This is a genomic window from Streptomyces lateritius (assembly GCF_014649715.1).
Taxonomy (GTDB): Bacteria; Actinomycetota; Actinomycetes; order Streptomycetales; family Streptomycetaceae; genus Streptomyces; species Streptomyces lateritius.
In genome coordinates this window covers 276,038-382,389 of sequence record NZ_BMTO01000004.1, presented here as the reverse complement: position 1 = coordinate 382,389, position 106,352 = coordinate 276,038, and the positions used below count along the sequence as shown (strand labels likewise).

The 106,352-nt window shown below is 71.6% G+C and carries 99 protein-coding genes and 7 tRNA genes; 27 read left to right on the top strand and 79 right to left on the bottom strand.

Annotation, left to right across the window (positions count from 1 at the left end):
* Window positions 1-45 precede the first annotated feature (45 nt).
* The gene (locus tag IE136_RS10715) at window positions 46-1,188 is read right to left on the bottom strand and encodes an ROK family transcriptional regulator (RefSeq protein ID WP_189600195.1); all 1,143 of its coding nucleotides are present in this window, start codon (window positions 1,186-1,188) and stop codon (window positions 46-48) included.
* 101 nt (window positions 1,189-1,289) lie between these two features.
* Between IE136_RS10715 and IE136_RS10710 the strand changes: the two genes are divergently transcribed.
* From IE136_RS10710 to IE136_RS10700, 3 genes are all read left to right on the top strand, one after another.
* Entirely contained in the window at window positions 1,290-2,522 is a 1,233-nt protein-coding gene (locus tag IE136_RS10710; protein ID WP_158985370.1) for an MFS transporter, read from the top strand.
* A 130-nt stretch (window positions 2,523-2,652) separates the two neighbouring features.
* On the top strand, window positions 2,653-4,053 hold the full coding sequence (locus tag IE136_RS10705; RefSeq protein WP_189600194.1) for a uracil-xanthine permease family protein: 1,401 nt from the start codon (window positions 2,653-2,655) through the stop codon (window positions 4,051-4,053).
* A gap of 74 nt (window positions 4,054-4,127) precedes the next feature.
* Window positions 4,128-4,856, top strand: a complete 729-nt coding sequence (locus tag IE136_RS10700; protein WP_268247916.1) for a DUF5995 family protein — start codon at window positions 4,128-4,130, stop codon at window positions 4,854-4,856.
* A 124-nt stretch (window positions 4,857-4,980) separates the two neighbouring features.
* Here the strand turns inward: IE136_RS10700 and IE136_RS10695 are convergent, their stop codons facing one another.
* From IE136_RS10695 to IE136_RS10680, 4 genes are all read right to left on the bottom strand, one after another.
* Window positions 4,981-6,675 (bottom strand): flavin monoamine oxidase family protein, encoded by a 1,695-nt coding sequence (locus tag IE136_RS10695; RefSeq protein WP_158985374.1) that lies wholly within the window; start codon window positions 6,673-6,675, stop codon window positions 4,981-4,983.
* 73 nt (window positions 6,676-6,748) lie between these two features.
* Window positions 6,749-7,555 carry a carbon-nitrogen hydrolase family protein gene (locus IE136_RS10690; protein WP_158985376.1) on the bottom strand — a complete coding sequence of 269 codons (807 nt, stop codon included), beginning with the start codon at window positions 7,553-7,555 and terminating at the stop codon, window positions 6,749-6,751.
* 646 nt (window positions 7,556-8,201) lie between these two features.
* On the bottom strand, window positions 8,202-8,657 hold the full coding sequence (locus IE136_RS10685) for an Lrp/AsnC family transcriptional regulator (protein WP_030204433.1): 456 nt from the start codon (window positions 8,655-8,657) through the stop codon (window positions 8,202-8,204).
* A gap of 10 nt (window positions 8,658-8,667) precedes the next feature.
* The gene (locus IE136_RS10680) at window positions 8,668-10,131 is read right to left on the bottom strand and encodes an amino acid permease (protein ID WP_158985377.1); all 1,464 of its coding nucleotides are present in this window, start codon (window positions 10,129-10,131) and stop codon (window positions 8,668-8,670) included.
* A 290-nt stretch (window positions 10,132-10,421) separates the two neighbouring features.
* Here IE136_RS10680 and IE136_RS10675 point away from each other — a divergent pair, with 290 nt between their 5' ends.
* Complete coding sequence (locus IE136_RS10675) at window positions 10,422-11,450, top strand: GDSL-type esterase/lipase family protein (RefSeq protein ID WP_189600193.1); 1,029 nt, start codon at window positions 10,422-10,424, stop codon at window positions 11,448-11,450.
* A gap of 250 nt (window positions 11,451-11,700) precedes the next feature.
* Here the strand turns inward: IE136_RS10675 and IE136_RS10670 are convergent, their stop codons facing one another.
* The 5 genes from IE136_RS10670 to IE136_RS10650 all read right to left on the bottom strand — a co-directional run bounded on the left by IE136_RS10670 (window position 11,701) and on the right by IE136_RS10650 (window position 17,230).
* Complete coding sequence (locus IE136_RS10670; RefSeq protein WP_158985381.1) at window positions 11,701-13,143, bottom strand: GuaB1 family IMP dehydrogenase-related protein; 1,443 nt, start codon at window positions 13,141-13,143, stop codon at window positions 11,701-11,703.
* A 106-nt stretch (window positions 13,144-13,249) separates the two neighbouring features.
* Complete coding sequence (locus tag IE136_RS10665) at window positions 13,250-13,612, bottom strand: barstar family protein (RefSeq protein WP_189600192.1); 363 nt, start codon at window positions 13,610-13,612, stop codon at window positions 13,250-13,252.
* A 115-nt stretch (window positions 13,613-13,727) separates the two neighbouring features.
* Window positions 13,728-14,777, bottom strand: a complete 1,050-nt coding sequence (locus IE136_RS10660; RefSeq protein ID WP_158985385.1) for a sugar-binding transcriptional regulator — start codon at window positions 14,775-14,777, stop codon at window positions 13,728-13,730.
* A gap of 165 nt (window positions 14,778-14,942) precedes the next feature.
* Window positions 14,943-15,626, bottom strand: a complete 684-nt coding sequence (rpe, locus tag IE136_RS10655; RefSeq protein ID WP_158985387.1) for a ribulose-phosphate 3-epimerase — start codon at window positions 15,624-15,626, stop codon at window positions 14,943-14,945.
* Window positions 15,627-15,796: 170 nt separating this feature from the next.
* Window positions 15,797-17,230: an RsmB/NOP family class I SAM-dependent RNA methyltransferase gene (locus IE136_RS10650; RefSeq protein WP_189600191.1), complete on the bottom strand. Its 1,434-nt coding sequence runs from the start codon at window positions 17,228-17,230 to the stop codon at window positions 15,797-15,799.
* A gap of 152 nt (window positions 17,231-17,382) precedes the next feature.
* Between IE136_RS10650 and IE136_RS10645 the strand changes: the two genes are divergently transcribed.
* The gene (locus IE136_RS10645) at window positions 17,383-17,694 is read left to right on the top strand and encodes a hypothetical protein (RefSeq protein ID WP_229818748.1); all 312 of its coding nucleotides are present in this window, start codon (window positions 17,383-17,385) and stop codon (window positions 17,692-17,694) included.
* Between the two features lie 186 nt (window positions 17,695-17,880).
* Here the strand turns inward: IE136_RS10645 and fmt are convergent, their stop codons facing one another.
* Complete coding sequence (gene fmt, locus IE136_RS10640; protein WP_158985389.1) at window positions 17,881-18,837, bottom strand: methionyl-tRNA formyltransferase; 957 nt, start codon at window positions 18,835-18,837, stop codon at window positions 17,881-17,883.
* A gap of 226 nt (window positions 18,838-19,063) precedes the next feature.
* On the opposite strand from fmt, the gene IE136_RS10635 reads away from it, so the two are divergent.
* On the top strand, window positions 19,064-19,582 hold the full coding sequence (locus IE136_RS10635; protein ID WP_158985391.1) for a hypothetical protein: 519 nt from the start codon (window positions 19,064-19,066) through the stop codon (window positions 19,580-19,582).
* A 56-nt stretch (window positions 19,583-19,638) separates the two neighbouring features.
* On the opposite strand, the gene IE136_RS10630 is transcribed toward IE136_RS10635, so the two are convergent.
* From IE136_RS10630 to pyrR, 14 genes are all read right to left on the bottom strand, one after another.
* A complete protein-coding gene (locus IE136_RS10630) occupies window positions 19,639-21,783 on the bottom strand; it encodes a primosomal protein N' (protein WP_189600190.1) in 2,145 nt (714 codons plus the stop codon).
* Window positions 21,784-21,868: 85 nt separating this feature from the next.
* On the bottom strand, window positions 21,869-23,077 hold the full coding sequence (gene metK, locus IE136_RS10625) for a methionine adenosyltransferase (RefSeq protein ID WP_189600189.1): 1,209 nt from the start codon (window positions 23,075-23,077) through the stop codon (window positions 21,869-21,871).
* Window positions 23,078-23,289: 212 nt separating this feature from the next.
* Window positions 23,290-24,570, bottom strand: a complete 1,281-nt coding sequence (gene coaBC / locus IE136_RS10620) for a bifunctional phosphopantothenoylcysteine decarboxylase/phosphopantothenate--cysteine ligase CoaBC (RefSeq protein WP_189600238.1) — start codon at window positions 24,568-24,570, stop codon at window positions 23,290-23,292.
* 107 nt (window positions 24,571-24,677) lie between these two features.
* Window positions 24,678-24,950, bottom strand: a complete 273-nt coding sequence (gene rpoZ / locus IE136_RS10615; RefSeq protein WP_005319902.1) for a DNA-directed RNA polymerase subunit omega — start codon at window positions 24,948-24,950, stop codon at window positions 24,678-24,680.
* Window positions 24,951-25,018: 68 nt separating this feature from the next.
* The gene (gene gmk / locus IE136_RS10610; RefSeq protein ID WP_158985400.1) at window positions 25,019-25,582 is read right to left on the bottom strand and encodes a guanylate kinase; all 564 of its coding nucleotides are present in this window, start codon (window positions 25,580-25,582) and stop codon (window positions 25,019-25,021) included.
* A 49-nt stretch (window positions 25,583-25,631) separates the two neighbouring features.
* Entirely contained in the window at window positions 25,632-25,955 is a 324-nt protein-coding gene (locus IE136_RS10605) for an integration host factor (protein WP_030204477.1), read from the bottom strand.
* 275 nt (window positions 25,956-26,230) lie between these two features.
* Window positions 26,231-27,067, bottom strand: coding sequence for an orotidine-5'-phosphate decarboxylase (gene pyrF, locus IE136_RS10600; RefSeq protein WP_189600188.1), 837 nt, complete (start codon window positions 27,065-27,067; stop codon window positions 26,231-26,233).
* On the bottom strand, window positions 27,064-28,173 hold the full coding sequence (locus IE136_RS10595; RefSeq protein WP_189600187.1) for a quinone-dependent dihydroorotate dehydrogenase: 1,110 nt from the start codon (window positions 28,171-28,173) through the stop codon (window positions 27,064-27,066). Before IE136_RS10595 ends, pyrF begins: the two co-directional genes overlap by 4 nt.
* 55 nt (window positions 28,174-28,228) lie before the next feature.
* Complete coding sequence (gene carB, locus IE136_RS10590) at window positions 28,229-31,537, bottom strand: carbamoyl-phosphate synthase large subunit (RefSeq protein WP_158985406.1); 3,309 nt, start codon at window positions 31,535-31,537, stop codon at window positions 28,229-28,231.
* On the bottom strand, window positions 31,530-32,669 hold the full coding sequence (carA, locus tag IE136_RS10585) for a glutamine-hydrolyzing carbamoyl-phosphate synthase small subunit (RefSeq protein WP_158985409.1): 1,140 nt from the start codon (window positions 32,667-32,669) through the stop codon (window positions 31,530-31,532). The genes carB and carA overlap by 8 nt, the downstream gene beginning before the upstream one ends.
* A complete protein-coding gene (locus tag IE136_RS10580) occupies window positions 32,666-33,235 on the bottom strand; it encodes a PH-like domain-containing protein (protein ID WP_158985411.1) in 570 nt (189 codons plus the stop codon). Before IE136_RS10580 ends, carA begins: the two co-directional genes overlap by 4 nt.
* A complete protein-coding gene (locus tag IE136_RS10575) occupies window positions 33,232-34,518 on the bottom strand; it encodes a dihydroorotase (RefSeq protein WP_158985413.1) in 1,287 nt (428 codons plus the stop codon). Before IE136_RS10575 ends, IE136_RS10580 begins: the two co-directional genes overlap by 4 nt.
* Window positions 34,519-34,523: 5 nt before the next feature.
* Window positions 34,524-35,501, bottom strand: a complete 978-nt coding sequence (locus IE136_RS10570) for an aspartate carbamoyltransferase catalytic subunit (protein WP_158985415.1) — start codon at window positions 35,499-35,501, stop codon at window positions 34,524-34,526.
* 112 nt (window positions 35,502-35,613) lie between these two features.
* On the bottom strand, window positions 35,614-36,177 hold the full coding sequence (pyrR, locus tag IE136_RS10565; RefSeq protein ID WP_158985417.1) for a bifunctional pyr operon transcriptional regulator/uracil phosphoribosyltransferase PyrR: 564 nt from the start codon (window positions 36,175-36,177) through the stop codon (window positions 35,614-35,616).
* A gap of 245 nt (window positions 36,178-36,422) precedes the next feature.
* On the opposite strand from pyrR, the gene bldD reads away from it, so the two are divergent.
* Entirely contained in the window at window positions 36,423-36,923 is a 501-nt protein-coding gene (gene bldD, locus IE136_RS10560; protein WP_005319862.1) for a transcriptional regulator BldD, read from the top strand.
* A 207-nt stretch (window positions 36,924-37,130) separates the two neighbouring features.
* Here the strand turns inward: bldD and nusB are convergent, their stop codons facing one another.
* From nusB to IE136_RS10490, 14 genes are all read right to left on the bottom strand, one after another.
* Window positions 37,131-37,562 (bottom strand): transcription antitermination factor NusB, encoded by a 432-nt coding sequence (gene nusB, locus IE136_RS10555; RefSeq protein WP_158985419.1) that lies wholly within the window; start codon window positions 37,560-37,562, stop codon window positions 37,131-37,133.
* 2 nt (window positions 37,563-37,564) lie between these two features.
* Window positions 37,565-38,131 (bottom strand): elongation factor P, encoded by a 567-nt coding sequence (gene efp, locus IE136_RS10550; protein ID WP_158985421.1) that lies wholly within the window; start codon window positions 38,129-38,131, stop codon window positions 37,565-37,567.
* A 49-nt stretch (window positions 38,132-38,180) separates the two neighbouring features.
* Window positions 38,181-39,287 carry an aminopeptidase P family protein gene (locus tag IE136_RS10545; RefSeq protein ID WP_158985423.1) on the bottom strand — a complete coding sequence of 369 codons (1,107 nt, stop codon included), beginning with the start codon at window positions 39,285-39,287 and terminating at the stop codon, window positions 38,181-38,183.
* Window positions 39,288-39,453: 166 nt separating this feature from the next.
* A complete protein-coding gene (locus IE136_RS10540; RefSeq protein WP_189600186.1) occupies window positions 39,454-40,401 on the bottom strand; it encodes an AAA family ATPase in 948 nt (315 codons plus the stop codon).
* A gap of 109 nt (window positions 40,402-40,510) precedes the next feature.
* The gene (locus tag IE136_RS10535; protein ID WP_158985427.1) at window positions 40,511-40,957 is read right to left on the bottom strand and encodes a type II 3-dehydroquinate dehydratase; all 447 of its coding nucleotides are present in this window, start codon (window positions 40,955-40,957) and stop codon (window positions 40,511-40,513) included.
* Window positions 40,954-42,048, bottom strand: coding sequence for a 3-dehydroquinate synthase (gene aroB / locus IE136_RS10530; protein ID WP_158985430.1), 1,095 nt, complete (start codon window positions 42,046-42,048; stop codon window positions 40,954-40,956). The genes IE136_RS10535 and aroB overlap by 4 nt, the downstream gene beginning before the upstream one ends.
* On the bottom strand, window positions 42,045-42,530 hold the full coding sequence (locus tag IE136_RS10525) for a shikimate kinase (protein WP_158994066.1): 486 nt from the start codon (window positions 42,528-42,530) through the stop codon (window positions 42,045-42,047). Before IE136_RS10525 ends, aroB begins: the two co-directional genes overlap by 4 nt.
* 29 nt (window positions 42,531-42,559) lie before the next feature.
* Window positions 42,560-43,744: a chorismate synthase gene (gene aroC, locus IE136_RS10520; RefSeq protein ID WP_158985432.1), complete on the bottom strand. Its 1,185-nt coding sequence runs from the start codon at window positions 43,742-43,744 to the stop codon at window positions 42,560-42,562.
* 179 nt (window positions 43,745-43,923) lie between these two features.
* On the bottom strand, window positions 43,924-44,751 hold the full coding sequence (locus tag IE136_RS10515) for a shikimate dehydrogenase (RefSeq protein WP_158985434.1): 828 nt from the start codon (window positions 44,749-44,751) through the stop codon (window positions 43,924-43,926).
* The gene (mltG, locus tag IE136_RS10510) at window positions 44,748-46,496 is read right to left on the bottom strand and encodes an endolytic transglycosylase MltG (protein ID WP_189600185.1); all 1,749 of its coding nucleotides are present in this window, start codon (window positions 46,494-46,496) and stop codon (window positions 44,748-44,750) included. Before mltG ends, IE136_RS10515 begins: the two co-directional genes overlap by 4 nt.
* A gap of 101 nt (window positions 46,497-46,597) precedes the next feature.
* The gene (ruvX, locus tag IE136_RS10505) at window positions 46,598-47,062 is read right to left on the bottom strand and encodes a Holliday junction resolvase RuvX (protein WP_158994068.1); all 465 of its coding nucleotides are present in this window, start codon (window positions 47,060-47,062) and stop codon (window positions 46,598-46,600) included.
* 11 nt (window positions 47,063-47,073) lie between these two features.
* Complete coding sequence (gene alaS, locus IE136_RS10500; RefSeq protein ID WP_189600184.1) at window positions 47,074-49,743, bottom strand: alanine--tRNA ligase; 2,670 nt, start codon at window positions 49,741-49,743, stop codon at window positions 47,074-47,076.
* On the bottom strand, window positions 49,743-50,096 hold the full coding sequence (locus IE136_RS10495) for a DUF6167 family protein (RefSeq protein ID WP_189600183.1): 354 nt from the start codon (window positions 50,094-50,096) through the stop codon (window positions 49,743-49,745). Before IE136_RS10495 ends, alaS begins: the two co-directional genes overlap by 1 nt.
* A 5-nt stretch (window positions 50,097-50,101) precedes the next feature.
* Window positions 50,102-50,548: a DUF948 domain-containing protein gene (locus IE136_RS10490; protein WP_158985442.1), complete on the bottom strand. Its 447-nt coding sequence runs from the start codon at window positions 50,546-50,548 to the stop codon at window positions 50,102-50,104.
* 169 nt (window positions 50,549-50,717) lie between these two features.
* Between IE136_RS10490 and IE136_RS10485 the strand changes: the two genes are divergently transcribed.
* A complete protein-coding gene (locus tag IE136_RS10485) occupies window positions 50,718-52,868 on the top strand; it encodes an ATP-binding protein (RefSeq protein ID WP_189600182.1) in 2,151 nt (716 codons plus the stop codon).
* Between the two features lie 31 nt (window positions 52,869-52,899).
* Here IE136_RS10485 and rpsD read toward each other — a convergent pair whose 3' ends face one another.
* Window positions 52,900-53,514 carry a 30S ribosomal protein S4 gene (gene rpsD, locus IE136_RS10480; protein WP_158985446.1) on the bottom strand — a complete coding sequence of 205 codons (615 nt, stop codon included), beginning with the start codon at window positions 53,512-53,514 and terminating at the stop codon, window positions 52,900-52,902.
* Between the two features lie 200 nt (window positions 53,515-53,714).
* On the opposite strand from rpsD, the gene IE136_RS10475 reads away from it, so the two are divergent.
* The gene (locus tag IE136_RS10475; RefSeq protein ID WP_189600181.1) at window positions 53,715-54,410 is read left to right on the top strand and encodes a DUF2470 domain-containing protein; all 696 of its coding nucleotides are present in this window, start codon (window positions 53,715-53,717) and stop codon (window positions 54,408-54,410) included.
* Window positions 54,411-54,413: 3 nt separating this feature from the next.
* On the opposite strand, the gene IE136_RS10470 is transcribed toward IE136_RS10475, so the two are convergent.
* From IE136_RS10470 to IE136_RS10455, 4 genes are all read right to left on the bottom strand, one after another.
* Window positions 54,414-55,769 (bottom strand): replication-associated recombination protein A, encoded by a 1,356-nt coding sequence (locus IE136_RS10470; RefSeq protein WP_189600237.1) that lies wholly within the window; start codon window positions 55,767-55,769, stop codon window positions 54,414-54,416.
* Window positions 55,770-55,820: 51 nt separating this feature from the next.
* Window positions 55,821-56,447: a vitamin K epoxide reductase family protein gene (locus IE136_RS10465; protein WP_158985451.1), complete on the bottom strand. Its 627-nt coding sequence runs from the start codon at window positions 56,445-56,447 to the stop codon at window positions 55,821-55,823.
* A gap of 134 nt (window positions 56,448-56,581) precedes the next feature.
* Window positions 56,582-57,844, bottom strand: coding sequence for a histidine--tRNA ligase (hisS, locus tag IE136_RS10460; protein ID WP_158985453.1), 1,263 nt, complete (start codon window positions 57,842-57,844; stop codon window positions 56,582-56,584).
* A 10-nt stretch (window positions 57,845-57,854) separates the two neighbouring features.
* On the bottom strand, window positions 57,855-58,562 hold the full coding sequence (locus tag IE136_RS10455; protein WP_158985455.1) for an MBL fold metallo-hydrolase: 708 nt from the start codon (window positions 58,560-58,562) through the stop codon (window positions 57,855-57,857).
* Window positions 58,563-58,714: 152 nt separating this feature from the next.
* Here IE136_RS10455 and IE136_RS10450 point away from each other — a divergent pair, with 152 nt between their 5' ends.
* A complete protein-coding gene (locus IE136_RS10450) occupies window positions 58,715-59,500 on the top strand; it encodes a peptidylprolyl isomerase (RefSeq protein ID WP_158985457.1) in 786 nt (261 codons plus the stop codon).
* 163 nt (window positions 59,501-59,663) lie between these two features.
* A complete protein-coding gene (locus IE136_RS10445) occupies window positions 59,664-60,893 on the top strand; it encodes a DUF349 domain-containing protein (protein ID WP_158985459.1) in 1,230 nt (409 codons plus the stop codon).
* Between the two features lie 87 nt (window positions 60,894-60,980).
* On the opposite strand, the gene IE136_RS10440 is transcribed toward IE136_RS10445, so the two are convergent.
* The 8 genes from IE136_RS10440 to ruvC form a co-directional block, all read right to left on the bottom strand.
* Window positions 60,981-63,461 (bottom strand): RelA/SpoT family protein, encoded by a 2,481-nt coding sequence (locus tag IE136_RS10440; RefSeq protein WP_158985461.1) that lies wholly within the window; start codon window positions 63,459-63,461, stop codon window positions 60,981-60,983.
* A gap of 210 nt (window positions 63,462-63,671) precedes the next feature.
* Window positions 63,672-64,223: an adenine phosphoribosyltransferase gene (locus tag IE136_RS10435; protein ID WP_158985463.1), complete on the bottom strand. Its 552-nt coding sequence runs from the start codon at window positions 64,221-64,223 to the stop codon at window positions 63,672-63,674.
* Window positions 64,220-65,314 carry a protein translocase subunit SecF gene (gene secF / locus IE136_RS10430; RefSeq protein ID WP_189600180.1) on the bottom strand — a complete coding sequence of 365 codons (1,095 nt, stop codon included), beginning with the start codon at window positions 65,312-65,314 and terminating at the stop codon, window positions 64,220-64,222. Before secF ends, IE136_RS10435 begins: the two co-directional genes overlap by 4 nt.
* Before the next feature lies 1 nt (window position 65,315).
* Entirely contained in the window at window positions 65,316-67,112 is a 1,797-nt protein-coding gene (secD, locus tag IE136_RS10425; RefSeq protein WP_189600179.1) for a protein translocase subunit SecD, read from the bottom strand.
* Between the two features lie 145 nt (window positions 67,113-67,257).
* Window positions 67,258-67,728, bottom strand: coding sequence for a preprotein translocase subunit YajC (gene yajC / locus IE136_RS10420; protein ID WP_189600178.1), 471 nt, complete (start codon window positions 67,726-67,728; stop codon window positions 67,258-67,260).
* 165 nt (window positions 67,729-67,893) lie between these two features.
* Complete coding sequence (ruvB, locus tag IE136_RS10415; RefSeq protein ID WP_158985476.1) at window positions 67,894-68,973, bottom strand: Holliday junction branch migration DNA helicase RuvB; 1,080 nt, start codon at window positions 68,971-68,973, stop codon at window positions 67,894-67,896.
* Between the two features lie 51 nt (window positions 68,974-69,024).
* A complete protein-coding gene (ruvA, locus tag IE136_RS10410) occupies window positions 69,025-69,657 on the bottom strand; it encodes a Holliday junction branch migration protein RuvA (RefSeq protein WP_158985478.1) in 633 nt (210 codons plus the stop codon).
* Window positions 69,654-70,184 carry a crossover junction endodeoxyribonuclease RuvC gene (gene ruvC / locus IE136_RS10405; RefSeq protein WP_189600177.1) on the bottom strand — a complete coding sequence of 177 codons (531 nt, stop codon included), beginning with the start codon at window positions 70,182-70,184 and terminating at the stop codon, window positions 69,654-69,656. The genes ruvA and ruvC overlap by 4 nt, the downstream gene beginning before the upstream one ends.
* A 223-nt stretch (window positions 70,185-70,407) precedes the next feature.
* Here ruvC and IE136_RS10400 point away from each other — a divergent pair, with 223 nt between their 5' ends.
* Entirely contained in the window at window positions 70,408-70,710 is a 303-nt protein-coding gene (locus tag IE136_RS10400) for a hypothetical protein (protein ID WP_189600176.1), read from the top strand.
* Window positions 70,711-70,915: 205 nt separating this feature from the next.
* Here IE136_RS10400 and IE136_RS10395 read toward each other — a convergent pair whose 3' ends face one another.
* From IE136_RS10395 to pgsA, 7 genes are all read right to left on the bottom strand, one after another.
* Window positions 70,916-71,668 carry a YebC/PmpR family DNA-binding transcriptional regulator gene (locus IE136_RS10395; protein ID WP_158985482.1) on the bottom strand — a complete coding sequence of 251 codons (753 nt, stop codon included), beginning with the start codon at window positions 71,666-71,668 and terminating at the stop codon, window positions 70,916-70,918.
* A 62-nt stretch (window positions 71,669-71,730) separates the two neighbouring features.
* Window positions 71,731-72,324, bottom strand: coding sequence for a pyridoxal 5'-phosphate synthase glutaminase subunit PdxT (gene pdxT / locus IE136_RS10390; RefSeq protein WP_158985484.1), 594 nt, complete (start codon window positions 72,322-72,324; stop codon window positions 71,731-71,733).
* 3 nt (window positions 72,325-72,327) lie between these two features.
* Window positions 72,328-73,251 (bottom strand): pyridoxal 5'-phosphate synthase lyase subunit PdxS, encoded by a 924-nt coding sequence (gene pdxS / locus IE136_RS10385; protein WP_158985486.1) that lies wholly within the window; start codon window positions 73,249-73,251, stop codon window positions 72,328-72,330.
* 115 nt (window positions 73,252-73,366) lie between these two features.
* Window positions 73,367-73,909 carry a LemA family protein gene (locus IE136_RS10380; protein ID WP_158985488.1) on the bottom strand — a complete coding sequence of 181 codons (543 nt, stop codon included), beginning with the start codon at window positions 73,907-73,909 and terminating at the stop codon, window positions 73,367-73,369.
* 193 nt (window positions 73,910-74,102) lie between these two features.
* Complete coding sequence (locus tag IE136_RS10375; protein WP_158985490.1) at window positions 74,103-75,263, bottom strand: glycosyltransferase family 4 protein; 1,161 nt, start codon at window positions 75,261-75,263, stop codon at window positions 74,103-74,105.
* Entirely contained in the window at window positions 75,260-76,174 is a 915-nt protein-coding gene (locus IE136_RS10370) for a phosphatidylinositol mannoside acyltransferase (RefSeq protein ID WP_189600175.1), read from the bottom strand. The genes IE136_RS10375 and IE136_RS10370 overlap by 4 nt, the downstream gene beginning before the upstream one ends.
* Entirely contained in the window at window positions 76,171-76,848 is a 678-nt protein-coding gene (pgsA, locus tag IE136_RS10365) for a phosphatidylinositol phosphate synthase (protein WP_158985494.1), read from the bottom strand. The genes IE136_RS10370 and pgsA overlap by 4 nt, the downstream gene beginning before the upstream one ends.
* Before the next feature lie 264 nt (window positions 76,849-77,112).
* On the opposite strand from pgsA, the gene IE136_RS10360 reads away from it, so the two are divergent.
* Complete coding sequence (locus tag IE136_RS10360; RefSeq protein WP_189600174.1) at window positions 77,113-79,320, top strand: elongation factor G-like protein EF-G2; 2,208 nt, start codon at window positions 77,113-77,115, stop codon at window positions 79,318-79,320.
* Between the two features lie 192 nt (window positions 79,321-79,512).
* Complete coding sequence (locus IE136_RS10355) at window positions 79,513-81,168, top strand: AbeC-like domain-containing protein (RefSeq protein ID WP_189600173.1); 1,656 nt, start codon at window positions 79,513-79,515, stop codon at window positions 81,166-81,168.
* Window positions 81,169-81,269: 101 nt separating this feature from the next.
* On the opposite strand, the gene IE136_RS10350 is transcribed toward IE136_RS10355, so the two are convergent.
* Complete coding sequence (locus IE136_RS10350) at window positions 81,270-81,719, bottom strand: DUF1707 SHOCT-like domain-containing protein (protein ID WP_189600172.1); 450 nt, start codon at window positions 81,717-81,719, stop codon at window positions 81,270-81,272.
* 84 nt (window positions 81,720-81,803) lie between these two features.
* Here IE136_RS10350 and IE136_RS10345 point away from each other — a divergent pair, with 84 nt between their 5' ends.
* Entirely contained in the window at window positions 81,804-82,400 is a 597-nt protein-coding gene (locus tag IE136_RS10345; RefSeq protein WP_189600171.1) for a TetR/AcrR family transcriptional regulator, read from the top strand.
* Window positions 82,401-82,978: 578 nt separating this feature from the next.
* Here IE136_RS10345 and IE136_RS10335 read toward each other — a convergent pair.
* On the bottom strand, window positions 82,979-83,551 hold the full coding sequence (locus IE136_RS10335) for an HIT family protein (protein ID WP_189600169.1): 573 nt from the start codon (window positions 83,549-83,551) through the stop codon (window positions 82,979-82,981).
* Between the two features lie 65 nt (window positions 83,552-83,616).
* Here IE136_RS10335 and IE136_RS10330 point away from each other — a divergent pair, with 65 nt between their 5' ends.
* Window positions 83,617-84,294, top strand: a complete 678-nt coding sequence (locus IE136_RS10330) for a potassium channel family protein (protein WP_189600168.1) — start codon at window positions 83,617-83,619, stop codon at window positions 84,292-84,294.
* 21 nt (window positions 84,295-84,315) lie between these two features.
* On the opposite strand, the gene thrS is transcribed toward IE136_RS10330, so the two are convergent.
* The 3 genes from thrS to IE136_RS10315 form a co-directional block, all read right to left on the bottom strand.
* Window positions 84,316-86,292, bottom strand: a complete 1,977-nt coding sequence (thrS, locus tag IE136_RS10325; RefSeq protein WP_158985510.1) for a threonine--tRNA ligase — start codon at window positions 86,290-86,292, stop codon at window positions 84,316-84,318.
* A gap of 224 nt (window positions 86,293-86,516) precedes the next feature.
* Window positions 86,517-87,830, bottom strand: coding sequence for a serine/threonine-protein kinase (locus IE136_RS10320; protein ID WP_158985512.1), 1,314 nt, complete (start codon window positions 87,828-87,830; stop codon window positions 86,517-86,519).
* The gene (locus IE136_RS10315; RefSeq protein ID WP_158985514.1) at window positions 87,830-88,405 is read right to left on the bottom strand and encodes a DUF4365 domain-containing protein; all 576 of its coding nucleotides are present in this window, start codon (window positions 88,403-88,405) and stop codon (window positions 87,830-87,832) included. Before IE136_RS10315 ends, IE136_RS10320 begins: the two co-directional genes overlap by 1 nt.
* Before the next feature lie 120 nt (window positions 88,406-88,525).
* Between IE136_RS10315 and IE136_RS10310 the strand changes: the two genes are divergently transcribed.
* Window positions 88,526-89,251, top strand: a complete 726-nt coding sequence (locus IE136_RS10310; RefSeq protein ID WP_189600167.1) for a 3'-5' exonuclease — start codon at window positions 88,526-88,528, stop codon at window positions 89,249-89,251.
* A gap of 91 nt (window positions 89,252-89,342) precedes the next feature.
* Here IE136_RS10310 and IE136_RS10305 read toward each other — a convergent pair.
* Both IE136_RS10305 and IE136_RS10300 read right to left on the bottom strand, forming a co-directional pair.
* Window positions 89,343-89,414 (bottom strand) — tRNA-Val (locus tag IE136_RS10305).
* 39 nt (window positions 89,415-89,453) lie between these two features.
* Window positions 89,454-89,918, bottom strand: a complete 465-nt coding sequence (locus tag IE136_RS10300; protein ID WP_158985518.1) for an SRPBCC family protein — start codon at window positions 89,916-89,918, stop codon at window positions 89,454-89,456.
* Window positions 89,919-90,000: 82 nt separating this feature from the next.
* Between IE136_RS10300 and IE136_RS10295 the strand changes: the two genes are divergently transcribed.
* Window positions 90,001-92,607 (top strand): SCO7613 C-terminal domain-containing membrane protein, encoded by a 2,607-nt coding sequence (locus IE136_RS10295; protein ID WP_158985520.1) that lies wholly within the window; start codon window positions 90,001-90,003, stop codon window positions 92,605-92,607.
* A 67-nt stretch (window positions 92,608-92,674) separates the two neighbouring features.
* Here IE136_RS10295 and IE136_RS10290 read toward each other — a convergent pair.
* Together IE136_RS10290 and IE136_RS10285 are read right to left on the bottom strand one after the other, a co-directional pair.
* A tRNA-Val gene (locus IE136_RS10290) sits at window positions 92,675-92,749 on the bottom strand.
* Between the two features lie 54 nt (window positions 92,750-92,803).
* Window positions 92,804-93,226 carry a TIGR02611 family protein gene (locus tag IE136_RS10285; RefSeq protein WP_158985522.1) on the bottom strand — a complete coding sequence of 141 codons (423 nt, stop codon included), beginning with the start codon at window positions 93,224-93,226 and terminating at the stop codon, window positions 92,804-92,806.
* A gap of 190 nt (window positions 93,227-93,416) precedes the next feature.
* On the opposite strand from IE136_RS10285, the gene IE136_RS10280 reads away from it, so the two are divergent.
* Window positions 93,417-93,830 (top strand): SsgA family sporulation/cell division regulator, encoded by a 414-nt coding sequence (locus tag IE136_RS10280; RefSeq protein WP_015032345.1) that lies wholly within the window; start codon window positions 93,417-93,419, stop codon window positions 93,828-93,830.
* A gap of 286 nt (window positions 93,831-94,116) precedes the next feature.
* Window positions 94,117-94,674, top strand: a complete 558-nt coding sequence (locus tag IE136_RS10275) for a CGNR zinc finger domain-containing protein (RefSeq protein ID WP_158985524.1) — start codon at window positions 94,117-94,119, stop codon at window positions 94,672-94,674.
* Between the two features lie 19 nt (window positions 94,675-94,693).
* On the opposite strand, the gene IE136_RS10270 is transcribed toward IE136_RS10275, so the two are convergent.
* Both IE136_RS10270 and IE136_RS10265 read right to left on the bottom strand, forming a co-directional pair.
* Window positions 94,694-94,846, bottom strand: coding sequence for a hypothetical protein (locus IE136_RS10270; protein ID WP_189600166.1), 153 nt, complete (start codon window positions 94,844-94,846; stop codon window positions 94,694-94,696).
* Window positions 94,847-94,940: 94 nt separating this feature from the next.
* The gene (locus tag IE136_RS10265) at window positions 94,941-95,369 is read right to left on the bottom strand and encodes a hypothetical protein (protein WP_189600165.1); all 429 of its coding nucleotides are present in this window, start codon (window positions 95,367-95,369) and stop codon (window positions 94,941-94,943) included.
* A gap of 166 nt (window positions 95,370-95,535) precedes the next feature.
* Here IE136_RS10265 and IE136_RS10260 point away from each other — a divergent pair, with 166 nt between their 5' ends.
* Window positions 95,536-96,063, top strand: coding sequence for a DsbA family protein (locus IE136_RS10260; RefSeq protein ID WP_189600164.1), 528 nt, complete (start codon window positions 95,536-95,538; stop codon window positions 96,061-96,063).
* A gap of 161 nt (window positions 96,064-96,224) precedes the next feature.
* Here the strand turns inward: IE136_RS10260 and IE136_RS10255 are convergent, their stop codons facing one another.
* Genes IE136_RS10255 through IE136_RS10245 form a run of 3 tightly spaced genes read right to left on the bottom strand, consistent with a single transcriptional unit; the run spans window position 96,225 to window position 98,999 of the window.
* Complete coding sequence (locus IE136_RS10255) at window positions 96,225-97,064, bottom strand: GNAT family N-acetyltransferase (protein ID WP_158985530.1); 840 nt, start codon at window positions 97,062-97,064, stop codon at window positions 96,225-96,227.
* 55 nt (window positions 97,065-97,119) lie between these two features.
* Window positions 97,120-97,950 (bottom strand): aminotransferase class IV, encoded by an 831-nt coding sequence (locus IE136_RS10250; RefSeq protein ID WP_189600163.1) that lies wholly within the window; start codon window positions 97,948-97,950, stop codon window positions 97,120-97,122.
* Window positions 97,947-98,999: a chorismate-binding protein gene (locus IE136_RS10245; protein ID WP_189600162.1), complete on the bottom strand. Its 1,053-nt coding sequence runs from the start codon at window positions 98,997-98,999 to the stop codon at window positions 97,947-97,949. Before IE136_RS10245 ends, IE136_RS10250 begins: the two co-directional genes overlap by 4 nt.
* A gap of 255 nt (window positions 99,000-99,254) precedes the next feature.
* Between IE136_RS10245 and IE136_RS10240 the strand changes: the two genes are divergently transcribed.
* The 5 genes from IE136_RS10240 to IE136_RS10220 all read left to right on the top strand — a co-directional run bounded on the left by IE136_RS10240 (window position 99,255) and on the right by IE136_RS10220 (window position 99,731).
* Window positions 99,255-99,327: transfer RNA gene (locus IE136_RS10240), tRNA-Gly, on the top strand.
* A 39-nt stretch (window positions 99,328-99,366) separates the two neighbouring features.
* Window positions 99,367-99,440 (top strand) — tRNA-Cys (locus IE136_RS10235).
* A gap of 1 nt (window position 99,441) precedes the next feature.
* A tRNA-Val gene (locus IE136_RS10230) sits at window positions 99,442-99,513 on the top strand.
* Window positions 99,514-99,547: 34 nt separating this feature from the next.
* Window positions 99,548-99,619: transfer RNA gene (locus IE136_RS10225), tRNA-Val, on the top strand.
* Window positions 99,620-99,659: 40 nt separating this feature from the next.
* Window positions 99,660-99,731 (top strand) — tRNA-Val (locus IE136_RS10220).
* Between the two features lie 67 nt (window positions 99,732-99,798).
* Here IE136_RS10220 and IE136_RS10215 read toward each other — a convergent pair.
* From IE136_RS10215 to IE136_RS10200, 4 genes are all read right to left on the bottom strand, one after another.
* A complete protein-coding gene (locus tag IE136_RS10215) occupies window positions 99,799-100,089 on the bottom strand; it encodes a TFIIB-type zinc ribbon-containing protein (protein ID WP_158985536.1) in 291 nt (96 codons plus the stop codon).
* A gap of 41 nt (window positions 100,090-100,130) precedes the next feature.
* Window positions 100,131-101,078 carry a phosphotransferase family protein gene (locus IE136_RS10210; protein ID WP_189600161.1) on the bottom strand — a complete coding sequence of 316 codons (948 nt, stop codon included), beginning with the start codon at window positions 101,076-101,078 and terminating at the stop codon, window positions 100,131-100,133.
* A 765-nt stretch (window positions 101,079-101,843) separates the two neighbouring features.
* A complete protein-coding gene (locus tag IE136_RS10205) occupies window positions 101,844-102,011 on the bottom strand; it encodes a hypothetical protein (protein WP_189600160.1) in 168 nt (55 codons plus the stop codon).
* 188 nt (window positions 102,012-102,199) lie between these two features.
* Window positions 102,200-102,433 (bottom strand): DUF8836 family protein, encoded by a 234-nt coding sequence (locus tag IE136_RS10200; protein ID WP_137990476.1) that lies wholly within the window; start codon window positions 102,431-102,433, stop codon window positions 102,200-102,202.
* 195 nt (window positions 102,434-102,628) lie between these two features.
* Between IE136_RS10200 and IE136_RS10195 the strand changes: the two genes are divergently transcribed.
* A complete protein-coding gene (locus IE136_RS10195) occupies window positions 102,629-103,825 on the top strand; it encodes a serine/threonine-protein kinase (protein ID WP_158985540.1) in 1,197 nt (398 codons plus the stop codon).
* Between the two features lie 173 nt (window positions 103,826-103,998).
* Here the strand turns inward: IE136_RS10195 and IE136_RS10190 are convergent, their stop codons facing one another.
* Both IE136_RS10190 and cobA read right to left on the bottom strand, forming a co-directional pair.
* Entirely contained in the window at window positions 103,999-104,811 is an 813-nt protein-coding gene (locus IE136_RS10190) for a TrmH family RNA methyltransferase (protein WP_158985542.1), read from the bottom strand.
* 79 nt (window positions 104,812-104,890) lie between these two features.
* Window positions 104,891-106,123, bottom strand: coding sequence for a uroporphyrinogen-III C-methyltransferase (gene cobA, locus IE136_RS10185; protein ID WP_189600159.1), 1,233 nt, complete (start codon window positions 106,121-106,123; stop codon window positions 104,891-104,893).
* Window positions 106,124-106,352 lie beyond the last annotated feature (229 nt).

Sequence of the window (106,352 nt, the reverse complement as noted above, 5' to 3'; positions counted from 1 at the left end):
CGCCGCGGCCCGCACACGCGGGCCGCGGCGACGGCGTTCACGGGACTATCCCCTGCCCTCCCCGGGGCCGAAGAGCTCGTCCTGGGCCGCGTCGCGGGCGGCGAGCAGGGCGCCGCGCAGAACCGCCGTGTCACCGAGGGCGGTGGGCCGGACCTCGGTACGCAGCGGGGAGAGCCGGTTCAGACGCGCCTCGACCCGCGCGGCGAGGGCGGCGCCCCCGGCGTGGCCGGTCTCCCCGGCGAGGACCAGGCACCCCGGGTCCAGGACGGAGACCACCGCAGCGGCCCCCACGGCCAGCCGGTCGGCGAGGGCGTCGAGGAAGGGGCCCTCGCCCGAGGCCAGGGCGGTACGGGGGTCCAGGCCGTGCCGACGGGCCAGCGCGTCGACCGCCGCGACGCAGACCAGCTCGTGGAAGCCGCCCGCGCAGTCCGTCGCCGAGGGCAGCCCCGAGGTGCCCGGCACGGGCAGGAAGCCGATCTCGCCGGCGCCGCCCGAGGAGCCGCGGCGCAGGCGGCCGTCGAGGACCACGGCCGCCCCGACGCCCTGCCCGAGCCAGAGCAGGACGAAGGTGTCGCAGTCCCGCGCCGCGCCCACCCGCTGCTCGGCGACGGCCGCGAGGTTGGTCTCGTTCTCGACGAGCACGGTCGCGGGCAGCCGTTCCTGGAGCACCGGGACCAGGCGCCGGTGCCAGGCGGGAAGACCCGAGGAGTCGTTGAGCTCTCCGGTCGCCGGGTCGATGAGTCCGGGCGCGCCGACGCCGATGCTGTGCACCGCCGCGACGCCCGCCTGCTTCGCGGTGCGTTCCAGCAGGGCGACCGCCTGCTCGACAGCCGGCTCCGTCGCCGTCCCGTCCCTGATCGGCAGCGACGCCTCGGCGAGCGTGGTGCCGAGCAGGTCGGCGACGACGACGGAGACCGAGCGGGCGCGCACGTCCAGGGCGGCGAGATGGGCGCGGCCCGCGACGATCCCGTACAGCTTGGCGTTGGGTCCGCGCCGCTCGGCTCCGGCCTCTCCGACGACTTCGACGAGCCCCGAGCCGCGCAGCCGGTCGACGAGATCGGCGACGGTGGGGCGGGAGAGACCGGTCAGGGCCTTCAGCTGAGTCGCCGTCAACGGACCCTCGTCCTGGAGCAGTCGCAGGGCGAGCCGGTCGTTGATGGCCCGGGCGGTGCTCGGGGATGCGGGCATGCCGGGATCCTCTCAGACTCTCGTTCGCGCGTTCGTCCGCCCACTATTTATCAGGCAGGGTTCCTGATAGTTTACGGCCGAACCGCGACGAGGGAGGGCACATGACGGGCAAGACCGTCTCCAGCACCGGGCGTTTCGGCATGGAGCGGGTGCGCCGGGCGCGCTTCGCCGTCGCCGCCGTCTTCTGCGTCCACGGCGCGGTCACCGGCAGCTTCGCCACCCGCATCCCCTGGATCCAGGACCACGCCCACGTCAGCGCGGGACAGCTCGGCCTCGCCCTCGCCTTCCCCGCGCTCGGCGCCTCGCTCGCGATGCCGCTGGCCGGTGCGATCAGCCACCGCCTCGGGGCGCGCACCGCGCTGCGCGGGCTGCTCGCCCTGTGGACGCTCTCCCTGACCCTGCCCTCGCTCGCCCCCAACGTCTACGGGCTGTGCGCGGCGCTGTTCGTCTTCGGCGCCACGGCCGGCATGTCCGACGTGGCGATGAACGCGCTCGGGGTCGAGGTCGAGAACCGTCTCGGCAAGTCGATCATGTCCAGCCTGCACGGGATGTGGAGCGTGGGCGCGCTCATCGGCTCCGCCGCGGGTACCGTCGCCGCCCACCTCGGTGGGGACGCCCGGCTCCACCACCTGATCGCCGCCCTCGTCCTCACCGCGCTCGGCCTCGCCTTCTGCCAGGGCGTCCTCGACCTGCAGAGCGCCCCGGACGAGGAGCCGCCGCCGCGCTTCTCGCTGCCGCCGAAGTCCGCCCTGGTCATCGGTGCCATCGGTTTCTGCGGCGTCTTCGCCGAGGGGGCGAGTCTGGACTGGTCGGCGGTCTACCTCCGCGACGAGCTCGGCTCCTCGGCCGGCGTCGCCGCGGCGTCCACCACCGCCTTCGCCCTGACCATGGCCGTCGCCCGGCTGGTGGGCGACCGGGTCGTCGACCGGTTCGGGGCCGTACGGACGGTACGGGTGGGAGGAGTCGTCGCGACCCTCGGCGGACTGCTCGTCGTCCTGGCCCCGCACGCCGCCCTCGCGATGGCCGGTTTCGGACTGATCGGCCTCGGTGTCGCCGTCGTCGTCCCGCTCGCCTTCGCCGCGGCGGGTCGCAGCGGGCCCAACCCGAGCCAGGCCATCGCGGGCGTCGCCACCATCACGTACACCTCCGGCCTCATCGCGCCCTCCGCCATCGGCGGCATCGCCGACGCGACCTCGCTGGTGTTCTCCTTCGGTCTGGTCACGCTGCTGACCTTCGGCCTGGTGCTCGGCGCCGGGGTGCTCCGCCCCGCCTCCCGGGCGACGGCGAAGCCGGCGAGCGAGAGCCGTACGGCGGGCTCGGGCCAGGTCTCCTGACGACCGCGCTCGACGGAGGGATCGCGCCAGGAGGATCGAGACAGCCTTGTTCACCTGCGGCGCACTACCATGTGGCTGATCTTCAGCGGTCACGACACGGCCGCCGGAACCGGAGAACTGGAGCGACCCCATGAACCTCGGCGTGCGCTGGACCCTGCACGGCGACGGACGTACACCCGCTCCAGGAGCCGTCGTCCGGCCGGACGAGCGGCTCTCCTGGCCCCGTACGGCCGGTCTCGGCGCCCAGCACGTGGTGGCCATGTTCGGCGCGTCGTTCGTCGCCCCCGTGCTCATGGGCCTCGACCCGAACCTCGCGATCATGATGTCCGGTGTCGCGACGGTGATCTTCCTGCTCGCCACCCGGGGCACGGTCTCCAGCTATCTCGGATGCTCGCTCTCCTTCGTCGGTGTCGCCGCGGCCATCCGGGCCTCCGGCGGCACCAGCGCGACCGTCACCGGCGCGGTGCTCGTCGTCGGCCTGGTGCTCTTCCTGGCGGGGCTCGCCGTCCGGAGGTTCGGAGCGCGGATCATCCACGCGGCGATGCCCCCGATCGTGACCGGCGCCGTCGTGATGCTGATCGGCTTCAATCTCGCCCCGGTCACCGCCGCCACCTACTGGCCGCAGGACCAGTGGACGGCCCTGCTGGTGATGCTGTTCACCGGCCTCGCCGTGGTCTGTCTGCGCGGTTTCTGGTCCCGCATCGCGATCTTCCTCGGCCTGATCTTCGGCTATGCCGTCTCCTGGGTCTTCGACCTGGTCTTCGGCAAGATCCACTCGATGTCGCCGAGCGGACAGGTCACCGACCACTGGCGCCTGGACCTCTCCGGCGTCGCCACGGCCGACTGGATCGGCCTGCCGTCCTTCCACGGCCCGAGCTTCGAGTGGTCCGCGATCCTGGTCGCCCTGCCGGTCGTGATCGCGCTGATCGCCGAGAACGCCGGCCACGTCAAGGCCGTCGGCGAGATGACCGGAGACCCGCTCGACGACAAGCTCGGCACCGCGATCGCCGCCGACGGCGCCGCCTCGATGCTCTCCACCGCCGTGGGCGGCCCGCCCAACACCACGTACTCCGAGAACATCGGCGTCATGGCCGCCACCCGCGTCTACTCCACCGCCGCCTACTGGGCCGCGGCCGGCTTCGCCCTGCTCTTCGGCCTCTGCCCCAAGTTCGGCGCGGTCGTGGCCGCGATTCCGGGCGGTGTGCTCGGCGGCATCACCGTGATCCTGTACGGCATGATCGGCCTGCTCGGCGCGCAGATCTGGATCAACGCCGAGGTGGACCTGCGCAACCCGCTCAACCTGGTCCCGGCCGCGGCGGGCATCATCATCGGCGTCGGCGGAGTGAAGCTGACCTTCACCGACACCTTCGAGCTCGGCGGGATCGCACTCGGCACCCTCGTCGTGATCACCGGCTACCACGTACTGCGGGCCTTCGCCCCCGCCCACATGAAGGAGCAGGAGCCCCTGCTCGACTCCGGCACCAGCTCGTACGAGAGCGGTGCCGACGAGGAGCCCGCCACCGAGCGGTAGGGGTATTCGCCCGAAATGAGGAAGCCGGACCGGGAGGGTTCCCTCCCGGACCCGGCTGCTGAAACGCTGCCTCCATGGCGCAGACCCAGCAGATCGCGGCCCCGCGGGCCGGAACCGAAGAGATCGGGCCGTTCACGGCGGTCGACCCGGTGGTGGAGCGGATGCGGACCATCCGCTCGGCCTGGCATCCGGCCGACGGGGTCGCCGTCTTCAACCGGGTCTATCTCACGGTGACGGAGGAGATCGGCCACGCCATCGAGGCGGGCACCTTCGCCGACTGGCGGGCCGCCGCGACCCTCGACGTCCGCTTCGCCGAGCGCTATCTCTCGGTGGTCGACGCCGTCGCCACCGGCCGCCCCGCCCCGGCGTGCTGGCGGCCGCTCTTCACTTACCGGCGCCACCCCGGCGTACGGCCGCTGCAGTTCGCGCTCGCCGGCATCAACGCGCACATCGGCCATGACCTGGCCCTGGCGGTGGTCGACAGCTGCCGGGCGCTCGAGTGCTCGCCCGCGGAGCTGGAGGACGAGTTCGACCGCGTCGGCGACGTCCTCGTCCTGCTGGAGGAGCGCATCCGCGAGGAGCTGATGCCGGGCCCGGACCTGTTGGAGATCGCGGACCCGCTGACGCATCTGCTCGGCTGCTGGAGCCTGGAGCGGGCCCGCGACGGGGCCTGGCTCGCCGCCCGCTCGCTGTGGCAGCTGCGGGAGCTGCCCGACCTGGCCGAGGAGTTCTCGGAACGCCTCGACCGGTCGGTGGGGCTGGTGGGGCGGATGCTGCTGACGCCGCTCGCACCGTGCGGCTGACCGCTTTCGCGGCCGCTCGCGCACCGATGCCGTCCGCCCCACTCCCCCAACGGCACCGGCCCCCGGGAAGTTCCGCGGGGGCCGGTCCGTCTGTGCGCGTGCTGCCTGGGTGCGTGCTGCGGGGTCAGTCCTCCGGGAGCTCCACCGGGGCGATCTCGTCGTACACGTCACCCGGGCCGGGGTTGGTGGCGTCGGTCGCGCCGCCGAAGTGGTGCATCACGCCCCACACCGCGTTCAGCGCGGTCTGCACGGCGCCCTCGGCCCAGCCGGCCGTCCAGGAGATGTCGTCGCCCGCGAGGAAGATGCCCCGCTTGTCCTCGGGCAGCCGGTCCTGCATGAAGTGCGTGAACAGACGCCGCTGGTAGCGGTAGTGACCCGGCAGGTTCGCCTTGAAGGCGCCCATGAAGTAGGGCTCGTTCTCCCAGGACACGGTCACCGGGTTGCCGATGATGTGCTTGCGGATGTCGACCTTCGGGTAGATCTCGCCGAGCGACTTCAGCATGACCTCCATCCGCTCGTTCGCGGACAGCGGCAGCCACTTCAGGCTGTCGTCGCACCAGGTGTACGACAGGCAGATGACGGCCGGCTTGTCCGGGCCGTCATCCAGGAGGTACGTGCCGCGGGTCATCCGGTCGGTCAGCGTCATCGACATGACGTCCCGCCCGGTCTCCTCGTCCTTGTCCAGCCAGAACGGCCGGTCCACGGGGACGAAGAGCTTGGAGCTCTCCATGTAGTGGGTGCGCTCGATCGCCGTCCAGTGGTCGATCGGGAAGAGCGAGTCGTCGCAGGCGATCTTGGAGAGCAGCATCCACGACTGGGCGGTGAAGATCGCCGCCTGGTACGTACGGATGTCCCCGGAGGCGTCCGTGACGGTGATCCGGTTGCCGGCGGTGCGGTTGAGGCGGGTCACCGCGGGCTTCGGCTCGCCACCGTGGAGCGAGGACAGCGAGGTGCCCTGCGCCCAGTGCACGATCTTCTCCGGCTCGCGCTCCCACAGGCGCAGCGGCAGCTGCTGGGAGCCGCCCACGATGCCGCGGTGGTGGTCGTCGGCCTCGGTGTAGACGACGCGCAGGATCTCCAGGATGGAGTTGGGGAAGTCGGTGTCCCAGCCGCCGGTGCCGAAGCCGACCTGGCCGAAGATCTCGCGGTGCCGGAAGGACTTGAAGGCCTCCGACTCGCACAGGAAGCCGTAGAAGGTCTGGTTGTCGAGCTTCTCGACGAGCTTGGCCCAGATCTCGCGGATGCGCGGCACGTCGCGCTCGCGCATCGCCTGGTTCATGTCGGAGAAGTCGGCGCCCTCCTCCAGGCAGGCGTTCCAGGCGTTCATCACGTCGCGGTAGACCTGCGGGAGGTCGTCGACGGTCGTGGCGTAGTGCGACTCGCCCTTGAGGTCGACGACGGTCGAGGGGGTCGACTCGGCGAGCGGGTTCGGGAAGGCCCGCGTCTCCAGGCCCACGAGATCGATGTAGTGCTGGAACGCCGTGGAGGAGGGCGGGAAGCGCATGGCGCCCATCTCGGCGGTCAGGCCTTCGGTGCCGGTGCCCTCGAAGCCGACGGTACGCAGCCGGCCGCCGATCTGGTCGGCCTCGTAGACGACGGGCTTGAGGCCCATCTTCATCAGCTCGTACGCGGCGATGATGCCGGAGAGACCGCCGCCGATGACGGCGACCTCGGTGCCGTGCTCGGTCGCGGGTATCTGGCCCAGCCCGGCCGGGTGTGCCAGGAAATCGTCGTAGGCGTACGGGAAGTCCGGACCGAACATGGTGATCGGCGGCTGCGCGTCGGTGTGCTGGACGGCGGTGGGCACCGTGGACGTCATGGGGTACGGACTCCTTGCACGGAAAAGACTGGGGAGGGGCAGGAAGGCGGAGGGGCGGCTCGAAGGGCCCGGATCAGACGAGCGAGCCGTAGAGGCCGGGGCGGCGGTCCCGCAGGTAGGGGTTGTTCTCGCGGGAGGCCGCCAGGAAGGCGGGGTCGACCTCGCCGAAGACGAGGTCCTCGCCGCGGCCGGCGCGGGCGCGGGCGGTCCCGTCGGGGCCGGCGAGCGTGGAGAGTCCGACGAACTCGAACTCGCCCTCGGGTCCGGTCCGGTTCACGTACGCCACGTACATCTGGTTCTCGAAGGCGCGGACCGGGATCACGGACTCGGCGACGAACTGGAAGGGGTGCATCTGCGCGGTCGGCACCAGGAGGAGGTCGGTGCCTGCGAGCGCGTGCGAGCGGACGTTCTCCGGGAACTCCACGTCGTAGCAGATCATCATGCCGAGCCGGACTCCGTCGAGCTCCGCCTGGACGACGGCCTGCTCACCGGGGGTGAACCACTTCTGCTCGAAGCAACCGAAGAGGTGGGTCTTGCGGTAGTTCGCCAGGCGGGTGCCGTCGGCGCCGATCAGCTGGGCGGAGTTGTAGACCACGCCGTGCCGCTCGGGGTCCCGCTCCGGGTAGCCGTAGACGATCGCCAGGCCGTGGCGGGCGGCGAGGGCCGCGACCGCCTCGGCCGAGGGGCCGTCGGCGGGCTCGGCGAGACGGGGGACGTCGTCGCCGATCGCGTAGCCGGTGAGGAAGAGCTCGGGGGCGACGAGAAGGCGGGCGCCGGTGGCCGCGGCCCGCTCGGCCGCGTCCGCGAGGACGGTGAGGTTGGCGGCCACGTCACCGGGCTGTCCGGAGCTCTGGAGCAGGGCGGTGCGCAGCGGGGGCATGGGCAGGACCTCGCGGGGTGGAGAGGGTGGAAGGAAGACGTCAAAACGGTACGGTTCCGGGCTCTGCCGGGACAAGGCGCGACCGTTGCGGACCGACCGTCTAAGCGTTGCGCGCTCTGCCGGACCGGCGGCGATTCGTTGCGCGCGCCTCGTGCCGGGGACGCGGGGTTCCCCCGCCGCGCGGCGCGGACCGGACCGTTCCACGGCCCGACGCCCCGGGGGCGGGCCGGGCGAAAGAGTGGTGGCCGTCCGGTTGACCTGCCGAAAGGACCGACACGAACCGCCGTCCGAATCACCGCCCTGGCCGCCACCGTACTGATCACGGCCGGGGCGGCTGCTCCGTCGTGAAAGGCCGGCCGCCTCGTGACGGGCGGCAGGGTGGCCCTCGTCACGGGCATGGTCACCGGCAGCGACGTGCCGGCCCTCGAGGACAAGTCGCGTCGGCGTCTCCGTGGACGACAACGGCGGGCACGACCGCCTGGGCCGTGTCCCGCCTCGCCCGCGACGCCTGGCACGCACGCTCGCCGCGTTGCCGGAATCACCCGAGTACGCCCGGTACGAGGGCGACCCTCCGCCTTGCGGTCGCACGCACCAGAAGTCGCGGGCCCTGCCCTGCGGGCAGACGGCGCTACTTCCCGGACACGGCCTAAGCGGGCGAGCCGGAGGAGAAGCGCCGCAGCAGTGGCGAGAGCACGAGCACGGACTTGGTGCGCTCCACGAACGGCTCGCCCGCGATCCGCTCCAGGACGCGCTCGAAGTGGCGCATGTCCGAGGCGAAGACCTGCACGACGGCGTCCGCGTCGCCGGTGACGGTCGACGCGGACACCACCTCGGGGTAGCGCTCCAGGCCTCGCCGGATGTCGTTCGGCGAGGTGTTGTGGCGACAGTAGATCTCGACGAACCCCTCGGTCTCCCAGCCGAGCGCCGCCGGGTCCACCCGTACGGTGAAGCCGGTGATGGCGCCCTCGGCCCGGAGCCGGTCCACGCGCCGCTTCACGGCGGGCGCGGAGAGACCGACGAGCGAGCCGATGTCGGCATACGAGCGGCGGGCGTCCTCCGCGAGAGCGTGGACGATGCGTTCGTCGAGGTCGTTGAGTCGCACTACGGGTGGATCACTTCTCTGCGGTGGCCAGACGGGAGCGGCGCATGCCGTACAGGAAGTAGAACACGAGGCCGACCGCCATCCACGCACCGAAGTACGCCCAGGTGATCAGGTCGAGGCTGTACATGCTGTATCCGCAGAAGACGAAACCGAGCACGGGGAAGAGCGGGCCGAAGGGAACCTTGAAGGAGCGGTCCATGTCGGGGCGGCGGTAGCGGAGCACCACGACCGCGATGTTGACCAGGGCGAAGGCGAAGAGCGTGCCGATGCTGGTCGCGTTCACCAGCTCGCCGAGCGGAACGGCCGCGGCGAGAATGCCGCAGAAGAGCGAGACGATCACGGTGTTGACGCGGGGGGTCCCGGTCTTCGGGCTCACCTTGCCGAAGACCTTCGGCACCAGGCGGTCGCGGGACATCGCGAAGAGGATGCGGGTCTGGCCGTAGAGCACGGTGAGGACGACGCTGGCGATGGAGATCACCGCGCCGGCGGCGAGCAGGGTGCCCCAGAAGCTCTGGCCGGTGACGTCGTTCATGATCGCGGCGAGGGTGGCATCGGTGCCGGCGAACTTCTTCCAGTCCCAGGCGCCGACGGCGACCGCGGCGACGAGGACGTAGAGCGCGGTGACGACGACCAGGGAGAGCATGATCGCCCGCGGCAGGTCACGCTTGGGGTTCTTGGCCTCTTCACCCGCGGTGGAGGCGGCGTCGAAGCCGATGTACGAGAAGAAGAGGATGGCGCCGGCGGCGCCGATGCTGCTGACGCCCAGCGGCATGAAGTCCGCGTAGTTGCCGGACTTGAAGCCGAGGAAGCCCACCGCGCAGAACAGCGCCAGCGAGGCGATCTTGACGAACACCATGATCGTGTTGGCGCGGGCGGACTCCTTGGCGCCGCCGAGCAGGAACACCATCGCCAGCATCACGACGATCAGGGCGGGCAGGTTGAAGATGCCGCCGTCGCCGGGGGGCGCGGTGAGCACCGTGGGCAGGGTCACGCCGATGGTGCCGTCGAGGAGCTCGTTGAGGTAGTCACCCCAGCCGACGGCCACGGCCGCTACGGAGACGCCGTACTCCAGGAGCAGACACCAGCCGCAGATCCAGGCGACGACTTCACCCATCGTTGCGTACGCATACGAGTAGGAGGAGCCCGCGACAGGGATGGTGCCGGCCAGTTCCGCGTACGAGAGGGCGGAGAAGAGCGCCGTGAGGCCCGCGAAGACGAAGGCGACGGTGACGGCCGGACCCGCCAGCGGAACAGCCTCGCCGAGCACGACGAAGATGCCGGTACCGAGCGTGGCACCGATGCTGATCATGGTCAGCTGCCACATCGAGAGCGTGCGGCGAAGACTGCCGCCCTCACCCTGTCCACCCTCCGCGACCAGCTGTTCCACCGGCTTGCGTCGGGTGAGGGCGGAGAGCACCGAGCTCTTGGGGACGGTCGGCTCGGTGGCCGGCGGGGCTGTGCCTTGATCCAGCACTGCGGGGGCTCCTTGATCGCTGCCTGTCGGGACGCGACGACCGCGGCGGCACGCGAGCAGGGGGAAAAGGAACCCGCGAGGGATGGGGGACCGCCGAGCAGGCGGTCGCCGCCACTCCTGGTACGAGGCACGAGCCTAAGCCTTCACGCTTCGCGTCCGTAATGCAGGGTTGTTGCGCACCTGCGTATGATCATTGCGCTCTTGGGGCACAGACGGGGAAACATTGCGCCTCACCGCATGAATCGACACATCAGGGGTGTGAAGCGCCTCCGGCGTGGCATGCACTTCTCATGCCGGCCGACCCACTCCGCGAGCGCTCCGCACCCCTCCGACCGGAGGAGGTGGCGGCGGACTGGCTCGACCCGGAACCCTTTCTGCGGGGTACGGCATGGCTCGACCGGGGGCGCGCGGTGCGCGCCGACCCCGCCGACCTCGACCGGCTGCCCTGGGACACCGTGGAGCGGGCCGCCCTGCCCATCGGGGTACGGGTGGAGTTCACGGCCGCGCCGGGCACCCGGTCGGTCGAGCTGCGTTACCGGGCCGCCTCGCCGGGGTCCCTGCCGCACTGCTTCGCGCTGTGGCGCGGCGCGCGATGCGTCGGCGAGGTAACGACTGAGCCGGCCGAGGAGGCCACGGTCAGGCTCGGACTCCCCTCAGGCGGAGGGGTTTTCAGCGTTCATCCGCCCGAGGACCGGGCGCCGGTGATCCTCGGCCTGCGCGCGGTGGGCGGCGTGCTCTCGCCCGCCCCTGCCCGGCCGCGCTGGCTGGTGCACGGCGACTCGATCACCGAGGGCTGGTGGTCGACACGGCCCGCCCACTCCTGGCCGGCGACGGCCGGGAGGACGCTCGGCCTGGACACGGTCAACCTCGGGTTCGCGGGCGGGGCGCGCGGTGAGCTACCCCTCGCCGAGCAGCTCGCACGCCTCCCCGGCGAGCTCGTCACCCTGGCCTTCGGCACCAACTGCTGGTCCGAGGCGCCCTCTTCGGCCGACCGGCTGTACGAGACGGTCCGCGCCTACGTCGGGCTCGTCCGCCGGGGCCACCCGGACGCCCCGCTGCTGATCCTCTCGCCCGTCCTGCGCCCGGAGGCCGAGACCACCCGCAACGCCGTGGGTGCCACCCTGGACGACCTGCGCGCCGCGATGGAGCACGCGGGCCGCGACCTGGCCTCGGAGGGCGACCAGCGGCTCCTGGTGCTCTCCGGCCGGGGCCTCCTCGGCCCCGAGCACCTGGCGGACGGCCTGCACCCCGACGACGCGGGCCACGCGCGCATCGCGGCGGCGGTCGCCCGAGCACTGCGCCCCCACGCACCGGCGTGAGCGCCGCGGGTACGCCGAAGGGCCCCCGCGAGTCTCTCGCGGGGGCCCTTCGGCGTGGACCGGCGTACCGGAACCGGGCCGTTGTCCGTGAAGTCCCGCCTGGCCCGCGACGCCTGGCACGCACGCTCGCCTCGTTGTCGGGATCACCCGAGTACGCCCAGGACGAGGGCGACCCTCCGCCTCGCGATCGCACGCACCAGACACCGCGAGCCTGCCCTGCGGGCAGACGGCGCTACCTTCCGGACACGACCTAGCTCCAGCTGGCGTGCAGCGGCTTGCCCTCGGCGTAACCGGCGGCGCTCTGGATGCCGACGACGGCCTTCTCCTCGAACTCGGCCAGGGAGGCCGCGCCCGCGTACGTGCAGGAGGAGCGGACGCCCGCGATGATCGAGTCGATCAGGTCCTCGACGCCCGGGCGGGCCGGGTCGAGGAACATCCGGGAGGTCGAGATGCCCTCCTCGAAGAGGCCCTTGCGCGCGCGGTCGTAGGCCGACTCCTCGCTCGTGCGGTTGCGCACGGCGCGGGCCGAGGCCATGCCGAAGGACTCCTTGTACAGGCGCCCGTTCGCGTCGGCGTGGAGGTCGCCCGGGGACTCGTACGTCCCGGCGAACCAGGAACCGATCATCACGTTGGACGCGCCGGCGGCGAGCGCCATGGCGACGTCACGGGGGTGGCGGACACCGCCGTCGGCCCAGACGTGCTTGCCGTACTTCTTCGCCTCGGCGGCACACTCCAGAACGGCGGAGAACTGCGGGCGGCCGACACCGGTCATCATGCGGGTGGTGCACATGGCGCCGGGGCCCACACCGACCTTGATGATGTCCGCCCCGGCCTCGATCAGGTCGCGCACGCCCTCGGCGGCGACGATGTTGCCGGCCACGATCGGCACCTGCGGGTCGAGACCGCGGACGGCCTTGATCGCGGCGATCATCGATTCCTGGTGACCGTGCGCGGTGTCGACGACGAGGGTGTCGACACCGGCGTCGAGGAGCTGCTTGGCCTTGCCCGCCACGTCGCCGTTGATACCGACGGCAGCCGCGATGCGCAGCTTGCCCTGCTCGTCGGTGGCCGGGGTGTACAGGGTCGCGCGCAGCGCGCCCTTGCGGGTCAGGATGCCGACCAGACGCCCGTCCTTGTCGACGGCCGGGGCGTACCGGCGGTTGGCGTGGTCCAGCGTGTTGAACGCCTCGCGCGGCTCGATGTCGGCGTCGAGGAGCAGCAGGTCCTTGGACATGACCTCGGACAGCTGGGTGAAGCGGTCGACCCCGGAGAGGTCGGCGTCGGTGACCACACCGATCGGACGGCGCTCCTCGTCGACGACGACACCGGCGTCGTGCGCCCGCTTGGGGAGCAGGGAGAGGGCGTCGGCGACCGTCTGGTGGGGCTCGAGGACGATCGGGGTGTCGAGGACGTGGTGGCGGCTCTTCACCCACGCGATGACGTCGGTGACGACCTCGATCGGGATGTCCTGGGGGATGACGACGATGCCGCCGCGGCGGGCGACGGTCTCGGCCATGCGGCGGCCTGCGATCGCGGTCATGTTGGCGACGACCAGCGGGATCGTCGTGCCGGAACCGTCCGGCGAGGTGAGGTCGACGGCCTGGCGGGAGCCCACGGCCGAACGGCTCGGCACCATGAACACATCGTCGTACGTCAGGTCGTACGGCGGCTTGACGTCATTGAGGAAACGCACGTGCTGAACATCCCAGTCGATCGGAGTGGCCCCTAGGCATTTCAGCCAGGGGAAAAAGCACGTAGTTCATTGTCCCACGGCGGTGCGGGAACCGGTCCCGGGCGATTCATCCGAGGCTTGCGGGACCGCCTCTGTCGGATCCTCCAAGAAAGTCCCCCGGGGAGCCTCCCAGGGCGAGCAGGATGGTGAGGTGGGTGGGGCGTTCGTCGACGGCCGTGGCGAAGACGTCCTGGGCGAGGCGCCACTCCAGGGGGTGGGCCTCGGCGTAGACCTGCCAGCCGGTGACGACGAGGGCGACCGGTCCAGGTTCGGGGAGATCGGTCAGACAGTCGGCGAGTGCGTCCCAGTTCCGGCCGAACCAGTCCGGGAGAGCGAGGGCGGTGGCGCACCGGTCCATGAAGGCGGCCTTGTCCCCGACGCCGTGCAGGTCGAGGAGGACGGGGTGACGGAGCGCCTCGTCGAGCTTCATCGGGGAGGACCTCCCGGAAGGTCTCGTACTGGTCGTCGGTGCACGCCTTCCCCTCCCCGGGACTCCGTCGGGGGCGACCGTCGTGGCCGCCGCGGCCTGGGACGTCGTCCGGGTCTCAGACGTCGTCCGGGTCCGTGCGGTCGAGGGCCGGGCGCGGACCGGGGGCGGACTCGGTGAGGAGGAAGTCCGCCGCCGCCCGGTCGGTCACGAGACTGGTGACGAGACCCGACCGCAGGACCGCGCCGATCGCCGCCGCCTTGCGCTGACCGCCCGCGATGGCCACGACCTCGGGGATGCGGCGCAGCCGGTCGGCCTCGACGGTGATACAGCGCTCGCCCAGGTCGCGGCCCACCCGGCGCCCGTCGGCGTCGAAGAGGTGCGCGGACATCTCCGCGGCGACGCCGAGCGAGGCGTAGTGGGCGCGCTCCTCGTCCGAGAGCATGTCGTGCACCGTCGAGATGCCGGGCTCCCAGGAGCCGATCGACACACACGCGACCGTCACCTTGTCGAAGTACTCGAAGGCCCGCGCGATACCGGTCTGGTTGCGCAGCGCGGCCGCGGTGGCCGGGTCGGGCAGCAGCATCGGCGCGTAGATGGGGTGCGCCTCGCCGCCGGAGACCTGCGCCGCCCGCCGTACCGCCTCGACCGAGCCGCGCTCGGCGGTGCCGGCGTCGTACACGCCCGTGAGCTGCACGACCGTGCACGGGGGCAGCCGGTCGAGGGCCGCGGCCATGTGGATGGTGGAACGGCCCCAGGCCAGGCCCAGGACATCGCCCTCGGTGACCAGCTCGCCGAGCAGGTCGGCCGCGACCTCGCCGAGGTTCTCCGGGTCGGGCGATTCGTCCTCGCCCTCCGCCGGAGACTCGACGACGACGGCGTGGCGGAGCCCGTAGCGGGCGCGGAGCGCGTCGGAGCGTTCGGCGTCCAGCTCTGCGGGTACGCGGATCTCGATGCGCACGAGGTCGCGTTCGAGGGCGGTCTCCAGGACCCGGGCCACCTTGAAGCGGCTCACGCCGAACTCCTCGGCGATCTGGATCTTGGACTTGCCCTCGAGGTAGAAGCGGCGGGCCATGGCCGCCGCCTGCACCAGCTCCGCGGGTCCCATCCGCAGGGCTGACCGTCCCGCTGAGATACCCGCCACCGCGATCTCCTCACTGCTCTTCACGTACCGCTGCTCACGAACTGCTCACGCACTGCTCTCAACCGCTCAACCACCGTTGGCCGAGTCAGCGCTGTTCACACTCTCGACTCACCGTTCATCCTGTCAGATCCGGCGGCCCTTGATCAGTCCTGTCGACCCGCCGACGGATCGCGTTCATCTGCCCGAGGCTCAGTGGCCACACGCCCAAGCCGCCGAGGCGGTCGCGGAGTCGGCCTTGGCGCGCAGCGAGCGGACCGCGTCGGCCGGATCCGCCGCCCCGTAGACCGCCGAGCCCGCCACGAAGACGTCGGCACCGGCCTCGGCGCAGCGCTCGATGGTGGACTCCGAGACGCCGCCGTCGACCTGGAGCCACAGCTCCAGACCGTGCTTGGAGATCAGCTCACGGGTCCGGCGGATCTTCGGCAGCATGATGTCGAGGAAGGCCTGACCGCCGAAGCCGGGCTCGACGGTCATGATCAGCAGCATGTCCAGCTCGGGGAGCAGGTCCTCGTACGGCTCGATCGGCGTCGCGGGCTTCAGCGCCATCGACGCCCGCGCCCCCTTGGCCCGGATCTCGCGCGCCAGCCGCACGGGGGCGGCGGCCGCCTCCACGTGGAAGGTGACGGAGCCGGCGCCGGCCTCGACGTACTGGGGGGCCCAGCGGTCGGGATCCTCGATCATGAGGTGACAGTCCAGCGGGGTGTCCGTGGCACGGCTGAGCGACTCGACGATCGGCACGCCGAGCGTCAGGTTCGGCACGAAGTGGTTGTCCATCACGTCGACGTGCAGCCAGTCGGCACCCTCGACGGCCTTCGCCTCCTCGGCGAGGCGGGCGAAGTCTGCGGACAGGATGCTGGGATTGATCTGCGCCATGTGCCAAGCCTGCCATGTTCTTGGGCACTTCTTTGCCGCGGACCGGTTTCGGTTCACATCCGGTCCGGCGGCCGGGCTCCGGCGGGCGTCACAGCCCGGACATTCGGGCGTTTTCGCCGTTCGGCGGAGCCCGCCGGAGCCCTCGGAGTCCGTCGGACCCGCGAGAAGCCTCAGGCCGTACGTCGCAGCAGGGCCATGTACATCGCGTCGGTCCCGTGCAGATGCGGCCACAGCTGGACGTCCGGTCCGTCGCCGAGTCCGGGGACACCCGCCATCAGCGGACGGCCGTCGATCCACTCCGCCTCGACGGCCGGGCCGCCGCGGCCCTTCAGGACGTCCTCGACGACCACCCGGGTCTCGGCCAGGTGCGGTGAGCAGGTCGCGTAGCCGACGACACCGCCGACGCGCACCGCCCGCAGCGCCTCCCGCAGCAGTCCGCGCTGGAGCGGGGCGAAGCCCTCCAGGTCCTCCGGGCGGCGGCGCCAGCGGGCCTCCGGCCGACGGCGCAGCGCCCCGAGCCCCGAGCACGGCACGTCCATGAGCACACGGTCGAAGGAGCCGGGCCGCCACGGCGGGCGGGTGCCGTCGGCGGCGATGACCTGGTACGGGCCGGGGTTGCCGGCCAGCGCGCGTTCGACGAGCCGGGCGCGGTGCGGCTGCTTCTCCGAGGCGAGCAGGGTGGCCCCGCGCTGCGCGGCGAGGGCGCCGAGCAGCGCGGCCTTGCCGCCGGGCCCGGCGCAGCCGTCGAGCCAGCGCTCGTCACGGCCTTCGAGAGGCGCGTCGGCCAGGGCGACGGCTACCAGCTGGCTGCCCTCGTCCTGGACGCCCGCCCGTCCCTCGCGGACCGCCTCGATCGCGCCCGGTTCGCCGCCCTCGGCCAGTCGTACCGCGTAGGGCGACCAGCGTCCGGGCAGCACCGTGTCCTCGCCGAGCACCTCGGTCAGCTCCTGCGGCGTGGACCGCCCGGGGCGGGCCACCAGTGTGACCTCGGGCCGCTCGTTGTCGGCCTCCAGCAGGTCCTCGATCCCGGCCCGTCCGCCCCCGAGGGCGTCCCACAGCGCGGTGACCACCCAGCGGGGGTGGGAGTGGACGATCGCGAGGTGGTCCTCGGCGTCGTCCTCGTACGGCGGGGCGACCCGCGCGACCCAGGTGTCGAAGTCGTCCTGCGAGATCTTCCGCAGAACGGCGTTCACGAACTTGGCCCGCCCGTCCCCGAGCACGACCCGCGCGAGCTCCACGCTCGCGGAGACCGCCGCGTGGGTGGGAATGCGCGTGCCGAGCAGCTGGTGGGCCCCGAGCGTCAGTACGTCGAGAACCGGGGGGTCGACCTCGCGCAGCGGCCGGTCGATGCAGGCCGCGACGATCGCGTCGTACGTCCCCTGTCGGCGCAGCGTCCCGTACACCAGCTCCGTCGCGAGCGCCGCGTCCCGCGTGTCGAAGTCACCGTTCTCCCGCGCCTTCTTCAGCAGCGGGGGCAGCACCAGGTTCGCGTACGCGTCCCGCTCGTCGACGGCCCTGAGCGCCTCGAAGGCGAGCATCCGGACGGGGTCCTTCTTGGGACGCCGGTACGGCTTGGGGGGACGGCGACGTGCCTGCTCGCTCAAAAGGTGCTCCGCTGACGAAGTGAGACGGTCGAACCCTCTCAGCCTAAGCCCTCCCCCGAGCCGCACCACCGGCCGTCCCAACCGCTCCCGGCCTGCTCGGAGCCCGGCCGGTACGTCTTGCCCGAGCGCCGGAGGCACGCGATCATCCGGTCATGAGACCCGAAGTGCAGGCGTTCGTCGCGGACGGCCCCCTCCCCGACTGGGACGCGAGCGAGGAGGAGATCGACAGGCGCGTCAAGCAGCTGGAGACGATCTCCCGGCCGGTGACGGCGGAGGAGGCCGCGGCGCTCGTCACCTGCTTCGGCCCCGACGACTGCTACGGCGTCGCCTGGTCCCTGCTGCATCTCATCGAGAGCGGACCGAACCCGGTCCTGACCACCCCGCCCGCTCCCGACGCCAACGAGTGGCACGCAAGGCTCTGGAGGCGGGCCGTGAACGCGGAGCCCGTCGAGGAGACGGCGTGACGGCCCGGGACGTCGGCACCCCCTCGGTCGTGTCTGGAAAGTAGCGCCGTCCGCCCGCAGGGCAGGGCCCGCGGCGTCCGGTGCGTGCGATCGCGAGGCGGAGGATCACCCTCGTACGGGGCTCCCGACAACTCAGGAGCGTGCGTGCCAGGCGTCGCGAGCCAGGCGGGACTTCACGGACACGGGCTAGGTACGGGGGACGTCCAGGTCCGTGCCGCCCACGCGTTCGCCCGGGGCGATCCGTACGCCGCGCGCCCAGTCCGCCGCCTTCATCGGCTTCTTGCCCTGCGGCTGGACCCAGAGCAGTTCCACCGCGTACGAGCCGGTGCCGACGAAGACGTTGTTCTTGCCGGCCGCGAGCTCGCCGGGCGCCAGGTCGGTGCGGTCGGGCACCGGCGCGGCCTGGATCAGCTTGAGGCGCTCGCCGCGGAAGACGGTCCAGGCGCCGGGGGCGGGGGTGCAGCCGCGCACCACCCGGTCCACGCGCAGGGCCGGGGCCTTCCAGTCCACGTGCGCGTCCTCGACCTGGATCTTGGGGGCCAGCGTGATGCCCTCGGCGGGTTGCGGGACCGGCTTCAGGGTGCCGTCCTCGATGCCGTCCATCGTCGCGGCCAGCAGACCGGCGCCGGCGAAGGCGAGCCGGGTCAGCAGGTCGCCGCTGGTGTCGGTGGGTCGGACGTCCTCGGTGATCACGCCGTAGACGGGACCCGAGTCGAGCCCCTCCTCGATCTGGAACGTCGTCGCGCCCGTCACCTCGTCGCCCGCCATCACCGCGTGCTGCACGGGCGCCGCGCCGCGCCAGGCCGGCAGCAGGGAGAAGTGCAGGTTGACCCAGCCGTGGGTGGGGATGTCGAGGGCGACCCGGGGCAGCAGCGCCCCGTAGGCGACGACCGGGCAGCAGTCCGGGGCGATCTCGCGCAGCCGCGCGAGGAACTCCTCGTCACGCGGCTTCGACGGCTTGAGCACCTCGATCCCCGCCTCCTCCGCCCGCTCGGCGACCGGACTCGCGACCAGACGCCGGCCGCGGCCCGCGGGGGCGTCCGGGCGGGTGACGACGGCCGCCACCTCGTGCCGGCCGGAGGCGAGCAGGGCGTCAAGAGCGGGTACGGCGACCTCGGGGGTGCCTGCGAAGACGAGCTTCATCGGTGGCTGACTGCCTGTCTGTCGGGGCGGATCACGGGCAACGCACCAGTCTAGAGGGGGATGCGTGAGGGGGCGTACGTCGGCATGAGCGCCCCGCGCATATGCGTGTACGCCCCCGCAGCGTGACCTGACCACGGGTAGCGCGTTGGTCAAGAGAGATTGACCGAACGGGCCGCCCCTCGTTGTGGCCCGCCCCTTATTCCACGCCGGTTCGAGAGGCTTTCACATGGCCGACCACGCAACCCACGACGCCCAAGCCCGGGCAAGTCTGCATCTGTTGGTGCGGGACATCGAGCGGGTCCGGCGGCAGGTGGACGCACTGCGCACGCTCACGGCCCAGTTGGGCAATGTCTACCGCCCGCGCCGCTCCGGCCCGTCGACGGGCTTCGTCGTGTACGGACGGGCGCCGGCGCCGACGGTCCGGCTCGCCCAGGAGCTGCGGGACAGCGTCGAGACCCTCGTGACGGCGGCGGTCGACTTCGACCGCTCCCTCGGGTTCTCGTGGGACGCGGTGGGCTCGGCGCTCGGGGTCACGAAGCAGGCCGTCCACCGTCGGTACGGCGCCCGGCGCGCGCCCCAGCAGAGCGGCGCCGTGGAGCAGGACCGGGCGCCGGAGCCGGGGGCGACCCGCACGCTGCCGGTGGTTCCGCCCGCCCGCGCGATGCCTCCGCAGCCCGCCCCCGCCGCGCAGTCCCTGCGCGAGGACCCTCGCCCGCCGGCTTTCCCCGGCCCTCGCAACGGCTGACGCGCCCCCCTCCGGCCGCCCCCCGCAGGGGTCGGGCGGCCGAGCCGTTCGCGGCCTCAGCCGATGTCCGGCGGATCGACCCGGACCCGGACCGGGTCCCCGCCGCCCCGGGCCAGGCGGCCCGCCCGCGCGTTCTTCAACGCGGCCGCCAACGCGGCCCCGTTCCCCGGCGGGACCCGGACCAAGGCCCGCTCCCACCGCTCCCCCGGCGGAGGATCACCCGGCCTGAAAGGGCCCCCCGGCCGGACGACCGGCAACGGCACGGGGCCCAACACCTGGGCGTCGTCGGGCAGTTCCGCCGCGGCGAGGAACGCCTCCACCGCCTCCGGCGGGCCGGAGACGGCCGCCATCCGCGACACCGGCGGGAAGCCGAGCTCCGCCCGCTCGGCGAGTTCGCGCTGGGCGTGACCGACCGGGTCCCACCGCACCAGGGCCTGGACCGGCCGCAGCGTGGGCTCCGCCACCACCACGACCATGCCGCCCTCGCCCTGGCCCCGCACCAGCGACGCCGCGTCGATCCAGCGCCGCAGGGCTTCCTCGCCCGCGCGCAGATCGGGGCGCGAGAGCATCGCCCAGCCGTCGAGGAGGAGCGCCGCGGTGTAGCCGCCTTCGGCGACGGGCTCGGCGCCCGGCGTGGACACGACCAGGGCGGGCCGCCCGGGCACGGTGTCCAGGACGTGGTCGCGGCCCGATGTCCGTACCGGCACCGCGGGGAACGCCCTGCCCAGCTCCTCCGCCGTGCGGCGCGCGCCGACGACCTGGGCCCGCAGCCGGGTGGCGCCGCATGCCACGCAGTGCCAGTCGGCCGCGCCCCTCCCGCACCAGCCGCACCGCAGATCCTGCTGCTCCGGGGCCTCCAGCGGCCCCGCGCAGTGCCGGCAGCGCGCGGGCGTCCGGCACCGCTGGCACGCGAGCCGAGGTACGTACCCCCGCCGCGGCACCTGGACGAGCACGGGGCCGGTCTTCAGCCCTTCCCGTACCGCCTGCCAGGCCAGGGAGGGCAGTCGGGCGGCCCGCGCGGCCTCGTCGCGGGCGAGGTCGGTGTCGCCGACGGTCCGCACCAGCGGGGCGGCGGCCCGCACCTGGTCGCGACCGGCCGCGAGCGGCTTGGCCCAGCCGGTCTCCACGAGCTGCGCGGCCTCGACGGTACAGCTCGTGGAGCCGAGCAGGAAGGCGCACCGGTCGTGGGCGGCGCGCAGCAGCAGGACGTCACGCGCGTGGGGCTGCGGTGCGTGCGGTTCGCTGTGGCTGCCGTCCCCGTCGTCCCAGATGGCCACCAGTCCCAGGTCCCGGACGGGCGCGAACATCGCCGCACGGGTCCCGACGACCGCCCGCACGGAGCCACGCCGTACCGCGAGCCACTGGGCGTACCGCTTCTCCGGTCCCGTCTCGGCCGTGAGCAGGGCGTGCCGCCCCTCGCCCAGGACGGCCTTCAGGGCGCCGTCCACCCGCGCCGCGGCCCGCCCGTCGGGCACCACGACCAGCGCTCCCCGTCCGGAGGCGAGTGTGGCGCCCACCGCCCGGGCCAGCTCCTCGGCCCAGTGGGGTCCCGGCAGCGCGTTCCACACCGCGCGCGGCGCCCCGCCCCCGGCGAGGGCGTCCAGGAACGCCGGGCCCCGTTCGTAGCGCGTCCAGCTGCCCGGCCCGGGTGCGGCGGGTGGTGGCAGCGGCTCGGGGGACGCCTTCGCCTCGGCGCGGGCGCTGCGTGGCGGGATCGCGAGCTGGAGCACGTCGGCGAGGCTCCCCGCGTACCGGTCGGCGACCGCCCGCGCGAGGGCGAGCAGCTCGGGGCTGAGCACCGGTTCGGGAGAGACGACGTCGGCCAGCGCGGCCAGCGCCCCCTGGTAGTCCGACTCGGCCCGCCGCTCGACCAGGAAGCCGTCGATCAGCCGGCCGCCCTCGCGCCGCCCGTCCCTGACCTGGTGGGCACCGGCGCCGAAGCGCACGCGCACCCGGACCCCCGGCCGCGCGACGGCGTCCAGCTCCTCCGGCACGGCGTAGTCGAAGTACTGGTCGAGGTGGAGCACGCCCTTGTTGACCACCACGCGGGCCACGGGCAGCTCCTTGGCCAGCGCGGCCCCCCGCCACGTCCGGGGCTTGGCCCGTGGCACCTTCGCCTTGCGGACGGTCTCCCGGATGAGCGCGAGCTGCTCGGGCGGCTCGGCGGCCTCCCCCTGCGTCTTCCCGTTCTCGCTGCTCACAGCCTCATACCTACCAGACGCCACCGACAGCCGGACATGCGGAAGCCCGGCACCCCAGGTGCCGGGCTTCCGCGAGAAACCGTGCTTACAGACCCGCGGCCTCGCGCAGGGCGTCCACGCGGTCGGTGCGCTCCCAGGTGAAGTCGGGAAGCTCACGGCCGAAGTGGCCGTAGGCCGCCGTCTGGGAGTAGATCGGGCGCAGCAGGTCGAGGTCGCGGATGATCGCGGCCGGGCGGAGGTCGAAGACCTCGCCGATGGCGTACTCGATCTTCTCGGGCTCGATCGTGTGGGTGCCGAAGGTCTCGACGAAGAGGCCGACGGGCTCCGCCTTGCCGATCGCGTACGCGACCTGGACCTCGCAGCGCGAGGCGAGGCCGGCGGCCACGACGTTCTTGGCGACCCAGCGCATGGCGTAGGCGGCCGAGCGGTCGACCTTGGACGGGTCCTTGCCGGAGAAGGCGCCACCGCCGTGGCGGGCCATGCCGCCGTAGGTGTCGATGATGATCTTGCGGCCGGTGAGGCCGGCGTCGCCCATCGGGCCGCCGATCTCGAAGCGCCCGGTCGGGTTGACCAGCAGGCGGTAGCCCTCGGTGTCCAGCTTGATGCCGTCCTCGACGAGCTGCCGCAGCACGTGCTCGACGACGAACTCGCGGATGTCGGGCGCGAGCAGCGACTCGAGGTCGATGTCGGAGGCGTGCTGCGAGGAGACCACGACGGTGTCGAGACGGACGGCCTTGTCGCCGTCGTACTCGATGGTGACCTGGGTCTTGCCGTCGGGACGCAGGTACGGGATGGTCCCGTTCTTGCGGACCTCGGTGAGGCGGCGGGAGAGCCGGTGGGCGATGTGGATCGGAAGCGGCATCAGCTCCGGCGTCTCGTCCGAGGCATAGCCGAACATCAGGCCCTGGTCGCCTGCGCCCTGCTTGTCCAGCTCGTCCTCATCACCCTCGACACGCTTCTCGTACGCCGTGTCGACGCCCTGCGCGATGTCCGGGGACTGCGACCCGATGGAGACCGAGACGCCGCAGGAGGCGCCGTCGAAGCCCTTCTTCGAGGAGTCGTACCCGATCTCGAGGATCTTGTTCCGTACGAGGGTGGGGATGTCGGCCCACGCCTTCGTGGTGACCTCACCGGCGACGTGCACGAGGCCGGTGGTGATCAGCGTCTCGACGGCGACGCGGGAGGTGGGGTCCTCGCGGAGGAGCGCGTCGAGAATGGTGTCGCTGATCTGGTCAGCGATCTTGTCGGGGTGACCTTCGGTCACGGACTCCGAAGTGAACAGGCGACGGGACACAATGCTCCCTGTGGTTGCAGCGGCTGCTGGCTCAACAATTGTCGGACGGCAGGGGGCTGCGCCCCGCGTCGTACCGCGACCAGTCTATCCGGCGTGCTCGGACATTGGGCCAGGTGTCTCGCAAGCTGGGAGCCGGGGTGTCACCGAAACCGGCCGCCCGCCCGCCGCGAACACCTGTTCCGGTCGCCCGAAGGGACCGGAATGGCGGGATTTCACTCGGCCGGGGCGGTGAAATCCGGACGCGTGACAGATTTCTCGGAATCGTTCGCGGGAACGGACCGCAGGCGGGGCGCGACGAGGTCCCAGACGATCTCCGCAAGGACTTCCTTCGGGCCGTACGGCACGGGCGTGTCCGCGCCGTCCGCGGCGAGCACCACGGCCTCGTTCTCCTCCGAGCCGAAGGTCTTGCGCTCCCCGACCTCGTTGACCACGAGCAGGTCGCAGCCCTTGCGACGCAGCTTCTCCCGGCCATGGGCAAGGACGTCGTCGGTCTCGGCGGCGAAGCCGACGACGACCTGGCCGGGCAGGGCGCGGTCGGCGGAGATCTCGGCGAGGATGTCGGGGTTCCGGACCAGCTCGATGGTGGGGGCTCCCCCGTCGTCCGTCTTCTTGATCTTGCCCTGGGCGTAGACGGCCGGGCGGAAGTCGGCGACGGCGGCCGCCATCACCACGGCGTCGGCGTCCGCCGCGGCCTTCAGGACGGCCTCGCGCAGCTGGACGGCGGTGCCGACGTGGACGACGTCGACGCCGGCCGGGTCGGGGATGCCGGTGTTGGCCTCGACGAGGGTGACCCGGGCGCCCCGGGCGGCGGCGACCCTGGCCAGCGCGTAGCCCTGCTTGCCGGAGGAGCGGTTGCCCAGGTAGCGGACGGGGTCCAGGGGCTCGCGGGTGCCTCCGGCACTGACCACGACATGGCGGCCGACGAGGTCGGGGGCGGCGGCGCCGGCGGTGCGGCCGTGTCGATTCAGGATGTTGCGGCACACCTCGAAGATCTCGGCGGCCTCGGGGAGCCGGCCCTTGCCGGTGTCGACGCCGGTCAGGCGGCCGACGGCGGGCTCGATGACGACGGCGCCGCGGCGGCGCAGCGTGGCGACGTTCTCCTGGGTGGCGGGGTGCTCCCACATCTCGGTGTGCATCGCCGGGGCGAAGACGACCGGACAGCGGGCGGTGAGCAGTGTGTTCGTCAGGAGGTCGTCGGCGAGGCCGTGGGCGGCCTTGGCGAGCATGTCGGCGGTGGCGGGGGCCACGACGACCAGGTCGGCGGCCTGCCCGATCCGTACGTGCGGGACCTCGTGGACGGACTCCCACACCTCGGTGGAGACGGGGTGGCCGGAGAGCGCGGACCAGGTGGCGGCGCCGACGAAGTGCAGCGCGGATTCGGTCGGCACGACCCGTACGTCGTGACCGGACTCGGTCAGCCGCCGCAGCAGCTCGCACGCCTTGTACGCGGCGATGCCGCCGCTGACTCCCAGGACGACCTTCGGCTGTGCCACGGCGCTCAACTCAACTCCCCGCGCTCGGATGCGTACGACTCCATGAGACACCACAGGCCCGGCGGATGTTCCGCCGGGCCTGGAGTGACAAACGTGACAGTGCCTGCCTACTGCGCCGGGCCCTCGATGGCCTCGGAGGTCAGCAGACCCGCGTTGATCTCACGCAGGGCGATCGAGAGCGGCTTCTCGTGGACGTGGGTGTCGACGAGCGGGCCCACGTACTCGAGCAGGCCCTCGCCGAGCTGCGAGTAGTACGCGTTGATCTGGCGCGCGCGCTTGGCCGCGTAGATCACGAGGCTGTACTTCGAGTCGGTGGCCTCGAGCAGCTCGTCGATCGGCGGGTTGATGATGCCCTCGGGCGCGGTGATGGAAGAGGACACGCTCTAGCCTTCCGAAGAAACTTCTGTGAGCTGATCGGGATGATCAGATCCAGGTGATCAGAAATCGATCAAACAACGTTCATCAAGGCTAGCAGCTCACGCGCCACGTCCTCGACGGAGGTGTTGACCAGGGTGGTGTCGAACTCCGGCTCGGCGGCCAGTTCGATCTTGGCGGCCTCGAGACGGCGCTCGATGACCTCGGGCGACTCGGTCCCGCGGCCGGTGAGCCGGCGGACCAGCTCCTCCCAGCTCGGCGGGGCCAGGAAGACCAGCTGGGAGTCGGGCATCGAGTCCTTGACCTGCCGGGCGCCCTGGAGGTCGATCTCCAGCAGCACGGGCTCGCCCGCCTCCAGGCGGTCCAGGACCGCGCGGCGCGGCGTGCCGTAGCGGTTGCCCGCGAACTCGGCCCACTCGAGGAGTTCTCCGTTGGCGACCAGCTTGTCGAACTCGTCGTCCGCCACGAAGAAGTAGTGGACGCCGTGCTGCTCGCCGGGACGCGGCTTCCGTGTCGTGGCCGACACCGAGAGCCAGACCTCGGGGTGGACCTTGCGCATATGAGCGACGACCGTGCTCTTGCCGACCCCGGAGGGGCCGGAGAGCACGGTCAGCCGCGGACGTACCTCTGCTGCCATGCAGCGATTATTCCAGCTGTACGGGTATGCCTGGGACGGCAGTCCCGGATCAGGCGCCGGTGCTGCCGAACTCGCGCTCCAGGGAGGCGATCTGGTTGGAGCCGAGACCGCGCACACGACGGCTTTCGGAGATGCCGAGCCGCTCCATGATCTGCTTGGCGCGGACCTTGCCCACGCCCGGCAGGGACTCGAGCAGCGCGGAGACCTTCATCTTGCCGATGACGTCGTTCTCCTGGCCCGTCTTGATGACCTCGTGGAGGGAGGCGCCGGAGTGCTTGAGTCGATTCTTGACCTCGGCCCGCTCCCGGCGAGCCGCGGCGGCCTTTTCGAGCGCGGCTGCGCGCTGTTCAGGGGTAAGGGGCGGAAGAGCCACGCCTACGTCACCTCGGATGTCGAACTGTCGGATACGGACCGGTGAGGAACCTAGTCGCCCCACACCAGTGGAGCAACGATCAACGTAGTGACCGTTGAACGCTGACTCTGCCCCGGAGACTAGCGGCCTATGCCTCTCCAGTCAGCGAGAACGAAGGAAAAGTCCTGGTCAGCATCGACCGACCAGGACATTTCCGGCATAACGACCGGCTTTTCGGCCAAGTTCTCGCCACGGAGTGAGACGGCCCCGACCTGCGCATTGGCCCGGCGGGCGGTTTACGCGCCGACGGCCTCGCGAATCTCGTCGGCGTACCGCTCCGCGGAGGCGCGCAGCGCGGAGGCGTCCGGGCCGTGCCTCAGGACGCCCCGGCTGACGTTCGGGACCACGTTGCGGACCGCGGCGCCGAAGACCGCCGGGAGGTCGGCGGGCGTCGCGCCCTGGGCGCCGATGCCCGGGGCGAGGAGGGGACCGTTGATGTCGAGGTCGAAGGAGGAGAGGTCGCCGAGGGTGGCGCCGACGACCGCGCCGAAGGAACCCATGGGGGTCTCCCCCGCGTTCTCCTCGGCGAGGTGGGCCAGCATGGTGGCGCCGACGCTCCGGCCGTCCTCGCGTACCGCGCGCTGGACCTCCGAGCCCTCCGGGTTGGACGTGAGGGCCAGCACGAAGAGGCCCGCGCCGGACTCCTTCACCAGGTCGACGGCCGGCTTCAGGGAGCCGTAGCCGAGGTACGGGGAGACCGTCAGGGCGTCCGAGAAGAGCGGCGCGTCCTTGCGGAGGTAGGTCTCGGCGTAGGCGGCCATCGTGGAGCCGATGTCGCCCCGCTTGGCGTCCATGACGACCAGGCCGCCCGCCTCGCGCAGATCGGCGACTGCGCGCTCCAGGACGGCGATGCCCCGGGAGCCGAACCGCTCGAAGAACGCCGACTGCGGCTTGAAGACGGCGACGGTGCCGGCGAGCGCCTCGACGACCGTGAACGTGAAGCGCTCCAGGCCCGCGATGTCGTCGGTCAGGCCCCAGGAGTCCAGCAGGGCGGCGTGGGGGTCGATGCCGACGCAGAGCGGGCCGCGCTCGTCCATGGCGGAACGCAGGCGGGTACCGAAGGAGAGACTCACGGGGTGACCTTTCGGGTGTCGGCGCCGACGGCCTCGGCGAGCGTGGCGTAGGGCGAGGCCGCGAGGCGGGCGGCGAGGCCCTTGTGGATCGCGCGGGCGTAGAAGGGCCCCTCGTAGATGAAGGCGCTGTAGCCCTGGATCAGCGTGGCACCGGCCAGGATGCGCTGCCAGGCGTCCTCGGCGTTCTCGATGCCTCCGACGCCCACGAGGACCAGGCGGTCGCCCACGCGGGCGTGGAGGCGGCGCAGGACGGCCAGGGAGCGTTCCTTGACGGGGGCGCCGGAGAGCCCGCCGGTCTCCCTGATCAGTGCGGGGTCGGACTTCAGGCCGAGCCCCTCGCGGGCGATGGTGGTGTTGGTGGCGATGATGCCGTCCAGACCGAGCTCGAGGGCGAGGTCGGCTACCGCGTCGACGTCCTCGTCGGCCAGGTCGGGGGCGATCTTGACGAGGAGGGGGACCCGCCGGTCGGTGACCGTGCGGTCCGCCGCCTCCCGTACCGCCGTGAGGAGCGGGCGCAGGGACTCGGTGGCCTGGAGGTTGCGGAGCCCGGGTGTGTTCGGCGAGGAGACGTTCACGACCAGGTAGTCGGCGTGCGCCGCGAGGCGCTCGGTGGACTTCACGTAGTCGGCGGCGGCCTCGGCCTCCGGGACGGCCTTCGTCTTGCCGATGTTGACGCCGACGACGGTCCTGAAGACCGGCACGCGCGCGTGGAGGCGGGCGGCGACGGCCGCCGAGCCCTCGTTGTTGAAGCCCATGCGGTTGATCAGCGCTCGGTCCGGGATCAGCCGGAAGAGCCGCTTCTTGGGGTTGCCGGGCTGGGCCTCGCCGGTGACGGTGCCGATCTCGACGTGGTCGAAGCCGAGCATCGACATGCCGTCGATCGCGACGGCGTTCTTGTCGAAGCCGGCGGCGAGGCCGAAGGGGCCGTGCATGCGCAGGCCGAGGGCCTCCGTGCGCAGCTCCTCGTACCGGGGTGCGAGGACGGCGGCGACGAAGGTGCGCAGGACCGGGACGCGGGCGGCCAGGCGGATCCAGCGGAAGGCCAGGTAGTGGGCCTCCTCGGGGTCCATCCGCTTGAAGACGAGGTGGAAGAAGAACTTGTACATGAAGGTGTCCTCACCAAGAGGGGGACACCGTTTCCGGTGTCCCCCTCGTGGGCTGCTAGTCGCGGGCCGCGGTCAGATGCGCCGCGTGTTCCTGGAGCGAGCGGACGCCCACGTCGCCGTGGTTGAGCGCGTCGATGCCCTGGACGGCCGCGGCGAGCGCCTGGACCGTGGTGAGGCACGGGACGCCGCGCGAGACCGCCGCCGTACGGATCTCGTAGCCGTCGAGGCGGCCGCCGGTGCCGTAGGGGGTGTTGACGATGAGGTCGACCTGACCGTCGTGGATCAGCTGGACGATCGTCTTCTCGCCGCCGGGACCCTCGCCCTCGCTGAGCTTGCGCACCACGGTGGCATGGATGCCGTTGCGCTTGAGGACCTCGGCTGTGCCGGACGTGGCGAGCAGCTCGAACCCGTGGGCGACCAGCTCGCGCGCGGGGAAGATCATCGAGCGCTTGTCGCGGTTGGCGACGGAGACGAACGCGCGGCCCTTGGTGGGCAGCGGGCCGTAGGCGCCGGCCTGGGACTTGGCGTACGCCGTGCCGAAGACCGAGTCGATGCCCATGACCTCGCCGGTGGAGCGCATCTCCGGGCCGAGGACGGTGTCGACGCCGCGGCCGTGCACGTCGCGGAAGCGGCTCCACGGCATCACGGCCTCCTTGACGGAGATCGGCGCGTCGAGCGGCAGGGTGCCGCCGTCACCGGTCTTCGGCAGCAGGCCCTCCGCGCGCAGCTCGGCGATGGTGGCGCCGAGCGAGATGCGGGCGGCGGCCTTGGCGAGCGGTACGGCGGTCGCCTTCGAGGTGAAGGGGACCGTCCGGGAGGCGCGCGGGTTGGCCTCGAGGACGTACAGGATGTCACCGGCCATGGCGAACTGGATGTTGATCAGTCCGCGCACGCCGACGCCCTTGGCGATCGCCTCGGTGGAGACGCGCAGGCGCTTGATGTCGAAGCCGCCGAGGGTGATCGGGGGCAGGGCGCAGGCCGAGTCGCCGGAGTGGATGCCGGCCTCCTCGATGTGCTCCATGACGCCGCCGAGGTAGAGCTCGTGGCCGTCGTAGAGCGCGTCGACGTCGATCTCGATCGCGTCGTCGAGGAAGCGGTCGACCAGGACCGGCCGGGTGGGGCTGATCTCGGTGGACTCGGCGATGTACTTCTCCAGGCGCGCCTCGTCGTAGACGATCTCCATGCCGCGGCCGCCGAGCACGTACGAGGGGCGTACGAGGACGGGGTAGCCGATCTCGTCGGCGATGGCCTTGGCGCCGGCGAAGGTGGTCGCGGTGCCGTGCTTGGGGGCGGGCAGACCGGCCTCGGCGAGGACCTGGCCGAAGGCGCCGCGGTCCTCGGCGGCGTGGATGGCCTCGGGAGAGGTGCCGACGACCGGCACACCGTTGTCCTTGAGCGCCTGGGCGAGACCCAGGGGGGTCTGGCCGCCGAGCTGGACGACGACACCGGCGACGGGTCCCGCCAGCGTCTCGGCGTGGACGATCTCCAGCACGTCCTCGAGCGTGAGCGGCTCGAAGTACAGGCGGTCGGAGGTGTCGTAGTCGGTGGAGACGGTCTCCGGGTTGCAGTTGACCATCACGGTCTCGTAGCCGGCGTCGCTGAGCGCGAAGGAGGCGTGGACGCAGGAGTAGTCGAACTCGATGCCCTGGCCGATGCGGTTCGGGCCGGAGCCCAGGATGATGACCGCGGGCTTCTCGCGCGGGGCGACCTCGCTCTCCTCGTCGTACGAGGAGTAGAAGTACGGGGTCTTGGCGGCGAACTCGGCGGCGCAGGTGTCGACCGTCTTGTAGACCGGGCGGACGCCGAGAGCGTGCCGGACCTCGCGGACGACGTCCTCGCGCAGGCCGCGGATCTCGGCGATCTGGGCGTCGGAGAAGCCGTGGCGCTTGGCCTCGGCGAGCAGCTCGGGGTCGAGCCTCTCGGCAGCGGCCAGCTCGTCGGCGATCTCCTTGATGAGGAAGAGCTGGTCGACGAACCACGGGTCGATCTTCGTGGCGTCGAACACCTCCTCGGGGGTGGCGCCGGCGCGGATGGCCCGCATGACGGTGTTGATGCGGCCGTCGGTGGGGCGCACGGCCTCGCGGAGCAGCTCGGCCTTGTCGCCGGGCTCGCCGGTGAAGGCGAACTGGCTGCCCTTCTTCTCCAGGGAGCGCAAAGCCTTCTGGAGCGCCTCGGTGAAGTTGCGGCCGATCGCCATGGCCTCGCCGACCGACTTCATGGTCGTGGTCAGCGTGGAGTCGGCGGAGGGGAACTTCTCGAAGGCGAAGCGCGGGGCCTTGACCACGACGTAGTCGAGCGTGGGCTCGAAGGACGCCGGGGTCTTCTCCGTGATGTCGTTGGGGATCTCGTCCAGCGTGTAGCCGACGGCGAGACGGGCCGCGATCTTCGCGATCGGGAAGCCGGTCGCCTTGGAGGCGAGCGCGGAGGAGCGGGAGACGCGCGGGTTCATCTCGATGACGATGATCCGGCCGTCGTCCGGGTTGACCGCGAACTGGATGTTGCAGCCGCCGGTGTCGACGCCGACCTCGCGGATGATCGCGATGCCGATGTCACGCAGCCGCTGGTACTCGCGGTCGGTGAGCGTCATCGCCGGGGCGACGGTGATCGAGTCACCGGTGTGGACGCCCATCGGGTCGAAGTTCTCGATGGAGCAGACGACCACGACGTTGTCGTTCTTGTCGCGCATCAGCTCCAGCTCGTACTCCTTCCAGCCGAGGATGGACTCCTCCAGGAGCACCTCGGTGGTCGGCGAGAGGGTCAGGCCCTGGCCGGCGATGCGGCGCAGCTCCTCCTCGTCGTGGGCGAAGCCGGAGCCGGCGCCGCCCATGGTGAAGGAGGGGCGGACGACGACGGGGTAGCCGCCGAGCGTCTCGACGCCCTCGATCACGTCGTCCATGGAGTGGCAGATGACCGAGCGGGCGGACTCGCCGTAGCCGATCTTGGCCTTGACGGCCTCGACGACTCCCTTGAAGAGGTCGCGGTCCTCGCCCTTGTGGATCGCCTCGACGTTGGCGCCGATGAGCTCGACACCGTACTTCTCCAGCACACCCTGCTCGTGCATGGAGATCGCGGTGTTCAGCGCGGTCTGGCCGCCGAGGGTGGGCAGGAGGGCGTCGGGGCGCTCCTTGGCGATGATCTTCTCGACGAACTCGGGGGTGATCGGCTCGACGTAGGTGGCGTCGGCGATCTCCGGGTCGGTCATGATCGTGGCCGGGTTGGAGTTGACCAGGATCACCCGCAGGCCCTCGGCCTTGAGGATGCGGCAGGCCTGGGTGCCGGAGTAGTCGAATTCGGCGGCCTGGCCGATGACGATCGGGCCGGAGCCGATGACCAGGACGGACTGGATATCGGTGCGCTTAGGCACGCTCGGCCTCCATCAGGGATACGAAGCGGTCGAAGAGGTACGCGGCGTCGTGCGGGCCGGCGGCCGCCTCGGGGTGGTACTGGACGGAGAAGGCCGGCCGGTCGAGCAGCTGGAGGCCTTCGACGACCTGGTCGTTCAGACAGACGTGGGAGACCTCGGCGCGGCCGTAGGGGGTCTCGGAGACCTTGTCGAGGGGCGCGTCGACGGCGAAGCCGTGGTTGTGCGCGGTGACCTCGACCTTGCCGGTCGTACGGTCCTGCACCGGCTGGTTGATCCCGCGGTGGCCGTACTTCAGCTTGTAGGTGCCGAAGCCGAGGGCGCGGCCGAGGATCTGGTTGCCGAAGCAGATGCCGAAGAGCGGGGTCTTGCGCTCCAGGACGCCCTGCATGACGGCGACGGGGCCGTCGGCGGTGGCCGGGTCGCCCGGGCCGTTGGAGAAGAAGACGCCGTCGGGCCGGACGGCGTACACGTCCTCGACGGTGGCCGTCGCGGGCAGCACGTGGACCTCGATGCCGCGTTCGGCCATCCGGTGCGGGGTCATGCCCTTGATGCCGAGGTCGACGGCGGCGACGGTGAACTTCTTCTCGCCGATGGCGGGGACGACGTAGGTCTCCTTGGTGGCGACCTCGGCGGAGAGGTTCGCGCCCTTCATCTGCGGGGCTTCCTGCACCTTGGCGAGCAGCACGGCGTCGTCCGCGACGGTCTCGCCGGAGAAGATGCCGACGCGCATGGCGCCGCGCTCGCGCAGGTGGCGGGTGAGGGCACGGGTGTCGATGCCGGAGATGCCGACGACGCCCTGGGCGGCGAGCTCCTCGTCCAGCGAGCGCTGGGCGCGCCAGTTCGAGGAGACGCGGGCGGGGTCGCGGACGACGTAGCCGGCGACCCAGATCTTCGCGGACTCGGGGTCCTCGTCGTTGACGCCGGTGTTGCCGACGTGCGGGGCGGTCATCACCACGACCTGGCGGTGGTACGACGGGTCGGTGAGGGTCTCCTGGTAGCCGGTCATGCCGGTGGAGAACACGGCCTCGCCGAAGGTCTCCCCCACGGCCCCGTAGGCGCGGCCGCGGAAGATGCGGCCGTCCTCCAGGACGAGTACGGCGGGAGCCTTGGCTCCCCTTGTGGAGGTCGTCATCGTGCGGTGCCTTCCGTCGTGCTTGCGTGGTTCATGTGGGTGATGGCTTCGACCCAGGCGGTGTGCTCGGCCGCGCGGTCGGAGCGGAATCCGGAGTCGAGGAGCTTCTCCCCGTGGGCCCAGGTGACGATCAGGAGCCCGCCCTCGGCGAGGACCTTGCCCGCGATTCCCTTGTCGAGCCGGGCCTCGCGCAGGGCCTCGGCGGGGATGAAGAAGTCGGTGGCGCCGGGGCGTACGACCTCGATCCCCGCGTCGGTGAGGGTGAGTTCGACGCGGCTGCGAGTGCCCAGGCCGTGGGCGACGATCCGGTCGAGCCACTGCCCGGCGGTCGTGGACCCGTGGTAGCGCCCGCTCAGAGTCAGTCTCGCCTCGCCCGGCGCCTCCGGCATTCCCGGCAGCTCCGGCAGGTCCGACTGGAGGCTGCCCCGCCACTTCCATCCCTGGCGCATCAGCCAGTAGACGAAGGCGACGAAGATGCCCAGGCCGACGACCCAGCCGACGCGTCCGGCCCAGTTGGTGACCTCCGCCGATTTCTCCCCGGCGGCCAGGATGATCAGAGATGTCACGCCAGCTTCCCGTCCACGAGCGTCGCGCGGCCCCGCAGGAAGGTGTGGGTGACGCGTCCCGGCAGCTCGCGGCCCTCGTAGGGGGTGTTGCGGCTGCGGGAGGCGAAGCCCGCGGGGTCCACGAGACCACGGTATGCCGGATCGACCAGCGTCAGGTTGGCGGGCTCACCAGCCGAGACGGGGCGTCCGTGGCCCTCGGCCCGCCCGATCGCCGCGGGCTTGACGGACATGCGGTCGGCGACGCCGGCCCAGTCGAGCAGTCCGGTCTCGACCATCGTCTGCTGGACGACGGAGAGCGCGGTCTCCAGGCCGACCATGCCCATGGCGGCGGCGGCCCACTCGCAGTCCTTGTCCTCGTGCGGGTGCGGGGCGTGGTCGGTGGCGACGATGTCGATGGTGCCGTCGGCCAGGGCCTCGCGCAGGGCGTGAACGTCCCGCTCGGTCCGCAGGGGCGGGTTGACCTTGTAGACGGGGTTGTAGCTGCGGACCAGCTCGTCGGTGAGGAGGAGGTGGTGGGGGGTGACCTCGGCGGTGACGTCGATGCCGCGGGACTTGGCCCAGCGAACGATCTCGACCGAGCCGGCCGTGGAGAGGTGGCAGATGTGGACGCGGGAGCCGACGTGCTCGGCGAGGAGGACGTCGCGGGCGATGATCGACTCCTCGGCGACGGCGGGCCAGCCGCCGAGGCCCAGCTCGGCGGAGACCACGCCCTCGTTCATCTGGGCGCCCTCGGTGAGGCGGGGCTCCTGGGCGTGCTGGGCGACGACGCCGCCGAAGGCCTTCACGTACTCCAGGGCGCGGCGCATGATCACCGCGTCGTCGACGCACTTGCCGTCGTCGGAGAAGACGGTGACGCCGGCGGCCGAGTCGTGCATGGCGCCGAGCTCGGCGAGCTTCTTGCCCTCCAGGCCGACGGTGACGGCGCCGATGGGCTGCACGTCGCAGTAACCGGACTCCTTGCCGAGCCGGTAGACCTGCTCGACGACGCCGGCGGTGTCGGCGACCGGGAAGGTGTTGGCCATGGCGAAGACGGCCGTGTAGCCGCCGGAGGCGGCCGCCCGGGTGCCGGTGAGGACGGTCTCGGAGTCCTCGCGGCCGGGCTCGCGCAGGTGGGTGTGGAGGTCGACCAGGCCGGGCAGGAGGATCTGCCCCTCGGCCTCGATCACCGTCGCGTCCTCGGCCGCCAGCCCCGTACCCACCGCGGCGATGGTCTCGCCGTCGATGAGGACGTCCTGCGCCTCGCCGCCGAGCACCTTCGCACCACGGATCAGGATCTTGCTCATGGTTCTCAGTTCTCCTCGGTACGGGGGTGGGCGGCGGCGGGCTCGTTGCCGCCGAGCAGCAGGTACAGGACGGCCATGCGGATCGAGACGCCGTTGGCGACCTGCTCGACGACCGTGCAGCGGTCCGAGTCGGCGACCTCGGCGGTGATCTCCATGCCGCGGACCATGGGGCCGGGGTGCATCACGACGGCGTGCTCGGGCATCTTCGCCATCCGGTGGCCGTCGAGCCCGTACCGCCGCGAGTACTCGCGCTCGGTGGGGAAGAAGGCCGCGTTCATCCGCTCGCGCTGCACGCGCAGCATCATCACGGCGTCGGACTTCGGCAGCACGCTGTCGAGGTCGTAGCTGATCTCGCACGGCCAGGCCTCGACGCCGACCGGGATCAGGGTGGGCGGGGCCACCAGGGTGACCTCGGCGCCGAGGGTGTGGAGCAGGTCGACGTTGGAGCGGGCGACCCGGCTGTGCAGGACGTCGCCGACGAGGGTGATGCGCTTGCCGGCGAGGTCCTGGCCGAGGCCGGCGTCGCGGCCGACGAGGCGGCGGCGCATGGTGAAGGCGTCGAGCAGGGCCTGGGTGGGGTGCTGGTGGGTTCCGTCGCCGGCGTTGATGACGGGGGCGTCGATCCAGCCGGAGGTGGCGAGGCGGTAGGGGGCGCCGGAGGCGCTGTGGCGGATGACGACGGCGTCGACGCCCATCGCCTCCAGGGTCTGGGCGGTGTCCTTGAGGGACTCGCCCTTGGAGACGCTGGATCCCTTGGCCGCGAAGTTGATCACGTCGGCGGAGAGGCGCTTCTCTGCGGCCTCGAACGAGATGCGGGTACGGGTGGAGTCCTCGAAGAACAGGTTGCAGATCGTGCGGCCGCGCAGGGCGGGCAGCTTCTTGATCGGCCGGTCGGCCACCCGGGCCATCTCCTCGGCGGTGTCGAGGATGAGAACGGCGTCGTCGCGGGTGAGGTCGGCGGCCGAGATGAGGTGACGCATCATCGGGGTTTCGCTCCGTGGTGGGAGGTCGGGGGGCCGGGGGTGTCCCCCGGGAGGCCCGTCGGGCGTGCGGGCGCGCAGGGGTGTGCCCTGGACCCGTCGGGAGCCGGTACGGCTAGGAGGACGGCTTGCCGCCGAGCAGGACGGTGTCGCGACCGTCCTCCTCGGCGAGCTGGACCCTGACCGTCTCCCGCAGCGACGTGGGGAGGTTCTTGCCGACGTAGTCGGCGCGGATCGGGAGTTCGCGGTGGCCGCGGTCGACGAGGACCGCGAGCTGGACGGCGCGCGGGCGGCCGATGTCGCCGAGCGCGTCGAGGGCGGCGCGGATGGTGCGGCCGGAGAAGAGCACGTCGTCGACGAGGACGACGAGCCGGCCGTCGATGCCGTCACCGGGGATCTCGGTGCGGCCGAGGGCCCGGGCGGGCTTCATCCGCAGGTCGTCGCGGTACATGGTGATGTCGAGGGACCCGACCGGGATCGTGCGTCCGGTGATCCCGGCGAGCTTCTCGGCCAGCCGACGGGCGAGGTAGACGCCCCTCGTCGGGATGCCGAGGAGAACCACGTCGTCGGCGCCCTTGGCGCGTTCGACGATCTCGTGGGCGATGCGGGTCAGTACCCGCGCGATGTCCGGACCCTCGAGAACAGGGCGTGCGGCATCGGTCTGCTGCTGCGTGTCCATATGAAACGGACCTCCTTCTCCGCCTCACGGGACGGCTCTTAAAGGACGTCGGGATTGCCCCTCGACTCTACCAGGGGCGGACGACCGTCCTGCTCACCACCCTGCCGACCCCACCGGGCGCCGCCCCCGGAAAGGGGCGGTATGGACCATTCGGCTTGACGGGGACAAGTAACGCTGCGTAACCTCACAGTGAGTTACCAGCCACGCGGCGGAGCCGCACGTTGTCACAGCGTCCGGGGAGCTATATGTCCAGCGAATACGCAAAACAGCTCGGGGCCAAGCTCCGTGCCATCCGCACCCAGCAGGGCCTTTCCCTCCACGGTGTGGAAGAGAAGTCCCAGGGCCGCTGGAAGGCCGTCGTGGTCGGCTCGTACGAGCGTGGTGACCGCGCCGTGACGGTGCAGCGCCTCGCCGAGCTGGCGGACTTCTACGGGGTTCCGGTGCAGGAGCTCCTGCCGGGCACGACTCCGGGCGGGGCCGCCGAGCCGCCGCCGAAGCTCGTCCTGGACCTGGAGCGCCTGGCCCACGTCCCCCAGGAGAAGGCCGGCCCGCTGCAGCGCTACGCGGCGACGATCCAGTCCCAGCGCGGCGACTACAACGGCAAGGTGCTCTCGATCCGCCAGGACGACCTGCGCACCCTCGCCGTCATCTACGACCAGTCGCCCTCGGTCCTGACCGAGCAGCTCATCAGCTGGGGCGTCCTGGACGCGGACGCGCGTCGCGCGGTCGCCCACGAGGAGAGCTGACCTCCAGAAAACGCATCAGCAGAAACGTTGCCGCCGGGGTGGCGGAAGGTCCTACGCCTTCCGCCACCCCGGCGGTTTTCCGCCGTCCGGCGCGCGGCTCTCCACGCCGCTCCGTGCCGCTCCGTGCCGGTCCCGGAGTCCGCGTACGCCGAAGGGGCCCGCAGCACGATGTGCTGCGGGCCCCTTCGACTGCCGGGAGGCCGTCTCTCAGGCTTCCCGGCGCAGGCGCGGCTTCAGGTCCTTGAAGCGGCCCAGGAGGCCGTTGACGAACGTCGGGGACTCGTCGGTGGAGAACTCCTTGGCGAGCTGCACCGCCTCGTCGATCGCCACGGCGTCCGGCGTCTCGTCCAGCCAGATCAGCTCGTACGCGCCGAGGCGCACGATGTTCCGGTCGGCGACCGGCATCCGGTCGAGGTCCCAGTCCACCGCGTAGGTGGCGATGAGCTCGTCGATGCGGTTCGCGTAGTCCGCGTACCCCTCGACCAGCTGCATCGTGAACTCGTTGACCGACGGCTGGCGGTCGTCGGACCGTGCGTGCCGGACCCAGTCCGCGAGGACCTGCTGCACGGACGCACCGCGCTGGTCGGCCTCGAACAGGATCTGGAAGGCGCGCTTACGGGCGTTGCTGCGGGCAGCCACGGTTAGCTGTTCACCCGGCCGAGGTAGTCGCTCGTACGGGTGTCGACCTTGATCTTCTCACCGGTGGTGATGAAGAGCGGGACCTGGATCTCGTGGCCCGTCTCCAGCGTGGCCGGCTTGGTGCCGCCGGTGGAGCGGTCGCCCTGGACGCCCGGGTCCGTGTGCTGGATGGTCAGCTCGACGGCGGCCGGCAGCTCGACGTAGAGCACCGCGCCCTCGTGCTGCGCGACGGAGGCCGTGAAGCCCTCGATCAGGAAGTTGGCGGCGTCACCGACGGCCTTGCGGTCCACGTGCAGCTGGTCGTACGTCTGCATGTCCATGAAGACGAAGTAGTCGCCGTCCATGTACGAGAACTGCATGTCGCGGCGGTCGATGGTGGCCGTCTCGACCTTCACACCGGCGTTGAAGGTCTTGTCGACGACCTTGCCGGAGAGCACGTTCTTGAGCTTGGTGCGCACGAAGGCCGGGCCCTTGCCGGGCTTGACGTGCTGGAACTCGACGACGGACCAGAGCTGGTCCCCGTCGAGCTTGAGCACCATGCCGTTCTTGAGGTCGTTCGTGGAAGCCACGGTTGCGGAATCTCCTGGACTGACGTGGGACCAGGGAGGCGTACGCGCCCTACAGCGCGAGCAGCTCCTTGGTCGTAATGGTGAGTAGCTCGGGTCCGCCGTCCGCCTCCTGGCGCACGACGAGCGTGTCATCGATCCGGACCCCGCCCCGGCCCGGGAGGTGGACCCCCGGTTCGACGGTGACCGGCACACAAGCGTCCAGTTTACCCATGGCCGAGGGTGCGAGCTGCGGGTCCTCGTCGATTTCCAGGCCGACACCGTGCCCGGTGAGCGGCGGAACGGCCTCTCCGTGGCCCGCGCCGTCCAGGATCTGGCGCGCCGCCCGGTCCACGTCCCGGTACCCGGCGCCCGGCACCAGCGACTCCCGTCCGGCCCGCTGAGCGGCGAAGACGAGCTCGTAGAGCTCGATCTGCCAGTCCGCCGGAGTGGTGCCGATGACGAAGGTGCGGCCGATCTCGCAGCGGTAGCCGCGATAGTTCGCGCCGAGGCAGACCGAGAGGAAATCTCCCTCCTCGACCCGGCGGTCGGAGGGCCGGTGGCCGCCGCGGCCGGAGTTCGGTCCCGTCCCCACGGAGGTCGCGAACGCCGCGCCGTCCGCGCCGTGGTCGACGAGCCGCCGCTCCAATTCCAGGGCGAGATGGCGCTCGGTCCGACCGACCAGGATGGATTCGAGGAGCTCGCCGAGCGCCTGGTCGGCGATCTCGGCGGCGATCCGCAGACAGGCGATCTCGTCCTCGTCCTTCACGATCCGCAGCTGCTCGACGGCTCCCCCGAGGTCGGCGAGGCGGAGCTGGGGCGCGGTGGAGCCCATGGCGCGGTGGCGGGCCACGGTCAGATGGTGCTCCTCCACGGCGAGCGCGTCCGCGCCCGCCTTCCGGGCGAGGTCGACGGCGGCGACGGCGGGGTCACCACCGGCCGGGGGCAGCACGGCCTGCCGGAGCAGCTCGTCGAGCCGCCCCTCGACCGGATCACCTCCGGGCGGGGTGGGGCAGAGCAGTACGTCCTCGTCGGGGCCGAGCAGCAGTACGGCGCCGGGGGGCGAACCGCCCGCGAGATAGCGGACGTTGGCGGGGCGGGAGACCAGGGCCGCCGGGCTGCCCGCTGCCGCGCACCGGTCGCGCAGCCGCACGCGGCGGTCCGCATACACCTCTGACATGTTCCGAGCCTACGAGGGGTGGGCCGCCCCGGCTCGCTCAGCGCGGCCGACCGTGCCGCCACTCGGCCGCATCAGACCATCGCCGTCCCGGCGTACGCGAGGGACCGGGAAGGACCGGGAAGGATCCGGAACGACTGGAAATGACGGGGCACGGCCGGGAAGGCCGTCACCAGGCGGGCGGGCTGGCTATGGACCGGGCAAGGACCTCGTCGAGGACCCGGGCCGTGGTCTCCACGTCGTACTTCGAGTTGTCGATGATCGGCAGGCCGGAGCCGTACCAGCCGGCCATCCTTCCGTGGATGGAGGCGACCTCCTCGTCCGAGAGGCGCCTGTTGCCGCTGCGCTCGGCGTTGCGCTCCAGGACGATCTCCAGGCCGGGCAGGAGAACGACCGGAAGCAGCCCGGGGCCGACATGGCGTTTCCAGCCGCCCAGGCCGACGACCGGGCGGTCGGGGAAGACGGCGTCGTCGAGGATGCAGGAGATGCCGTTGGCGAGGAAGTTGCGCGCGGCGAAGCCACAGGTACGGCGGGCGAGCCGGTACTGCGCCTCGGAGTGCTCGTTCCAGCCCGACTGCGGGTCGGCGAAGCCGGAGCACACCCATTCACGGACGTCGTCGAGGCTGATGTGCGCGGTCGGGACCCGGCGGCGCTGGGCCCAGTGGCGGGCGACGGTCGTCTTGCCGGCGCCCGCGGGGCCGATCAGCAGGACGGCGAGGGTCGCCGTGCCGGTGCCGGGCTCGACGGGCAGCGACACCGGCGGCAGCTGGACGTGCCCGGTGACGTCCCGCGGCGGCGCGGAAGGCGGCGGCGCCGAACCGGGGTGCTGTGGGCCCGCGTGCTGCGGACCCGCGTGCTGCGGACCCGCGTGCTGCGAGCCCGGGTGCTGCGAGCCCGGGTGCGGCGCCATGCCGCCCCCGGCCCAGCCCGTGACGGGCGGGGCGGGGTGCGGGGCGCCCGGTGGCGGCCCCGGGGGGACGGGACGCGGCTGCGGGTGCGAGCCCTGATGACCGCCCTGCGGCAGGGGCGGTACGGGCGGTACGGAAGGTCGACCTGCTCCCGGTGCCCAACCCGACGGGTCGTGCGGCGGCAACGGAGCCCCCACTGCGTGCTGCATCCGGTGCCACTCCGTCTCGTACGGCCGATACTTCCGGGAACGTTACCGCCCCCGGCCCCCAGAGGGGGAACGGCCGGGGGCGGTACGGAGTGCCCTGTGGCGAGATCCTTCAGTCCGTCAGTTCCTCGGCGAGCGCCCGCAGGGCGAGCCGGTAGGACCCGATGCCGAACCCGGCGACGGTTCCGGTCGCCACGGCGGCGACCACCGAGGTGTGCCGGAACTCCTCCCGGGTGTACGGGTTCGAGATGTGCACCTCGATCAGCGGCGCGGTCCGCTGGGCGGCCGCGTCGCGCATCCCGTACGAATAGTGCGTGAACGCGCCCGGGTTGAGGACGACCGGGATCGAGCCGTCCGCGGCCTCGTGCAGCCAGCGGATCATCTCGCCCTCGTCGTTGGTCTCCCGCACGTCCACGTCGAAGCCCAGCTCGGCGCCGAGGGCCCGGCAGGACTCCACCAGGCCCTTGTACGACGTGGCGCCGTAGATGTCGGGCTCGCGGGAGCCGAGACGGCCGAGGTTCGGGCCGTTCAGCACGAGGACGGGCCGGAGGTCGCTCACGCGGACACCTCGCCGTAGGCCGCGACGAGCACCGCCGGGTCGGGGCCTTCGAGCACGGTCGGCTTGGCGAGCCCGTCGAGGACGATGAAGCGCAGCAGGTCGCCGCGGGACTTCTTGTCCACCTTCATGGTCTCCAGGAGCTTGGGCCACTGGTCGCCGCGGTAGGTGAGCGGCAGGCCGACGGACTCCAGAACCGTGCGGTGCCGGTCGGCGGTGGCGTCGTCGAGCCGGCCGGCGAGCCGGCCGAGCTCGGCGGCGAAGACCATGCCGACCGACACGGCGGCGCCGTGGCGCCACTTGTAGCGCTCGTTCTTCTCGATGGCGTGGGCCAGGGTGTGGCCGTAGTTGAGGATCTCCCGCAGGCCGGACTCCTTGAGGTCGCCGGAGACGACCTCGGCCTTGACCCTGATCGAGCGGACGATCAGTTCGGCGGTGTGCGGCCCCTCGGGCGTACGGGCGCCCTGCGGGTCGGCCTCCACGAGGTCGAGGATGACCGGGTCGGCGATGAAACCGGCCTTGATGATCTCCGCCATGCCGCTGACGTAGTCGTTGACCGGCAGCGAGTCCAGCGCGGCCAGGTCGCAGAGCACCCCGGCGGGCGGGTGGAAGGCGCCGACGAGGTTCTTGCCCTCGGCGGTGTTGATGCCCGTCTTGCCGCCGACGGCCGCGTCGACCATGCCGAGGACGGTGGTCGGTACGGCGATCCAGCGCACGCCGCGCAGCCAGGTGGCGGCCACGAAGCCGGCCAGGTCGGTCGTCGAGCCGCCGCCCACGCCGACGATCACGTCGGTGCGAGTGAAGCCGGTCTGGCCGAGCGCCTTCCAGCAATAGGCCGCGACCTCGGCGGTCTTGGCCTCCTCTGCGTTCGGCACCTGGATGGCCACGGCCTCGAAGCCCTGGTCCGCGAGGTCGGCCCGCAGGGCCTCGCCCGTCTCCGCGAGCGCCTCGGGGTGGATCACGGCCACGCGCTTGGCGCGGTTGCCGATCAGGGCGGGCAGTTCGGCGAGCAGCTGCCGTCCGACCAGCACTTCGTACGGATCCGTGCCCGCCGAGCCGCCGACCTGGATACGGGTCACTTCGTGGTCCGTCATACGTCCTTCTTCAGCTCCAGTGCGTCGAGGACCGCGCTCGCGACCTCTTCGGGGGTGCGGTCGTCGGTGGGTACGACGACCCGGGCGACTTCGGTGTAGAGGTGGCGGCGCGCCTCCATCAGCTCGCGCCACTGGCGGCGCGGGTTGACGGCGAGCAGCGGCCGCGCGGTGTTGAGGCCGACGCGGCGGACCGCTTCCTCGACGTCCATCGAGAGATAGGCGACGGGCAGGCCGCTGAGCAGCTCTCGGGTGCCGGCGTCGAGGATCGCGCCGCCGCCGAGGGCGAGGACGCCCTCGTGCTCGGCGACAGCGGTCCGTACCGCATCCCGCTCCAGGGCGCGGAAGTGCTCCTCACCGTCCTCGATGAAGATGTCCGAGATCTCGCGGCCCTGGGCGGCGACGATGTCGGCGTCGGTGTCCCGGTAGGGCGCGCCGAGCAGCTCGGCCAGGAGCGCGCCCACCGTGGACTTGCCGGAGCCCATCGGCCCGACCAGGACGACCAGGGGTCCGGTCACCGGATCTGGAGGTTGTCGAGGTACGACCGGACGTTGCGGCGGGTCTCCGGGACGCTGTCGCCGCCGAACTTCTCCACGACGGCGTCCGCGAGGACGAGCGCGACCATCGCCTCGGCGACGATGCCGGCGGCCGGCACGGCGCACACGTCGGAACGCTGGTGGTGGGCCTGCGCGGCCTCGCCGGTGACGACGTCGACGGTGGCCAGGGCGCGCGGCACGGTGGCGATCGGCTTCATCGCGGCGCGGACCCGGAGCAGCTCACCGGTGGTGAGGCCGCCCTCGGTGCCGCCGGAGCGGCCGGAGGTGCGCTTGATGCCCTCGGGCGTCGCGACGATCTCGTCGTGGGCCTTCGAGCCCGGCACGCGGGCCAGTTCGAATCCGTCACCGACCTCGACGCCCTTGATCGCCTGGATGCCCATCAGCGCGGCGGCGAGCCGCGCGTCGAGCCGGCGGTCCCAGTGCACGTGGGAGCCGAGCCCGACCGGCACCCCGTAGGCGAGGACCTCGACGACCCCGCCGAGGGTGTCGCCGTCCTTGTGGGCCTGGTCGATCTCCGCGACCATCGCCTTCGACGCGTCGGCGTCGAGGCAGCGCACGGGGTCGGCGTCCAGCTTCTCGACGTCGGCCGGGGTCGGGTAGACGCCGTACGGCGCCTTGGCAGCGGCGAGCTCGATCACGTGCGAGACGATCTCGATGCCCGCGGCCTCCTTCAGGAACGACCGGGCGACGGCACCGAGGGCGACCCGGGCCGCGGTCTCCCGCGCGGAAGCCCGCTCCAGGATCGGCCGCGCCTCGTCGAACCCGTACTTCTGCATTCCGGCGAGGTCCGCGTGACCGGGCCGGGGCCGGGTCAGCGGAGCGTTGCGGCCGGTCTCCTTCAGCTCGGCGGGGTCGACCGGGTCGGCCGACATGACCTTCTCCCACTTCGGCCACTCGGTGTTGCCGACCATCACCGCGATCGGTGAGCCGAGGGAGAGCCCGTGGCGGACACCGCCGAGGAAGGTGACCTCGTCCTGCTCGAACTTCATCCGGGCGCCGCGCCCATAGCCCAGGCGCCGCCGCGCGAGGTGGTCCGCCACCAGCTCGGTGGTGACCGGGACACCGGCGGGAAGACCCTCCAGCGTCGCGACCAGCGCGGGTCCGTGGGACTCCCCAGCGGTCAGCCAACGCAACCTGCTCAACGATGCTCCTCATGCTCGCGCCTGGAACTGCTGCGGCGCGAACGGGTGCGCGGCCCGAGCCCGCCGTGTCCGATCCTCCCACGTCCCGGGCGGGAACCCGCTCGCCGGTCCAGGTATCGGACGCAGCATGTCAGGTCGGGCATCAGGTCGGGCGGGTCAGGGGCGTCCGAGCCGGCCGCTCAACGCTCGCCGAGCGCCCGCTCCCCCGCGGCCCGCATCGCCGCCAGCGGCGCCGGGGACCGTCCCGTCATCTGCTCGACCTGAAGGACCGCCTGGTGGACGAGGAGGTCGAGGCCACCGAGGACCGTGCCGCCGCGTTCCGACCAGGCGGCGGCGAGCGGGGTCGGCCAGGGGTGGTACAGCACGTCGAAGAGGGTGCCGGGGGTACCGGACACGGCCGGGGCCAGGTCGTCCGTCGCCCCGGCGGGCGTCGTGGCGATCACCAGGGGAGAGGCGAACGCCTCGGCCGCACTCCCCCACTGCGCCGTACGGACGTCCACGCCGAGCCGCTCGCCCCAGCCCCGCATCTCCTCGGCCCGCGCCTCGCCGCGTACGTACGCGGTGACGGGGCCCGCGCAGATCCGGGCGAGCGCGGCCAGCGCGGACGAGGCGGTGGCGCCGGCGCCGAGGATCGCGGCGGAGTCCACCTTCTCGACGCCCCGCTCGCGCAGGGCGGCGACCAGGCCGGGAATATCCGTGTTGTCGCCGACACGACGGCCGTCCTCGGTGAAGACGACCGTGTTCACGGCCTCGACCGAGGCGGCCGTGTCGCTGATCTCGTCGAGCAGCGGGATGATCGCCCGCTTGAGCGGCATGGTCAGCGAGAGCCCGGCCCAGGAATCGTCCAGGCCGGCGACGAAGCCGGGCAGCCCGGCCTCGTCGACCTCGAAACGGTCGTAGGACCAGCCGTCGAGGCCTAGCGCCGCGTAGGCGGCCCGGTGCAGGACGGGCGAGAGGGAGTGGGCGATGGGCGAGCCGAGGACGGCCGCGCGCGACGTGCTGCTCACTGTCCGGACTTCCGTGCTTCCTCGTACTTCTTCCGGTTGCGCTCGTGCTCCTCGTTCGTCTCCGCGAACAGGGTCTCGTCCTCGGTGACGGACACGAAGTAGTACCAGGGACCGGGCGTCGGGTTGATCGCCGAGTTGAGTGCCTCCAGCCCCGGGTTGCCGATCGGACCGGGCGGCAGGCCATGGATGTAGTAGGTGTTGTACGGGTGCTTGAACTGGCGCAGCTTGTCCACCGAGCCGATGTCGAGCGTGCTCTCGCCCTTGGCGTAGTTGACCGTGGAGTCGAAGTCGAGCAGGCCGTACGTCTGCCTGTTGTCGGGCTTGAGGCGGTTGTAGACGACGCGCGAGACCTTGTCGAAGTCCTGCTTGTGCTTGCCCTCGGCCTGCACGAGGCTCGCGACGGTGAGCAGTTCCAGCGGGGACTTGAGCCCCAGCTCGGACGCCTCGGCCTGGAGGTCGTGCTTGCCGTACTCCTGGTTCGCACGCGCGATCATCCTCCGGAGGACGTCCTCCGGCTTGTTCCCCTTGGCCACCGGGTAGCTCGCCGGGAAGAGGAAGCCCTCCAGCGGGTCCTTCACGTCGGCCTGGTTCTTGGCCCAGTCCGGGAGGCCGAGGTCGTTCGCCTTGGCCTTGGCCACACCTTGCGTCGTGCCCTTCTCCAGGTCGAGCTTCTTGTCGATCTGCTCGTAGACCCAGGTGTTCCGCTTGCCCTCGGGGATCACGAAGTTGGCCTGGCTCGCCGGACTCAGCATCAGCGCGACCGCGCTCTCCGCCGACATCTCCTTCTTCAGCGTGTACACGCCGGCCTGGATCGACAGACCCTTCGGGTTCCGCTGCTGCGCCGAGACGAAGGCGTCGACGCTCGCGACGACCCCGGCCTTCTTCAGGATGTTGCCGATCTCGTAGCCGCCGGCGGCCTTGGGGATCTCCACCTGGACCGAGCCGCTGCCCTCACCCGTGTAGTCGGGCGACGCGCCGAACTGGCCCTGCCAGAACTGGTAGCCGAAGTAGCCGATACCGCCCACCCCGCCCGCCAGGACGAGGGCGACGACGAGACAGGCGACACCGTTCTTGGTCTTCTTCTTGCCCTTGCCCCGGCGGTCGCGTCCGCCGCGCGAGGAGCGGCTCTCGGCCGGGTCGTCGTCGTACCCGTCGTCATCGCCGTCGCCGTTCCCACCGGTGAAGAAGGGGTGCCGCTCCTCCTCCGCGGCCTCCGTCTCCCAGTCGGTCACGGGCTCCGGCGGGTCCTGCCGGCGGCCGGGCGGCTGCGGCGGCGGGTACGCCTCGGGCGTGCCGTAGAGGTCAGGGTTCTGGCCACCGTAGGGATCGGCCGGAGTGGCGCCGTACGGCATGGACGCCTGGCCCGTCTCCCAGCTGGGGTCGTACTGCTGTGCGGGGTACCCGGGCGTGTCGTACCCCGGCTGCTGCTGGCCGTACGCGGGCCGCTGCCCCTGCTGTTCGTACTGATCCTGCTGTTCGTACTGATCCTGCTGCCGCCCGCCGTACGACGGGTCGCCGTACTGGGGATCGTTGTACTGCTGCGGCTGGTGCTGCTGAGGCGGATGCGGCTGCTGGTACTGCGGCTCGTACCCCTGGCCCTGATCCTGGCCCTGGCCGTACGGGTCCTGGTGGCCGTACTGCGCCTGCTGCGGGTACTGCTGCTGGCCTCCCCATCCCTGGTCCCCGTAGAGCGGGTCCGCGGGATGCCACGGTTCGGAGCCGGGGCCCCGGCCATACTCAGTCATCGATCCCCAAACAGCCGCGAGGCGTCCGGACGGTCAGCCTCTACGTTGTGCGGCAGCTGTTCGAACACCGCCGCATCGCGCGGAACGTTACCGTATCGCGATCAGATGACCACTTCGACGCCCTCGCCGGGCGGATTACCTGATACCCGTTCGGACTCAAGAGCTGCTTGAAGGATGATCACAGCGGCGGCCTGATCGATGACTGACCGCCCCTTCTTCGCCTTCACCCCCGAGGCCCGCAGCCCCTGCGTCGCCGTCACCGTCGTCATCCGCTCGTCGACGAGACGGACCGGTACGGGGGCGACGCCGCGGGCGAGTTCCTGGGCGAAGCGGCGGACCTTGGCCGCGGCCGGCCCCTCGCCCCCGGAGAGGGAGCGAGGGAGGCCGACCACGATCTCGATCGGTTCGTACTCCTCGACGATCTGCCTGAGCCGCCGGTGGGCGGCCGGGACGTCACGTCCCGGCACGGTCTCCACCGGGGTGGCGAGGACCCCGTCGGGGTCGCACGAGGCGACCCCGATCCGGGCGTCCCCGACGTCGATCGCGAGGCGACGGCCGCGACGCATCGTCGACTCCGTCACGCGGTTTCCACCACGAGGCGCTCGACGGCTTCGATGGCGTCGCCGACCGCATCGGGGTTCTGGCCGCCGCCCTGGGCGACGTCCGGCTTGCCGCCACCGCCGCCGCCGAGCGTCTTGGCGGCGGTACGGACCAGGTCACCGGCCTTGAGACCCCGCTCGCGGGCGGCCTCGTTGGTGGCGATGACCGTCAGCGGACGGCCGTTGGCCGTGGTGAACAGGGCCACGACGGCCGGGCGGTCGCCCGGGATGCGGCCGCGGACGTCGAGGACCAGCCTGCGCAGGTCGTCGGCGGAGGTGCCGTCGGGGACCTGGCCGGTGACGACGGCGACACCGCGGACGTCCTTGGCACTCTCGACCAGGCCGGCGGCGGCCTGCAGCACCTTCTCGGCGCGGAACCTCTCGATCTCCTTCTCGGCGTCCTTCAGCTTGCCGAGCATGGCGGAGATCTTCTCGGGCAGCTCCTCGGGGCGGCCCTTGACCAGCTCCTGGAGCTGGGCGACGACCGTGTGCTCCCGGGCGAGGAAGTTGTACGCGTCGACGCCGACCAGGGCCTCGACACGGCGCACGCCACTGCCGATCGACGACTCGCCGAGCAGCTTCACCAGACCCAGCTGAGCGGTGTTGTGGACGTGCGTACCGCCGCACAGCTCCTTGGAGAAGTCGCCGATGGTGACGACGCGGACCTTCTCGCCGTACTTCTCGCCGAACTCGGCGATGGCGCCCTGGCGCTTGGCCTCGTCGATCGGCATGACCTCGGCGTGCACGTCGAGCTCCCGGGCGAGGACCTCGTTGATCTTCTGCTCGACATCCGTGAGGACCGTGCCGGGCACGGCGTTCGGGGAGCCGAAGTCGAAGCGGAAGCGGCCCGGCGAGTTCTCCGAACCGGCCTGGGCGGCCGTCGGGCCGAGCGCGTCGCGCAGCGCCTGATGCGTGAGGTGGGTGGCGCTGTGGGCGCGGGCGATGGCCCGGCGGCGGCGCACGTCGATGGCGGCGTAGGCGGTGGAGCCGACCGTCACCTCCCCGACCTGGACGGAACCCTTGTGGACGGAGACGCCCGGCACGGGCTGCTGGACGTCGCGGATCTCGATGACGGCGCCGCCGTGCAGCTTGATCCGGCCCTGGTCGGCGAGCTGGCCGCCGCCCTCGGCGTAGAACGGGGTGCGGTCGAGGACGACCTCGACCTCGTCGCCCTCGGTGGCGGCGGGCGACGGAACGCCGTTGACCAGCAGGCCGACGACGGTGGTCTCGCCCTCGGTGTTGGTGTAGCCGGTGAACTCCGTCGAGCCGCTGCTGTCCGCGATCTCGCGATAGGCGGCGACGTCGGCGTGGCCGGTCTTCTTGGCCTTGGCGTCGGCCTTGGCCTTGTCCCGCTGCTCCTGCATCAGGCGGCGGAAGCCGGCCTCGTCCACGGAGAGGCCCTGCTCGGCGGCGATCTCCAGGGTGAGGTCGATCGGGAAGCCCCAGGTGTCGTGGAGCAGGAACGCCTTCTCGCCCGGGAGGACCGTGGAGCCGGCGGCCTTGGTCTCGGAGACGGCGCCGTCGAGGACGTTGCTGCCGGCGTTGAGCGTCTTAAGGAAGCGGGCCTCCTCGGCGAGGGCGACCGTCTCGATCCGCTTGCGGTCGGTGACCAGCTCCGGGTACTGCTCGCCCATCGTGTCGATCACGGTGTCCACGAGCTGTCCGACGACGACGTCGGTGGCGCCGAGCAGGCGCATGTTGCGGATGGCGCGTCGCATGATGCGGCGGAGCACATAGCCGCGGCCCTCGTTGCCGGGTGTGACGCCGTCGCCGATGAGCATCACGGACGTGCGCATGTGGTCGGCGACCACGCGCAGCGAGACGTCGGTGTCGTGAGACGTGCCGTAGTCGACGCCGGTGAGCTCGGTGGCCTTGTCGATGACGACCTTGAGGGTGTCGGTCTCGTACATGTTCTGTACGCCCTGCAGGATCATCGCCAGGCGCTCGAGCCCGAGGCCGGTGTCGATGTTCTTCGACGGCAGGTCGCCGAGGATCTCGAAGTCCTCCTTCGACGTGCCCTCGCCGCGCTCGTACTGCATGAAGACGAGGTTCCAGATCTCCACGTACCGCTCGTCGTTGACGGCGGGGCCGCCCTCGACGCCGAACTCGGGGCCGCGGTCGTAGTTGATCTCGGAACACGGGCCACAGGGCCCGGGGACGCCCATCGACCAGAAGTTGTCCTTCTTGCCCAGCCGCTGGATGCGCTCGGCCGGCACGCCGACGATGTCGCGCCAGATCTGCTCGGCCTCGTCGTCGTCCTGGTAGACCGTGATCCAGAGCTTCTCCGGCTCGAGTCCGTAGCCGCCGTGTTCCACCGAGGTGGTCAGCAGCTCCCAGGCGAGCTTGATGGCGCCTTCCTTGAAGTAGTCGCCGAAGGAGAAGTTGCCGCACATCTGGAAGAACGTGCCGTGGCGGGTGGTCTTGCCGACCTCTTCGATGTCAGGCGTACGCACGCACTTCTGCACGCTGGAGGCGCGGGAGAACGGCGGCTTGACCTCGCCGAGGAAGTACGGCTTGAACGGAACCATGCCGGCGGGGACCAGAAGCAGAGTCGGGTCGTCCGCGATGAGCGACGCCGAAGGCACGACGGTGTGCCCGCGCTCCTCGAAGAAGCTCAGCCAGCGGCGGCGGATTTCAGCCGACTCCATCAGTGGTCCTCATTCCGGTTGTGCGGACTCGTAGGCGTTGCGTCGTACGAGTACGTGGTCGTGGTGGTGGGCGGGATGGGGCCGAGCGCGGCCGCCCGGCGGGCCCCCGGGAGTTCGTGGCCGGCCGGTGCGTCCAGGCCGAGCGCCTCTCCCAGTTCGGCCTCGCGCTGGACCATGCCCGCCCTGACGTCGAGGGCGAAGTCCTTGAGCCGGTGGCCGGTCTCGATCGCCTTGTTCGCCGCCTGCGCGGCGAGGCTCTCGGGGGTCAACTGCTTGAGCTTGCGGTTGACCTTGGTGGTGGCCCACACGCCGGCGGCTGCGCCTGCGGTGAACCAGAACGTGCGGCGGAACATGGAGCTCAGCCCTTCTGCTTCCGGCGTCTCGCGGACGGCACGGTGCGACCGACGACGACGGTTCGTGGCGCGGACGCCCGCGGTGCCTCGTCACGGCCGCGGTCGTCCCGGCCGCGGCCGAGCGCCCTGCGCACGCCGTAGCCGAAGGCCGCGACCTTGACCAGCGGACCGCCGAAGGTGGAGGCGACGGTGGTGGAGAGCGCCGACGCGTTGGAGGTGACCTCCTGGACGTCCGAGGCGATCGCGTCGACCCGCTCGAGCTGGGTCTGCGCCGACCGCACGGTCGCGGAGGCGTCACTGAGCAACGGGACGGCCTGTTCGGTCACGTCCGCCACCAGCTTGGTGGTCGCCCTGAGCGTCTGCGCCAGTCTCACCAGCACCACGGCGAGGAAGGAGACGAGAATCGCCCAGAACACGGCCACCAGGATCCCGGCAACCTCTCCACCGGTCACTCCGCACCGCTCTCTGCTGTCGTTGGGCCCTTGCCAGAAGTCGTCTCCCGACCCTATCGCGCCCACGGTCTTTCCCCGTACCGCATTACCGCTCGCAGCGGCGCTCGTGGGAGGGGTTCGCGCGATCCGGCTGTACGGAGTGCGCCCGGATGAGTACGCTCCGTGTCTCATGCGACGGAGCAATCTCCCGGCTGAGCTGAACCGGTTCGTCGGACGCGCCGACGAGCAGGACCGAGTGAGCCTGCTCCTTGCCGAAGCCCGCCTGGTCACCGTGGTCGGGGTGGGCGGTGTCGGCAAGACCAGGCTGGCGCTGCGGGCCGCCTCGGCGGCGCAGAAACGGTACGCCGACGGCGTGCGGCTGGCGGAACTCTCGGGCCTGCGCGACCCGGAGCTGGTGGCGCTCGCCCTGGTCGAGGCGCTGGGCCTGACCGACCACACGCTGCGCACCCCGCGCGAGGCGCTGATCGAGCATCTCGCCGATCGCCGGCTCCTGCTCGTCGTGGACGGCTTCGAGCACCTCGTGGAGGAGTGCGCCCCGCTGCTGCGGGAGTTGTTGCGGGCGGCCCCCGGTCTGACGGTGCTCGCGGTGGGCCGCCGGCCGCTCCGGGTGGACGGGGAGGCGGTGTTCACGTTGGCGCCGATGACCGACGAGGACGCGGTGCGGCTCTTCGCGGAGCGGGCGTCGGCGGCCGGCGCCCCGGCAGGCGACCCGGAGGCGGTACGGGAGTTGTGCCGGCGCCTCGACCGGATTCCGCTCGCCCTCGAACTGGCCGCCGGACGGCTGCCGTTGCTCACCGTGGAGCAGATGCTCCACCGGCTCGACGACCGGTTCCGGCTCCTCTCGGAGGGGACGCGCGGTGTGCTTCCCCGCCATCAGGCCCTGCGCACCGCGATCGGCTGGAGCCATGAGCTGTGCACGCCCGAGGAGCGGCTGCTGTGGGCGCGGCTCTCGGTCTTCGCCGGGCCGTTCGACCTGGAGGCCGTGGAGTACGTCTGCGGTGGACCGGACCTGCCGGCGGAGCGGGTCGTGGAGGCGCTCGGCGGTCTGGTGGCGCAGTCGCTGGTATTCCGCGAGGAGACGGCGGCGGGTCCGCGCCACCGCATGCTGGACACGGTCGCGGCGTACGGGGCGGAGTGGCTGGCCGCGCTCGGCGACACGGCGCGGATGCGCCGGCGCCACCGCGACTGGTACATGGGCCTCGCCACCTGGTGCGAGCTGGAGTGGTTCAGTCCGCGTCAGGCCGAGGTCGCCGCGTGCGCGGACGCGGCGCTGCCCAATCTCCGCGCGGCCCTGGAGCTCTGCCTGGAGCAGCCCGAGGAGACACATCTGGCGCGGCATCTCGCCGGGACGCTCTGGTTCTACTGGGTGGGGTGCGGGCGCCTTTCGGAGGGCAGGCACTGGCTGGACCGGGCGCTCTCGCTCGACCCCGGGCGTTCCGAGCATCCGGCCGCCCGGCTCAAGGCGCTCTGGGTGCTCGGCTATGTGGCGATCCTGCAGGGGGACACCACGGCGGCGGTGGCGGCGCTGCACGAGTGCCGCGAGCGGGCCCGCGCCACCGGGAATCCGCTGGCCGAGGCGTACGCGACCCATCGAATGGGCTGCCTGGCGCTGCTCTCCGACGACATGCCGCGGGCCGAGGAGCTGATCGGCCGGGCCCTGGAGACGTACCAGGAAGTGGGCGAGCTGAACAGCAACGTGCTGATGGGGCAGGTCGAGCTGGCGATGGCCCGGGTCTTCCGGGGCGATCTGGAGGGTGCGGTCGCGCTCTGCGCCGAGGTGCGGGAGATCTGCGAGGAGCGCGGCGAGCGCTGGACCAGGGCGTACGCCCTGTACGTGCTGGCGTACGCGGCATGGACGGGGGGTGATCACACCGAGGCCCGGGCGTTGCTCGGGGAGTGCGTCACGATCAACCACACGTTCCACGACCTGGTGGGTCTGGTGCTGGCGATCGAGCTGCTGGCCCTGGTGACGGCGAGCGAGGGGGACCCGGCGGAGGCGGCGGTGCTCCAGGGGGCCGCGCTGCCGGTGTGGGGCATGGTGGGGTTGCGGCTGTTCGGCTCGGGCTCCTTCGACGGACCCCGGGCGGTGTGCGAGCGCCAGGCCGGCGAGCTGCTCGGCGCGGAGCGCTACGGGGCGTCCGTACGGGAGGGGCGGGGGCTATCCCTGGACGCGGCCGTGCGCCGGGCTCTCGGCGAGCGACGGGATCCGGCCGGCGGCCGCCCCGGCGAGGCTCCCCGGCCCTTCCGTACGACGGTACCGAAAACGCGGAAGCCCGCCGGCTCCCCCACCGGTAAGGGCGGGGAAGCGGCGGGCCGATGACCGCGAAGTGCGCGGTACTACGTCGCCTGGATCAGCGGGCGTAGTACTCGACGACCAGCTGCTCGTCGCAGATGACCGGGATTTCCTTGCGGTTCGGGTCGCGGTCGAGGCGGAAGGCCAGGGCCTTCAGGTTGACCTGCAGGTAGCGCGGGGTCTCACCGTCGGCGGCGAAGCCACCCTCACGGGCCACCTGGAACAGGGGCTTCTCGCGGGAGCGCTCGCGGACCATCACGACGTCGTCGGGACGGACACGGAACGACGGCTTGTCGACCTTGCCACCGTTGACCTGGATGTGACCGTGCACGACCATCTGGCGGGCCTGGTAGATGGTGCGGGCGATGCCCGAACGCAGGACCAGGGCGTCGAGGCGACGCTCGAGCTCGACGACCAGCGCCTCACCCGTCTTGCCTTCGGCCTTCTTGGCGCGGTCGTAGGCGCGCGCCATCTGGCGCTCGCTGATGTCGTACTGAGCGCGCAGGCGCTGCTTCTCGAGCAGACGGACCTTGTAGTCCGAGTTCTGCTTGCGGCCACGGCCGTGCTCACCCGGCGGGTACGGGCGGGCTTCGAAGTACTTGACAGCCTTCGGCGTCAGCGCGATACCGAGCGCGCGAGACTTCTTGACCTTGGGACGCGACTGGTTAGGCACGTTCTCCAGACCTCCGTTGTAGGTTAGGTTAGGCTCACCTTACTCAAGGAGATCGCATGTCTCGCCCTGGGAACACCACGCGCATCACAGACAGCAGCACAATGAACGATGCTTCCTCCGCGTCCGCGGAGGGCATCGATGTGACGGAGGTCCGATCAGCTCATGGCCAGCCGCGTCCCAGCGGGCTTGAAATCGCGCGGATGCCGTCAGCAGCCGAGCGCACACGAACTCTCGTACAGAGTACATGCTCCGCGGTGCTCCTGATTCCAGGGGCCGAGCGGCTGCGCCTCGAGCAGCTGACGCCGGAGGCGCGGGCGGTCGGGCCGGACGGCGAGATCTTCCTGCTCTTCCCGGCCGACGCCCCGCCGGTACGGGCCGCCACCCACGCCCAGGACGACGAGCTGCCGGTCGTCCTGGAACTCACGGACGTGGCCCCCGTCTCCGTCCCCCACCGTATCCGTGGCCGTGCCTGGGTCGCCGGCTGGCTCACCTGCCTGCCCGGCGTGGCCGAGCCCGGCCGCATGATGCTGCGCCTGGAGCCGTACGAGGCGAGCGTCGACGATCTGTGGGGCGCATCGGAGGTCGATCCGGAGGAGTTCGCCGCGGCCTCGCCCGATCCTCTGCACGCGCATGAGACCGAGCTGCTGCAGCACCTGCACGCGGCCCACGGCGAGCAGGTCCGCGAGCTGAGCACGCTGCTCGGCGAGCGGTCGGCGGCCCTGGTGCCGACGCGGGACGTCGCGCCGCTGGCCCTCGACCGCTTCGGGCTGCGGATCCGCTTCAGCGCGGGGCCGCACCAATGCTTCGACGCGCGCTTCGACTTCCCCGAACCCGTACGGGACGTGGGCGGGCTGCGGCGCGAGCTGCACCGGCTCTTCGACGCCGCGCGCTCCTGAGCGCTACCCGCCCTCGCCCCGCAGCCTTTCGCGCACCTTCTCCACGACGTCCGCGTACCGTGCCTCCGCGCCGTACCGGGTCGGTTCGTAGTAACGCTTGCCGTGGACCGCGTCGGGGGCGTACTGCTGGGCCGCGATGCCGCCCGGGACGTCGTGCGGGTAGACGTACCCCTGGGCGTGGCCCAGTTTGGCCGCGCCCTTGTAGTGGCCGTCACGGAGGTGTGCAGGGACCGGGCCGGCCAGGCCGCCCCGCACATCGGCCTGGGCGGCGGAGATCGCGAGGGTCGCCGCGTTCGACTTCGGGGCCAGGGCCAGTGCGATCGTGGCGTGGCTGAGCGTCAGCGCGGCCTCGGGGAAACCGATCATGGCGACGGCCTGGGCGGCCGCCACGGCCGTCGGCAGCGCCGTCGGGTCCGCGAGACCGATGTCCTCGCTGGCCGAGATCATCAGGCGCCGGGCGATGAACCGGGGGTCCTCCCCCGCCTCGATCATCCGGGCCAGATAGTGCAGCGCCGCGTCCACGTCCGAGCCGCGGATCGACTTGATGAGGGCGCTGGCCACGTCGTAGTGCTGGTCGCCGTCACGGTCGTACTTCACCGCCGCGCGGTCGACGGTCTCCTCGACCGTCTGGAGCGTGATCTCCGGCTCGCCCTTGGCGAGGGCCGCGCCCGCCGCGGCTTCCAGGGCCGTCAGCGCGCGGCGCGCGTCACCGCCGGCGATCCGCAGCAGGTGCGCCTCGGCGTCCTCCGGCAGGGTGACCGCCCCGCCCAGCCCCCGCTCCTCGGTCAACGCCCGCTTCAGCAGGTCCCGCAGGTCGCCGTCGGTGAGCGGTTCGAGCGTGAGCAGCAGGGAGCGCGAGAGCAGCGGGGAGATGATCGAGAAGTACGGGTTCTCCGTCGTCGCCGCGATCAGCGTCACCCAGCGGTTCTCCACCGCCGGGAGGAGCGAGTCCTGCTGGGCCTTGGAGAAGCGGTGGATCTCGTCGAGGAAGAGGACGGTCTCCTTGCCGTAGCCCCCGGCCGCCCGCCGGGCCCCCTCGATGACCGCCCGGACCTCCTTGACGCCCGCGGTGATCGCGGAGAGCTCCACGAACCGCTTGTTGGTCGCCTTGGAGACGACGTACGCGAGGGTCGTCTTGCCGATGCCCGGCGGCCCCCACAGGATCACGGACGAGGCGCCCGCCGGGCCGCCGCCGCCCTCCCCCACCAGCCGGCGCAGCGGCGATCCCGGCTTCAGCAGATGCTGCTGGCCGAGGACTTCGTCGAGGGTGCGCGGGCGCATCCGGACGGCCAGGGGGCTGCTGGACGGGTCCTTCTCCTGGCGTTCTTCCGCGGCGGCGGTAAAGAGGTCGGGCTCCACAGTCATGAAGCCTAGGTCACGCCACCGACAACGCCGTCGGGCCCGTTCCCGTCAGCTCGTCCAGAAGTCCCACCAGCGGGTCAGGATCAGCATGCCGATGATCCCTATGTGCAGGGCGGGTAGCACCCAGGTGAACTCGTCGAAGAAGGTGCGCAGTCCGGCGGGGGCGGGGATGACGCCCTTGCGGACGTTGTGGGAGGTCACGTACCAGAACATGACGATGGTGGCGACCCAGGCGAGGCAGCACCACAGGCACAGGGCGTTGATCTCGTACAGCGACTGGTACATCAGCCAGGTGCAGAAGCCCACCCCGAAGAGCGTGCCGGCGTTCAGTCCGAGCCAGTACCAGCGGCGGTAGCGGGCGCCCGCGAGGAGCGCCACGCCGATCGCGATCACCATGGCGTAGGTGACGAGGCCGAGCATGGGGTTGGGGAAGCCGAAGACCGCGGCCTGCTCGCTCTTCATGATGTTGCCGCAGGAGACGATCGGATTGAGGCTGCACCCCGGGGTGAAGTCCGGGTCCTCGAGCAGCTTGAACTTGTCGATCGTGATGACCCAGGCGGCGAGCAGACCGGCCGCGCCGGTGACCACCAGCATCCAGGCGAAGGCCCGGCTCGCGCCGATCCCGCCGCCGCCGTTCCGCTCGGCGGACGCGTGGTCAACCGCTGCACTCGTCATGTCGTCGTATCCATCGCTCGCGGGCTTCTGGGCACGGTCATTCTGCCGCACGCGGCACCGTGTCCACCGTTCGGTGGACATAAGGACGGGCCCGGACCACGCCGTGGTCCGGGCCCGCGTGCACGTGACGGCGGTCAGGCCAGCTTCGTCCGGACCGCGTCGACCAGAGCGTCCAGGGCGACCGCCTCCTGCTCGCCGGACTCCATGTCCTTGAGCTGGACGACGCCCTCGGCGAGGTCGCGCTCGCCCGCGACCACGGTGAGGCGGGCCCCGGAGCGGTTGGCGTCCTTCATCGCGCCCTTGAGGCCCTTGCCGCCGAAGGAGAAGTCCGCCGCGACGCCGGCCTTGCGGAGCTCGCTGACCTTGCCGAAGAGGACGCGGCGCGCCTCCGCGCCGATGGCCACCGCGAAGACGCTGGTGGTGGCCGGGATGTCCAGCTCGACGCCCTCGGCCTCCAGGGCGAGGACCGTGCGGTCCACGCCGAGCGCCCAGCCGACCGACGGGAGCGCCGGGCCGCCGATCATCTCGGAGAGGCCGTCGTAGCGTCCGCCGCCGCCCACCGCGGACTGCGAGCCGAGACCGTCGTGGACGAACTCGAAGGTGGTCCGGGTGTAGTAGTCCAGGCCGCGCACCAGCTTCGCGTCGTCCTCGAAGACCACGCCCGCGGCCGTGATGAGCGCGCGCACCTCCTCGTGGTACGCCTTGCACGCGTCGCACAGGTAGTCCCGCAGCAGCGGCGCGCCGACCAGCTGCTTCTGCACGGCTTCCCGCTTGTCGTCGAGGACCCGCAGCGGGTTGATCTCGGCCCGGCGCAGGGTGTCCTCGTCGAGGTCGAGGCCGCGCAGGAACGTCTGCAGGGCCTCGCGGTAGACGGGGCGGCACTCCTTGTCGCCGAGCGAGTTCAGCAGGATGCGGAAGTTCTTCAGGCCGAGCGAGCGGTACGCCTGGTCGGCGAGGATGATCAGCTCGGCGTCGAGCGCCGGGTCCTCGGCGCCGATCGCCTCGGCGCCGACCTGGGAGAAGTGGCGGTAGCGGCCCTTCTGCGGGCGCTCGTAGCGGTAGTACGAGCCGGAGTACCAGAGCTTCACCGGCAGGTTGCCCTGCTTGTGCAGGCTGGCCTCCAGGGCCGCGCGCAGCACGGAGGCGGTCCCCTCGGGACGCAGGGCGAGCTTGTCGCCGCCCTTGGTCTCGAAGGCGTACATCTCCTTGGTGACGATGTCGGTGGACTCGCCGACGCCGCGGGCGAAGAGGTTCACGTCCTCGAAGCCGGGGGTCTCGACGTAGCCGTAGCCGGACTTCCGCAGGGGCGCGGAGATCGCGTCCCGGACCGCCAGGTACGTGGCGGAGTAGGGCGGGATCAGGTCGTACGTGCCCTTGGGGGCCTTGAAGGTGCTCACGTAGATCTCGTCACATTCCTCGTCGGGGAGCGTCCACGCTCCCGAGGCCGGCGGCCACCTGCCGCAGATACGGATTGGTGGCGCGCTCCTGGCCGATGGTCGTCTGGGGACCGTGCCCCGACAGCACCACGGTCGAGTTGTCGAGCGGCAGGCACACGCGGGCCAGCGATTCGAGCATCTCGTCCATGTCACCGCCGGGCAGGTCGGTGCGTCCGATGGAGCCGGCGAAGAGCAGATCCCCGGAGAAGAACACGGAGGGGACCTCCGTGGTCTGCGGCATCTGGAAGGTCACCGACCCCTTGGTATGACCGGGCGCGTGCGCGACGGAGAACTGCAGTCCGGCGAGATCCAGCCGCGCGCCGTCGGTGAGCTCGTGCACGTCGTCCGGCTCGCCCACGGTCAGTTCACCCATGAGGGGCATCCCGATGGAGCGGCCGAGCGCCTTCTCCGGGTCGCTCATCATGTACCGGTCGGCGGGGTGGATCCACGCGGGTACGTCATGGGCGCCGCAGACCGGGACGACGGAGGCGACGTGGTCGATGTGGCCATGGGTGAGGACCACCGCGACGGGCTTGAGCCGATGCTTCAGAAGCGTCTCCTCGACTCCCTGGGCGGCCTGGTGGCCCGGGTCGATGATCACGCACTCCTCGCCTGCGGCGGGGGCGACCAGATAGCAGTTGGTCCCCCAGGCCCCGGCGGGGAACCCGGCAATCAGCACGATCGTCCTTAAATGTCGTCCGGCACGGGGTGCGACGGAGCGGAAGCGGCAGATCAGAGCCTACCGGCGCTGCGTATTCCACAGCCAACCCGTATACGGTACGGGCACGTCCGGCCAGGACAGCGACAGACGAGGGACAAGGAGCAGAACCGGTGGTCAGCAGCGATCAGCGGCGGCGGCAGCTCGCCAGGGAGAAGTACGTGCGCCAGCAGCAGCGGCGGCAGGAGGCGCGGCAGAAGGCCAGGCGTCGCAACACCGTCATCGCCGCCTCGCTGGCCGTCGTGCTCGCCGCGGGAGGCGCGGTGTACGCGTCGGTCTCGCTGACCGACGGCGGCAAGAAGGGCAGCGACGACGCGGCGGGCGACACCCCGACGCCCTCGGCGAGCGGATCGTCGACGCCGGAGCCGGCGATGGCGATCGACAAGAACGCCACGTACACGATGTCCCTCAAGACGAACGAGGGCGACATCTCCCTCGCGATGGACGCGGCGAAGACCCCGCGGACGGTGAACTCCTTCAAGCACCTCGCGGACAAGAAGTACTTCGACGGGACCAAGTGTCACCGGCTCACCACCCAGGGCATCTTCGTCCTCCAGTGCGGTGACCCGAAGGGGGACGGCACCGGCGGGCCCGGGTACAACATCCCGGACGAGAACCTGACCGCCCTGGGCAAGGCGGGCAAGGACGGTTCGGTGACCTTCCCGGCCGGCACGGTCGCGATGGCCAACACCGGCCAGCCGGGCACGGGCGGCAGCCAGTTCTTCCTCGTGTACAAGGACACCAAGCTGCCGCCGACCTACACCCCCTTCGGGAAGATGGACGCGGCTGGTCTGAAGGCCGTCCAGGACGTCGCGAAGGCCGGGGTCGAGGGCGGCGCCACGGACGGCGCGCCGAAGAAGGTCGTCACCATCGAGAAGGCCACGGTCGTCAAGCGGTGACCCGGGGCCCGGCCGGTCGATTTCGGTCGCGCTGAGTGCGGACAGCCGGGCGGCGGTTCGCCTAGATTGGCGTTGTGGAGGGCGGGCGCTGCCCGCTCCGGAAATCTGTGGACGATGCCCAGGGGGCACAACCCCCTCGTCGGCATCATGTGGAGGAGGCGCTGTGAGCAGCGACCCGTGGGGCCGCGTCGACGAGACGGGCACCGTGTACGTGCGTACTGCCGAGGGCGAGAAGGTCGTCGGATCGTGGCAGGCCGGCACTCCCGAGGAGGCACTGGCCTACTTCGAGCGCAAGTACGACGGCTTGGTGGTCGAGATCGGCCTCCTCGAGAAGCGGGTGAAGACGACCGACCTCTCGGCCAAGGACGCCATGGCCGCGATCGGCCACATCCGGCAGCAGGTCGACGAGCACCACGCCGTGGGTGACCTCGCCGCGCTGACCGCGCGTCTCGACAAGCTGGTCGAGACGGTGGAGTCGCGCCGTGAGGAGCGCAAGGCCCAGAAGGCCAAGCAGACCGACGAGGCGCGCGGCGCCAAGGAGGCGCTGGTCAAGGAGGCCGAGGAGCTGGCGCAGAGCGAGCAGTGGCGGGCCGCCGGCGAGCGGCTGCGCGCGCTCGTGGACATCTGGAAGGGCCTGCCCCGGCTCGACCGGAAGTCCGACGACGAGCTGTGGCACCGCTTCTCGCACGCCCGCTCGGCGTTCTCCAAGCGCCGCAAGGCGCACTTCGCCTCGCTGGACGCCCAGCGCGAGGACGCCCGGAAGGCGAAGGAGAAGCTGGTCGCGGAGGCCGAGTCGCTCTCGAACTCCACCGACTGGGGGGCCACGGCGGCCCGCTACCGGGATCTGATGGCGGAGTGGAAGGCCGTGGGCCGCGCCCAGCGCGAGCACGAGGACGAGCTGTGGAACCGCTTCCGCGGTGCCCAGGACGTCTTCTTCGCGGCGCGGAGCGAGGTCTTCGCCGAGCGGGACGCGGAGCAGACCGAGAACCTCAAGCTGAAGGAGGAGCTCGCCACCGAGGCCGAGAAGCTGGTGCCGGTGAAGGATCTGAAGGCGGCCCGTGCGGCCTTCCGCTCCCTCAACGAGCGCTGGGAGGCCATCGGCCACGTACCGCGCGACGCCCGGCCGAAGGTCGAGGGCCGGATGCACGCCGTGGAGCGGGCGATCCAGGAGGCCGAGGAGTCGGAGTGGCGCCGGACGAACCCGGAGGCGCGCGCACGTGCCGCGGGTCTCACGGGTCAGCTGCAGGACGCGGTCGACAAGCTGCAGAAGCAGATCGACGCGGCCCGCGCGGCGGGCAACGACGCCAAGGCCGACAAGCTGGCGCGTGAGCTGGAGGGCCGCCAGGCGCTCCTCGACCAGGCGCTGAAGGGCCTGGAGGAGTTCGGCGGCTGAACGGCAGGCTGAGCGCCACCCGTACGTACGGAAAGGGGCCCCGGTACCTCACAGGTACCGGGGCCCCTTCTTACGCGCTGTGCTCTGTCACGGCCTGCGGGCCGAGGTGACGCGGTAGACGTCGTAGACGCCCTCGACGCCTCGTACGGCCTTCAGGACGTGCCCGAGGTGCTTCGGGTCGCCCATCTCGAAGGTGAAGCGCGAGGTGGCCACCCGGTCGCGGGAGGTCTGGACGGCCGCCGACAGGATGTTGACGTGCTGGTCCGAGAGGACCCTGGTGACGTCGGAGAGCAGCCGGGAGCGGTCCAGCGCCTCGACCTGGATGGCGACCAGGAAGACCGAGGACTGGGTGGGCGCCCACTCGACCTCGAGGATGCGCTCGGGCTCGCGGGAGAGCGAGTCGACGTTGACGCAGTCGCTGCGGTGGACCGACACCCCGCTGCCGCGCGTGACGAAGCCGATGATCGGATCGCCCGGTACGGGGGTGCAGCAGCGGGCCAGCTTGACCCAGACGTCCTCGACGCCCTTGACGACAACACCGGGGTCGGCGCTGGAGCGGCGCTTGGCGCGGCCGCGCGAGGGCGGGGCCGTCTCGACGAGGTCCTCGTTGGCGGCCTCTTCGCCGCCGAGGGCCTGGACGAGCTTCTGGACGATGGACTGGGCCGTGACATGGCCCTCGCCGATCGCCGCGTACAGCGAGGAGATGTCGCTGTAGCGCATCTCGTGGGCGAGCGTGACGAGCGAGTCGCCGGTCAGGATCCGCTGGATCGGCAGGTTCTGCTTGCGCATGGCCCGTGCGATGGCGTCCTTGCCCTGCTCGATCGCCTCGTCGCGGCGCTCCTTGGAGAACCAGGCGCGGATCTTGTTGCGGGCCCGCGGGGACTTGACGAAGCCGAGCCAGTCGCGGGATGGGCCGGCGCCCGGGGCCTTGGAGGTGAAGACCTCGACCAGGTCTCCGTTGTCGAGGGTCGACTCGAGCGGCACCAGCCGCCCGTTGACCCGGGCCCCTATGGTGCGGTGGCCGACCTCGGTGTGGACGGCGTAGGAGAAGTCGACGGGGGTGGCGCCGGCGGGCAGCGCTATGACGTCACCCTTGGGGGTGAAGACGAAGACCTCGTTGCGCGACAGGTCGAAGCGGAGCGACTCGAGGAACTCGCTGGGGTCCTCGGTCTCCTTCTGCCAGTCGAGGAGCTGGCGCAGCCACGCCATGTCGTTGAGGTGGTCGTCCTTGCCGGTCCTCTTCGGGACGTCGGCGCGGACCTTGGAGGCGCCGGCGACGGCCTCCTGCTTGTACTTCCAGTGCGCGGCGATGCCGTACTCGGCCCGGCGGTGCATGTCGAAGGTGCGGATCTGCAGCTCGACGGGCTTGCCGTTGGGGCCGATGACCGTCGTGTGCAGCGACTGGTACATGTTGAACTTCGGCATCGCGATGTAGTCCTTGAACCGGCCGGGGACCGGGTTCCATCGCGCGTGGACGGTGCCGAGCGCCGCGTAGCAGTCGCGGACGGTGTCGACGAGGACACGGATGCCGACCAGGTCGTAGATCTCCGCGAAGTCACGGCCGCGGACGATCATCTTCTGGTAGACGCTGTAGTAGTGCTTGGGGCGGCCGGTCACGGTGGCCTTGATGCGGGCGGCGCGCAGATCGGACTGGACCTCGTCGGTCACTATGGCGAGGTACTCGTCGCGCTTGGGCGCGCGCTCGGCGACGAGCCGGACGATCTCGTCGTACATCTTGGGGTAGAGGATCGCGAAAGCGAGGTCCTCCAGCTCCCACTTGATGGTGTTCATGCCCAGGCGGTGGGCCAGGGGCGCGTAGATCTCGAGGGTCTCGCGGGCCTTCTTCTCCTGCTTCTCCCGCTTGAGGTAGCGCATGGTGCGCATGTTGTGCAGGCGGTCGGCGAGCTTGATGACCAGGACGCGCGGGTCCTTGGCCATGGCCACGACCATCTTGCGCACGGTCTCGGCCTGCGCGGCCTCGCCGAACTTGACCTTGTCGAGCTTGGTTACACCGTCGACGAGCAGCGCCACCTGGTCGCCGAAGTCGCGGCGCAGGGTGTCCAGGCCGTACTCGGTGTCCTCGACGGTGTCGTGGAGGAGTCCGGCCATGAGCGTCGCCGGGTCCATGCCGAGCTCGGCGAGGATCGTGGTGACGGCGAGCGGGTGCGTGATGTACGGGTCACCGCTCTTGCGCTTCTGTCCGCGGTGCCAGCGCTCGGCGACCTGGTAGGCCCGCTCGATCTGGCGGAGCGTCGCGGTCTCGATCTTCGGGTCGTTGGAGCGGACGATCCGCAGCAGCGGTTCGAGGACCGGGTTGTACGGCGAGGAGCGCTGGACGCCCAGCCGGGCGAGGCGGGCGCGGACGCGGTTGGACGACGAGGAGCCGGCGGAGCGGGCCACGGGGGCGGGCGCGGGCTTGGCGGTGGAGGCGGCCGGTGCCGGGGCGGGTGCCACGGGCGTGGGCCTGCTCTCCGCAGACTCGTTCTGGGGCGTGGCGGGTCCCGCCGCGGCGTTCTTCGCCTGCGGGTCGGGCTGCGCGGCGGAGAGTGGCTGGGCCTCGTCTGGCAAGAGCGCTCCTCGTGCGGTTCCGGTCCCCCGGTCAGGCCCCGGAAAGGCCATGGTATCGACCCGGGAGCCCGTGTGCTCACGCGTGCGGCCCGTGAGACCGGCACCACGCGCGGGAGGGGCCCCGTTCCGGGACATACCGGGAGAACGGACGGGGCGCCCCGGGGATTCCCCGGGGCGCCCCGCTCCGCACGGCGGTGGGCCGGTGCGGTGTCAGACCGTGATCAGCGCCTCCAGCGGGGCACCGCGCAGGGCGGGCTCCAGCCGGGCCCGCCCGGCGAGGAAGCCGAGCTCCATGAGGACCGCTACCCCCGCGACCTCCGCGCCGGCCCGCCGGATGAGCTCCAGCGATGCCTCGGCGGTGCCACCGGTGGCGAGGACGTCGTCGATGACCATGACCCGGTCGCCCGGGAGCAGATCCTCGGCGTGCACCTCGATCTCGGCGGTGCCGTACTCCAGCTCGTACGCCTGCTTCAGCGTCGCGCCTGGCAGCTTGCCGGCCTTGCGGACCGGGATGAATCCAAGGCCCGCGCGGACGGCCACCGGAGCGGCGAGGATGAAGCCGCGCGCCTCCAGGCCGACGATCTTCGTCGCGCCGTGCGTGACGCACAGTGCGGCGAGGGTGTCGGTCAGCGCCGTGAAGGCCACCGGGTCCGCGAGCAGCGGGGTGATGTCCTTGAACAGCACTCCGGGCTTCGGATAGTCGGGGACGTCTCGGATCCGGCTGAGGAGCAGACCGGCTGTGTCCTGTGCCTCCGCCGTCATCCGCGGGGCTCCGCGGCGCGGCCGCGACGGCCGCGCTGGCCGACGACCGCGGTCTCCGCCTCGTCAGCGAAGCCGTCGTCGCCGTCCACGCTCTCGTCGGCGTCCAGGGACTCGCCCTTGGCCGCCGCGGCGGCGCGCTTGGTGGCGATCCGCTTCCTGAGCGCCTTCATCGCCGGCTCGCGCTCCTTGAGGTCGGCGACGAGCGGGGTGGCGATGAAGATCGAGGAGTACGCACCGGCGGCGAGGCCGACGAACAGCGACAGCGAGATGTCGTTCAGCATGCCGGCGCCGAGGACACCGCCACCGATGAACAGCAGACCGGCGACCGGCAGCAGCGCCACGACCGTGGTGTTGATCGAACGGACCAGGGTGCCGTTGATCGACCGGTTGGCGATCTCGCTGTACGTCCAGCGTGTCTGCTTGGTGATCCCCTTCGTCCCCTCCTTGAGGGAGTCGAAGACGACCACCGTGTCGTAGAGGGAGTAACCGAGGATGGTCAGCAGACCGATCACCGTACCGACCGTGACCTCGAAGCCCACCAGGGAGTAGATGCCGACGGTGATCGTGAGGTCGTGGATCAGGGCGATGAGCGCCGCGACCGCCATTCTCCATTCGAAGGCGATGGCCAGATAGATCACCACCAGGATCATGAAGATCCCGAGGCCCGTCCAAGCCTTGTTGGCGATCTGCTCACCCCAGCTGGGGCCGACGAGCTCCGCCGCGATCTTGCTCTCCTCGACCTTCAGGTCCTTGGCGAGCTGCGAGCGGACCTTGTCGGACTGCTCGGTGTCGAGGCCGCCGATCTGGATGCGCAGGGTGTCGTTGCCGACCTCCTGCACGATCGCGTCGTGGCCGGAGGCCTCCTCCGCGTAGTGACGGGCGTCGGTGACCGAGACGGATGTCTTCGGTGTGGTGAAGAGGGCGCCGCCCTGGAACTCGATGCCCATGTTCAGTCCGCGCACCGCCAGGCCGACGATGGCCGTGATGGTGATCAGGATGGACAGGCCGTACCAGATCTTGCGGTTCTTGATGAAGTCGTAGCCGACCTCACCTCGGTGGAGCCGGGCGCCGAGATCGCCGAGCTTCGACATCTCACGCCTCCTTCGGGTCGACGGGGGCGGAGACACGGCGGGAACGGCGCAGCGGCGGCTTGGCGCCGAGCCGCTTCGGGTCCAGCCCGGACCACGCGTGGCCTTCACCGAAGAACTCGGTGCGGGCGAGCAGCGTCATGAGCGGCTTGGTGAAGAGGAACACCACGACCACGTCGAGCAGGGTGGTCAGGCCGAGCGTGAACGCGAAGCCCTGGACCTTGCCGACGGTGACGGCGAACAGCACCGCGGCGGCGAGGAACGACACGAAGTCGGAGACCAGGATCGTGCGGCGGGCACGCGGCCAGGCGCGCTCGACCGCGGGGCGAAGCGTGCGTCCCTCGCGGACCTCGTCGCGGATGCGTTCGAAGTAGACGATGAACGAGTCCGCGGTGATACCGATGGCGACGATGGCGCCGCAGACGGCCGGCAGGTTCAGCGCGAAGCCGATGGCCGGGCCGAGCAGGGACATGATCACGTACGTGAGGAGCGCCGAGGCCGCGAGGCTGAGCAGAGCGATCAGCGACAGGCCGCGGTAGTAGACCACCAGGTAGAGGACGACCAGGGCCAGACCGATGCCACCGGCGATCAGGCCGGCTTCCAGCTGCTCACCGCCGAGGGCGGCGGTGACGGTGTCGACGCTCTGGGTGTCGAAGGAGAGCGGCAGGGCGCCGTAGGACAGGATGTTGCCCAGGTCCTGCGCGGACTTCTGGGTGAAGTTGCCGGAGATCTCGGCGTTGGCGCTCAGTGTGGTGCGCACCGACGGGGCCGAGACGACCTCGCCGTCCAGGACGATCGCGAACTGGTTCTGCGGCTCCTGCTGCGTCGACAGCTTGCTGGTGATCTTCTGGAACTTCTTGGAGCCCTCGTCCGTGAACTCCATGTTGACGATCCACATGCCGCGCTGCTGGTCGAAGACGCCCTGGGCGTCATCGACGTCCTTGCCGCTGACCTCGGCCGGGCCGAGGATGTACTTGGCGTCACCCTCGGTGCCGCACGCGACGGTCGGCTGCTCCGGCGGAACGGTGCGGGCCGGGTTGGGCACAGCCTTCTTGTCGCCGGACTTCTCGGCCTTGGGGGTGCAGTCCAGCGCCGCGAACTGCTGCTCCAGCTTCGCCGTGGCCGGGTCGGCCGGAGGCGTGGGCGCCCCCGTGGGGTTCGGGGACTTCGCGTCCGGAGAGGCGGTGCCGCCGGGGGTGGTGGCGCCGGGGCTGGGCGCCTTCCTCAGGGCGTCGCTGACGGCACGGCCCTGCGTGGTGGCGCTCGCGGAGGGAGAGGCCGTGGTGCCCTGGCCGCCCTGCTTCGTGGCCTCGGCCGACGGGCTCGCGGAGGAGCCGGCGGACGGCTTCGCGGACCCGGACGGCGTGGGGCTGCCGGACGGCGTCGGCGTGCTGGGGGCCCAGGTCAGTACCGGTCGGAAGTACAGCTGAGCGGTCGTACCGACCTGCTCACGCGCCTGCTTCTCGTCCACCCCTCGGGGGATGTTGACGATGATGTTCTCGCGGCCCTGGGTCTGGACCTCGGCCTCGGAGACGCCGAGACCATTGACACGGCGGTCGATGATGCCGACCGCGGTGTTCATGTTGGTCTCGTTGACGGCGTCTTCCTTGCCCGGCTCCGCCTTGGCCTTGAGCGTGATCGACGTACCGCCCGCGAGGTCGATGCCGAGACGCGGCGTGGTGTGACCGGACCAGAACATCCCGCCCGTGAGCGCGACCATGGCGATCAGGATCAGAGCCAGGGCACGCCCCGGCCTCCCCTGTCCCCCCGCCGGCCTTCGGCCCTTCTTCGGTGCTGCCACCTTGTCGTTTCTCCCTGTCCAACCGTTCCGCGCCGGGTGTGCGCGTACGGCCACGAAATGTGTGTGGGGACCTGCCCCCGCAGACGTGGAACCGTGCCGGGGGACCGCGGACGCCGGTGGGCGTCCTCGCGGTCCCCGGTCGCGACTACTTCGCGTCCGCCTCGCCGTCGGCCTTGCCGTCCTTCTTGACCTCGGTGTCGGCCTGGGCCGTGTCCACCTTCTTGGTCAGGTCGGGCTTGGCCTCCCCCGAGACCTCCACGGCGTCCTCATCTCCGTCCTCGACCGACTGGGTCAGCGAGGAGGCGTCGTCGGGCACGACAGCGGCGTCCGCGTCGTCGCCGTGGACGATCCGGTTGTACTCGGCGTCCTCGAGGACCGCACCGATCGCGTTCTTGGCGTAGACGGCGTGCACGCCGGGCGCGACCTCGAGGAGGACGGTCTCGTCGCCGACCTCCTTGACGGTGGCGTACATCCCCCCGATCGTCCGTACGCCGGTTCCGGGCTGCATCTCGTTACGCATCTGGGCGGCCGCCTGCTGCTTCTTCTTCGCAGAGCGGGTCATCAGGAACATGGCCCCGATGAGGACGATGAAGGGGAGGAGGGTCACGATACTCACGGGACGGGTTTCCTTCGCACGGACGCGGAGAACCCGCGGCCTGATCTTCGGGGGTGGGCGTGCCGACCAGAAAGGTCGGCATCGGCGGAGTCTAGGCGAGTCCGCATCGATGGAACAACGTCCAGCATCGCACCCCGGTTCCTCGACCGGCGAGTCTCCGCGCCGTCACGCCCCGAAGAGCCCTTGTTGTCCGCTTCCTGGCCGCTCCGGGCCCGCTGCCTGCGGCGGAACGAGTCCGAGATGCGTCCATGCCGCCGGAGTGGCGACCCGGCCACGTGGTGTGCGGGCGAGCAGACCCTCGCGGACGAGGAAGGGTTCGGCGACCTCCTCGACGGTCTCGCGCTCCTCGCCGACCGCGACCGCGAGCGTGGACAGGCCGACCGGTCCGCCGCCGAAGAGCTTGAGCAGGGCCTGGAGGACGGCCCTGTCGAGCCGGTCGAGGCCGCGGCTGTCCACCTCGTACACACTGAGGGCCGCGACGGCGATCTCCCGGGTGATCACGCCGTCGGCCCTGACCTGGGCGTAGTCCCGGACGCGCCGCAGGAGGCGGTTGGCGATGCGGGGCGTGCCACGGGAGCGGCCGGCGATCTCGGCGGCGCCCGCGGTGTCGATCTCGACGTCGAGGAGTCCGGCGGAGCGGTGGATCACGCGCTCGAGCTCGGCGGGCTCGTAGAACTCCATGTGCCCGGTGAAGCCGAAGCGGTCGCGCAGTGGCGGAGGCAGGAGTCCGGCCCGGGTGGTGGCTCCGACCAGGGTGAAGGGCGGCAGTTCCAGAGGGATGGCGGTGGCGCCGGGGCCCTTGCCGACGATCACGTCGACGCGGAAGTCCTCCATCGCCATGTAGAGCATCTCCTCGGCGGGCCGGGACATCCGGTGGATCTCGTCGAGGAAGAGGATCTCGCCCTCCTGGAGGGAGGAGAGGATCGCGGCGAGGTCGCCGGCGTGCTGGATTGCGGGGCCCGAGGTGATCCGGATCGGGGCGTTCATCTCCGCCGCGATGATCATCGAGAGGGTGGTCTTGCCGAGGCCGGGGGCGCCGGAGAGCAGGACGTGGTCGGCGGTGGCGCCGCGCTGCCGGGCGGCCCTGAGGACCAGGTCGAGCTGCTGGCGGACCTTCTCCTGGCCGACGAACTCGCTGAGGTCCTTGGGGCGCAGCGCCGCTTCGACGGCCTGGTCGTCGCCCTCGGCCGAGGTGCCGACGATCCGCTCCTCGGCTGCGGGTGCCGTCTCGTCGTCCCAGTTCACGTCTCTGCCTTCTCGGTCTTCTCGGTCTGGTGCGGTGGTCTGCGCGGTCCGCTACCGGGCGCGGTTGAGCGTCTGGAGCGCGGCGCGCAGCAGCTGCGGAACGGGGGCCGATCCGGACTCGGCGATGGCCGCCTCGGCCTGCGGGGTGACCGCGGCGACGGCGTCCTCCGCCTCGCGGCTCGCGTAGCCGAGGCCGATGAGCGCGGCGGACAGCTGCTCCGTCCACGGCGCCGGGCCGGAGGCGGCCGCGCGCTGGGCGCCGACGAGGCCGCTCGTGCCGAGCGGTGAGCCCAGCTTGTCCTTCAGTTCGAGGAGGAGTTTCTGGGCGCCCTTCTTGCCGATGCCGGGGACGGCGGTCAGCGCCTTCTCGTCACCGGTGGAGACGGCGAGGCGCAGGGCGTCGGGGCTGTGCACGCCGAGCATGGCCTGGGCGAGGCGCGGGCCGACACCACTGGCGGTCTGCAGCAGTTCGAAGACCTGCCGCTCGTCGTCGTCCGCGAAGCCGTACAGGGTCAGCGAGTCCTCGCGCACCACCAAAGACGTGGCCAGGCGGGCCTCCTGACCGATCCTCAGGGCGGACAGGGTGGTGGGTGTGCACTGGACGGCCATGCCGACTCCGCCCACCTCGATCACGGCCGTGGTGGGGGCGAGGGCGGCCACCGGGCCGCTGACGAAGGCGATCATCGGGTACGGCCTTTCGAAGCGTGAAGGGCGACGGCCTGTTGGAGGCGGTTCTGTGCGGGGGCCCGCCAGATGTGGCAGATGGCCAGGGCGAGCGCGTCGGCGGCGTCGGCCGGCTTGGGCGGCGCGGAGAGCCGCAGCAGGCGGGTCACCATGGCTCCGACCTGCGCCTTGTCGGCGCGGCCACTGCCGGTGACGGCGGCCTTGACCTCGCTGGGGGTGTGCAGGGCGACGGGGATGCCGCGCCGGGAGGCGCAGAGCATGGCGACGGCGCTGGCTTGCGCGGTGCCCATCACCGTCCGCACATTGTGCTGGCTGAACACCCGCTCCACGGCCACCATTTCGGGTTGGTACTCGTCGATCCAGGCCTCGATGCCCTGTTCGATGAGGACGAGCCGCGCGCCGATCTGATCGTCCGCGGGGGTGCGCACGACTCCGACGCCGAGCATGGTCAGAGAGCGTCCGGCCACGCCGTCGACGACTCCCACGCCGCACCGCGTCAGTCCGGGATCGACACCCAAGACACGCACAGCTCCTCCATCCCTTCGGTAATCGCCTGAAGGCTACCGGCTGCCGCTGACACCACGGCCGGCCACGCTCCCCCGCGGCCCGACGGGCAGCGAGCGGGGGCTGCGCCATCTGCCTTGCCGCTGTGATCGACAGTCTCTATGATCATGGACGTTCGCACGTTTGACCGACGTGCAAACGTTCGAGTAATTCGAATCTCAACAACACAACTCAGCAGGGGGATACATGCGTCGCATGTTCAAGATCGGCATCACGGGCGCCGCGCTCGCGCTCGCCACGGTCGGCCTCAGCTCGCCCGCCCAGGCGGCTTCCTCGGAGATCCACCGCGGAAAGACCGGCTGCTTCAGCTGGTCCTGGGCCGAGGGCTGGACCACCACCACGGTGTACTACCGCAACACCTGCTCGTATGAGTCCTCGATCAACATCTGGTGGCAGGACGGCAGCACGAGCAGGATGAAGAAGGTCACCGCCAAGGGCGGCGCGTCGGGCAGCGTCAAGAACACCGGCGACTTCAAGCGAATCGACTAAGTCTGATCCCGCATCCCGCTGATTCCTGACGCAGCCGGGATCCGAAGAGAGCGGCCCGCCGGCCTTCCGGCGGGCCGCTGCTCGTTGGGGCCACAGGGCTCTGGTCCGCGGAGACAGCCGGCTCGGAACGGGTCCGACAGAAACTGGCCGGACCGACGGAGTATCCGTCGGTCCGGCCAGTTCTCTCAGCGGTGCAGCGCCTTCGTCAGGCGTCGACCTTCTCCATGACCTCGTCGCTGACGTCGAAGTTGGCGAAGACGTTCTGCACGTCGTCGCTGTCCTCGAGCGCGTCGATCAGCTTGAAGATCTTGCGCGCGCCCTCTTCGTCGAGCTCGACCTGCATGGTCGGGACGAAGTTGGAGTCGGCGGAGTCGTAGTCGATGCCGGCCTCCTGGAGGGCGGTGCGGACCGCGACCATGTCGGTGGCCTCGCTGATGACCTCGAAGCTCTCGCCGAGGTCGTTGACCTCCTCGGCGCCCGCGTCGAGGACCGCGCCGAGGACGTCGTCCTCGGTCAGCTCGCCCTTGGGCAGCACGATGACGCCCTTGCGGTTGAACAGGTACGAGACCGAGCCCGGGTCGGCCATGGAGCCGCCGTTGCGGGTCATGGCGACGCGGACGTCGGAGGCGGCGCGGTTGCGGTTGTCGGTCAGGCACTCGATGAGCACCGCGACACCGTTCGGGCCGTAGCCCTCGTACATGATCGTCTCGTAGTCGACGCCGCCGGCCTCGAGGCCGCCGCCGCGCTTGATCGCCGAGTCGATGTTCTTGTTCGGGACCGAGCTCTTCTTCGCCTTCTGCACGGCGTCGAACAGCGTCGGGTTACCGTCCAGGTCGGCGCCGCCCGTGCGGGCCGCGACCTCGATGTTCTTGATCAGCTTCGCGAAGAGCTTGCCGCGCTTGGCGTCGATCACGGCCTTCTTGTGCTTCGTCGTAGCCCATTTAGAGTGGCCGGACATCTGCCTGTCTCCTTCGCGTAACCCATTTCTGAACGAACCCCAGAGATCCTACCGGGATCACGTCACCGGCCCGCGCGCACCATGTCGACGAACAGGGCGTGCAGTCGGTGGTCACCGGTGAGCTCGGGGTGGAACGAGGTCGCGAGCGCCCGGCCCTGCCGTACGGCGACGATGTGACCCTCGTGCTCGGCGAGGACCTCCACCTCCGCACCGACGGACTCGACCCACGGCGCGCGGATGAAGACGCCCTCGACGGGGCCGTCCTCGACGCCGCGGACGGTGACACCGGCCTCGAAGGACTCGTTCTGCCGGCCGAAGGCGTTGCGGCGGACGATCATGTCGATGCCGCCGAAGGTCTCCTGACCCGAGCGCGGGTCGAGGATCTTGTCGGCGAGCATGATCAGGCCGGCGCAGGTGCCGTAGACGGGCATCCCCGCGGCGATGCGCTCGCGCAGCGGCTCCATCAGGCCGAAGAGCGTGGCCAGCTTGGAGATGGTGGTGGACTCACCGCCGGGTACGACGAGGCCGTCGACCTCGGCGAGCTCCTCGGGGCGCCGGACCGGCCTGGCCACGGCGTCGGCCGCGGCCAGGGCGATCAGGTGCTCCCGGACGTCGCCCTGCAGAGCGAGGACGCCGATCACGGGGGTCGTGCTCATGTGTTACCAGCCTCGGTTCGCGTAGCGCTCGGCCTCGGGCAGGGTGTCGCAGTTGATGCCGACCATGGCCTCGCCGAGGTTGCGGGAGGCGTCCGCGATGATCTTCGGGTCGTCGTAGAAGGTGGTGGCCTTCACGATGGCGGCGGCGCGCTTGGCCGGGTCGCCCGACTTGAAGATGCCGGAACCGACGAAGACGCCCTCGGCGCCGAGCTGGCGCATCAGCGCGGCGTCGGCGGGGGTGGCGACACCACCGGCGGAGAACAGCACGACCGGCAGCTTGCCGAGCTCGGCGACCTCCTTGACCAGCTCGTACGGGGCGCGCAGCTCCTTGGCGGCGGCGAAGAGCTCGTTGTTGTCGTAGCCGCGCAGCCTGGCGATCTCGTTCTTGATCTGGCGCAGGTGGCGGACGGCCTCGACGACGTTGCCGGTGCCGGCCTCGCCCTTGGAGCGGATCATGGCCGCGCCCTCGGCGATCCGGCGCAGGGCCTCACCCAGGTTGGTGGCGCCACAGACGAAGGGGGTGGTGAAGGCCCACTTGTCGGAGTGGTTGACCTCGTCGGCCGGGGTGAGGACCTCGGACTCGTCGATGTAGTCGACACCGAGGGACTGCAGGACCTGGGCCTCGACGAAGTGGCCGATGCGGGACTTGGCCATGACGGGGATGGAGACCGCCCCGATGATCTCCTCGATCATGTTCGGGTCGGACATACGGGCCACGCCGCCGTCCTTGCGGATGTCGGCGGGGACCCGCTCCAGGGCCATGACGGCGACGGCGCCGGCGTCCTCGGCGATCTTCGCCTGCTCGGCGTTGACCACGTCCATGATCACGCCGCCCTTGAGCTGCTCGGCCATGCCGCGCTTGACGCGGGAGGTGCCGATCGCCGAGGAGTCGTCGGACTGGTTGCTGTGGGGAAGCGTGGTGGACACGGGGGACCTCACTCGTGAAAAGCGGTGTGGAGACACCAGTGAGGAAACAGGCCACCCGGGGTCCACATCAAGGGCCAATGCGGAGCCGGTGGATCGTTTTCCCAGGTGACGGGGATCAAGCGGGGCGATCGGCAAGGGCGACGGGCGGCTCGTCGTCCATTTCGAAGGCCAGCGGGAACGGGGCGTGGCCGGCCAGCCGGAACCAGCGCACGGTGCGGTGGCGGCGCAGCGCCCGCGCGGCGCGCACGGCGTCGTTGTGGAACCGGCGGGCCATCGGGACCCTGCGCACGGCCGCGGCGAGCTCACCGGCCGCCTCCTCGCCGCCGGGGGCCTGCTGGACGGCCTCGACCTGCTCGGGCTCGCCGAACACGGCGCGCAGGGCCTGGCTCAGCTCGCTCTCGATGACCTCGCGCTGCTCCTCCTCGGCCTGCCGGGCGGCGTGGGCCGCCTGGTAGAGCACGATCGAGGCGGCGGGGTCGAGCACTCCGGACGTGGCCAACTCCTGGGCGACCGAGGCCCGTCGCAGCAACTGGGCGTCGAGTGCGGCGCGGGCGGCGTCGATCCGCGCGTGCAGGCGGTCGAGCCGGCCGGCGGTCCAGCTGAGGTACAGGCCGATCGCGATGAGCGCGACGACGGTCCAGATCAGGGTTTGTGTCACGGGCGCACAGGCTACCGGGGGCGCCCCCGGTCCCCGACGGAACGGGGGCCGGGGCCCGAGTGGGGGGGCGTTTGGACGTCAGGCGCCCGGAACTCGCGCGCAGCGCGGTGCGGCGCGGCAGGACACCGCGCGCCGCAGGCCACGGGCCCCCGGACCCACCCCCGGGTGGAACCGGGCCCCGAGAACCCGACGCCTACTCCCGCGCCAGCCCGAACCGGGCCCGCAGGCCCGTGCGTTCGTCCGTCGCCACCGAGGCCGCGCCGTCCGTCACCGTCTCGTACACCGCCAGGATGTCCGCCCCCACCGTCGCCCAGTCGAAGCGCCGCACATGCGCGCTCCCCCGCGCCCGCAGCTCCTTGCGGCGCGGCTCGTCCCCCAGGAGACGGATCGCCGCGTCGGCCAGGGCGTCCGCGTCCTCGTTGGCGAAGAGCTCGCCCGCCCCGCCCTGGTCCAGGACCTGGGCGAAGGCGTCCAGGTCGGAGGCGAGGACCGGCGCGCCCGCGGACATCGCCTCGACGAGGATGATCCCGAAGCTCTCGCCGCCCGTGTTGGGCGCCACGTACACGTCGACGCTGCGCAGCAGCCGTGCCTTGTCCTCGTCGCTGACCATGCCGAGGAACTCGACCCGCGACCGCATCTCGCGCGGCAGCGAGGCCACCGCCTCCTCCTCGTCGCCGCGCCCGGCGACGACGAGCCGCGTCTCCGGCCGCTCCGCGAGAATCCTCGGCAGGGCCCTCACCAACACCGGGAGCCCCTTGCGGGGTTCGTCGATCCGTCCGATGAAGCCGAGGGTCTGCCCCTGCCACTCCGCCTTCGGCTCGGCGCGCGCGAAGAAGTCCACGTCGACGCCGTTGGGGATGACGACCGCGTCGCCGCCCAGATGCTCGACGAGCGTCCGGCGGGCGTACTCGCTCACGGCGATCCGCGCGCTGATCTTCTCCAGCGCGGGCTGCAGGATCGGGTACGCGGCGATCATGGCTCGCGAGCGCGGGTTGGAGGTGTGGAAGGTGGCGACGATCGGCCCCTGCGCCGCCCAGCAGCTGAGGAGCCCCAGTGAGGGCGAGGCCGGCTCGTGGATGTGGATCACGTCGAAGGTGCCGTCGTGGAGCCAGCGCCGTACCCGTGCCGCCGAGAGGAAGCCGAAGTTCAGCCGCGCCACGGAGCCGTTGTACGGCACCGGAACGGCGCGCCCGGCCGAGACGACGTACGGCGGCAGGGGCGTCTCGTCGTCCGCCGGGGCGAGGACGGACACCTCGTGCCCGAGCCGGATCAGATGCTCGGCGAGGTCGCGGATGTGGAACTGGACGCCGCCCGGTACGTCCCAGGAGTACGGGCAGACGATGCCGATTCTCAAGACTGCCGCTCCTCGAGGTCGGCGAGCCACAGTCGCTGGAGCATGTGCCAGTCCTCCGGGTGGTCCGTGATGCCGGTGGCGAAGACGTCGGCCAGCGCCTGTGTCATGACGGACGTCTTCTCGGCCCGGGTACCCGACTCGGGTACGTCGACGGGCGCGTGGATACGGCCCTTCATCACAGGGGTGTCGTCGTACCAGAGCGTCGCGGGCAGCAGCAGCGCGCCCGTCTGCTGGGCGAGCATCGCCGGTCCGCCGGGCATGCGTGCCGTCTCGCCGAAGAAGGTGACCTCGGTGCCGGAGGCCGAGAGGTCGCGGTCGGCGACGAGGCAGATCAGGCCGCCGGCCCGCAGGCGCCGGGCGAGCGTGCCGAAGGCGGCGCCCCCGGTGTGCGGCAGGACCTCCATGCCGAGGGACTCGCGGTAGGCGACGAAACGGTCGAAGAGGGTCTCCGGCTTGAGCCGCTCGGCGACCGTGGTGAAGGGCACGCCCAGCGAGCGGGTCACCCACACGCCGGCGAGGTCCCAGTTGGCCAGGTGCGGCAGGGCGACGATGACGCCGCGTCCCGAGGCGAGTCCGTCCTTCAGGTGGTGGACGTCCTTGATGTCGACGCCGCTCTCGACCCGTTCGCTGCTCCAGGCGGGCAGGCGGAAGGACTCCATCCAGTACCGCATGTACGAGCGCATGCCGGCCCGCGACAGCTCCGCGAGCCGCTCGGGCGTGGCGTCCGGTACCACGCGCGCGAGGTTGGACTCCAGGCGCAGCACGCTCTTGCCGCGCCGCTTCCACGCGATGTCGGCGATCTTCCGGCCGAGGCCCGCCGCGACCGGCTCGGGGAGCTTCTTGACCGTCGTCCAGCCGAGCCCGTACAGCCCGTCGGCCAGCTTGTCCTTGAACCCGCTCGTCCCGCTCATGACGTGGTCTCGTTCCCCCGTGCGGCGTTTCCGTCCGACGTCGCCGCGTCCGCCTCCGCCGACTCCCGTCGTACCGTGACCACGCGCTGCCCCAGCGTCACCGCGGAGCCCACCGCCACGATCCACAGGGCGATCGGCAGCAGGACGTCGATCCCCGGCACACCGAAGGCGTGGAGCCCGGCGAGGCCCGCGGCGACGAGCGAGATCACCAGTCGCTCGGCGCGTTCCACCAGACCGTTGACCGCGACCGGCAGGCCGATCGATTCGCCGCGCGCCTTGGTGTACGACACGACCTGGCCGCTGGCCAGGCAGAAGATGGAGACGGCGCACAGGACGTCGTTGTCGCCCGTGCCCGCGTACCAGAGCGCGAAGCCACCGAAGACGGCGCCGTCGGCGACCCGGTCGAGGGTCGAGTCGAGGAACGCGCCCCAGCGGCTGGAGATCCCGGCCTGCCGGGCCATGTTGCCGTCGACGAGGTCGGAGAAGACGAAGAGGGTGATGACGATCGTGCCCCAGAAGAACTCCCCCCTGGGGAAGAAGACCAGGGCACCCGCCATCACTCCGGCCGTGCCGATGAGCGTCACCGCGTCGGGGCTGACACCCCGGCGGAGCAGAAACGCGGCGAACGGTGTGAGGACACGCGTAAAAAATGCACGCGCGTACTTGTTCAGCATGGCCTTCCCGAGGTTCGGTGGGCCGCGCGGCCCCTACGACCACCGGCTCGCCCATCGTAGCCAGGGCCACCGGGCCGTACCGTCGGGCACCCGCCCCGCCGCGTCGCGTACGACGTATGGACGCACCATGAGGACGGTGCAAAGCTCGAAGAACGACCGCGGGCACCGCCGGAGCCGCACGCGAAGCACGCCGCGCCCACTCCCCGCGCCCGCGCCCCGCCGCACCGTGCAGGTTCAACGGTGCAAGCGATCGGGAGGAACACCATGGGCGACAAGGCGAACGCACACTCCGGGGCCGCCGGCAGGGCTCCGACGGCCGACCGGCCCGCGGACATACGGAACGTGGTGCTGGTCGGCCACAGCGGCTCGGGGAAGACGACGCTCGTCGAGGCGCTCGCGTTGACCGCGGGGGCGGTCAACCGGGCGGGCCGCGTCGAGGACGGCGGGACGATCTCCGACCACGACGAGATCGAGCACCGCCAGCAGCGTTCCGTACAGCTCTCCCTCGTCCCGCTCGAATGGGACGGGTACAAGATCAATCTCCTCGACACCCCTGGATACGCGGACTTCGTCGGGGAGCTCAGGGCCGGTCTGCGCGCGGCGGACGCGGCCCTTTTCGTGGTCTCGGCGGCCCAGGAGGCCGACGCCGTCGCCGGTTCGACGCGCATGGTGTGGGAGGAGTGCGCCGCCGTCGGCATGCCCCGCGCCATCGTCGTGACGCACCTGGACACCGCCCGCACCGACTTCGCCGAACTCACCCGCGTCTGCGGCGAGATCTTCGGCGGCGACGATCCCGACGCCGTGCTCCCGCTCTATCTGCCGGTCCTCGGCCCCGAGGCCCCGGACGGGCACGCACCGGTGACGGGCCTGGTCGGGCTGCTCTCGGAGCGGATCTTCGACTACTCCTCGGGCGTCCGTCAGGAGGCCGCGCCGGACGACGGCCAGAAGGCGCTCATTTCGGAGGCCCGCGGCCGGCTCATCGAGGGGATCATCGCCGAGAGCGAGGACGAGACCCTCATGGACCGCTACCTCGGCGGCGAGGAGATCGACGTCAAGACGCTGATCGACGACCTGGAGAAGGCCGTCGCCCGCGGCACCTTCCATCCGGTCCTCGCCGCGGCGCCCGCCACCGAGGGCGGCAAGCAGGGTCTGGGGACGGTCGAACTGCTTGAGCTGATCACCCGCGGCTTCCCGACCCCGCTGGAGCGCGAGGCTCCCGCCGTCACCACGCCCGACGGCGTACCGCGTCCGCCGCTCACCTGCGACCCGGAGGGCCCGCTGGTCGCCGAGGTCGTCAAGACCGCCTCCGACCCCTACGTCGGCCGGATCTCGCTGGTCCGCGTCTTCTCCGGCACCCTGCGCCCCGACGAGACCGTCCACGTCTCGGGCCACGGGCTCGCCGACCGCGGGCACGAGGACCACGATGTCGACGAGCGGGTCGGCGCGCTGACCTCCCCCTTCGGCAAGCAGCAGCGCCCGCTCGGCCGGTGCGTCGCGGGCGACCTCGCCTGTGTCGCCAAACTGGGCCGCGCCGAGACCGGTGACACGCTGTCGTCCAAGGACGATCCGCTCCTCATGGAGCCGTGGACGATGCCCGACCCCCTCCTCCCGCTCGCGATCGAGGCCCACAGCAAGGCCGACGAGGACCGGCTCTCCCAAGGTCTGGCCCGGCTCGTCGCCGAGGACCCGACCATGCGCCTGGAGCAGAACCAGGACACTCGCCAGGTGGTTCTGTGGTGCCTCGGCGAGGCCCACCGGGAGGTGGCCCTGGAGCGGCTGCGCAACCGGTACGGCGTCCAGGTCGACGCGGTCCCGCACAAGGTGCCGCTCCGCGAGACCTTCGCCGGCCCCTCGGCCGGACGCGGTCGGCACGTCAAACAGTCCGGTGGCCACGGCCAGTTCGCGATCTGCGAGATCGACGTCGAACCGCTGCCGCCGGGCAGCGGGGTCGAGTTCGTCGACAAGGTGGTGGGCGGCGCCGTGCCGCGCCAGTTCATCCCCTCCGTCGAGAAGGGGGTACGGGCCCAGGCCGCGCGCGGAGTCGCCGCCGGCTACCCGCTGGTGGACGTGCGGGTCACCCTGCGCGACGGCAAGGCCCACTCGGTCGACTCCTCCGACGCCGCATTCCAGACGGCGGGCGCACTGGCGCTGCGCGAGGCCGCGGCCTTGGCGAGCATCCAGCTCCTGGAGCCGGTCGACGAGGTCCAGGTCCTCGTGCCCGACGAGTACGTGGGACCGGTGATGAGCGATCTCTCCGGGCGGCGCGGCCGGGTCGTCGGCACCGACCAGGCGGGGCCCGGCCGGACCGTGGTCCGGGCCGAGGTTCCGGAGATCGAGATCGACCGGTACGCGGTCGATCTGCGCTCCGTCTCGCACGGGACCGGGCGTTTCGACCGCACGTACGCCCGCCACGAGGCCATGCCTCCGCACCTCGCGGACAAGATCCGCGAACAGGCAGAAAAAGGGTCATAAGTACGACCCCTTGAGTCGATGGCCGAATGACGCCCCCTCAACTCCCCTTCCAGGGGCGTCATTCGGCCGACCCGTGACGCATCCGCCGGTACCCGGCTACGCTGTGGTGTCCCAGCTCAGAAGGTGTGCAGGGCGCGGTAGTTGGGAACAGGCCGCAGAGGGATACGCGGTGAACCACGCGGGCACGCGGCGATGGGGGCATCAGTGACGATCGGCAGTTTCGGACCCGGGGCGCAGATTCCCCTCCAGGGCTCGGACGGGCAGACGGCGGCGACGCATGCCCTCGCCTCGGCCGCGTACCGCGACGGCCCCGTCGAAGCGATCCTGGACGCCAACAACGAATGGCACAAGTCCAAGGTCACCGACGCCAGGTGGAAGCTCTTCCGGCCCGACCTCGGCGAGGCCTTCTCGCGGGCGGTGCAGGTACGGATGCTCGGCGGCGCCCGCAAGCCGCTCATCCAGTCCTTCGGCACCGAACCCCAGCCCGTGGTCGAGCACTGCCTGGCCGCCACGCGCATCCGCAAGCAGCGTGACATCAGGCTGACCCTGGTCACCCTCGTCTTCGGCATCGTCTTCCTGCCCGGGCTGCTGCTCTGGCTCGGCGTCATCCAGCTGCGCCGCATGGTCGCCGGCACGGAGAACAAGCGCACCAGCGCGCTGGGGACGGGCCTTCTCGTGGGAGCCGGCATCCTCGCCCTGCTCATGCTGTTCAAGCTGCCGTTCACCGGCCTGCCGGCGGTTTACCTCCGCGCCATGATCGTGGCCCCGGTCATCGGCTGGTTCCTCGCCAAGCGCATCTGTGAGTCCACCGCGCAGGACCTGCGCACGCGCTGGGAGGCCCTGCTCAGCGGGGGCGGGATCGGGGCCAAGATCCCCGAGGCGGTGCCCCAGGACCCGACCGAGAAGGCGGCCGAGGACCTCCGCCAGAACCTGGAGAAGCTCACCGCCGAGCAGCATTCCAACGTCGTCTTCTACGCGGGCCCCAAGGGAATACTGGGCATGGGCACGCGCTGGGGCAGCTGGACGCTGGCCGAGGAGCTGGTCCCGCAGGAGGGCCGGGAGATCCACGACTTCCGCGCCTGGGACATCGTCCGGAAGATCCACGACCAGCTCACGCTCCTGGAGCGGGGCTCGCTCAAGACCGGTTTCCCCAAGCCGACCGTCAAGCACTGGATCGTCTCCCCCGTCGGCGAGGGCGCCGACGAGGTCGCCCGCCCCGAGGGCGACAACATCGTCCACTACCAGGTCAAGCCGCACGAGATACAGCGCATCTGCAACGACCAGCAGTTCGGTGCCGGAAACCGCCACTATCTGGGGGTGCAGTTCACGCTCTGGGACGGCCAGCTCGTGCTCACCATGATGATCACGGTGACCTCGCTGCTGCACACCCTGCGCGTGGAGGTCACCGGACACGCGCTGGGCCCGGTCCACTCGCTCTTCACCACCAAGCCCAAGGCGAAGACGAAGGAGGTCTCCAAGACGGTCCGCTTCTGGGAGACCCGGGAGATCAAGCTGCCGCTCGTCGAGACCGACGAGGTGGTCCGACTCGCGGTGCGCGCCCCCCTGACCTGGTTCCCGCCTGTCCTGGACTTCCTCGGCGGCAAGCTGGTCCTGCCCGAGCCTTTCGGTCTGCGGCACGCCTGGGCCGCGCAGCCCTGGCGCCACCGTTTCATGGCCGACGACGCCATCCGTACCGCGACTCCCGTGATGCGCGCGGTCCACGCCGCGACGATCGCGGTGCTCGACGATCACGGCGTGGACACGGAGCGCTTCACCAGCCGCTCGCTGATCCTGAGCGGCACCATCCAGGACCCGGGCCCGAAGAAGGCCGACGTCTACGACGCTTAGGCCGTGTCCGTGAAGTCCCGCCTGGCCCGCGACGCCTGGCACTCGTCTGCGGCGCTGACGAGATGAGGCCGATTCCCTGCGACCTGCTCGAACCAGATGCTTCAGCGGGCCACAGCCCGACCACCGTCTCCCTCGTCGCTGTCGCCCGTGTCGCGCGGCCAGATGGCGATGGCGATCAGCACGGCCGCCCACACCGCCAGCGGTGTGACCGGCCAGTAGTAGGTCAGCTCACCCTTCTGCGCACAGCGTGCGCCCCAGATCCCGGACATGATCACCGCCCCACCGAGCCAGTAGCGCCACTCGGCCAGCCACTCCCTGAGGTCTTTGCGGTCCTGGTCCGAGCGGGTCGGCGCCGGCGCGGGTAAATCGGCCGTCAGCGCGGCGAGTTCATCGTCCGTACGCGCCCGCAGGGCGCGCTTGGCACGGATCTCGTGCTCGTGCGGATCGAGTCGCCCCTCGCCCAGCGCCGCCGTCAGCACACCGAGCGCCTCGTCGCGGTCGCGGTCCGAGACCCGCACAGCGGGCGCGGCAGGCTCGTGTCGGTCGTCCATCACTGTCTCCTTTCGGATCCGAGCAACACCTCACCTGACGAGAGGTTAGAATACGACTGTATCTCAAAGATGGGAGCGCGACCGATGCCCAAGACCGTCGACAGGGAGGAACAGCGTCGGCAGATCGGTGCGGCCCTGCTCCAGCTGATCGCCGATCGCGGCCTCGACGAGGTCAGCGTGCGCACCGTGGCCGCCGCAACGGGCCGTTCGCCCGGCGCCGTGCAGAAGTACTTCCGCACCAAGGACGAGATGCTCACGTTCGCCGCCGAGCTGGCCGGCGAGCGCATCGAGCGCCGGATGGCCGAGGTGAACACCGCACGGCCGCTGCGCCAGGCGCTGCGTGACCTGATCCTGACCACGCTCCCCGTGGACGCCGAGCGACGCGCCGAGGCCACCGCGCAACTCGCCTTCGCCGTCCACGCGGCGCACCACCCCCGTCTTGCCGCGATCCGGCGACAGGTCGACCGTGACATCCGTCAGGCGCTGGCCACCTGGCTGGAGTGGGGCGGGCACGGCACCCACGCCGTGGCCGTCGCGGATGCCGTCATCGCGCTGTCCGACGGCCTGGCACTGCGCATGCTGTACACCCCGCAGGAGGGGGAGCGCCTGCTCACGGTCCTGGACCAGGCACTGGACACCCTGATCCCGGATCATGGGACAGCCCGGCATCTCCACGAGTAGGCCGGGGAGACCGGGGTGTGCCGGAGCGGCCGTCGGCCCGGACGGACGGCGCGGCCACCTCGGCCAGGGGCTTTCGCTGGATCATCGGGCGGACCACAGGAAGATGCCGGCGATGTGGACTCCGGCCAGGTGGACGGTCGCCGTCTTCTCGTAGCGGGTGGCGATGCCGCGCCACCGCTCGAGGCGGTTGACGCACCGCTCGACAGTGTTGCGTCGCTTGCATGTCTCGCGGCCGAAGGCTGGTGGCCTGCCGCCCCTGCTGCCTCGCGGCAGCGGTGGCCACGCTGATCCGCCGGGACCGGGATCACCGCCCGTATGCCACGCCGACCGCCCGGGTGCTCGCCAATCGCGCGTGAGGGATACACCTTGTCCGTCCGCCAGGACCACGTCCGGCCTGGTGCGTGGCCGACGACGCCGTCGGGGAACGCGCAGGCGGCCATGACATCCGTGAAAGCGGGTGCATCGCCGGCCTGTCCGGCGGTGAGAACGAACACGAGAGGTCGGCAGCCGGCATCGGCCGCGAGGTGGATCGTGGTGGTCGGCCCGCCGGCCCGGGCCGTCGGGCCCTCGATGTGGGGTTACGCCAGCTCGGAGGTGGCCGGCCAGGCGGCGGCCAGCATCGTGCGGGTGTCGGCCAGGAGCTGCGGCAGCACCTTCGTGTGCCCGACGACCGGCATGAAGTTGGTGTCGCCGCCCCAGCGCGGCACGACGTGCTGATGCAGGTGGGCGGCGATGCCGGCCCCCGCGACCGAGCCCTGGTTCATGCCGATGTTGAAGCCGTGCGCGCCGGACGCGGTCCGCAGCGCGATCATCGCCCGCTTGGTGAACTCGCCGAGTTCGGCGGTCTCCGGCCCGTCCAGGTCGGTGTAGTCGGCGACGTGCCGGTACGGCACCACCATCAGGTGGCCGCCGTTGTACGGGTAGAGGTTCAGCACGGAGTACACGTGCTCGCCGCGCGCGATGACGAGCCCGTCCTCGTCCGACTTCGCCGGAATCGAGCAGAACGGACAGCCGTCCTCGGCCCCTGGCCCGGTCGGCTTGTTCTCGCCCTGGATGTACGCCATCCGGTGAGGCGTCCACAGGCGCTGGAACGCGTCCTGCGTCCCCACTCCGATCTGCTGTTCCGGCTCAATCGTCATGCTGAGCAGCATATTGCTTCGCCCGTTCGGAACGTGTCGCCGGGGCAAGATCTCCTCGGGACGGCGATGCTGATCCGATGAACGACAGGCAGCGGCAGCGGGAGCGCTGGGAGCGCCGGACGGAGACCCCGCTCGCCGTCGCGTCCCTGGCGTACCTGGCCGGGTACGCGGTCCGCGTCCTCGCCCGCGACCTCCCGCCGGGGTGGCGGGACGTCTGCCTGGCGGTCGTCCTCGCCGCCTGGGCCCTGTTCGCCGTGGACTACGCGGTACGGCTCCGGCTGAGCGGTCTGGGCCCCCTGCGGTTCCTGCGCGGACACGTCCTGGACACGGTCGTCCTGGTCCTGCCGCTGCTGCGCCCGCTGCGGATGGTCAGCGTCTACGACAGGGTCCAGCGCCGCCGCGACCGGGCCAGGCTCACGCTGTACGCGCGGGTGATGGCCTACGCCGGCCTCACGGTGGCCCTGCTCGGCTTCGCGGGCGCGCTCACCGTCTACCACTTCGAGTACGGGGCTCCGGGCGCCACCATCCGTACCTTCGGCGACTCGGTCTGGTGGACCTGCGCGACGCTGGCGACGGTGGGGTACGGGGACGTGACCCCGGTGACTCCGATGGGGCGGGTGACGGCGGTGGGCCTCATGGCCTGCGGGCTCGCCCTGCTGGGCGCGGTGACGGGCTCGTTCTCCTCCTGGCTGATCCAGGTCTTCACGCGGGAGGACGAGAAGAGGCCCCCGGGGAATCCCCCGGGGGCCTCATGACCGTACGACGGTGGCCCGCGGTCAGACCTGGACGCGGTCCTCGACGATCTTGGCGATCTTCGCGATGGCCTCGTCGACCGGGATGCCGTTCTCCTGCGAACCGTCGCGGTAGCGGAAGGAGACGGCTCCTGCGGCCATGTCCTCGTCCCCCGCGATGATCATGAACGGGACCTTCTGCTTCTGCGCGTTGCGGATCTTCTTCTGCATCCGGTCCGAGGATGCGTCGACCTCCACCCGCAGCCCCTGCTTCTTCGCCTTGGCGGCGAACTCCTGCAGGTACGGGATGTGCGCGTCGCCGATCGGGATGCCGGTCGCCTGCACCGGGGCCAGCCACGCCGGGAAGGCGCCCGCGTAGTGCTCCAGGAGCACCGCGAAGAAGCGCTCGATGGAACCGAACAGGGCGCGGTGGATCATGACCGGGCGCTGCTTGGTGCCGTCGGGGCCGGTGTACTCCAGGTCGAAGCGCTCCGGCAGGTTGAAGTCCAGCTGCACGGTCGACATCTGCCAGGTGCGGCCGATGGCGTCCCGCGCCTGCACCGAGATCTTCGGGCCGTAGAAGGCGGCGCCGCCCGGGTCGGGGGTGAGCGGGAGGCCCTGCTTCTCGGCTACCTGCTGGAGGACCGAGGTGGCCTCCTCCCAGATCTCGTCCGAGCCGACGAACTTCTCCGGATCCTTGGTGGACAGCTCCAGGTAAAAGTCGGTCAGGCCGTAGTCGCGCAGCAGGTTCAGGACGAAGGTGAGGGTCTTGTCGAGCTCCTCCGCCATCTGCTCCTTGGTGCAGTAGATGTGCGCGTCGTCCTGCGTGAAGCCGCGGGCCCGGGTCAGACCGTGCACGACGCCGGACTTCTCGTACCGGTACACGGTGCCGAACTCGAAGAGGCGCAGCGGCAGCTCACGGTAGGAGCGGCCGCGCGCGTCGAAGATCAGGTTGTGCATCGGGCAGTTCATGGGCTTGAGGTAGTAGTCCACGCCCTCGTCGAGCTGCATGGGGGGGTACATGCCCTCGGCGTACCAGTCGAGGTGGCCCGACTTCTCGAACAGCTTGCCCTTGGTGGCGTGCGGCGAGTAGACGAACTCGTAGCCCTCCTCCTCGTGGCGCTTGCGCGAGTAGTCCTCCATGACCCGGCGGATGATGCCGCCCTTGGGGTGGAAGACGGCGAGGCCGGAGCCGATCTCGTCCGGGACGGAGAAGAGGTCCAGCTCGTTGCCGAGCTTGCGGTGGTCGCGCTTCTCGGCCTCGGCGAGGAAGTCGAGGTGGGCCTTCAGCTCGTCCTTCGACGGCCACGCGGTGCCGTAGATGCGCTGGAGCATCGGGTTCTTCTCGCTGCCGCGCCAGTAGGCGGCCGCGTTGCGCATGAGCTTGAACGCCGGGATGTTCCGGGTGGTGGGCAGGTGGGGACCGCGGCAGAGGTCCTTCCAGCACAGATCGCCGGTCTTGGCGTCCAGGTTGTCGTAGATGGTCAGCTCGCCGCCGCCGACCTCGACGTTGGCGCCGTCGTCGGTCGAGGCCGAGCCCTTGATGCCGATGAGCTCCAGCTTGTACGGCTCATCGGCGAGCTCGGCGCGGGCCTCCTCGTCACTCACCACGCGACGGGCGAACCTCTGCCCCCGCTTCTGGATCTCCTGCATCTTCTTCTCGATGGTCTTGAGATCCTCGGGGGTGAACGGCTTCTCGACGTCGAAGTCGTAGTAGAAGCCGTCACGGACCGGCGGGCCGATGCCCAGCTTGGCCTCGGGGAAGAGCTCCTGCACGGCCTGCGCCATGACGTGCGCGGTGGAGTGGCGCAGGATGTCGAGACCGTCCGGGGAGGAGATCTCGACGGGCTCGACGACATCGCCCTCGGCGACGACGTAGGTGAGGTCCTTCAGCTCCCCGCCGACGCGGGCGGCGATCACGGACCGGTCGTCGGCGAACAGCGCGCCGGCGGTGGTGCCCGCGCTCACCGCCCGCTCCTCGGCTCCTGAGGCGGACTGGACGGTCACACGGACATCAGACACGGATGCTCTTCTCCATAAGGGCGCAGGCAGACACGAAGTGCCGGCGTCGGCGGTGCGCGGCAGAGACGAGGTGCCGCGTCGCCGTCGATCGTACCGAGCCGGGACCCCCGGCCGCGAAACGGCGACGGCCGTGAGCACCGCGACACGTCCCCGCTCACGCGCGGTGGGAGCCCCGCCGACGCGCGGTGCGGGCCCCGCGGACGGGGAAGCCCCCTCTCCCCCAGTCATTCGCCTCCGCAGGCCTCCTCGAAGAAGTCGAGGTTCTCGTGGAGCGACTTCATCAGCCGGTCCCGCTCGGCGTCGTCCACCTGCACCGGTACGACCCCGGAGGCGTCGGTCAGCCGCCGGAACCCTCCCCTGCTCTCCAGGCGGCCGAGGACCCGGATCGGCAGCCCGACCAGGTGCGCGTGCCCCGCCGTGCGGTACGACTCCTCGTCCAGGGCCACCCGCACGTGCGGCACCTCCGCCCCGGCGAGGACCCGCAGCCGTACGGTCCCCTCCCCGCGCGGTCCCGAGCGGCGCATCCTGACCACCGCACCGGTGATCCGTACCGGCACGGACGGCTCGTCCGTCAGATAGCGGGCGCCCGCCTCGCGCAGCGCGGGCAGGTCGCCGGGCGAGAACTCCACGGGCTCCGGCCGCGGGGCGCAGCCCGCCGGCGTCCCGGCGGCGGGCGCCCACTCCAGCGCCACCCTGGCCCCCTCGGTCCCGCGCACCAGCGCGACCAGCGCCTCGGTGAGCTCGCGGCTCACCCCCGCCTCGACGGCGGCGTCGAAGGCCTCCATCCCGCCCGTGGCCCGCTGGTAGTCGGTGGCTTCCCGGGCCGCGTACAGGGCGTGGTAAAGGCGTACGGCGATGGCCCGGCCGGGGTCGACGGGCACGAAGGCGGTCAGTCCCCGGCCTCCGGGGGCCGCCCCGACGGCGACGCCCTCCAGCGACGCCTGGGCCTGGCGGCGGTGCCGTGCGCCGTAGTACCCGGCACGGCCGCGGACGGCGAGCGCGCCGGCCAGCAGGAGCTGGCGGGCGGCGGACCGCAGCTGCTCCTGGACGGTCCAGGGCACCGTGCCGGCGGGGCCCGGCGGAACGTCGCGCCACCAGCGGATCTCGTCGCTCGGCAGGGTCAGCCCGGTCAGCACCTCCCGCGCGGACGGCGCGGCGCTGCGGGCGAGGGCGGTGAGCGCCTCGCCGAGCAGGTCCTCGCAGTCGGGGAAGGCACGGCTCTCGGGCACGAGGAGGCTCGTGCCCCCCGTGGAGCCCATCGGGCCCGGCGCGGTCCAGCGGCTGTACCGCCCGGCGGCGCCGCCCCGCCGCCGCCAGCCGTGACGGGCGAGGAGAGCCCCGAGGACGAGCGGGTCGACGCGGCCGGGGTCGGGCACGCCCCCCGCCTCGGCCCAGGCGCCGGCAGGCCCGCCGGGCGTCGCGCTCCCGAGGTCCGGTCCTTCGCCGGGCGCCGGGTGCGGACGGAAAGGCGGCAGAGCGGGTCCGTGGCCGTACCCACTCCCGCTCCCCCCTCCTGGTTCCTCGATCGGCCGGTGCATCAAGGTCTCCCTCCCACGCCGACCCGGGCCATGATCTCGCAGAGCGCCCGGTCGTCGAAGATCCGCGCCGTCGGGATGCGCACCGTGGTCCGGTGCCGTCCCGTGACCGGATGTCCGGCCAGGTTGATCCAGTAACAGCAGTGCCGCAGGTCGAGCCCGTCGTGGCCGGCCCGCAGCCAGTCGTCCTGCGAGCGCGGGACGAGCATCACGACCAGGATCTTGTGCACCGAGACGGGCGTCCGCGCCAGCTTCACCAGATGGTCGTTGTCGAGCGTGAACGAGAACGCCGCGGACGCGGACCCGGGCGTCCGCGGCGGTAGCTGGTAGGTGCACTTGAGCTGCACCTTGATGGTCACTTCGTCGTCGACCGTGTGGCCGGGAGCGCTGTGACTCACGTGCCAGTCGATGCCGTTGTCCGGAAACGGCTGCGACAGCGAACAGCCCGCCGCCGCCGCGACCGCGTGCAGATAGCCCACCTGAAGCGTCTCCATGCAGGCGGTGGTGGCGAGTGAGCCGCGCAGTGGTGCTGCCCGCTGGGGCGGCAGCCCTCCCGATTCGGGCTGGGCGAGCGCCATGTCAATTCCCTTCCCCGTCATCTGTGTTGTCACCGGACGGCGTACGGCGCAAACAGCCCGGGTATCACCGATTCGGGCAGGGCGATCGCCATCTGCCGCACATGTGCGAGGAGTTCGGGGATGACGCATTGGTATGAAGGCCCCCTGGCCGCATTCGACACGGAAACCACGGGAGTTGACGTCGAGGAGGACCGGATCGTCTCGGCCGCCCTCGTCGTCCAGGACACGGCGGGCGGGCGCCCCCGGGTCACACGCTGGCTGGTGAACCCCGGGGTTCCGGTGCCCGCCGCGGCCACGGAGGTACACGGACTGACGGACGATCATCTGCGGTGCAACGGGCGGTGGCCCGCGCCGGTGATGGAGGAGGTGGCACGGGCGCTCGCCGAGCAGTGTGCGGCGGGCCGCCCGCTGGTGGTGATGAACGCGCCCTTCGACCTGACGATCCTGGACCGCGAGCTGCGCCGCCACCGCGCCTCTTCGCTGGGCCGCTACCTGGAGACCACGTCGCTGTGCGTGCTGGATCCGCGCGTGCTCGACAAGCATCTGGACCGCTATCGCAAGGGCCGCCGGACGCTGACGGATCTGTGCGCGCAGTACGGCGTGGAGCTGGACGGCGCGCACGACGCGGCGGCGGACGCGACGGCCGCGCTGGATGTCGTACGGGCGGTGGCGCGGCGGTTCGCGTCCCGGCTCGAACGGCTGTCACCGGCCGAGTTGCACACCCTCCAGGCGGTGTGGCACGCGGCCCAGGCGCGGGGCCTGCAGGCGTGGTTCGCGCGCAACGGGACGCCGGAGGCGGTGGATCCGGCGTGGCCGCTCCGTCCGGAGCTGCGGACGGCGGCGTAAGGCGGCGGCGCGAAAAGGCCGCGCAAGAGGCGGACACGCGTCCGGACATGCGGAAGGCCGGTCCGTCTTTCGACGAACCGGCCTCTCCCGGTGGGCGATACTGGGATCGAACCAGTGACCCCTTCGGTGTGAACGAAGTGCTCTCCCGCTGAGCTAATCGCCCGGGAACGGGTTGAACCATACAGGCCGGGACGGGCTTCGTTCAAACCAGCCGCAGCCGGGCGGCGAGCCCGCGCCGTCCCGCGCGCATCATCAGGGCGTGGTTGGCGCGGAAGACCGGTCGGCCGGGTACGGCGAGCCGGCGCATGAGGGGGCTGGTCACCTCGACCTCCTGCTCGTAGAGCGCGTGGGTCCGGGTGCCGGTGTCGTCGCCGGTGCCGTCCGGGGTGAGGGTCCAGCGCGCCCACCCCTCCAGATCGCCCCGGAGGGATGCCTCCAGGACGCCGGCGACGGGGTCGCTGCGCCGGGCCTCGACGGTGACGACCAGGTCGTACGGGAGGAGTGAGCGGAACCGGGCGGTGCCGGTGCGTTCGTCGACGGTGACGACCTCGCGGACCTGGGGCCACCACTCGGGGTAGTCCTCGCCCCGTTCGAGCACGGCGTAGACCGCGTCGGGCGAGGCGGCCAGCCTCCAGACGCTGCGGAAGCGATAGCGGCACCAGTCCATGTCCCCAGTGTGTACGTACTCACGCCGGGATATGAGTACGTCCGCGCATGACTCCGGTTGTGTCGGGCGCCACACTCCGGTCATGGACAACGCCTTGCCGCCCGCGGACGAGCTCGTGCTCGTCGACCGCGAGCTGGCTCAACTCGACGCCCGCCGGTCTCAGTTGCTGGCCCGCCGGGCCTGGCTGCTGCAGGCGCTGCGGCCGGTCGCCGCGGCCTCTCGGCCCGCGCCGCCGCGCCCGGTCGCGGATGCGACCCCGCGCAGCGCGCAGAACGTGCTGCTGACCCTGGGCGGGGTGCTGCTGACCATCGCGGCGGTCGCCTTCACCCTGGTGAGCTGGGGCTCGATGGGGATCGGCGGCCGTGCCGCCGTGCTGTTCGTGGTGACGTCGGCGGCTCTGGCCGTGCCGGTGGCGCTGCTGCGGCGGGGACTCGGCTCCACGGCGGAGTCGGTGGCCGCGCTTGGTATGGCCCTCATGGTGCTGGACGCGTACGCCCTGCACCGGGTGGCGCTGACCGGCACGGACGCTCTCGCGTACACGGCGGTGGCGTCGGCGGTGCTCGCGGGCGCCTGGACGGCGTACGGCTCGGCGCTCGGCCGGCTGCGGATTCCGCTGCCCACGGCGGTGGTGGCGGCTCAACTGCCGCTCCCGCTGGGCGTCCTGGCGGCGGACGGCGGTCCCCTGGCGCTGGCCTGGGCGGCGCTCGCCACGGCCGTGCTGGATCTCGCGGTGGTGGTGCGACTGAATCCGGCGGCCGCGGCGGTACGGACGACGGCGTGCGTGGGCGCCGGTGCGCTGGGGGGATGGGCGCTGCTGACGGGCGCCCGGCTGTCGCTGTCGTCGCCAATGCCGGCGGGTGCGCTGCTGCTGGCCTGCGCCGCGGTGGCGCTGGGTCTGGCGTGGCGCGTCGCTGGCGTCGCGGTGGCCGCGTCGGCGGTGGCGGGTCTCGCGACGGTCGTGGCGGCGGGCGGTGCACTGCGCGCGGTGGTTCCGGGCGACTGGGCCGTGCCCGGATACGTGCTGTGCGCGGTGGCCCTGGCCGCGGTGCTGCGCTCGGCGGCGCCCCGCGCGGTGAAGCTGGGCCTGTCGGGCGCCGGCGCCGGGGTACTGGCCGTGGGTGTGGTGTGGGCGCTGCCGCCGGCGGTGGTGGCGCTGGTGACGCCGGTGGCGCGGACGACGGAGGTCTGGTCGGGCGAGCACGCGGCGCGGTACCTGACTTCGTACCCCTCGACGGCGCCGCTGGTGCTGCTGCTCGCGACGGCGGCCCTGGCTCCGGTGCCGCGCCTCTGGGCCCGCGGCGGCGCGCTGTTCCTGGCCTGGGCGACGCTCACGGCGCTGCCGCTCTCCCTGGACCTGCCGTACGCCGCGACCTTGAGCGTCCAGCTCCTCACCACGGCGGCGGCGCTGTACGCGGCGGTCCGGCCGGGTGCCCTGACACGTCGTGTGCCGATGCCGGTGCCGGCCCCCGTGGCGGCTCGGCCGGCTGACGGCACCGGCGTGGGCCTGGCCGTCGGCGAGACGCGCCCCGGTGCGGCGACGACGGAGACCGTCGGTGCGGACGCCGAGCCCACCGGCGCCGGCGCCGAGGCAGGCGGGCCGGAACCCGCCCCGGGCACCGGTGCGGACGCCCAGGGTGGGTCCGGCGTGGCCTGGGAAGGGTGGAGGCCCGACGATGCGGCGGCGGCCGCTCCTTCCCGGGCGGTCTCCCCCGCGATGCCGCCCCGTGAGGTCCTCGCCTGGAGCGGGCTGGGCTGCGGGCTCGCCTCGGCCGCGAGTGCGACGGCTCTCGCCCTCGACACGCGGGCGGCCACCTTCACCACCCTGGGGCTGCTCCTCGGGCTGTTCACCGCCGTGGCCTTCCTCGCCGACGGCGCCCGGCGGGCCGTGGGCGCGTGCGCGGCGGTCGTCGCGGCAACCGGGCTCGTGCTCGCCGGGGCGGCGGCCTCGGAGTCGGCCGACCACCACACGGCCCTCGCCCTGCTCGCGGTTCCGGCGGCCACCGCCGCGATCGGCGCGCGCCTGCGCCGGCACCCGGTCGCGCCTCCCGTGGAGATCGCCGGTGCCGCCGCGGGTCTGCTGTCCCTGAGCCTCGCCGCCTCCCGGCCTGCCGTTCTCGCTCTCGTACTGGCCCTGGGCGGGGTGATCGCGGCGGCGACCGCGGTACGTCCCGAGCGGCGCGTGTTCGCCTCGTGGACGGCCGCCGGCCTGTTCCTCCTGGCGGCGTGGGTGCGGCTCGCCGTCTGGGACGTCGAGACCCCGGAGGCGTACACGCTGCCGGTCACCGTGCCCGCGCTGGTGGTGGGCGTCCTGCGCCGGCGTCGCGACCCGGAGGCGTCCTCCTGGGCGGCGTACGGCCCCGGTCTGGCGGCGACGCTGGTGCCGAGCCTCGTCGCGGCCTGGGCGGACCCGCACTGGACGCGTCCGCTGCTCCTGGGCGCGGCCGCCCTGGTGGTGACGCTGCTGGGGGCGCGGTTCCGGCTGCAGGCGCTGCTGGTCCTCGGCGGAGCGGTGCTGGCCCTGGACGCGCTGCACGAGCTGGCGCCGTACGTGGTCCAGGTCGTGGGCGCGCTGCCCCGCTGGCTGCCGCCGGCGCTGGCGGGCGTACTGCTCCTGGCGGTGGGGGCGACGTACGAACAGCGGCTGCGGGACGCCCGGCGCCTGCGCGAGCGGCTGGGACGGATGCGCTGACGCGCAGGCGGACGGGGAACGCCGAAGGCCCGGAGACTGTGACCAGTCTCCGGGCCTTCGGTCCGGGTGGTGGGCGATACTGGGTTCGAACCAGTGACCTCTTCGGTGTGAACGAAGCGCTCTCCCACTGAGCTAATCGCCCGGGCGCACCGCAAACATTACCGCATGTCAGCGGCTGCCTCCGACCGTGGGGAGGTCACTGCTCTATCGTCCACGGCATGACGAAGCCGAACTTCCAGAGGTAGATCGCGACCAGTACGGCGACGATCACCAGACCGGCGGACGTGAGGATGATGTTGCGGCGGCGGACCTTGGGGTCGAGCGCGCGCTGCGCGGCCTCGGTGACTTTCCGCTTCGTCCAGCGGAGCACCAGCTGGGCCCAGACGAACTCGGTCGCCCAGATCGCCATGCCGCCGAAGATCACCAGCCAGCCGGGCCCGGGCAGCGGCAGCATCACGACGCCGGCACCGACGACGGCGAGGCCCACGATGAAGACGCCGACCTGCCAGCTCAGGTGCAGGGTCCGGCGGGCCTTGATGTACTCGGGGGCGCGGGATCCCAGCGGGGCTTCCCCGTCCGCCGCGGACCCCCCGGCGCGCTCGTCACTCTCCGCATTCATGGGCTCCAACCTACCGGATTCGCCCCCGTCACCAGAATGGCGGTATTACCCAAAGTTACACACGCCCATACGAGCTACCTGAACGATCACAAAACAGACAGAGGGGTTTACAACGGCACCGTAGGTGGCATGTCGATTTCGCCGACGTGCGAATCCCCGAGCGCACACTGAGCGAAAGGCCCTGGCGCTTATGAACACCACGGTCAGCTGCGAGCTGCACCTGCGCCTCGTTGTGTCGAGCGAGTCCTCACTGCCTGTACCCGCGGGCCTGCGGTATGACACGGCCGATCCGTATGCCGTGCACGCCACCTTCCACACCGGAGCCGAGGAGACGGTCGAGTGGGTCTTCGCCCGCGACCTTCTCGCCGAGGGGCTGCACCGGCCCACCGGCACCGGCGACGTCAGAGTCTGGCCGTCCCGCAGTCACGGTCAGGGCGTCGTCTGCATCGCGCTGAGTTCCCCCGAAGGCGAAGCCCTGCTCGAGGCCCCGGCGAGGGCCCTGGAGTCGTTCCTCAAGCGGACCGACGCCGCCGTGCCACCGGGCACCGAGCACCGGCACTTCGATCTCGACACGGAGCTCTCCCATATCCTGGCCGACAGCTGAGCCAGGCCGAGAGCCGCACGGCGCCGTCCGACTCGGGGAGACGGCGCCGCGCGGACAACCCCATACGGCCGACATCGGCGTCTCCCCCGCGCAGCCGGCGCGGGGAGGGCGCCGATGCCGCTTTTGCGGGGCATCGCGCTCTCTCCGGGGCCCCGGCCGGTCCGCCGGAACCGGGATTCGGCCCTGATCCGGCCCGCTTTCGGACCGCTCCCGGCAGCTCGCGGCGGAGCCGCTAGAGTCAGCGCAATCCCGCGGGCGCCGCCCGCAGCCGGCCAGGGAGCGCATCGTGCTGATCCCCCACGACACCCGGATCGCCCTCGACACCGTCGTCGATCTGGTGAACACCGCGCCGCAGAGCGACCGCGACGACACCCTCGGGGACCTCCCGTCACTGCACGCCTTCGTCCGCGCCCACGACATCAGCGACGTGGGTGAGCTGGACGAAGACGACCTGCGGGCCGTGCGGGACGTCCGCGCCAAGTTCGCGGCCGTCTTCGCCGCGCCGGACGCCCGGATCGCGGCGACGCTGATCAACCAGCTGGTCGCGGCGGCGGGCACGACGCCGCAGCTCACCGACCACGACGGCTACGACTGGCATGTGCACTACTTCGCGCCGGGCGCCTCTGTCGCCGACCATCTCGGCGCCGACTGCGGCATGGCGCTGGCCTTCATCGTCGTGGCGGGCGAGCAGGAGCGGCTGCGCCGCTGCGAGGCCCCGGACTGCGGCCGCGCGTTCGTCGATCTCTCCCGTAACCGCTCCCGCCGCTACTGCGACAGCCGCACCTGCGGTAACCGGCTGCACGTGGCCGCGTACCGGGCGCGCCGCAAGGAAGCGGCCCGCTGACCCGGCACCGGGCAGCCCCTCACAGCAGGAAGAGGTCGTGCACGGCGGCCATCAGCAGCAGACAGCCGATCACCGCGAGGAAGATCATCAGCGGCGGCTGGGAGAGCGCGAACAGACAACCGCGCGGCTCTTCGGTGGGGGCGGGGACGTGATCCCGCGAGGTATCCAGCATCTCGGGGGCGATCATGGCGCAGCCCAGGCCGGGACAGCCCGCAACACGCCCCTCGGAAACGGCCGTTCATCACATCCCGTGGACGCTCCGCCTGTCAGATCCCGTGCTTCTTCAGGATCGCCTCGATGTCACTGAAATCGTCCGCTCCCGCTGTCGCCTTCGGTTTCGGGGTCGCCCCCCGCTGTCCCTGACCGAGCGAGGGCGCCGAGGCGGCCGGCGCGACGGCGTCACGGCGCTCCCCGCCGCCCGTCTCCTTACGGCCCCCGCCCCTGCGGCGCTCGACGGCGCGCGTGGTCGTGAACAGCAGCCAGGCCGCGCCGAGGACACCGAAACCGGCCCAGGCGGTCGGACTGAAGGCCGTGTCGAAGGCCCACCGCACCGCCCCGGTCATGACCAGACCGACGGGCACCAGAGCGTAGGCGGCGATCCGCGCCGCGGCGAGGAAACGCCTGCGGTACGCCGTGATCGCGGCGACGGCAAGCCCCGCCGCGGACACCGCGGAACAAATGGTCTCGGCAAGCATGCGATCCTCCAGGCCCCGCGGTGACAGGTCCCTTCCATCCTGCACCGGACAGGTCCGCGGGGGCCATGTTCCGGGCCGACCTCAGGGAGATCTCCGGGTCTTCCCCGGGGTGATCCCCGCCCCGGTCCGGTTGGGGCGCGCCGCGGCGGGCTGGAAGACTGCTCCCATGAGCGACTCCACCATCACGCCCGCCTCCCCCGTCGTCCTGGAGGCCTGGTTCGACCTCCAGTGTCCCGACTGCTTCCAGGCCCTCGACGACGTGCGCGCGCTGCGCGAGAAGTACGGCGACCGGATCGACGTACAGCTGCGGCACTTCCCGCTGGAGAAGAACAAGCACGCCTACGCCGCCGCCCAGGCGGCGGAGGAGGCGGCCGAGCAGGGCAAGGACTGGCCGTACGTGGAGGCGCTGCTCGCCAGGACCGCGGACCTCCGGGACCGCGGCGAGCCGGTGCTCCTGGAGGTCGCGGCCGAACTGGGTCTGGACGCCGAGGAGTTCGACACCGCCTTGATCGACGGCCGGCACCTGCTGACCGTCGACGCCGACCAGGCGGAGGGCAAGGCGATCAAGGTGACGGGCACGCCGACCTATGTCGTGGCCGGCGAGCGCCTCGACGGCGGCAAGAGCCAGGAGGGCCTGCGCGCCCGCATCGAGGAGATCGTCGACCGCCTGCTCGTCGGCGACGCCGCCTACTAAGCCGGGTCCGTAAAGTCCCGCCTGGCACGCACGCTCGCCGCGTTGTCGGGATCACCCGAGTAGGCCCGGTACGAGGGCGGCCCTCCGCCTCGCGATCGCACGCACCGGACGCCGCGGGCCCTGCCCTGCGGGCAGACGGCGCTACCTCGTGATCAATACACCTAGAGCAGCGTTTTGTAGCTGTTGACGAAGGTCGTGCGGTAGCCGAGCGACTCGTAGAGGCGGATCGCCGGGGTGTTGCCCGTGAAGACGTGAAGGCCCAGCCGTCGCTCGCCGGCGTCGAGCGCGACCCGTTCGGCGAGCAGCATCAGGGCCCGGCCGTAGCCCCGGCCGCGCTGCGCCTCGGCGACCTCGATGTCGTACACGTAGGCGACACGAGCCCCCGGTTCGAGCTCGAAGCGGCCGGTCCACAGGAACCCGGCGGCCTCCCCGTCCCGTACGGCGACGTGGATCGTCGTACCGGGCGTGGCCAGTCCCTGCGGGAGATGTGTGTGGTGGCTGGCCTCGGCCTTGGCGCGGGCCTGGTCCTCCGGCACGCCGCGCTCGACCCAGCTGCGCGCGAAAGCGTCCTTGGCCTTCGCCTCCCACACCGTGAACTCCGCCTCGGTCATCGGGCGGATCTCGACGCCGGGCGGCAGCACGGGAGGCTCCGCAGGCAGCTGCTTGACCATGTTCCGGCTGCGCTCGGTGTAGCCGAGCGCAGCCGCCATCCGCAGCGCCGCCTCCGCGTCCGCCGGTACGGAGATCTGGACCTGGCCGCAGCCCCAGCCGCGCAGGACCTCCTCGGCGGCCAGCGCCGCGACCGTGCCGCGGCCGCGACGGCGGTCCTTCTCGTCGATGCCCAGCGCCTCGATCACACCGTAGGCGGCGCCGAAGCCCGGTGCGGTGGCGAGGCGGACGGAGCCGACGCGGCGGCTGTTCACGCACACGTCGTAGGTGCGTGAACGGTCGCCGTCGGGGGTCTGCTGAAGCGGCCCGACCGGCCGCAGGGTGGTGGTCATCACGGCTGTTGTACCCACCCCTGGGCTCGCCGTCATCCGCTTTCCCGCCGGACTTCTAACCGAGGCGCGGATCCCGGTCCGCCGCCGCCCGCTCGTCGAAGACCCGCATGGCCTTGGCGGTCACCGGCCCGGGTGCGACGGTCAGTTCGCGACCGTCGACGCGGTGCACGGCCTGGATGTCGCGGAGCGTCGAGGTCAGGAAGATCTCCTCGGCACTCTCCAGGGCGTCGAGGGGAAGGTCGGTCTCCTCCGCGCCGGTCCACTCCACGGCGAGGGCGCGGGTGATGCCGGCCAGGCAGCCGGAGGAGACGGGCGGGGTGTGGATCCGCCCGTCGAGCACGACGAAGACATTGGAGCCGGTGCCCTCGCAGAGCTGCCCGACGGTGTTGGCGAAGAGAGCCTCGGAGGCGCCCCGTTCGCGCGCCCGGGCGAGCGCGACGACGTTCTCGGCGTACGAGGTGGTCTTCAGGCCGGTGAGCGCGCCGCGCTCGTTGCGCGTCCAGGGGACCGTGATCACGGCGGTGGAGTCGGGGCGGCGCCCCGTCTCGCCAAGGGCCACGACGAGGCCGGCGCCCGCGTCGCCGCGCTCCGAGCCGAGCGGGGAGAGCCCGCCGGTGTACGTGATGCGCAGGCGCCCCAGCTCCATGGGGTTGGCCTCCAGGACGGCGGCACAGGCGCGCCGGACCTCGTCGAGGTCGGGCTCCGGCAGCCCGAGGCCCCGGGCGGAGCGGCCGAGCCGCTCCAGGTGGAGCGTGAGCGCAAACGTTTCCCCGCGGACGGCCTTGACCGTTTCGAAGACGCCGTCGCCGACGGTCAGGCCGTGGTCCAGTACGGACACCCGGGCTTCCTCCACGTGGTGCAGCCCGCCGTTGACCCAGATTTTCATCGAGAAATGGCCTTTCCGCTCGCCTCGTACGCGGCCGACGCTACCGCCAGCAGTCGCGACGCCTTCAATTCTGTCTCCGCCCACTCGCGCTCGGGGTCGGAACCCCAGGTGATGCCCGCTCCGGTGCCGAAGCGGAGCATGCCCTCGGCCCGGTCGATCCAGAAGGTCCGTATCCCGACGGCCAGCTCGGCGGTGCGGCGGTCCGCGTCGACCCAGCCGACACCCCCGCAGTACGGGCCCCGGGCTGTGGTCTCCAGAGCCTCGATGATCCGCAGCGCGCTGGACTTGGGGGCGCCGGTGACGGATCCGGGCGGGAACGTGGCGTCGAGGAGCTCCCGCCAGCCCGCGCTCTCGTCGAGCTCGCCGCGGACGGTGGAGACGAGGTGGACGAGCCCGGGGTGGGGTTCGACCGCGCAGAGCTCGGGAACGGTGACCGATCCGGAGGCGCAGACCCGGCCGAGGTCGTTCCGTACCAGGTCCACGATCATCACGTTCTCGGCGTGGTCCTTCTCCAGCAGGTCCTCGGCGGTGCGGCCGGTGCCCTTGATGGGTCCCGACTCCACGGTGTGGCCGTCTCGGCGCAGATAGAGTTCGGGGGACGCGGTGGCGATCTCCACGCCGTGGGCGGGAAGGCGAATCGTTCCCGCGTAGGGAGCGGGGTTGCCGCGCGCGAGGAGCGCGGTGAGCGCGTCGACGTCGGCCGCCGCCGGATCGGGCAGCGGCGCGGACATCACCCGGCAGAGGTTCGCCTGGTACACCTCACCCCGCGCGATGTGCTCGCGGATCCGGCGGACGCCCTCGGTGTACGCGACGCGGTCGAGCGACGACGTCCAGTCACCGGCGGCGGGTCCGCGCCAGGCGCCGGGCAGGGGCGCGGGAACGGGATCCGGCCGTACGTCCCCGAAGCGGGCGCAGGTCAGACGGCCCTCGAAGTCCGCGCAGACGGCCCAGAAGCCGACGGAGTCCAAGGCCTCGGGGTCACTGGTGACATCCCGCAGGTCGGTGGCGAGGAGGCCGCCGAAGCGGGCCAGAGGAGCAAGGTCGTGCACGCCTGCGAGTCTAGGCGGGGCCGGGGGCGCGAGGAGGGGGCGTGCGACGGGGCCTGCGGGCCGGTCCCCATGGCGCCTGCGAGCCACCTCGGGAACACGGTGAGTGAACGAGGTGCCAACGCTCCTGGGGGCCCGGCTCGGCAGACAGCTCCGTACGTGCCTCAGCACGCTGCGGAAACGCGTTTTTGTGCTGGCCCAGGAATCCGCTAGAGTTCAACACGTCGCCGGGACGCGCAAGCGAAACGGAAACGACAAGCGGACGTGGCTCAGTTGGTAGAGCATCACCTTGCCAAGGTGAGGGTCGCGAGTTCGAATCTCGTCGTCCGCTCGATGTGGGGGATCTTCCCGAACCCCCGTATTCACTCCTGGTGGAGTGGCCGAGAGGCGAGGCAACGGCCTGCAAAGCCGTCTACACGGGTTCAAATCCCGTCTCCACCTCCATGGACGATTAGCTCAGCGGGAGAGCGCTTCCCTGACACGGAAGAGGTCACTGGTTCAATCCCAGTATCGTCCACTGATCCGTAAGGATCTGGTCCGCAAGGATCCCCGCGCGATTAGCTCAGCGGGAGAGCGCTTCCCTGACACGGAAGAGGTCACTGGTTCAATCCCAGTATCGCGCACGCAGTAAACCCTTGGTCCTGTAAGGTGTGGGACCGACCCGCGCGATTAGCTCAGCGGGAGAGCGCTTCCCTGACACGGAAGAGGTCACTGGTTCAATCCCAGTATCGCGCACGCACTGTACGAAGCCCCCGGCCGCCTCTCGCGGCCGGGGGCTTCTTCGTACCCGCTCCCCCGTGCGTCAGGAGGAGAAGAGCATCCGGCCGAAGCCGCGCTGACGGTAGTGACCGCCCTGGTGGTGGCCACCGTGGTGCGGGGCGCCCCAGGCCGGAGCGGCGGGGGCGGGCTGCGCCGGGTAGGCCGGCGGGGCGGGCGCGGGCGGCGCCTGCTGCACCCACTGGGACTCGAGCCGGGTCAGGGCCTCCAGCTCGCCGTAGTCCAGGAAGATCCCGCGGCAGCCGCTGCACTGCTCGATCTGGACGCCGTTGCGGTTGTACGTGTGCATCGCTGCGTGGCACTTGGGGCACTGCATGCTCGGCTCAACTCCCTGCCGGTTCGAATGAAGACTTCACCTTACGTGGACGCCGGCGGGGTCAACTCGGTTCGGGCGGAGCCTATTCGGGCACAGGTGTCGATCATCACGTCCTCGACCTCGTCGAGCGGGCGTCCTTCGGCGGTCGACTTGGCCAGGGCGAGGGCCGCGGTCTGCACGGTCAGGGCGCGGGCGGGGACGTCGAGTTGGACCCAGGGGTCGCGGGGGTCGACGGCCGGACCCGCGGCCGCCAGATAGGCCCCGAGGAAGCGCGACCAGACGTGGGGCGGCAGGATGCCGGCGGCGAACCAGGCGGCGGGGCGTGCCAGGTCCCAGGCGGGGTCGCCCAGACCGAGATCGTCCACGTCGATGAGGAGCCAGGGGGAGGCGGGGTGCTGGGGGCGCTGGGGGGCGCGCACGAGTTGCCCGAGGTGGAAGTCGCCGTGGCAGAGGACCCGGAGGTGGCGGGCCGGCTCCTTCGGCAGCGTGCCCCAGGCGCGCAGAACCGTCTCGACGGCGGGGCGGGACGCGCCGGCTCTGCGCATCCGGTCGACGGCGAGGGTCGCTTTGACGGGGGCGCGCATGTCCGGGAGGCGCTTGACGGGCGGCGCGGTCCGGTGCAACAGGGCGAGGAGCCGGGCGGCGTCCTCCCAGGGGGCGGCGTCGGGGTCGGCGGGGTCCACAGGGGTGCCGTGGGGCCAGGCGGTGAGGAGGCGGTCGTCGACGGTGCCGGGCGGCTGGGCGAGGGGCGGCAGGAGGACGTCTCGCAGGCCGGGGTGCGCGGCGACGGCGATCCGCGCGCGGTGCTCCTCGCCGTCGATGCCGGGGGCGTGCGCCTTGACGACGACCGCGCCGTGCCGGACGACGGTCCCGTCTTCCCGGTCGGCGAGGACGCCGTCGGGGCAGGAGCAGACGCCGGCGGGGGTGGGGCCGGGATGGGCCGCTTCCCGCGCGAGGGAACGCAGCCGCTCAAGATCGTGTGCGAGCACCCAAGGAGCCTACGCGCCGCCCCGCCCGCGCCGACCCCCCGCAAGGGATGCTGCCCCCACCCCGCCCCTTCCCGAAATCCTGCCGGGGGCTGATGGGGTGGACTGCCGGCGGGCGCCGCGGGCGGCGAGGCGTTGAAGGCCACGGTGGGCGGCGGGGCCGCCGCCGGGGCACCGCGGACGGGGGCGGAGGCCCCTGTGCGTCGGGCAAGTGGGCTCGGGCCCCGGGGCGGCAGCTTCACGCCGGTGCCGGTGGGCCACCGCGGAGGGACGCCGAACCGCACGGCACCGACGCGGGCGGCCGAAAGGCACCACACCCTGCGGACGGCCGGACGGGGCGGAGGCCCTTGCGGCGGGCGTGGGGCCAAGGCCTCGCGCGGCGGCTTCGCCCCGGGCCCGGTGAGCCCCCGTGGAGGAACGTCGTAAGAGCCGGGCGTGGGGACTGAGACCTCAGAGGCAGCTTCGCCCCGGGCCCGGTGGGCCCGTGGAGGAACGTCGAAGGAGCCGGGCGTGGGGGCCAAGGCCTCGCGCGGCGGCTTCGCCCCGGGCCCGGTGGGCCCGTGGAGGAACGTCGAAGGAGCCGGGCGGAAGACTCCGGTGCGCGGCGGATTCGCGCTGGGGCGGGGCCGCGGCTGCCGGGAACGCGCGAGGGCCGGTCAGCTCCCCAGCTGACCGGCCCCACGCTGCCGTCCGCCGCACCCCCGTCCCCACGGGGTTGTTGGCCGGATGTCCCCGACCCGGGCCGCTCTCCCGGGTCCGGGGCGCCGCTCAGCGCCCCAGCATCACGCCCACGGACGACGCCTGTGTGACCACTGCGTCCCAGCCGCCGAAGACGACGACCAGCAGGGTCGCGAGAGGGAGGACCATGGCGGTCGCCACCAGGGGGTGGCGGCGGCCCGAAGGGCGGGTGTTCATCCGCGATGCCGTGAACGCCATGGGTCCTCTCCTGTTCGTGTTGGCAGCGGCGGGTGTCTGACCTCGGGGGACGAGTGCTGCACCCGCCGCTTGACCTCAACACTAGGCACCGGGCCCCGCCCCGACGTCATGCCCGCGTACCGACTTGCGGGCCTCCCGGAGGATGACCCGCCCCCTCAGGGAGTACTCCCCTGGGTGGAGAGACCTCCCTAGGACTGAGGGTCTTCCCGGAGGGGCACCGGCTGCTCCACCAGCGCGAGGACCCGGCTCGCCATGAAGCGCGCCGTCCGGACCACCACTCCCGTACGCGTGACTTCGCTCACTTCGACCACCCCCCGCCGTACCGCCGTCTCCACCCTCCGGCCCGCCCTGCTCGCCACCACTTCATAGGTCCGAGTCGTGTCCCCCGCGTCCACGACTATCTCCACCCGATCACCCTTCATCGATCCAATCCCCCTTCTGCGACCGGACATTGGGAAATCACGCGATCCCGACGGCCGTCGACGACGGCATCCTGACCACCCCTCAAGTGTCCTCCCCAGCACTGACAATCGATCCCCGCGGGAGGGCGCGGCCTATGAGCACACCAGGGCGCCAATACGTAAGCTGTGCCACGTCGAACGGACGAGGGGACGGACATGGCGATGATGCGGCTCCGGCGCGAGGATCCGCGGATTGTCGGGGCGTTCCGGCTCCACCGCAGGCTGGGTGCCGGCGGGATGGGAGTCGTCTATCTCGGCTCCGACCGCCGCGGACAGCGGGTCGCGCTGAAGGTGATCCGCCCCGACCTCGCCGAGGACCAGGAGTTCCGCTCCCGGTTCGCCCGCGAGGTGTCCGCCGCGCGCCGCATCCGCGGCGGCTGCACGGCCCGGCTGGTCGCCGCCGACCTCGACGCCGACCGGCCCTGGTTCGCCACCCAGTACGTTCCCGGCCCCTCCCTCCACGACCGGGTCGCCGAAGAGGGACCGCTGCGCGCCGCCGACGTGGCCGCCATCGGGGCCGCGCTCTCCGAGGGCCTCGTCGCCGTTCACGAGGCCGGCGTCGTACACCGGGACCTCAAGCCGTCGAACATCCTGCTCTCCCCCAAGGGCCCCCGGATCATCGACTTCGGGATCGCCTGGGCCACCGGCGCCAGCACCCTCACCCACGTGGGCACCGCCGTCGGCTCCCCCGGCTTCCTCGCCCCCGAGCAGGTCCGGGGCGCGGCCGTCACCCCGGCCACCGACGTCTTCTCGCTCGGCGCCACCCTCGCGTACGCCGCCATGGCCGACTCCCCCTTCGGGCACGGCAGTTCCGAGGTCATGCTCTACCGCGTGGTGCACGAGGAACCGCAGCTCCACGGCGTACCGGACGCCCTGGCCCCGCTGGTGCGGGCCTGTCTGGCCAAGGACCCCGAGGAACGTCCCAGCACCCTCCAGCTGTCCATGCGGCTCAAGGAGATCGCCGCGCGCGAGGCCCAGGGCCTGCCCGCCTCCCGCCCCCCGGCACAGCGGGAACGCACGGAGCACTCCACCGGAGCGGGCATCCGGCCGACGGAGCGGTACACCGAAGGCGGTACGCAGGGCCGCTCCGCTCAGGGCCCCGCCCCGCGTACGGGCGGATCGCGTACGGGAGGATCTCGTACCAGCGGATCACGTACGAACGGCCGGCAGGCCGCCCCTCAGTCACGGCCGAACGGCCGCCCCGCGCCCTCGTCCCGGCCCGGCGGCCGCACGACCTCCACGGGCCTGCGGCCCGCCAACCCGCGCCTGCTGCGCCAGCGCCTCTTCGTCTTCGTCGTGGTGACGCTGGTGGTCGCACTCGGAATCGCGGCCGCGCAGGCCCTCCAGGGCTAGGTCGTGTCCGGAAAGCAGCGCCATCTGCCCGCAGGGCAGGGCCAGCGGCGTCCGGTGCGTGCGATCGCAAGACGGAGGGTCGCCCTCGTACCGGGCGTACTCGGGTGATCCCGACAACGCGGCGAACGTGCGTGCCAGGCGTCGCGGGCCAGACGGGACTTCACGGACACGACCTAGGGGCGGCCGCTCGCCACCGCGTAGAAGGCGACCGCCGCCGCCGCGCCCACGTTGAGCGAGTCGACGCCGTGAGCCATCGGGATGCGCACCCACTCGTCGGCGGCACGCAGCGCCTGCGTCGACAGACCCTCGCCCTCGGCGCCGAGCATCAGCGCCGCCCGCTCCAGCTTGTGCGGGGCCGCCACGTCGATCGGCGAGGCCTTCTCGTCGGGAGTCAGGGCCAGCAGCTTGAAGCCCGCCTCCCGTACCGCCTCCAGACCTCGGGGCCAGGTGTCCAGACGGGCGTACGGGACCGAGAAGACCGCCCCCATGGAGACCTTCACCGACCGGCGGTACAGCGGATCCGCGCAGTCCGGGGAGAGCAGCACCGCGTCCATGCCGAGCGCCGCCGCGCTGCGGAAGATGGCGCCGATGTTGGTGTGGTCGTTGACCGACTCCATGACCGCGACCCGGCGGGCGTCACGGAGCAGTTCCTCGGCCGTCGGCAGCGGCTTGCGCTGCATGGACGCGAGAGCGCCACGATGCACGTGGTAGCCCGTCACCCGCTCGGCGAGGTCCGGCTGGACCGCGTACACGGGTGCCGGGACCTCGTCGATGACATCGCGCATCACGTCGATCCACTTGGCCGAGAGCAGCATCGACCGCATCTCGTAACCGGCCTGCCGGGCACGGCGGATGACCTTCTCACCCTCCGCGATGAACAGGCCCTCGGCGGGCTCGCGTCTGCGGCGCAGCTCCACGTCGGTCAGACCGGTGTAGTCGCTCAGACGCGGGTCGTCGGGGTCGTCGATGGTGATGAGTTCGGCCACGAGGTGATACTGCCTTGTCAGGGGTGCGGTGCCAATGTGTACGGCGGGTGGGCATGGGGTGCGGTCACCCGTGGTTACTTCACTTCACGAGCTTGTCGGGGCCCTCGCCGACCACGTCGCCGATCACGATGACGGCCGGCGGACGGACCTCCTCGGCCTTGACCGTCTCCGCGACCGTCGCCAGCGTCGCGTCCACCCGGCGCTGCGTGGCCGTCGTGCCCTCCTGGACGAGGGCGAGCGGTGTCTCCGGGGCCTTGCCGTGGGCGATCAGCGCCTCGGCGATCTTCCCGATCTTGTCCACGCCCATCAGGATCACCAGCGTGCCCGTGAGCTTGGCGAGGGACGCCCAGTCGACGAGGGAACGCGGGTCGTCGGGTGCCACATGTCCGCTGACGACGGTGAACTCGTGGGCCACACCGCGGTGGGTGACCGGGATGCCGGCCGCACCCGGGACGGAGATCGAGCTGGAGATGCCGGGGACCACCGTGCAGGCGATGCCCTCGGCGGCGAGCGCCTGGGCCTCCTCCATGCCCCGGCCGAAGACGAACGGGTCGCCGCCCTTGAGCCGCACGACCGACCTGCCCGCCTTGGCGTGCTCGATCAGGGCCTGGTTGATGGCCTCCTGGGCCATGAAACGGCCGTAGGGGATCTTCGCCGCGTCGATCACCTCGACGTGCGGAGGCAGCTCGTCCAGCAGGTCACGCGGGCCGAGGCGGTCCGCGATGACCACGTCCGCCTCCGCCAGCAGCCGGCGGCCGCGGACGGTGATGAGGTCCGGGTCGCCGGGGCCGCCGCCGACCAGGGCGACGAACGGGGAACGGGAACGGTGCTGCGGGGCCGTGATCGAACCGTCCCGCAGGCCCTCGACGATCGCGTCACGCACGGCCGCGGAACGGCGGGGATCGTGGCCGGTGAGCACGGCGACGGTCACGCCCTCGCTACGGCCGGTGGCCGGGGTCCAGGCGGTGGCCGCCTCGGCGTCGTCGGCACGCACGCACCAGGTCTTGGTCCGGTCGGCCTCGGCGGAGGCGGCGGCGTTGGCGACGGGGTCGCTGGTGGCCACGAGCGCGTACCAGGCGTCCGCGATGTCCCCGTCCTGGTAACGGCGCTTGACCCAGGCGATCTCCCCGGCCTCCGCCATGGCCTCGACGGACGGGGTCGCGGAGGGGGAGACGAGAGTGACGTCGGCGCCGGCCGCGATAAGGGCGGGGAGCCGCCGCTGGGCGACCTGGCCGCCGCCGAACACGACGACGCGGCGGCCGGAGAGGCGGAGTCCGACGGGGTAGGCGGGGTACTCGGCGTGCTCGGCCATGGGTGTGCGGCTCCTCGGAGGGGGCGGGACAGCGGGGGCCGCGTCGGCGCTGAAGCGGCTGGTGGGGCGGATTTTCAGACGCCCGCACCCACGATATCGGTCACCGGGGGTGGGCGGCCTGTGACCCATGTCCCTCTGGGACGGCATGGCATGGGGACGGGCACCGTGGGGGGTCGGTGCGTGGCGGCCGTTCCGGGGGCCGTATTCGGGACTGCGTGATTCACGGCGC

Coding starts and splice junctions, on each gene's coding strand:
- IE136_RS10715 (WP_189600195.1), bottom strand. CDS start 1,188: ATGCCCGCATCCCCGAGCACCGCCCGGGCCATCAACGACCGGCTCGCC.
- IE136_RS10710 (WP_158985370.1), top strand. CDS start 1,290: ATGACGGGCAAGACCGTCTCCAGCACCGGGCGTTTCGGCATGGAGCGG.
- IE136_RS10705 (WP_189600194.1), top strand. CDS start 2,653: ATGAACCTCGGCGTGCGCTGGACCCTGCACGGCGACGGACGTACACCC.
- IE136_RS10700 (WP_268247916.1), top strand. CDS start 4,128: ATGGCGCAGACCCAGCAGATCGCGGCCCCGCGGGCCGGAACCGAAGAG.
- IE136_RS10695 (WP_158985374.1), bottom strand. CDS start 6,675: ATGACGTCCACGGTGCCCACCGCCGTCCAGCACACCGACGCGCAGCCG.
- IE136_RS10690 (WP_158985376.1), bottom strand. CDS start 7,555: ATGCCCCCGCTGCGCACCGCCCTGCTCCAGAGCTCCGGACAGCCCGGT.
- IE136_RS10675 (WP_189600193.1), top strand. CDS start 10,422: ATGCCGGCCGACCCACTCCGCGAGCGCTCCGCACCCCTCCGACCGGAG.
- IE136_RS10665 (WP_189600192.1), bottom strand. CDS start 13,612: ATGAAGCTCGACGAGGCGCTCCGTCACCCCGTCCTCCTCGACCTGCAC.
- rpe (WP_158985387.1), bottom strand. CDS start 15,626: ATGGCGCAGATCAATCCCAGCATCCTGTCCGCAGACTTCGCCCGCCTC.
- IE136_RS10645 (WP_229818748.1), top strand. CDS start 17,383: ATGAGACCCGAAGTGCAGGCGTTCGTCGCGGACGGCCCCCTCCCCGAC.
- fmt (WP_158985389.1), bottom strand. CDS start 18,837: ATGAAGCTCGTCTTCGCAGGCACCCCCGAGGTCGCCGTACCCGCTCTT.
- IE136_RS10635 (WP_158985391.1), top strand. CDS start 19,064: ATGGCCGACCACGCAACCCACGACGCCCAAGCCCGGGCAAGTCTGCAT.
- gmk (WP_158985400.1), bottom strand. CDS start 25,582: ATGGCAGCAGAGGTACGTCCGCGGCTGACCGTGCTCTCCGGCCCCTCC.
- IE136_RS10595 (WP_189600187.1), bottom strand. CDS start 28,173: ATGTACAAGTTCTTCTTCCACCTCGTCTTCAAGCGGATGGACCCCGAG.
- carA (WP_158985409.1), bottom strand. CDS start 32,669: ATGACGACCTCCACAAGGGGAGCCAAGGCTCCCGCCGTACTCGTCCTG.
- IE136_RS10575 (WP_158985413.1), bottom strand. CDS start 34,518: ATGAGCAAGATCCTGATCCGTGGTGCGAAGGTGCTCGGCGGCGAGGCG.
- IE136_RS10570 (WP_158985415.1), bottom strand. CDS start 35,501: ATGATGCGTCACCTCATCTCGGCCGCCGACCTCACCCGCGACGACGCC.
- pyrR (WP_158985417.1), bottom strand. CDS start 36,177: ATGGACACGCAGCAGCAGACCGATGCCGCACGCCCTGTTCTCGAGGGT.
- bldD (WP_005319862.1), top strand. CDS start 36,423: ATGTCCAGCGAATACGCAAAACAGCTCGGGGCCAAGCTCCGTGCCATC.
- IE136_RS10545 (WP_158985423.1), bottom strand. CDS start 39,287: ATGTCAGAGGTGTATGCGGACCGCCGCGTGCGGCTGCGCGACCGGTGC.
- IE136_RS10540 (WP_189600186.1), bottom strand. CDS start 40,401: ATGCAGCACGCAGTGGGGGCTCCGTTGCCGCCGCACGACCCGTCGGGT.
- aroB (WP_158985430.1), bottom strand. CDS start 42,048: ATGACGGACCACGAAGTGACCCGTATCCAGGTCGGCGGCTCGGCGGGC.
- IE136_RS10525 (WP_158994066.1), bottom strand. CDS start 42,530: ATGGGCTCCGGCAAGTCCACGGTGGGCGCGCTCCTGGCCGAGCTGCTC.
- mltG (WP_189600185.1), bottom strand. CDS start 46,496: ATGACTGAGTATGGCCGGGGCCCCGGCTCCGAACCGTGGCATCCCGCG.
- ruvX (WP_158994068.1), bottom strand. CDS start 47,062: ATGCGTCGCGGCCGTCGCCTCGCGATCGACGTCGGGGACGCCCGGATC.
- alaS (WP_189600184.1), bottom strand. CDS start 49,743: ATGGAGTCGGCTGAAATCCGCCGCCGCTGGCTGAGCTTCTTCGAGGAG.
- IE136_RS10495 (WP_189600183.1), bottom strand. CDS start 50,096: ATGTTCCGCCGCACGTTCTGGTTCACCGCAGGCGCAGCCGCCGGCGTG.
- IE136_RS10485 (WP_189600182.1), top strand. CDS start 50,718: ATGCGACGGAGCAATCTCCCGGCTGAGCTGAACCGGTTCGTCGGACGC.
- IE136_RS10475 (WP_189600181.1), top strand. CDS start 53,715: ATGCCGTCAGCAGCCGAGCGCACACGAACTCTCGTACAGAGTACATGC.
- IE136_RS10465 (WP_158985451.1), bottom strand. CDS start 56,447: ATGACGAGTGCAGCGGTTGACCACGCGTCCGCCGAGCGGAACGGCGGC.
- IE136_RS10435 (WP_158985463.1), bottom strand. CDS start 64,223: ATGACGGCGGAGGCACAGGACACAGCCGGTCTGCTCCTCAGCCGGATC.
- secF (WP_189600180.1), bottom strand. CDS start 65,314: ATGTCGAAGCTCGGCGATCTCGGCGCCCGGCTCCACCGAGGTGAGGTC.
- ruvA (WP_158985478.1), bottom strand. CDS start 69,657: ATGATCGCCTTCGTCAGCGGCCCGGTGGCCGCCCTCGCCCCCACCACG.
- IE136_RS10400 (WP_189600176.1), top strand. CDS start 70,408: ATGCGTCGCATGTTCAAGATCGGCATCACGGGCGCCGCGCTCGCGCTC.
- IE136_RS10395 (WP_158985482.1), bottom strand. CDS start 71,668: ATGTCCGGCCACTCTAAATGGGCTACGACGAAGCACAAGAAGGCCGTG.
- pdxT (WP_158985484.1), bottom strand. CDS start 72,324: ATGAGCACGACCCCCGTGATCGGCGTCCTCGCTCTGCAGGGCGACGTC.
- IE136_RS10370 (WP_189600175.1), bottom strand. CDS start 76,174: ATGAGCGGGACGAGCGGGTTCAAGGACAAGCTGGCCGACGGGCTGTAC.
- pgsA (WP_158985494.1), bottom strand. CDS start 76,848: ATGCTGAACAAGTACGCGCGTGCATTTTTTACGCGTGTCCTCACACCG.
- IE136_RS10360 (WP_189600174.1), top strand. CDS start 77,113: ATGGGCGACAAGGCGAACGCACACTCCGGGGCCGCCGGCAGGGCTCCG.
- IE136_RS10355 (WP_189600173.1), top strand. CDS start 79,513: ATGGGGGCATCAGTGACGATCGGCAGTTTCGGACCCGGGGCGCAGATT.
- IE136_RS10350 (WP_189600172.1), bottom strand. CDS start 81,719: ATGGACGACCGACACGAGCCTGCCGCGCCCGCTGTGCGGGTCTCGGAC.
- IE136_RS10345 (WP_189600171.1), top strand. CDS start 81,804: ATGCCCAAGACCGTCGACAGGGAGGAACAGCGTCGGCAGATCGGTGCG.
- IE136_RS10335 (WP_189600169.1), bottom strand. CDS start 83,551: ATGCTGCTCAGCATGACGATTGAGCCGGAACAGCAGATCGGAGTGGGG.
- IE136_RS10330 (WP_189600168.1), top strand. CDS start 83,617: ATGAACGACAGGCAGCGGCAGCGGGAGCGCTGGGAGCGCCGGACGGAG.
- IE136_RS10320 (WP_158985512.1), bottom strand. CDS start 87,830: ATGCACCGGCCGATCGAGGAACCAGGAGGGGGGAGCGGGAGTGGGTAC.
- IE136_RS10315 (WP_158985514.1), bottom strand. CDS start 88,405: ATGGCGCTCGCCCAGCCCGAATCGGGAGGGCTGCCGCCCCAGCGGGCA.
- IE136_RS10310 (WP_189600167.1), top strand. CDS start 88,526: ATGACGCATTGGTATGAAGGCCCCCTGGCCGCATTCGACACGGAAACC.
- IE136_RS10300 (WP_158985518.1), bottom strand. CDS start 89,918: ATGGACTGGTGCCGCTATCGCTTCCGCAGCGTCTGGAGGCTGGCCGCC.
- IE136_RS10295 (WP_158985520.1), top strand. CDS start 90,001: ATGGACAACGCCTTGCCGCCCGCGGACGAGCTCGTGCTCGTCGACCGC.
- IE136_RS10285 (WP_158985522.1), bottom strand. CDS start 93,226: ATGAATGCGGAGAGTGACGAGCGCGCCGGGGGGTCCGCGGCGGACGGG.
- IE136_RS10280 (WP_015032345.1), top strand. CDS start 93,417: ATGAACACCACGGTCAGCTGCGAGCTGCACCTGCGCCTCGTTGTGTCG.
- IE136_RS10270 (WP_189600166.1), bottom strand. CDS start 94,846: ATGCTGGATACCTCGCGGGATCACGTCCCCGCCCCCACCGAAGAGCCG.
- IE136_RS10265 (WP_189600165.1), bottom strand. CDS start 95,369: ATGCTTGCCGAGACCATTTGTTCCGCGGTGTCCGCGGCGGGGCTTGCC.
- IE136_RS10260 (WP_189600164.1), top strand. CDS start 95,536: ATGAGCGACTCCACCATCACGCCCGCCTCCCCCGTCGTCCTGGAGGCC.
- IE136_RS10255 (WP_158985530.1), bottom strand. CDS start 97,064: ATGACCACCACCCTGCGGCCGGTCGGGCCGCTTCAGCAGACCCCCGAC.
- IE136_RS10250 (WP_189600163.1), bottom strand. CDS start 97,950: ATGAAAATCTGGGTCAACGGCGGGCTGCACCACGTGGAGGAAGCCCGG.
- IE136_RS10215 (WP_158985536.1), bottom strand. CDS start 100,089: ATGCAGTGCCCCAAGTGCCACGCAGCGATGCACACGTACAACCGCAAC.
- IE136_RS10205 (WP_189600160.1), bottom strand. CDS start 102,011: ATGGCGTTCACGGCATCGCGGATGAACACCCGCCCTTCGGGCCGCCGC.
- IE136_RS10200 (WP_137990476.1), bottom strand. CDS start 102,433: ATGAAGGGTGATCGGGTGGAGATAGTCGTGGACGCGGGGGACACGACT.
- IE136_RS10195 (WP_158985540.1), top strand. CDS start 102,629: ATGGCGATGATGCGGCTCCGGCGCGAGGATCCGCGGATTGTCGGGGCG.
- cobA (WP_189600159.1), bottom strand. CDS start 106,123: ATGGCCGAGCACGCCGAGTACCCCGCCTACCCCGTCGGACTCCGCCTC.